This window comes from Roseateles amylovorans (genome assembly GCF_025398155.2).
Classification (GTDB): Bacteria; Pseudomonadota; Gammaproteobacteria; order Burkholderiales; family Burkholderiaceae_C; genus Roseateles; species Roseateles amylovorans.
The window spans coordinates 3,100,166-3,215,508 of the sequence record NZ_CP104562.2 but is presented as its reverse complement, the minus strand read 5'-3'; the positions used below and the strand labels follow the sequence as shown (position 1 = coordinate 3,215,508).

Sequence of the window (115,343 nt, the reverse complement as noted above, 5' to 3'; positions counted from 1 at the left end):
ATGCAGATCAAGCGCGGCTCAAATCGGTCAAGCGCAAAGGCGGAAGAAATAGCTGATGCGACTAGCCCCATGCGCTGAGGCTGAACAATGACTGCCTTGTAGGGGCCAATCTCGACGTCTCGACACAGGAGCCCCGAAATGCCCCGGACTGTCCCCCACTTGTCGACAAGGCTCTGGAAGGCGGTCGCCTCCTTCTCTAGGGCGCAGACGATGACCACGTCGAACTTTTTGTCCGGCTGTGCGCTCAGAAGCTTGCGCTTCAGGGCTTCCCGCCACTCGCCGTGTTCGTTGAACGGAATCACGTTGATATCGACCAGGTTCAAGTTGTGGACGAAGTCGCCGCTGTCAGCGCTGTACCGGGTCAGCACGATTGCCGGGGTCCTGAACGACTTGCTGCCGTAATCCCGGGTTGTCGCGACCAAGACGTCGGTGTGGTCTTCGACGGTGCTGTCCTTCTGCGAGCGAGGAACGAAAAGGTCCAGCAGGATCAGGTCGAACTTGGCGTTTGAGACCGCCATCGAGTAGGACAGCCAGTTCCTCTCTCGCTGGATGCATGCGTCAGGAACGACAACTTTGATGTGCGCGGCGATTTCATCGAACTTGCCATCCTCGTCTTCCAACACCAGAATTTTCATAGCCGTTCCAGAATCCCCAGGATGTCAGCTTTCCACTGGCTATCGTTCTCCAAATAACGAACACAGCCGGCAACGTCGATATCGAACTTATCAAGTATTTCCTGTTTGGCCCGATCTACCGGAATAGGGAGCGATTCAATGTCAATATCGGGATACTGGGTTAAAATTATGCAAGGAGTGCTGGCGCCTGAATAAACAATTTCGAATAAGACATCTAGACCACCCGACGAGAGCGGAAACGGCGAGCCAGCACCTTTCTCAGGCTCGTGGCTGTGGATTGACATATCGATGATCGCTAAGTCAAAACTATGCAAACCCAATAGCGCTGTTGCGGATGCTAGCGCTTGGCATTGAAATACTATCACCTTACCAGCAAATATTTGATTTAGATAGTTGCGGATACCCTCCATCTTGAATGGGTCATCCTCGACAATCAGGCATTTTACAGCGTTAGTGTTCGAGAGCATAAATGAACCTAACCCTTACCTCATTCCCGACAACTTCGTACTGCTGCAGCTCAAATTTAGGGTGGTTGTGCGACAACAGTAGCAGCTTCGATATTCCACTCTTTCTGTCGTACATGTTGGCGTCCATGAAGTCTGCTTTTTTGCGCTCTTCGATTATTTGCGAAACTACATTGGGATCGTCCGTCGGTTTGATTGAAGAGCTGATCTCGACGACGAGCCGCTTGCCCTTTTCACGCACAATCTCGAAGTTGCGTTTCAACGGTCGGCTGCGGTCCGCATAATTGGCCGCATTGCCGACGACAATGGCGAGGGAATCGTAGATCAAGTGGTAGAACTCGCCAACGAGTTCGATCTGCTCCTTGCTTGCGTCAGCAGCCTGCGGGTCAAAGTCGGGAATGGTGTCCTTCACCTCGGCCACAGTCGCGTCGAAAAGCAGCGAAACCGTCGCAATGGGCGCCACAATAGACGGCCGTTTAAACCAGCCGAACATGGCTGCGAGCTTGCGATCGATAGAAAGCTCAAGTTCACGCTTGAACATTTCCGCAAGCCGTGCCTCACCCAGCGCTACTGAAGGCACAAGCTCTTCCTGAAGGAACTTCTCGTTCTTTAAGGACGTCTGCTGTGCCTTCAGATGGCGGGTGATTGCGACCAGATCCAACTCTGCGAGGCGCCAACAATAGTCGATCATGGTCTGATCGATGTCGGCCGTTGATGTAGTCTCCACGTAGTTGCTGCTGATGTTCTTCACCGCCGCCGCAAGGATTTCCTGCTTAGCAGGGCCATACGTCTCCGGCGTCAACAGTCCCAAGGGTTTGGCTTTTGAATACACATGCAGGCGCTCTGAAATAATGGCCTCGACAGCCTTGTTGTAGAGCCCTTTCCAAACATCCCATTTCTCATTAAATTTTGAGTTCTGGAATAGCTGCTGAAAACGCTCGGATTTTTCGAGCGAATTGATAACGCTTGAATACAAATGCCCATGGAACGTGCCGTGCCGAATTCGTCGGCCGAGATATGACGCTATGCCAAAAACAGCGTTCGAAACAAACGCGTTGTACGCCTGCCGCATTAGCATCGAAAGCGTCGTCTCGTCGCAAGTGATCGCGATGCCCTTCTTACCAGAACCGGTGGACGTTAACGCATTATTGAGTTCGATAGTCATCTCGTCCTCGACCCACGAGGAAAATCGCGAGGGGTCGACATAGATGCGGTGATCATCGATTTCGTTGCGAACCCGATTAATCTGGTGGTCGATACGGACCGCGCGAGCACGCTGCAGGAAATGCTCGTCGCCTTTGAAGCTCGCCATCCACTCGTGGAGTGAGGCTCGAATTTCAGGAATATCGGCGCGGTGCGGCGCCAGGCGTGTGAGCTTGGCCAGAAAATCTTCCGTGGCAAGGTCGTAGATGTATTCCGAAACGTAGGGGTGGGATTTTTCGTAGGACCGAACCAGCTCGACTAATGAGCCGTTGTGATACTGGAATGCAGTCTCCTCCAGCAGCTTTCTCAGTAGAAAGCTGTCCAACTCGTTTTTGCTGCGTTTGGTTAACAAGAGCAATAGGATCAGCCTGACCAAACTATCCTTGGACAGCTTGGCGGCCGTGCGCACCGCCTTGATGGGCACCGTCCGCGCCAAGTCGCGCGTCACGCCCATGAGTTTCAGCAGATCCTCTTTCTCGAACCCGATCTGGCCTTCCGACTCGGCGAGCCAGTAGTTGAACAAGGCTGATCGCGTTGCAGTGCCGGACAACTCCAATCGGGCCAGGGCTTTATAGCCGTGTTGGGTGAAAGTCTTGCCGCTAACTAAGTCATGCGGCGTCGGATCGCCAACCCAGTCGCGGAGCTGTTGCTCTAAATCTGGCGGCAGTTCACCAACCTCTTCGGGTGAAACGTCGTAGTAGTTGTCTATGAGGATCCGATACCGGCGAACCGGCTCGTATTCCAGCCATGCGCTGCACTGCTTGAACAGTGCGTATTCGCTCTCGTCGTCGTCGGGCTCGTAGGTGCCCACCAGGGGCTCAAAGAGGTTATCTGGCCCAAGGGCCCGGGCGACTTCTGCCAAAGCCGGGTAGTCCTCGATCTGAAAAAGGTGGGCGTTGAATTTTGCGAGGATCACCGCGTCGATCAGCGAGCATTTTTCGACCTCGGATAGAAAAGCGACTAGGTCCTCTGCCGATGAGGCAAATGGCAAAACCGAGAGCCGAGAAATCGTTCTGGTGTAGCGATTGATAGCGCCTTTATCAGGAATATTTAGGATGGACCGCTTGATGGTCAGGATATTCTGATCAAGCGAGTATGCGTGAATGAGCGACGCAACAGGCGCATTCTTGATTCCCGCTATCAGCACGAGTTCTTCTATGCGCTCGTCGACAGTTCCCTTGGGCAGGTTCTCCCGGATAAGAACGACGCGGCGCAGAAGGGCATGGCTCCAGCCCGACGATTCGATCGTCGCGGCGATACGATCACGGGAGGCAGCGATGTTACGTTCGGCATAGAGCCGGTCGATGTCTTGCAGTTGTTGCGCGAGTTGGAGTAGGCGTTCCTTGTAGGTGACAACGCTAGCTTCGATCCCGCTGAGCAGTTCAGGCAGCCCGACGTCAACGAGGGACCGCAGAATATCGACGAACGGTGCGGTCTTCGGGAAGGGCGTCGATATCGTGACGGCCTTCAGCAGAGCCGGCGAGTTCAGGATGCCATCGAGGGCGATCGATTGATCTTTGCCCAATGTACTCCGAAGTGCTGCAAGGCCCGCGATTGCATTCGCGTCGCCCCGGCCGAGGATGGCCCGGACCTTGTTCCGTGTCTTCTTGTCGAGCCGCTTAAGTTCTTCAAACCTGCGCATCTGAAAGGTTCCCTGGGAAGCGTGCGTCCACCGTATTCGGCCTAACGACGAGTCTCAATGTTAATGGGCTTACGCTGCACTGAACCTCTCACTCCGCCGCCTGCCCGGAAGCAGAAGTTTTCCGATTTGTGCGAGGTTGTCGAGGCTAGGACTTGTGGCGAGGAGTGGCGGTCGTAGCCGCCGCGCCGTCTGCCGCCGTCAAGCTCGGGCTTCGGCTTTGGGCACCAAGCTGCCGTCAAGGTTGCGGAATCGAGGTGCAGCGAAGTGCCCATAGCCAAGTATTTGCCTTGGCTTGGTGCCTCCGACGCCAGATTGACCCGGCATGCCCACCACGGTTACCTAGTTAACGTCTAAAGGGGCTTTGTGATCAGAGGGGCATTCGACGGTGGGCGCAAGGACCATAACGAGGTCAGTCTTTGCCTAGCGCACACAGATACGGACTGAAATTCCCTGGTTACGGGTCGTTGACAGGAGAGCGAAGCCGGCCATACACAGTCACCTCGACGACTCGATCGTTCACAGGTGAACCGGAACTGCGCTCGCCGCCAGCGCGAACTTTGATGTTGCTTGGGTCGAGCTTTAGGTCCTGTGCAAGGAACTTCTGAACTTCGTTTGCGCGGGCCCAGCTGATTCCAAGATTAGCCAATGGCCCTCCGGTGGCGTCTGCGTAGCCGTCCAGTTCGATTTTGTAGTCGTCCCGCTCCGAAAAGCGAGACAGATCCCGCCTCAATACGCCAATCGCCGCACCGTCGAGGGAAATTGGTTTCTCACGGCTGAATTTCACCGTGAGGTTTGCGATCCGCTTCCACGATAGCGATGAGGGCTTTGGCGCGAGGTCCTTCACAAGAACCCGCAATTGTAGGACTTCGGCCTGAAGCTGTTGCTGCAAATGGCTCGTTCCCTGCACAGCGGCGAGGATTCGCTTATTTGAAGATGAGAGCCCATCACTGAACGTGGTGGAGAGACTCCCGAGATCGTCCCTCAAAGCGGCATAGTCCTCGTTCGTCGCGTTTTTCGCTCGCGCGAGCAATTCATCGGGCTCCAAAGTCGCCTGCGCGGACGCGCCAAGAAGTTCTGCAAGCCTCGCCGAATGCCTCGCAAGCTCCTCAAGGTTCTGCGTCAACTTCTTGAGGGTATCGTGATTTTCTAGCTGAAGGTCTTCTGTGCTTGCCAGAGCGAAATCGGTCTGGGCTTTGGCCCAGGTCTCTTCGTCGATTTCCCTAAGCGCGAACTGTCGGCAAAGCCTATCCAGCGAGATCTGACGCTCTGCCGCGGCCGCTGAAAACTTGTAAGTTGGTCCTATGTAAAGACCCGCCCGAGATGCCGAGGCCCTAAGAGACGCAGACATCTCGTAGTTCTTCCCAACAACATTTTTGATTTCTGTGCACTGCTGCGTCACCCGGGGGTCTTCTTTAGGTGATATGCAGCAGCCAGGCAATATAGCCGCGACTACGAGGAAATGGGCTCTCGTCTTTGCCACTGTCGCTACTTCATGCATTCCTGCGCTGCCTTGGTTGCCTCGGTGCCGGCTGGCATACCGATCATTCTCGTGGCCTGCGCTTCGGTCCACAGATCGATCTTTGCATTTCGCGGCCCGTACTGGCTTGTAGGCGAGAAGTACTTGTTGAGCACGGGAAGCACCGCTGCGGCTAAATGCTGAATGGCTGGTGCATTTTGGGCAAGAGACGCCCGCACGAGCTTGCCGCACGCGTTGACGCCTACTCCCGCAATCGATGCTTCGAGGTATGCCCTCACGGAGTCCTCCAGGAGGAAGTTCTCCTTGGGAAGGGTTTGAACGTACTTGGACAATCCCTTCATTTCTGGCTCGAGAGGCTGTTTCTGCGGATACGGATTGAGCGCGTTTCCAGCAGCGACACTGTCGGCATACGAGACAAAGAACATCCCGGCCGTTGACTGGATGTCGCCAACAGCACTTTCCCAGGCATCCATGAGTGCCTGTTTGTCTACGCCGATGGTTGTATCGGCCGCGATGCCCTCCTTTACGAAGCATCCGTAGCCATCCAGTACCTCCCGAACCACCGAGGGTGCCATCGCCGCGTACATTGACCGTGAGTACTCAACTCCAGCGCCGACTGGCTTCAGCGCCAAAATCGGCGCTGGCACGGTAACAGCTAGCTTACCGACTAGTTGTTTGAACCGAACCGTGTACGGTATGGGTTCGCATGCAGCGAACGATGCCCCATTTAGGACTAACAGAGCTATGCCAATAAGCTGCGTGTGCAATCGCATGTCGTGCTCCCTCTTTTGCGTCGATCCTAACGGTCGATGCAACGGCGTGCAACAGATTGTTATAGGGAGTAAACGTGAGTGCCGCATTCTTGGCAGACCATCGCCGTTGTATGAGGGAGCGAGCGCCCTCAATTGAATTTCGGTCTAGCTTGCGTGATCCGAGGTCAACGGCCAAGGGTTGCCCTCTTTGGCTGCACATTCCTTGGCATTCTCTGGCTCGTCTACTGGGATGGAAGGTCCGCTTCGGCGCGCTTGCCCCTTACTTGGCAACCGAGAGCCATGCCACTGACCTCTGTGCGTGCTATTGACCTGCCCGGTTCCTCCGACACATTGATTTCCAGAGAAGATGGCTCATCCCAAGCAGAGCCCATGAGAAAGAGTCAATTCACGGAAGAGCAGATGGTGGCAATCCTGCGCGAGGCAGACCGCACCACGGTGGCCGAGGCGGCCAAGAAGCATAAGGTCAGTGAGCCCACGATCTACGCTTGGTATAAGCACTTCGGTCAGTTGGATGTCTCTGACGTCAAACGCCTGAAGGCCCTGGAGCTGGAAAACAGCCGGCTCAAGAAGCTGCTGGCCGAGCGTGACCTGGACATCGAGATCCTGAAGGAGATCAACGCTAAAAAATGGTGAGCCCGCCGGCTCGACGTGCCCAGGTCGACTTCGCTCGCGAACGTGGCCTGAGCTTGCTTCGGGCTTGCGGGCTCATCGGCATGTCGCGAGCCACACCCAGCTATAAGCCCCGCCTGCCGGCCAAGGATGCGCCGGTAGTCGAGGCGATGAGGGAGTTGTCGGCCCAGCACCCCAGCTACGGCCACCGGCGCATCCGCATCTTCCTGCATCGACGCGGTTTCGAGCTGCACTGGTCGCGCACGCATCGGTTGTGGCGCCAGGCGGGCCTGGCTGGTGCCCAGGAAGCGTTTGCGCAGGCGGATTGCGTCCAAGCGGCCGCGCGTGCACTCGCCCTTCAAGGCGAACATGGTCTGGGCCTATGACTTCGTCTTTGACACGACGGCCACCGGCCAGCAGCTCAAGTGCCTGACCTTTATCGACGAGTACACCCGCGAGTGCCTAGCCATCGACGTGGTCGGCTCCATCCGCTCCAAGCGCGAGATCGAGGTGCTGTCGCACGGTGCTCCGCTGTTCATGCGCGCGGACAACGGGCCGGAGTTCGTCAGCCTGGCGATTCTGGAATGGATCGCCGGCGCTGGCATCGCGACCCTGCTTAACGATCCTGGCAAGCCCTGGCAGAACGGCGCCGACGATAGCTTCAACGGCAAGTTCCGCGACGAGTGCCTGTCCGTCGAATGGTTCCGCTCGCACCGCGAGGCCAAGGTCGTCATCGAATCCTGGCGTCAGCACTACAACGAGGTCAGGCCGCACAGTAGCCCGCAATACTTGACCCCGATGGAGTTCAAGCAGCAACTCCATCAAGACCTGCAACCCGCCGTCTTCTAGGAATTACTTTCTCGGAATTCCCGAGCTGGTCAGTGACGCGGAGGGGTCAGCGCCCATCCCATGGCCTACCAATCAAGCCGCAATCAGCTTCAGCACCTTCTGCGCCACCTTGCGGCCGGTCATCAGCCCGTCGTCGTTATCGTGCCGGAAGTGGATACCGCCCAGCAAGCGCGAAAGCGCCGCTTCCTCGGCCATCGCCTCCATGGCTGCCGAGCGCGACGGGATGTAGGTGCCGATGACCCGCCCCCCCGCGCCGCTGAAGGTCGCATGACCGGAGGTATAACCCGGGAACGGCGGCGTCAGGATGGCCGAGCGGAAGGTCACGTTCAGCAGCCGCTTGGCGGCGGTGATCGGACGCGCCGTCCAGTAGTGGTACTTGGTTTCCCAGCAGGCGATGAAGCCATCGGCCATGGCCACGTTCAGATGCAGGAACAGCCGGGTGGTGGTCTCTTCGTCCAGCTTGGCGGCCAGGGCCTCGTCGATGGCGATGTTGTTCCAGTGCCCCGGCGGCGTCACCGAGCCGTGTCCGTCCACCCAGAACTTGGCAATGCGCAGCTCTTCCGGTGTGAGGTTCTTGTTGATGCGGATGACCTCTTCCAGGTCGGCCATGTGCCGCGGCGAGCCGTATTCGGGCGGTTTGGGGCGGAACTCCGCGTTGTCCACCAGGCTCCAGGTGCGCCATTGCGGCGCGAACGGCTCATCGGGCGGGTAGTAGTGATAGGGCTCGGTCGGCTCCCAGGAACTGGGTCCGAAGTAGCGCCCTTCCCCGTAATACTGCAGCCGCACGCCGTTCCAGCCGCGCTGGGCGCCGTCGGTATCGCCGTGGCGCACCACCTGCTGACCGATCGACTCGCCCAGCTTCAGCGCAGCCTTGGTGTCGTTGGACAGGCTGTCCTTCGCCGCCCCGCTCACTCGCGCGGCCACACAGGTGGCGATGCGGTCGAAGGCCTTCTCTTCGGCATTGAACAGGTAGCCCATCACCTGCGCTGCGGCCATCGGCACCACCAGACGCGGATTCATCTGCATGTCGAGCGCGCATTGACGTGCGTCGTGCATCGCCACATGCAGCAGCGCCAGCCCGCGTGCGGCGCGGGTCGGCGAGATCTTGTGCTTCACATGCCGGTCGAGCTGCAGACGCGTCAGCGGCACGGTGAGCGGTTCACGCTTCCAGCGCTCCACGATGAGATCGGCTTCCGCATCCGCAGCGGCCCAGGCATGGAACACCGAAGTGGGCGGCACGGTCCAGCGGGCATCGCTGGGCGTGGTCTCGTAGCGAAGCACGGTGTTGCCGGCCCACGAGGGCGCGCTCAGGCACAGGGCGCCGGGAAGTGCGAGAAAGTGACGTCGTTTCATTGGGGAGCGGTGGCAGCGGCAGAACTCGAGGCGGCAGCGCCGCCAGCGGCGGTCGCAGGGGCCTGCTCGAGAAGTTGAACAAGGTCGGTGCGCCCGATGCGTCGGGCCAGGTCCAGCGGCGTCTGGCCGTAGACATTGGCCTGCTGCGTCGCGCCGGCGGCCAGCAAGGCCTTCACCACCGGGCTCTGCCCCGCCTGGACCGCCAGGCTGAGGGGCGAAGCCACCTTCGGATCGGCCGGATTGACCGTCGCGCCCTTGGCCAGCAGCAGTTGCACCAGCTTGAGATGCCCGCAGGCGGAGGCCAGCGCCAGCGGCGTGTAGCCCTGCCAGTCCACCGGATTCACCGGGGCGCCGGCGTTCAACAGTTGCACGGCGACCCGCTCATGGCCCTGGGCCGCGGCGTTGTGCAAGGGCGTGACCTGCCGCACAGGCTCGACCGATGCCGCAGGCACCCCGGCAGCGAGCAGCCAGCCGACGATGGTCGCATCCCCTTGGGCAGCGTATTGCACCAGCCGCTCGGCGGTCGGGGCCAGGCCTTGCTCGGCGAGCTTGGCCCGTGCGGCCGCGCGGCTCGCTTCCGTCGGCGGCGCCATCAGCGGTGTGGCCTGACTGGAGGTCGGTGCCGTGACCGGCGCGGCCCGGGAGGCAACGGCCTGCGGGCTCGAGGTCGCTTCCGCGGCCCGAGCCTGGTGCGGGAGCGCCAGGCCGGCCAGACTGATCAGCCCGACCAGGGCCATCGCGTTCCACGAGGCCGCCCGGGCCTCCGACCGACGGCTTTGTGCCGCCCGCCCCGAGGGGCGGTCATTCATCATCTCGACCATCGGATCAACGGCTCGTGGGGGGGACCGGACGGGCCAGCCATCCACCGATCATGCTGCGGGTCTTGTCCAGCGGCGGCGGGTTGCCCACGTACTGCCAGGCCATGCCGGCGCCGGGGTCCAGACCGATCAACGCCGGCATGGCCGGCAGATGCAGCGCGCTGGCCACCACCGATGCGGGCGCGGTGTACCAGGCGGCCTGCGGCAGGCGGCTTGCATGCTCGCGCTGCAGCGCGTTCACCGCGTTTTCGGGTCCGACGATCACGATGTTCAGCCCCTGCCCGTCCGAGCCGCTGGCGCGCAGGAGCTGCAGCAGCGTCTGCGACGCCGCCACATTCGTGTCCACCAGCACCAGCACGGTGTGGGTCGACTGACCGAGCTCGCGGCTCGAGATCGGCTCGCCCGTCGGCAGCGGACGCAGTGCCAGTGTCGGCAGCGCCCGCGCCTTGGAGACCGGAACCGTGGCGGGCTGAGCCGCCGCCAGTGTGGGCAGGAAGGCGGCGGCGATCAGCGCCAGCCCGGCGCCGGCAAGCCGGCGGCGAGGAAGGAGGGGCATCACGTGCTTCATTGGAGGTTGAAGTTCCTGATCTGAGGTCTCTCGGTGCTTCCGATGCCGAGGAACTGCGCCGGCACCGTGCCGTCACGCAAGCCCTCGCCCTGCTGGCGTGCCGCCGCCGCATCCTGCGGGCTGCTCACCACCGCGTAATTGAGCAAGCGCACCGTCTGCCCGGCGGGAATGGTCAGGTTGTACCGGCTGGTCGCCAGTCCCTCGCTGAAGCTCACCTGGGCCGGGGCGGTACCGGTCGCCCCCGCCATCACCAGGGCCACGGCGCCACCATACTCGCCTTCCAACGGCGCGAACTGGGCCAGGCGGCGGCCATTGGTGGACGGGTCCACCAGCAGCCGGGTCGCGGTGCCGCCCACGGGCTGCACCGACAGTTCCACCGGCACCACGATCTCGGACGGACCGAGATTGGTCAGCGTCTCCAGCACGCGGGCGAAGCCCCCGGCCGCCGGGACGAACACGCGGCGGCTGACTTCCAACTGCCCCATGGTGAACGGGCCGATCTCCAGCTCACGCCGGTCCTGCAACACCAGCGCGCCGTCGGAGGCCGGGAACGGCAGCCCCTTGACCGCCAGTTGCAGGCCGGACCCTGCGAACGGCTCCCCGCCGCCCTCCGGCATCGCGAACGGATAGATCGCGCCATCACCGTAGACGGTCACCCGATAGCCATTCGCGGGATCGTCCAGCGAATGACCCAGTCGAACCGCCGTGCCCATCACCACGTCCAGGGTCACCGTCTCATCGGCCTTGACCCGACCGCGGGCCAGGCCCAGGTTGTCGTAGTCATTGCGGTCGTAGGCGGTCAGGTGGAACCCACCCGGCGCGACGTCGGAGAAGGCGAAACGCCCCTGTTCATCGGTCCACGTCGAGCGCAGTCCGTCGGTGAACAGTGCGCCGCCCGCCGTCAGGCGCAGGCGCACTTCCGTACTGGCGATCGGCGTGCCGGCCGTGTCGAGCAGGCGGCCCTCCACCGCACCCGCTGCCGGGAACTGCAGGTTGAGCTCCAGCGCCTGGCCCTGGCTCGACAGCGTGCCGGTCCCGGAGGCCAGATTCAGGCCACCCGGATGGACGGCCGTCACCGTCAGGTCGCCCAGCACCACGTGGGTGAACTCATAGCGACCCTGCGCGTCGGTGAAGACCCGCTGATCCAGCGGTAGGCCGCTGCTACGCGCATAGACCTGCACCTCCGCCATCGGCTCACCGGCCTGGCTGCGGACCACGCCCGAGACCCGTCCGGTGGCCGGCAGCACCCCTTGCAGGGTGAGTGCCGCCTGGTCGGAACTCAGGGTGAACGGCACGTCGACCCACAGACCGCTGCTGTAGGTGTCCTGCAGACGCACCACATGGTCGCCCGCCGGCAGTCCGTAGAACACCAGGTTGCCCTGATCGTCCAACTCGCCGTTGACGGTGCGGTCCTGCAGTTGCACCTGGCCGGACACCTGCGTCACCGGCGTGCCATCGGCCTGCCGCAACGACGCCCGCACCACGCTCATGACCACGGTGAAATCGGTCGTCTGGTTGTTCACCGCGGTGCCGGTCAGCGGGCCGAAGTAGCCGTCGTAGTGCAAGCTGCCGTCCACGCTGATCGGGCCTGGCACGACCGAGTCGAATTCCACCCAGTTGCCCACGCACTGCACGTAGTAGCGGTCATAACGGCCGCCCTCCTCGCCTTCGGACATCCTCCGCAACGAAGGCGGGCCCTCGCCGCCGCCACCGCCGGACCCCATGGTGAGGGACACGCGGTAGCAAGTCGGATCGTTGGGCACACTGTTGTCGGCCATCTGCAACTGCACCCGAACCCTGGCGCTCGGCACATCGATCACCAGATCCAGCGGCACCTCGGCGCCGTGGCTGGGGATCGTGACCGTGCCGGTGCCGGTGAAGGTGCCGATCTGGGTGTAGTAGTCGGCCCGCATCTGGATCGGACGCTCGGCCGCCACCGCATCGATGCGGTAGGCGCCCTGGTCGTCCGTGTAGCCATAGCGGTTGATGCTGCCCTCCAGCGCGTCGTCGAAGCTGGCCATGACCTGCACATTCGGCAAGGGATCACCGTTGGTGCGACGCACCACGCCGTACACGCTGCCGATCGCTTGCAGGCGCAGATCCTGCACCAGCGCCTGACCCGCCGTCGGCGTGACCGTGGCCACCGTGCGCAGGCCGCTCTGCGGCTCGTACACGGTGAGCTGCAGCGCCTGTCCGGCCGGCACCACGCTGAACACGTAGCGGCCGGTGGAATCGGTCTGCGCGCCGGTCAGATAGCGGCCGTTTGCGAAGCGCAGCTCCACATAGGACTGGGGCGCAGCGTCGCCGGCGGCCGTCAACACCCGGCCGCTGATACTGGCCATGGCCAGTGACAGCTGCACCGGATAGGTCGAGCCATCCGTCACCGCGAGCACCTTGGTCGCCGCCACCAGCGCGTTGTCCGGATGGGCGGCGGAGACCGTCACCTGTCCGCCATAACCGGTCACCGTCAGCACATCGCTCACCGTCTTGCCGTTGGTGAAGTTCAGATAACCCACGTTGCGTTGACCCGAATCGTCCGACAGTTGCACCTGCACCTGGCTGGGCACCCGCAGGGCCGAGCCTTCGATCGTGGCCTGGACCTGGAAGGTGCCGATGATCGGCATCGTCAGGTTGGCCACGCTGGTGTTGCCGGCGGTCACCTCGACCGAGTTGGAGACCAGCACCTGTCCGCTGAGCGTGTCCACCGCCTTGACCTGCGTCCAGCTGACGGGCACGCCGCTCAGATTGAACTGACCGGTCGCATCGGCCTTGACCCGCGCGCGCAGACTCAGGGCGTCCGAGGTCTCGACCTCGATCGTCTGGCCGGCCAACGGCGTGGTGCCATCCGCACGGAACACCGTGCCAGTCACCGCACCGCCGGCCGCGTACGGCACGACTTCCGCCGACGCGCCGTTGACCTTCACCTGCAGCCGGTAGCCGCCGAGGTAGCTGGCGTTGGTGTAGTACGGCGAGATCACGATGCCGTAGGTGCCGTCCGTGGTCGCGGTGATCGCGGTCAGGTTGTTCACCTCGTTGTACTGCAGGAAGCTGTTGCGGCTGTCATAACCGTAACCACGGGCCAGTTCACGCTTCTCCGGGCTGAACACCGCGGCGCGTGTCAGGTAAGCCGACGGCTGACCTTGCACTTGCGCCCCGTTGATGCCGACGCTGATCAGATCACCCGCCTTGGCCTGCACCGACAGCACCTGGCGCTCCGAGATGAACGAGTAGGCACCGAAGTAGTCCAGTCGCGAGCTCAGGCTCAGGGTCTGGCTGAGCGTGCGACCGTCCGTGCTGGCGTCGACCGTGCCCCGCACCGCGGTCGACAGGCCCGAATCGGTCTGTGCCCGCACGGTGTAGCTGCCTTCCCACACGCTGGTGATGGACAGGCGGCCCTGGCCGTCGGTCCGACCCTTGTAGCAGTCGGTGCATTGCGCGTCGCTCATGTAGATGATCGCGTTGCTCACCGGCGCGTTGCTGGCGTCCGCATTGACCACCTGCACGTCCAGACTGGCCCGTGCCGGCAGATTCAGCTGCAGCGTGCGTTGCTCGTTGTTGGCCGTGATCGTGCCGGAGGCGGTCACCCAGCCATTGCTGTAGTAGCTGTCCGTCGGATGACGCACGCGCACGGTGTAGTTGCCTTCCGGCACCAGGAAGTTGAGCAGGCCCTGACCGTCGGTCCGACCCACCAGGACTTCGTTGCTGATCGCAGCCGACGTCAGATAGACCGGCACATCCGCGGCGACCGTGCCGCGGGCGTACTTGACCGTCAGCGTCATCGTGCCCGTGCCCAGCAGGGTGATCGTCTCATTGCCGGTCTGGCCCTGGGCGATCGTCACCGTGCGACGGGTCTGCGCCTGGGTGCGCGGATCGGTCACCGACAGCAGCCAGGTGCCCACCGGCAAGGCGGACAGCTGGAAGCGGCCGAGCGAATCGGTCTGCGTGCTGCGGGTCAGGTAACGACCGTCCTGCGACTGCACCACCACCTGGCCGCTGACCGTCGCCTCGCCGTTGGCGGTCGCGACCGCGCCGGTCAGGCCGCCAGTGGCTTCCAGCGGCAGATCGGTCACCGTGACCTGGCCGAGCGTCACCACCGCATCGACGGCGCTGCCGGTCAAGGCCGAGCCTTGCGGATGCGGCACGTTGATGCTGAGGCGAGTCGTGCCTTCCGGCAGGCCCGGGAACACATAGGTCCCGTCCGACGCAATGCTCACGCTGGCCTGATAACCGTTGATCGTGGTGTAGATCCTGCCCGAGGTGACGCCGAAGTCGGCGGGACCGGTCACCGTGCCGGTCAGGATGCCCGACGGGAAGGTCACATCCACCGTGTCCGGCGTGAAGCCACCCGTCAGCATCACCTTGCTCGCCAGCGACGGCAGGCGGGTCAGCACATGGCCGGACGGCGTGTAGTACTGGCACTTCACCGTGTTGGCCTGGACTTCCACCTCCGTGCCCACCGGCAGGCTGATCGAGTAGCGATCCAGCAGCACGCCGCTCAGGCTGAAGGTGCCGTCGGCTGCGGTCAGCAGCGTCGGCATCGAGTTGGCATAGCAGCTGCCTATGGTGTAGGCGCGGTTGAACAGCGGATGGCTGCTGCGGACCTGCATGTAGTTGGAGGCCACCACCGTGCGGTTGTCCCCTTCCAGCAGGCGACCGCTCACCGCGCCGGTCAGGCTCGGCAGTGCGGGCACTGCTTCCTGCGGCTGCGGCATGCGGAAGTTCAGCACGCTGGCACGCTCCTCGTCGGTCAGCGACTGCAGGGCTTCCGGCGGCAGCTGGGTCAGGCGTTCGGCTGCCGCAATGGCGCCGGCGCGGTTGACCTGCTGCACCTGGAAGTGCAGCAGCGACACGCGGCCGCCCGCAGGCACCGTCACCCGGGACCACTGCGTTTGCAGGCTGTTGGCATTGGCATCGAAGCTGAACGCATCGGTCGACAGGCCAGCCTGTGCATTCGACAGCACCGTGGCCGTGGCCGGCGCCGATTCGGTGTTGAACGGATCGGCGTCGTTCGAGTCGTCCAGCACGGCCCACAGGTCGCCCTGCGCGCCGGCCTGCAGCGTGGTGCCGCCGGTCGAGCCGCGAATCACCGACTGCTGCCCGTAATAGTTGACATAGCGGGTGTCCAGCGCCACCGAGACCGTCACCGGGCTCGTGCCGGGGTTCTCCAGCACATCCAGATAACGGGCGAAGTAGCCCCCGCGCGGCACGAAGACCTTGCGGGTCACCTGCAGCCCGGCGATCGGCGTGGGTTGCGCAATCGCAAACTGACGGCGGCCGATTTCCAGCAGCGCGCTGCTGTCACCGGTGAAGGTTTCGCCGTTGATACGCAGCGTCGCCGCACCGTTGTTGTAGACCGGATAGTTCCCCGTCCACCATTCCACCTGGGTGCGCCAGCCACCGCCGATGTCGCCACCGGTCTGGATGTCGTATTGGAAGTCATTGGCGTCCCACAGTCGGGCGGGCAGCGAGATGCGGTTGTCCGCCAGCACCAGCTGGATGGACGGTTCTTCCCCATCGGTCGCCAGCGGCACGTCGGCGTCGGCGAACTTCGCATTCGCTGGATCTTCCGCCGAGACCGTGTGGGTCTGCAGCAGCAGGCCGCTGAAGCGGAAGCCACCTTGCGCATCGGTGCGCTGATCCGTGAGCTTGGTGCCATCGGCACTTCGCAGGATCACCTGGATATTGGCCGCGGCCGTGACGCCGTCCGGACGCAGCACCTGGCCGGCGATGCTCGCCGCCGGTGGCAGGTCCAGGGTCAGCTCACCCACGGTGCCGTTCTGGGCCACGTTGGCCGTGCCGGCGACCCGCAGCGAGCTGTTGTCGGGATGGTAGGCCTGAAGCGACAGCTCGGTCGCCGACGGCACCTCGAAGGTGGCGATGCCAGCGCCATCGGTGGTCGCACCGATGCTGGAATTGAGCACCACATGGGTGCCCGCCGCCGGGACCCCGCGGGCAAAGCGCACCAGCACCCGCAGTTGGGCGGTACCGGCCAGCTTGAGCGTGGCCGAGCTGGCCGTGTCCTTCTGCACCTGCACGTCCTGGAAAGCGACCAGGTTGCCGGGTCCTCGAGCGAGCAACTGGAAGCCGCCGGTTCGGACATCCGACAGACGGAAGTGACCGCCCGTGTCCGTCGTGGTCTGGCGATAGGTCTGCGCCGCGGTGTTCAGCAACACCGAGGCCCCCACCACCGGTTCGTTGTTGGCGGCAATGACGGTACCGATCACTTCACCGGTGTCCTCCATCACCACATCCACCACCGTGGTCGTGCCTTCCGGCGTGGCCATTGCATTGGGCGCGTAGCCCCGCAGCGAGCTGCCTTGCGGGTGGTCCTGCGCCACCTCCACACGGTAGTCGCCCGGCACCAGCCCGGTGAACAGATAGCTGCCATCGTTGCCGATCGGCACGCTGAGCGTGCTCGGGTTCGCTTCACCCGGGAAACGGTACGAAATCCGCGCCCAGCCATCCGTGACCAGGGCGCCGGTGTGGCGCTTGACGCTGCCGCGCAGATTGCCGGTGCCCGACAGCGTCAGGTCCTGCTGATGCAGCGCGGTGTCGGCCACGAAGCGACCGTCCGTGCCTGCGCTGGCCCGGGTGGTGGGATGCACCACGGTCAGGTCATAGCGGTCACGCACCAGGGCGACGACCCGGTCCTCACCCAGCGCTTGGGTATCGAAGTGGTACTGACCCACGTCGTTCGTGGTGACGCGATAAGTGCGGCCGAACAGCGGATGGCTGCTCTTGAACCGAACTTCGGCACCGGCGACCGGCGTGACGCCGTCACCGGACCACACCGTGCCCTCCAGGCGAGAGCCTTCCATCGGCGGCAGGGCCGGCAGGCTGCTCAGGCCATCGGCCGGCAACTTGAAGTTGACCACCGCCAGACGCTCTTCGGGCGTCAGACCCTCGAGCGCTTCGGGCGGCAGCTGTTCCAGACGTTCCGCCGTGGCGCGCGCCGCCACACGGCCGATCTGCTGCGAACGGAAGTGCATCAGGGCGACCGAACTGCCCGCAGGCACGGTCACTTCGCCCCACTCCAGCATCACGCGGGTCACCGGGCCCAGCGCGCTCACGCGGGCATCGGTGGCGGTGCGTGCGGCGCCCGGGCCGTCGAAGACGGTCGTGACGGCCGGATTGGTACCGGAGCTTTGGAACGGATCGGTGTCGCGGTCATCGTCGACCACCAGCCAGCGATCGCGGCTGGCGCCTTGCACCGTCAGCGCGGTGTCGTTGTTGGTGCTGTCCACCACGCGCGAGCCGCCGGTGCCTGCCGCGTAGTGGTCGGTGATGCGCACCGCCACGGTGATCGGCGAGGTGCCGCGGTTCTCCAGCACTTCCAGATAACGGGCGAAGTAACCCGTCTTGGGCACATACACCCGACGGGTGACGAACAGGCCCGACGCGGTGTGGCTGTCATCCATTTCGACCAATTGGCCGTCCTGGGTCAGTCGACCCAGGGTGCCGTCGCCGTTGGTGAACGGCACAGCCGTTCCATTGACCACCAGGTCCAGGCGCGAGGCGCGCACGTCTGCATTGCCGTTGCCGGCGAACACGCCGTTATGGCCGCTGGCAATCGAGCCGTCGCCTTGCAGGTCGAACGGCGCGCCGTTGGCGTCGTAACGGGTGATGGGCAGCGCGATGGCGCTGTCCACCAGGCGCAGGGTGCGGGTGACGACATCGCCGTCGAAGCGCACCAGGCCGCTGTCCTGGGCCTGTTGCCTGCCGTCCGCCGTGGACGCCCGCAGGGTGAAGTTGCCCGCAGGCACATCCGCCAGGCTGAAGCTGCCGTCGGCCTGGGAGCTGACCTCCCAGGTGCCGCCGTACACCGGGTCCGATTGGCTCAGCACCACCCGCACGCCGCCCACCGGCGCGCTGGCGGCATTCACCACCGAGCCCGACACCGTGCCGGCGCCCAGCAGGGGCAGCGGCTTGTCGACGGTTTCGCCGTCCACCGCCAGACGCACATCGGTCTGGGCGCGGGTGCGGCCTTCGATCAGCGCATTCAGTCGGTAATCCACGCCCACTTCCACTTGCTCGAAGCTGAAGCGACCCTGCGCATCGGAGCGGGTCGACCGGACCGAGCCATTGCGCTGATCGCGCAGGCGCACTTCCGCACCCGCCACCGGGGAGGCTTGCAGCGACTTCTGCACCGTGCCGGTGACCCGGCCCACTTCACGGTGGGACATGGTGACGACCACTTCCGCGGCCGCGCCGTTGACCAGCGTGCCGGCACCGGTGCCGACGCTGCGTTCATCGCCGGCGCCCTTCTCCAGCGAGACCGAGAAGTCGCCGTTGAAGACGCCTGCGATCGAGGCCTTGCCGTCCGCATCGGTGATGCCCACGGCGGTGCCGCCGAAGATGCTGTTGCTGTCCACGCGCACGGTGGCCGCGGCGACCGGACGGTTGGCGTTGTCCACCGCCTTGACACGCACGGTGCCCAGGCCCAGCAGACGGACGTTGACCACCCGCTGCTCATTGAGCGCGGTGACGCGGGACGCTGCCCGGCCACGGTCACCGGTGGCGACCTGCGAGGCCACGAGGCTGAAATCGCCCAGCGGCACGGCCGCGAAGCTGTAGCCGCCCTGCGCATCGGCCTGCACGGTCAGCGCGGTCGAGCCGCCCACCTGCAGTTCCACCGACGCGCCGCTGACGGCGGTTGTGCCATCGCTGGCCAGCACGCGGCCCTTGACGGTGCCGGTGGCCTGGAGCACCACGTCGGCGGCGAGCGATTGGCCGTCTTCCTGCAGACGACCTCGCGCAAAGCCGGCCAACTGCGTGGCTTCATTGATGGCGTAGACGGTGAACTCGCCGACGAACATGCCGTCCAGCCGGTAGCGGCCCTGCGCATCGGTCACGGCCTGCTGCTCGTTATAGAACGCCCCCGCGCTGGTGAAGCGCACCTGGGCGCCCGCTTGCGCCACGCCCGACGGATCACGGACCACGCCGGCCACGGTGCCCCGGCCGAGGAAGACCACGTCCACCGTCTTGGGTTCTCCCGGGGTGATGGCGGTCAGGACCAGGCTGGTGCGGCCGCGGTTGCCCGCGCCGTCCCGGGCCTCGATCTGGTAGGTGCCCGGCTGCGAGACGCTGAAGCCGAACTGGCCGCTCGCATTGGTCTGGGTCTGCTTGCCACCCGGCTGCAACGTGACCGTCACGCCGGCGCCCACCGGGGTGCGTCCGTCGCGATCGAACACGGTGCCGACCAGGCCGTTGGCTGCGATCTGCAGGTTGAGGGTGACGATCTCGCCATCCACCGCGATGTTGCCGGCGCTGTTGCCGACCTCGCCGTTGCCCGCGCTGGCGGTGATGCTGAAGGCCCCCACCGGGATGCCGTCGATCGCATAGCGGCCTGCGGCATCGGTGCGGGTGGAGAAGCTGAAGCGCTGGCCGACCTGCGATTGCACGGTGACCTGGGTGTCCGCGGCCGGCAAGCCGCCGTCACGCGTGACGACGCCGCTGACCTGGCCAGCGGCGCTGAAAACGATGTTCTGTTGCAGGACCTGGCCTGCGCTGTTGAGGATCAAGCCGGGCACCCGGGCGCGCAGGCGTCCGCCTTGCATCGCATCGAGGGTGAAGGGGCCGTTGGACAGGGGCAAGGCGTCGAACTGGAATCGACCGTCTTCCCCGGTCAGCACCTGGGTGACGATGCCTTGCGTGGCGGAGACCAGGCGCACCTGTACCTCGGCTTGCGCGCCGCCGGCGCTGGCCAGCACCTGGCCGGCGATCGAGCCGATCGGCTGCAGTTGCAGGGTCACCGTGGGCGTGGCGTTGAGTGCCAGCTCGCCCAGCGAGGTCGCGATCAGGCCGCTGGAAGGCACCCGAGTGGACACAGTGAAGCGCCCCACGGGGGCGCGCGTGATCACGACCTGACCGCTGCTGTCGGTCTGCAGGCTGCGCAGGTCATTGAAACCCGAAAGACTGGTGAAGCTGACCGAAGCATTCGGCACCGGCTGGCCGGAGCCGTCCAGCACGCGGATGGTCACCGTGCCCTGGCCATTCAGGCGCAGGTCGGCCGTGGCGGTTTCGCCCTCATTGCGCAGGGCGGTCGCACCGCGCCCGAGGTCGCCGGTGGCGGGGTCGATCACCGACAGCTCGAAGGCGCCGGCGGTCACGTCTTCCAGGGCATAGTTGCCCGAGGCATCGGTGGTCACCATGGCCACCGGTTCACGGGGCTGCGAGCGCAGGATGGTCACCTGCGCGCCCGCGACGCCGGCACTGCCGTCGGCCCGCATCACGCGGCCGGCGATGCGGCCGCGCGAGCCGAGCTCGATCAACGTGCTGCCGGCCACGCCCTCGTTCTGGGCGGTCAACACCACACGGGCGGACGAGCCGGGCGCGAAGGTGGCGGCCACGGTGGCGCGGCCGTCCTGGGTGACTTCGGCAATCAGCGGATTGCTGGAGGTGTAGAGCGTGCCCTTGGCACGGCCGGACAGGTCGGCGGTCTTGCCGTCCACCAGCGTGCCGGTGGTGGTGAGCTGCGTGGACTGGCCCGCGGTCAGCTTGTTGGCGCTGGCGCGCACTGTCAGTGCGATGGGCAGCGGTGTGGCCGGGCGCCAGTACAGGTCGCCGGTGTAGACCACGGTGGAGCCGATTTCGGGGAAGGCCAGGTCGGTTTCACCGACGGTGCCGTCGGAGCAGACTGCCCGCACGCGGAAGGGCGCGGCAGGCGGCGGCGTGCCGGGGCCGATGAACGCGGCGGCACCCGGGATGTTGTAGATGGTGAAGCTGTAGTCCGGCATCAGGGGTGCGGCGCGGTTCATCGCGGTCACGGTGCAACTGGCCGTGGGCGACGGCGGCGTGCCGTTGGCCGGCGTCTGTGCCTGAGCCGTCGTGCCCCATGCGGCGAGCGCCATACCGGCGAATAGACCGGCCCTGGCGAGGAAACGCCTCGCCCGACCGATGGTTCGCGCCATGCTGCCCTGATGCTTGTTCATGTTGTTTGTGCTGTCTGCGTTCTTGCTTTGCCGGTGCGAGGCCCTACCCTCGCCCGATCCACTGGCGCGGCCGAAGCCGCGCCTTTCAGCGCTGGGAATTCAGTCGTTGGACACGCTTGGTGGGCAGGTTCCAACCCTGCACCACTGCATGGTTGGCATAGCTGAGCGTCAGTTGCCAGACCCCGCCCTGCTGGACCAGCACCACGGGTTCCGACGTGACGACCTTGTTGGTGCTGTCGACGACTTCGTACTGGATCAGTACGGCCGATTCAAAACGAACCTGGTCGGTGGCGCGGGCCTTGCGCTCGCCATACAGCTGGCGCCACTGGGCGACCCAGGACTCCTTGCTGCGGCCGTCGGCCTTGCTGCGCGCCAGAATCTTCTCGCGTGACGACGCATCCCAGGCCTGCAGCGCGGCATCGAAATCACCTCGGCGCATGGCGGCGATCCAGCCGCTCACCACGCCCTCGGCAGACTTCGCCGGAATGGCTGACGAGGCCAGGTCGAGTGCCGGCTCGTATTTGAAGAGCCGGATCGGATGAACGATCTCTTCAATCACCTGCCCGGCGCCCGCAGGCTTGGGTTCGAACGCCGCCTGAGCCTGCGACATCAGAGGCAGGCACAGCAACGAGCTGATCAGGGCAAGACGAATGTTCAACATGGACACTCCAGCAATCTAGAGGCGCGCTTTTGCGCGCCGAGCCCGCCAAGCCGCCTTGGCGAACAGAAAAACAAGAAACGCCGCCACGCCCACGGCCCAGCGGACGAAGGGGGTCTCGCCATGTGCACGGCGGATCTGGTCGAACCGTTCCAGCGACGAGACCCACGGCAGGAACCGGGAGGCCGACACCTCCACTGGGATGCCGGCCGTGTAAGCCGCCACCAGGGACTGCGCTTCGGCGCGCTGTTCCTCGGACCAGCCGGGATGCGACATCGGCGGCTGGACCGGGTAGACGTCGGTCGCGACATACCGATCACCGCCGATCACGTAGTCGTAGCTCACGATCAGCGAGGGACCGAAGGATTGACGCCCGGGCTTGGGTTCAAGGATCTGGGACGACAGGACAGCGCCCTGCACCCGCGTGCGCACCGCCAGCAACTGGCTGGCCGCCTCGATGAGGCCGAGCCAGACCGCCAGCCCCATGAGATGCAACAGCACGGTGCGCTCGGCCAGCCGCATCAGTTTCTCCGGGGGATCGGCAAAGTGAACTGGCCCATGGGGCCCTGCACCAAAGGAATGGCCAGGTCCAGGATGGTCCAGTTGAACGATCCGACAGAGATCTGGCTCTTCACGAACACGTTCACCGTGCCTTGATTCTTGAAGAGCACGCCGCCCGGTACGAAGCTGTCCGGCACGCTTTCGCCGACGGCTGAGATGCCGATGTCGAACGGCCGCATTTCCCCCTCCTGCTGAACGACCGTGCCGCCGAGCTGGCGCTGGGTGAATGTCATCGGGCCGCCCAGCGAGACGGGGATGAACTCGCCGACCAACGCGAACTTCCCGCCGATCTGTCCCGGCTTCTCGCCCTTTGCCGCATTGCATTCGTCATAGCTGAGCGTGACCGCACCCTGGAAACCCAGCTTCAGGACGGCCTGCGGACCGGTGATGCCGTCACGGAACAGGAAGCCCGCGAAACGCTTGACCACCGGCATCAGCGGCACCGCGGCGGCGCCCTCGATCTGCCCGCCGCCAGAAGCCTCCACCTTCATCGACGGCATGTTGCGCTTCAGCGCCGAGCAGCAGTTTTCCTCTCCGCTGTAGGACAGGTTCACATTCCCCGACAGCGACAGATCCACGCCGATCCCGCGCACGACCTTGCTGAGCGTGTTGCCCAGCTGACCACCCAGGGCCAACTGACCACCGAAGGTTCCCAGCTTGTCGCCGTCCAGTGACGGATCGGCTTCGCACTTGCCGCCCTTGCATCGGTTGCAGGCAAAGTCGTCGCAGCGAGACTTGTCCTTGGCCGGGTCGGCCTTGCAAGTCGGGCACTCGCCGGAGGTATCGATCGACTCGCAGTTCTTGCACTTGGGTGGCGCATTGCTGCCGCACTTGTCGGGGTCGTAGCGGCACAGCCCACCCCAGCCGGCCTTGGTGATCCCGGAGCCGGCATCGGTGACCAGCACGGCGCCGTCTTCGCTCACCGTGGCGCGGCCCATCGGCACGTATTGGCCGAGGTCATGATCCCATTGCACGATGGGGAGGTTGTCTCCCGGTGGCTGGGAGCTCGAATTGGGCAAGGTCACCTGGATCGGTGGATCGAAGCGGGTGCCGGCCGGCTGGATCGTCCAGGACGGCACGCCAAACGTGGCGCCGCCCGCAGGTGGCGCCATCGGCAGTTTGTCGGCCGTTACCGGGCTGACGACCAGCGTGCCGGTGCGCGAGCCATCGGGGAAGGTCACGCTGTTGGCCTTGACCCGCATCTGGAATCCCTCGATGCCGGGGATGGTCAGGATGACGTCCTCATTGCCACCCACGACCTTCGCTTGGCTGGTCAACAGCGGCGGCAGGTAGATCGGGTGGGCCAGCGCATTGTCCTGACCCTTCACCACATAGGCTTCGAAGTGCAGGCTCGGCCATTGCTGGCGAGACGGATCATTGGTCGGATTGACCGTGCGTCCATCGACGAACAGGTCGATCCGCCCCGGCGGAACGTCATTCAGTTCGAAAGCACCCTGCTCATCGGTGGTGCTCGACAGCGCGGTGCGGCCCACGCTCACCCGCACGCCAGCCAGTGGCGCGCCCTTGTCAGTGTAGATATGGCCCGCGAACCTGGCCGGGCCGTCCACGGATTTCTTCGCCTGCACCTGGAATGCAGCGTTACCAGTCAGGTCCGCGTCATTGTCGGGGCTGCCGCCTTCATTGCGGACAGCGCGCGCAACGATGCGCACCAGGCCGGGGGTGTTGCCGATCCATGGGCGGGCAGCGACCAGACCGTTCTTGTCGGTGGTCAGGACCAGCCGACGACCACCCTCGCCCGCCGGTGCGCCCGGCGTATCTGCAAAGTAGGCATCGCCCTCTTCGATGCGGTAGACCACAGCCACACCGGGCAGCGGGTTGTCGTTGCGGTCCCGGACGATCACGCTCATCAGCTCGAGCGGCTGGGTGCTGGTCTGCGCAAACTGGTGAATCCCCAGGTCGGCATTGACCTTGTAGACCGCGCCGCGTTCGCTGGTGGCGACAAAGGTCACGGCTTCGGTGATCGAGTCATGGCGCGCTTGCACCACGTTGGCACCCGGTCCGGCTTGCTTGCCCAGGGTGAACCACACTTGCGCGCGACCGAAAGCATCGGTGGACACCGTCAGGTTCCGCGCTGCGGTTGCGCCGGCGTTCATCGACGACAAGCTGATGGTGCCGGTGCCGCGGGTCACATCGAAACTGATCGGCAGATTCGCCAGCGGCTCGCCTGCAGCATTCAGTGCCACGACGGCCAGAGGCTTACCCAGCTCGCTGCCTATCGGACCTAGCTGATGATTGCCGGATGTCTGGGTGAGCCGGTTGGAGCCCACCGCAATGCGGCTGAGGCGGATTTCATGGTGGCGGGCGTTGCCGAATTGGTCGGTCGCCGACACCACGATCAGGTTTTCGCCGATCTCGAGCGGGACATCGGCCAGCACGAAATACCGGTCGGCCACCTGGGCCGGCTTGAGACCAGCAGGGGCCACGCCATTGACATGCACCGTCACCACGGGCTCGGGCGCCCCGGCCAGGCCTTCGACCGCGTCGTTCACCATGCCACGGATGTCGATCCGGGACTGGCTGGTGATCGCGCCGGCCAGGGGCGATTCGATCGCCAGGATCGGTGCGGTCTGGTCCACGCTGACGGTGATCGCGGCGCTGCTGGCACGGCCGATCATGTCCACCGCGACCACGGTGATCAGATTGGTGCCCTCGGTCAGGAAGTAGTTGGGGAAGGTGAATTCCGTGCCATTGGCGCTCAACTGCGCGAGTTGCTGGTTCACCATCACCGACTGCACCGGCTTGCTGAGGCGCCCCGTGATGTTCACCGGGCGCTCCACACGTCCTGTCAGATCGCCGGGGCTGGTGGCCAGCGCACGGCCCAGCATGGCTTTGTCGGCCGGGCTGGTGATGGTGACACGCACCGGTGCGTCATAAGTGACTTCCACGGTGGCACGCCGGATTTCGCCGTCGGCGAAGGTGGCCACCACTTCAACCAGGTTGCGGCCGTCCACCAGGGTGGCCGTGCCCGCGTAGAGCGTGGCGCCGGCATCGGTGGCGCCGGTTTCCTCCATCGCTCGGCCATCCAGGGTCAGGCGCACCGGGTTCGACTTGTTGCCGGAAGCCTGCGCCGTCACCGCCACCGTCGGTTCCAGCACGGATTGCGGGCCCGGGCTGGTGATGCGGACGTCGTAGGTCGCGACCGTGTCGACATCGAATCCCCACACCGCATTGCTGACGGCGTTGGTGCGGTTGGCCACTTCGAGGAAGGCGGTGTAGGAGCCCGTCGCCAGTGGCGCTGGCGGGGTGTAGCTCACGCCGGTGGCCGTGACGGTGGCGCGTGAGGTCACATCCTGGTCATTGACGATCAGCCGGACCGAGGCCGTATCGATGCCCACGCGCAGATCGCGGTAGGTCGCGGTGATGGTGGGCCGGCTGTTGACAGGCAGCACCACGTCCTTGGGCTGGGTGTCCAGGATTTCCGGCAGCTGTGCCGTGCCAAAGCGCCATTCGCTCACGGTCTCGTTGCCCGCCTTGTCCGAGACGGTCAGCCGCACCGCGTGCGTGGCATCGGTCAGTGGGGTGGCCACGGCATAGCTGATGCCGGTCGTGCTGAAGGTGGACTGCGCCGTGACATCCAGGCCGTTGAACTGCAGACGGACCTTGGACAGATCAATCCCCGAGCCGACATCCACGTACTGGGCGCTGAGGATGGGCATCGCGCCGGCCGCCAGGAACGGTTCCGAAGGGGTCTGGGCGCTGATCACAGGCGCCGAGCGCGTCACGAAATTGCCGGTCCGGCTCGCGCTGTTGCCCAACGTATCCCGCACCGACACCGTCCAGCTGTGCGCCCCTTCGGTCAGCGCGGCCGCGACGGCGGCGCTGAAGCCATTGCCGCTGATCTGCGCCGTCACCGGCTGGCCATCCAGGCGAACCGACAGCGAGGCCGGATCGATGCCGGCCTGCGTGGCGGTCCATTGACCGCTCAGCGTGGGAAGCGCATCGGCGGCCAGGACTTCGCCTTCGGCCGGCGTGCTCAGCGTCAGCGACGGCCCGGACGTCAGCACCGTGAAGCTCCAGGTCGCCGAGGCCTCATTGCCGGCGGCATCCCGCACCTTCAGCACGACCGCATGCGCACCCTGCGCCAGATCGGCGGCAGGCGTGTAGCGAATGCCGGTCGCGGTGACGACGGCGCCGGTCACCGGCAGGCCGTCGAGACTCAGCACCGCGCTGGCCGGATCGATCGCGCCGCCCGCGTCGGCATAGCTGGCCGAGATCACCGGACGCGCCGACGCCACGTTGCCGACCGGCAGCGTGGCGGAAATCACCGGCGGGGTCACATCGGAGACCGCCTGAAGCTGCCACGCCAGCACCGCATTCAGCTTGGTCACATACCAGGTGTTGATGACCACGTCGCCCAGGTCCAGCACCAGGGGCGCGAAGCCGGCACGTGCGTCGTCCGGGTCGGTGCCCGGCACGTCATAGGCCATGCGGCCGTTGCGGATCGACTTGGGATCGAGTCGGCGGTCGAAGAACTGACCGGCGCGCAGGGTGAAGGTGTCGCTGCTGACCGCCAGTTGGCGGGCCTTGATCGCGGGGAAGCTCACCCCGGCATCGGTCGCGACGACCGATGTCCGGCGGCTGGTCGCCACACCCTGGGCGCCCGCCACATCGGCGCCGGCGTTGCGCACCTGAAGCCGGTAGACGTAGTCGTACTGACCCGCCGTGTTGCCCGCCACCGGCGTCTTGCTCACCAGTTGGACGTCCACCACCGGGAACTGAGAAGGCGTCGTCGCGGCCGTGGACGCTCCCATGCCCACGATCCAGCTGAAGACAGCCATGCACAGCCATGCCGCGGCCTGCGCCGCGCGCCCAATTCCCAGCTTCATAGACCTCCCGTGCGGGCGTTTCCAGTTGTGGAACGCCCATTCCCTTGATTTGGCTTGCGCGATAGACGCCACAGCGAGCTGTTATTCGCCCACTCAAGCCGTTTGTTTGCTGCTGTGCAAACCGGCCGCAATGTAACTTAACGATCTTCCGGAAACGTGATGACTTTCGTAACTCGAAGGGGCGGCATGTCGCCTTTTCGCGATTCGCACACCTGAACGCGGGATAGGCGCTTGCCAAGCCTTCCGCTGGCTTGAGACACTGCGCCGCCCCAGGGCTCCGAGACGAGCCGTGGGGGCAGCTCACCACACACGCAGACACGACCAGTACAACCTGGCCCTCCAGGCGATCTCGCCGAGCGGTCGGGAGGGAAGCCGCGTCACCCACGGAACGCGGCCCGGGAGGACCACTTGATTCGATATCCGCAACGGCCCGTCACCGGGCGTGGCTTCACCTTGCTGGAACTGCTGGTGGTTGTGGCCATCATCGGCCTGCTGGCCGCCTATGTCGGCCCGAAATACTTTGCCCAGGTGGGCCGCTCCGAGCAGGCCGCCGCACGCGCCCAGATCCAGGGCTTCACCCGCGCACTGGGCGCCTACCGGCTGGACGTGGGCAGCTTCCCCACCAGCGAGGAAGGCCTGAACGCCCTGGTCGAGCGTCCGGCCAATGCCCCCCGCTGGAACGGCCCGTATCTGGAAAAGGCCGTGCCCGCCGACCCGTGGGGCCGCCCCTACCTGTATCGCTCGCCGGGCAACAACAACGCGGACTACGAGATCGTCAGCTACGGCAAGGACGGTCAGCCCTCCGGCACCGGTGACGCGGCCGACATCACGAATTGAGCGCCCCGCCGGGGCGGTAGCCTGACATGCAGTACGAAGTCCGTGTCCTCGACGCCGCGCAGCAGGTGCATCGCCTGCGCGTGGATGCGCTCGACGAAGCGGATGCCCGCCGCCAGGCCGAGTCCCGTGGCGAAATGGTGCTGTCGGTCGGCGCGCTGCGGGAGCGCCTGTCGCGCCGGCGCGGCGCCTTCGCGCTGCTGCTGTTTGCCGAAGAGCTGCATGCGCTGGTCACCGCCGGGCTGAGCGTGGTGGAGGCCATCGATGCGCTCGCCGAGAAGGCCTCCAGCGCCGAGTCGCGCGCCGTGCTGCGCCGTCTGCAGGCGCATCTCAATGAAGGCCTGTCGCTGTCCGATGCGCTGCGCCTGCAGCCCGACCTGTTCCCGCCCTTGTTCGTGGGCGTGGTGCAGGCGGCCGAAGGCACCAGCGACCTGCCCCGCTCCCTGTCGCGCTACATCGCCTACGAGCGTCGCATGAATGCGGTGCGCCATCAGGTGGTGTCCGCGGTGATCTACCCGGCGATCCTGCTGGTGGTGGGCAGCGCGGTGGCGCTGTTCCTGCTGGGCTATGTGGTGCCGCGCTTCTCCGCCGTCTACGCCAGCACCGGCCGACCGATGCCCTGGGCCTCGCAACTGCTGCTGGACTGGGGCCGCTTCGCCGGCGCCCACAGCGTCAGCCTGACGCTGGGCTTTGTCGCGCTGGTGGGTGGCGCGATCGCGGTGGCCCGGTCGCAGTTGCGTCAGCACGGCTGGTGGCGCATGCTGCATGTCATCCCCGGTGCACGGGACCGGCTGGCCACGCTGGAACTGTCGAGTCTCTACCTGACCCTGGGCATGCTGCTGGAAGGCGGCATTCCGCTGCCCAGGGCGATGTCGCTCAGCACCGCCGTGATGACCGGCGCCCGCGCCGCCATGATCGACGCCGCGCGTCAGCGCATCGAGGCTGGCGAGGCCTTTTCCGATGCGATCGAGCTGGCCGGCCTGGGCACGCCGGTGGCGTTGCGCCTGATCCGGGTGGGCGAGCGCACCGGCCAGCTCGGCGACATGCTGGGCCGCGCCGCCGCGTTCTATGAGGGCGAAACCAGCCGCTGGCTGGAGCGCTTCGCCAAGGTGTTCGAACCCGCGTTGATGACCGCCATCGGGCTGGTCATCGGCCTCATCGTGGTGCTGTTGTACATGCCGGTGTTCGATCTGGCGGGAAGCTTCCAATGACCCCGTCTCCCCTCGGCCCCTCGGTGCCCCACACGTCATCGCCCGCCGACGCGCCGAATCTGAGTGCTGTCGCGGCGTCCCTGGAACCCGCAACCCTGCCCATCGAGCTGCTGCAGCCGCTGGCCGCCGCCGAGCTCGACGCCGTCCGCACTGCGGCGGCCCACCGCGCGGTGCCGGGCGCCATCGCGCCGATCGAACTGCTGGCCCAACGGCTGCAATGCCCGGGCCGCGAAGCCGCGGCGCGGCTGGCCCTGAGCTTCCGGTTGCCCTACCTCGATTCCGACGCCATGGCCGGCCATGCGCCCGCCTTCGACCTGCTGCCGCTCACCCGCGCACAAAAGCTGCGGGCCTTGCTGCTGCGAGGCCCCAGCGCGGGTGCCGGTGCCGGTGCAGACAGTCTGATGCTGGTGACCAGCGATCCGTTCGACGGCGAACTGCAGACCCAGTTGGAACATCTGGCCGGCGGACCCGTGCGCCTGGCGCTGGCTACCGCCGAAGACATCCACGCCTTCCTCAATCAGCAGGAATCCCGCGCTCGCGCAGTCGACGACCTGGGCGTGGTCGGCCAATCGGCCGAGGCCACCGGCGAAACCTTGCAGGTGCTGTCGCTGGCCACCGCTGCCGAAGGCGCGAGCCCGGCGGTGCGGCTGCTCAACTCGACGCTCTATGACGCGCTGCGTGCAGGCGCGAGCGACGTCCACCTGGAGAGCACCGCCAAAGGGCTGGCGGTGAAATACCGCATCGACGGCGTGCTGGACGAGGTCACCCAGATCACCGGCACAGTGCTGGCGGAACAGGCGATCTCGCGGCTGAAGGTGGTGTCGCAGTTGGACATCGCCGAGCGGCGCGTGCCGCAGGACGGCAGTTTCCGGGTGCTGGCCCAGGGTCGCGAGATCGACCTGCGGGTGTCGATCATGCCCAGCATCCACGGCCAGGATGCGGTGATCCGGATCCTGGACAAGCAGCGGATGATCGAAGCGCAGGGCCGGCTGACACTGGATGCGCTGGGCTTCGACGGGTCCTCGTTGGTGAGCCTGCGCCGCATGATGCGGGCGCCCCACGGCATGCTGCTGGTGACCGGCCCGACCGGCTCCGGCAAGACCACCACGTTGTATGCCGCCCTGTCTGAAATGCACACCGGCCGGGACAAGGTCATCACCATTGAAGACCCGGTGGAATACCAGCTCGGCGGCGTGCTGCAGATTCCGGTCAACGACAAGAAGGGCCTGACCTTCGCCCGCGGCCTGCGTTCCATCCTCCGCCACGATCCGGACATCATCATGGTCGGCGAGATCCGCGACCGCGAGACGGCGGAGATCGCCGTCCAATCGGCCCTCACCGGCCACATGGTGCTCACCACGGTGCATGCGAACAGCGTGTTCGATGTCTTCGGCCGTTTCACCCACATGGGGCTGGACCCTTATGCGCTGGTGTCCGCGCTCAACGGGGTGTGGGCACAGCGGCTGCTGCGGCTGAACTGCCCGCATTGCAGCCGACCGACCGACCCCACCGATGAAGAACTGCAGTCGCTCACGCTCAGCCGCGATCAGGTGCGCGACTGGCGCTTCATGCGCGGTCCGGGTTGCGGGGACTGCCGCGGCACCGGCTATCGCGGCCGCCATGCGATTGCCGAGATCCTGCGGCTCACCGACGAACTGCGCGACATGATCATCGAGAAGCGCCCGATCGGCCAGATCAAGCGCGCCGCCTATGCCGCCGGCACCCGCAGCCTGGAGGCGGCCGGGCTGGACCTGGTCCGGGACGGCCGGACCACGTTGGAGGAGGTCCATCGTGTCACGCTGGCGGCCTGATCGAGGCGCCGCAGGCGCCCTTCCCCATACCGTCGCCATCGGTGCGCAGTCGCTGGCGTGGTGGCCTGCACTCGCGCCCGGCGCAGCCGATCTCGGCCGCCTCATGCCGGAGATCCGAAGCCACCAAGGGGATCCCGAAGCGGCACTGGCGTGCTTGACGAAAGAGACGCCAGCGGCACGTCGCCTGGTGGTCTCCCACTCGTTGGCCCGTCATTGGCTGCAGGCCACCGTCACCGGGGCCCGCTCGCTCAAGGAACTGCAGGCGATCGCGGCGGGCCGCTGTGCCCAGCTGTTCGGCGGACGCCCGCAGTCCTGGCGCGTGGCCGGCGATTGGCAGGCGGGCCAGCCATTCCTGTGCGCCGCCCTGCCCTCGCTCTGGGCCGAAACGCTGAGCCGCCTGCCTGCGGGCACACCCCGCATGGAGACCTCGCTGCAGGCCGCATTGGCCCGAACCGCCGACACCCTGCCCGACAACGGCTGGGTGGTGCTGCGCGAAGAGGGTCAGGCCGCGCTGATGCATCTGTCCGACGGCCGACTCCATGGCTTGCGCGTGATTCATCTGCCGCCGGACACGACCACCGCCGCGCCGGTCGCGGCGACGTCCCTCTCCAAGCCCTTGGCGGAGCGCCCCGGTGAGGAATCCCCGGACACGGTCCGGTTCATCGCGGACGAATGTGTGCGCTGGGCGCTGCGGGAGGGCTGGACAACGCCGACCGAGCTCATCGACCTGGGCGCCCGGCCCTTGAACGCCTCGGCGACCACACCCGGCGCAGACCGTCAGATGCCGCGCTGGAAACCGTGGACGGATCTGAATGCGGTCCGCGTTCACGCCGGCAAATCGCAGCACACGGCCTCGCTGGATTTCGGCCTCATCGAGCCCTCGGCCCGCGATGCGGTGGCGGCGCTGTGGGCCGCCTTGCCGCAGCCGGAGGGATGGGCATGAAGACACCGCATCTGGAACTCGGATCGCGCGGCAGCCGCGTGGTCGCGTGGGGCCACGGCACGTCGCGCGCCCAGCGTCGCCTCATCGGCCTGAGCGTGCTGATCGGCGCCGCCGCCTGCGTGGCGGTGCTGGTGTGGGGCGTGTCGCAGCGTGGACAACTGATGGACCTCCAGGACCAACTGGCCGAGCGCGCTGCCCGCCGGGCCGCGCCGCTCGAGGCCTCCGCCTCCGCGCCGGCCATGCCGACGATGACGGCGGCGCGCCTGGATGCCTGGAACGCGGTGGTGCGTCAGCTCAACACGGCCTGGCCCGCGGTCTTTGATCTGCTGGAGCGGCGCACGCCGACGACCGTGGCGCTGCTGTCGGTCGAGCCGGAGGCCCGTCGCCTGCGGTTGCGCATCACCGCCGAAGCCCGCACCCTGGCCGATCTGCTGGACTTTGCCCAGGCGCTGCGGGAGGACGATCAGGTGAGCGAAGTGGCGCTGGTGCGCCACGACACCGATGAACAGAACCCTCAGCAGCCGGTGCGGCTGACCCTGGATGTGGCGCTAACCGCGCCGGCGCCGGTCGCTGCTGCGGCGTCCGATGTGACTGCCGCCGCACCGGCGGTTCGCTCGTCCGCAGACAAGCCCGCAGCGCCGACAGTGAGCGACAAGGCGTCTGCCCCGTCGCGATCGCTGCGCGCCTCCGGAGCGCGATCATGAGCCGCGTGACGCTCCAGTCCCTGCGTTCCCAGGGCCTTCGGCTTCGCCTGGAGATCGCTCTCTGGCGTCACGGCTGGCTGGCACTGGTCGGGCCCCTGCTGTGTGCGGCGGCCCTGCTCGGCTGGTGGCTGGTGGTGCGTCCGGACGGCCTGGCGCTTGCACAATCGACGCGGCAACTCCAAGCGCCGCCGGCGCCCGTCGCCGCGCCGGCCCAACGTGTGCGCAACGATGCGCTGCGCTGGCAGGCTTTGCAGGAGACGCTGCGTGCTGCGCCCGCCCACGACCAACTGATGCGGCAGTGGACGGACCTGGCCAAGGCCCATCAGGTGCGCTGGCGCCAGACCCAGTTCCAGACCGCTTTCGAACCGCAGACGGGAACCCAGCGCATCAAGGTGGTCCTGCCCGTGACCGCCGCCTATCCGAAGCTGCGCGCGTTCACCGAAGCGCTGCTGCGCGACAGCCCCAATGTGTCGCTGGACCAGATGCATTTCGAGCGCCGCAACACCTTGCTGGATCAGGTGGAGACCCACATCAGCCTGTCGATCTGGCTGCCGCCACCGTCCGAGGCCGTCAAGACGCCGAACCGCGTCGCGGAGGCCTCTGGCGCGGCCGCTTCGTCGGTCACGGCCGCACCCCTCTCGCCCTCGGCCCCGGTGTCCGCGACGGCGACGGCGACGGCGACGGCGATCGCCAAGTCGAACACGACCTCTACGACCTCTACGCCTTCTGCGACCTCTACGACGCCTGCAACCTCGGCGTCTCCCGCCGTCAGCGGCTTGGTCCGCCCGACGGCGCCACCCGTGGCCACCTCCACGACCCCTGCCGGCGGAGGCCGCCCATGAGCGCTGAGACAAAGACCGTCCCGGCTTGGCGAAAGCTCGCCCTGGGCGCCGCGTTGCTCACGGCCGCCTACCTCGCGATCTTCGGCGACAAGACGCCCGCGGGCACGGTCGACGTGGCGCCGCGCGCGGGCTCGGCTGCCGCGAACTCGGAGCGCGCACCGGTCAGCCGTGTGATGCCGGCCGTACCCGCGCGTGCGCCGAACGAGTCGCCGGCCCTCAACGCGGCCGGTCGAACGACGGCTGCGCCCTCGGGCAAGCCCAACCCGGTGCTGGATGAGCTGATCCCCCGCACCGAGCTGCTGCCCGCGCGCTCAGCGTCCGCCAAAACGACGCGTGACCTGTTTGCGGGCGTCGACTGGACCCCGCCGCCACCGCCACCGGTGAAGGAAACACCGCCGCCACCCGCGCCGCCCACGGCGCCGCCGCTGCCCTTCCAGATCATGGGCAAGCGTCAGGACGGCGGGCAGTGGGAAGTGTTCTTGAACCGGGGCGATCAGGTGCTGATCGTCCGCAAGGGGTCGGTTGTGGAAGACAGCTATCGGATCGACGATATTTCGCCGCCGTCGATGACGGTGACCTACCTGCCGCTGCGTCAGACCTTGTCCTTGTCCGTTGGGGAAGCCCGTTGAAGTCCACCTCCGCCTCCCATCTCCTCCGCGCCTGCCGCCGCTGGACGGCCGCGCGCGGCCTGTCCGCCGCCGGCGCGCTGCTGACGGCCGCCCTGCTGGCCGGTTGCGCCGCCCAGACCGCCTTCCGCGAGGCCCAGGACCTGCAGGCCACCGGCCGCACCGAGGCCGCGCTGCAGAAGTATGAACAGGCCTGGCGCCTGGAGCCGTCCTCCGGCGCCTACCGGCTCGGTTACCTGCGCACCCGTGACCAGTTGCTGGACCAGTGGGTGGCCCAGGGCGATGCCGCCCGCCAGCAGAGCCGCCATGACGAGGCCGAGCGCGCCTACCGCCAAGCACTGACGCTGCTGCCCACGCATGAGCGCGCGCTTCAGGGCCTGCGGCAGGTCGAACAGCAACGCCGCTGGGACACCTGGTTCAAGGAAGCCGAAACCGCCTACAGCCGCAAGGACCTGGACACCGCGCAACTGCGGCTGCGCACCCTGCTGCTGGAGAACCAGCAGCATGCCGGCGCGCGCCGACTGATGCAGAAGATCGAATCGGAGACTGCGCGGCCGACCCCGGCGGAGAGCGGCTTGTCGGCCGCCTTTCGGAAGCCGATCTCGATCGAATTCAAGGACGCGTCGTTGCGCAATGTGTTCGATGTGATCTCGCGCACCTCTGGTCTGAACTTCCTGTTCGACAAGGATGTGAAGACCGATCAGAAGACCTCGATCTATCTGAAGAATTCGACCATCGAGGCGGCGATCAACCTCACCCTGCTGACCCAGCAGCTGGACCAGCGGGTGCTGGATGCCAACACCATCCTCATCTATCCCAACACCCAGGCCAAGCAGAAGGACTACCAGTCCCTCACCGTCAAGAGCTACTACCTGACCAATGCGGATGCGAAGAGCGTGGCCAACAGCCTCAAGGCCATTCTCAAGAGCCGCGACGTGGTGGTGGAAGAGAAGCTCAACCTGCTGATCATCCGCGACACGCCCGAGGCCATACGCATGGCCGACAAGCTGGTGATGCTGCATGACGTGCAGGACTCCGAGGTGATGCTGGAGGTCGAGATCCTGGAGGTCAAGCGCACCCGGCTGCTGGACCTGGGCGTGCGCTGGCCCGATCAGCTCAGCCTGAGCCCGCTGCCCGCCGCCACCGGTGGCACCGTGACCCTGGCGGACCTGCGCGACCTGCAGAGCTCGCGCATCGGGGCGACTGTCGGCGCGCTGACGATCGCCGCGAACAAGAGCGACACCGATGCCAACATCCTGGCCAATCCGCGCATCCGCACCCGCAACCGGGAAAAGGCCAAGATCCTGATCGGTGAACGGGTGCCCAACATCACCACCACCTCGACCTCCACCGGCTTCGTCTCCGAATCGGTGACCTATGTGGATGTGGGCCTGAAGCTTGATGTCGAACCCACCATCTATCCGGATGGCGAGGTGGCGATCAAGGTGGCGCTGGAGGTCAGCAACATCATCAACCAGGTGCAGACCAAGAACGGCGCCCTGGCCTACCAGATCGGCACCCGCACCGCGCAGACGGTGCTGCGCCTGAAGGACGGCGAGAACCAGGTGCTGGCCGGCCTGATCAATGACGAAGACCGGCGCACCGCCAACAAGGTGCCCGCCTTGGGCGATGTGCCGATCGCCGGGCGGCTGTTCGGCCGTCAGGCGGATGACACGTCCAAGACCGAGATCGTCCTGTCGATCACCCCACGGGTGGTGCGCAACACGGTGCGACCCGAGGCCGGCGTGCTGGAATTTGATTCCGGCACCGAGAGCAGCCTGGGCGTGCGCGGCAGTGGCGGTGGTGCAGCCACGGTGGCGGTCACCAGCAGCAGCAACCGAACCGACACCAACAACCGGACGCCAGCAGCCGCCAACGCCGGCACCGGTGCGGGCAACAACCTGAACAACGTCAACGGAGTCAATGGCGTCGGCACCGGGGTGGGGAGCAATCTCAGCAATAACAGCGGACTGTCGACCGGCGGTGTGGCGGGCAACGTCGGTACCGGCGGCGTCACGGCGCCGGCCACGGCGGTGCTCACCTGGCAGGGACCGACGCAGCTCAAGGTCGGCGACAACTTCACCGCGCAGCTCATCATGTCCGCCGACCAGCCATTGATCAGCGCGCCGCTGTCGATCGGCTTCGATCCGCGGGCGATCCAGGTGGTGTCGGTGGCCGAGGGCGATTTCCTGCGACAGGGCGGCGCCCAGACCAGCTTCAACAGCCGCATCGATCCGGCGGGCCAGGTCATCATCGCGGCCAGCCGCGCGACCGAGACCGGCGCTTCCTCGCCCGGCGCGGTCGTGACCCTCAACCTCAAGGTGATCGGTGCGCCCTCAGCGGAGACCCGCCTGCAATTGCTGGCGATCAATCCCACCGCCACCGGTGGTCGCAGCGTGACCGCGCCCCTGCCCACACCCCTGGTGGTGGTGCTGCAGCCATGACCCACGGCACCGCATCGTCAACCACGCGGCTCGGCGGCGGTTTCTCGCTGATCGAGTTGCTGGTCACCCTGGCGGTGCTGGCGGTGCTGGCGACGATTGCCGTGCCGGTGGCCCAGGTGCAGGTACAGCGCAGCCGCGAGCAGGAGCTGCGCCGCGCGCTGGTGGAAATGCGGGAGGCCATCGACGCCTATCACCGCGCCAGCGAAAACGGCCGCATCCGCCGCGAGGCCGATGCCACCGGCTATCCGCCGTCGCTGGGGGTGCTGGTGGACGGGGTGGAGGATCAGCGGGATCCGAAACGTCGCAAGCTCTACTTTCTGCGCCGCGTGCCGCGCGATCCTTTTGCCAATGCCCAAGCCGGCTCGGACTCGGAGACCTGGGGGCTGCGTTCCTACCGCAGCGAGCCGGGCGAGCCGTCCGATGGCGCCGATGTCTACGACGTCTTCAGCCAATCGCCGCTGACCGGCCTCAACGGCGTGCCCTACCGGAAATGGTGATGCTGCGATGTCCAGATGTTTTGCGCCTGCGCATCCGCGCACCGGCTCGGTGGTGTGACCCCGCCGGTCCGGGCCAGCGTCTGACCGCTTCTTTCCGGTCGCCCACGTCCTGGGGGGCGCGGTCGTCCGGCTCGGGCTTCACCTTGATCGAGCTGCTGGTGGTGCTGGCCATCATCGCGGTGCTGCTCACCATCGCCCTGCCCCGCTATTTCGGGCAGCTGGAAGCGTCGCGCGAATCGGTGCTGCGCGAGAACCTGCGGGTGATGCGTGAGACGACCCAGCGCTTCTACGGCGATGTCGGCCGCTATCCAGAAAGCCTGGAGGAGCTGGTGGAGAAGCACTACCTCACGGCGGTGCCGTTGGATCCGATCACCGAATCGTCGACCACCTGGCAGCTCACGCCGCCGCCGTCGGGCTATGACGGCAATGTCTACGACATTCACAGCGGCGCCCCGGGGGTTGCGCGTCATGGTGAGCCGTTCCAGTCCTTCTGAGCGCTCGCGGCCCGGCGCGCGACGTGCGCGGCTTGGGCCGACGGGGGGTTGTGGGCGGTCGACTTGGGCGACGGCTGCGTCGTCCCGCCGGTCCGGCGGCTTCGCCTATCTGCTGCTGATGATGGCCTTGGCGGTGGTGGGCATCGCTGCGAGTTTTGCGGTCACCCTGGGCGCCACGGCGGAACGGCGGGATGCGGAGCGCCATCTGCTGTTCGTCGGCGGTGAGTTCGAGCGGGCCCTTGTGGCCTACTCGGCCAGCGCGCGACGCGGTCCGCGTGAGCTCACCGAGCTGCTGCGCGATCCGCGCTTCCCGGGAGTGCGTCGGCATCTGCGCCAGATCTATGCGGATCCGCTCACTGGCAGCACGACGTGGGGGCTGGTGCGCGACCGCGAGGGCTTCATCATCGCGGTCTACAGCTTGGCCCGCGGTACGCCGATCCGTCGCACCGGCTTTGAACCGGGCCAGGAAACCTTCGCCGACGCCGACGACTACGCCGGCTGGCGCTTCGGCCTGCCGATCGCCAAAGCCGTGCTGGTGCGGCCGGGCAGCGTGACGGCGGCGTCCTCGCCGGCCTCCGGCGGATGGCCGCGACAGCCCTGATGACGCGAGGCGTAGGAGGCGCGGCGCGGGTTGTACGGGGTACTCCGCCGCCAACACCCCGTGCGCCATGCAGGGTGGCGGCCAAGGCAAGAAGGCTGGGCGGCGGCGGGGCGGCGGCCTCGAGCGGAACGTGCTGTCCGCCCGGCCGACCGCCCGGCCATCACCACCCCTGAATCACTTCCTCCGCCAGACCGAAGGCCGTGCTGGCGCCGGTGCCGCTGGTCACCAGCACCACCCGCAGTCCGGGATCCGGGGCCTCGACCAGCGCGTCATGCGTGTGGCCGGTGGGGTAGACGCCGGTCCAGCGCTCCACCACCTCGCACCGCGGCAGATGAATCGACTCGTGCAGATGCTCGAGGATCAACTGGTCCACCGCCTCGCTGCCGAAGGGCTCCGGGCTGAGGTGTTCATGGTGGGAGTCGCCGACCACCAGGCTGCCGTCAGCGCTCTGCACCGCGATCAGGTGGATGCCGTGGGCGAGGCTGTCCGGGCACTCGCGCAACAGCTGCTGGTGCAGCGCCTGCGATTCGGGCAGTTCGGCATAACCGGCGTAGCGCACCAGGCTGAGGTCGCCCATCACCGGCGTGGGCAGGCGCACGGCGGCGGTGGGACGCAGCCGCATCATCTGCAGCCGGCTCAGGCGCAAGGTCGGCGGCAGCCAGGCGCTGGCGGGGCCGGTCAGATCGGTGCCCGGGCACAGGGCGATTCGCTCGGCCTGCACGCTGCGCCGCGCGGTATGCACCCGCCCCGGCTCCACGCCCAGCACCGCCTCGCCGTTGAAGAAGCGCACGCCGTGCACCTCGCTCAGCCAGGACACCAGCCTCGGCAGCGCGTCCCGCGACTCCACCCGCAGCTCATGCGGCGAATAGAGCGCGCCGGCGGGCGCCCGCAGCAGCGGAGCACGCGCCGCGACCTCGGCGGGTCCCAGCAGCTCGCACGCCTGACCCATCTCGGTGGATTGAAAGGCCCGGAGCACCTCCGCCGCAGCCGGGCGTTGGGCGGCGACCCACAGCCCGCGTTGCAGCACCGGAATGCGGGCCGCTTCAGCGGCTTCGGACCACAAGCCCGCCGAGCGGCGGGCGCGTCGCCAGGTGTCACCCTGTCGCTGGCCGGTGACGGTGACGAAACCAAAATTGCGGATGGAGGCGCCGATGCAGCGGTGGTCCCGCTCGACCACGGCCACCCGCCAGCCGCGCCGCGCGCCCATCCAGGCGTGCGCCAGGCCAACGATGCCCGCGCCCACCACCACCAGGTCAAAACGGTCAATGCTCATGATCAGATGAACCTTTTTCGCAGGGTGGCGGAGGCCAGGTCGATCGCCGACACCGTCGCCACCAGGATGATCAGCACGGTGCAGGTCTGGGCGTACTGGAAACTGCGGATCACCTCGAACAGCACGACGCCGATCCCCCCTGCCCCCACCATGCCCACCACCGAGGCCGACCGGACATTCGACTCGAACCGGTAGAGCGTGAAGCTCAGCCACAGCGGCATCACCTGGGGCAGCACGCCGTACAGCAGCTCCACCAGCTTGTGCGCGCCGGTGGCACGAATCCCCTCCACCGGCCGCGGGTCGATGGCTTCGACCGCCTCCGAGAACAGCTTGGCCAGCGTGCCGGTGGTGTGGATCGCCAGGGCCAGCACCCCGGCGAACGGCCCGAGACCGACCGCCACGATGAACAGCATCGCGAACACCATCTCATTGATCGCCCGGCAGGCATCCATCAGGCGGCGCACCGGCTGATGCACCCACGGCGGCGTGATGTTGGCGGCGCACAGCAGGCCCATCGGCACAGCCGCCAGCAGCGCGAGCAAGGTGCCCCAGATCGCGATGTGGACGGTGACCACCATCTCCCGCACATACAGGCGCCAGTCACGGAAATCCGGCGGAAAGAAGTCGCTGGCATAGGTGCCGATGTTGCCCGCATCGCGCCACAGATCCAGCGGACGGATCTCCGCCCCGCGCCAGGCCCACGCCAGCACCGCCAGCGCCGCGGCCCAGGCCAGGTAATGGCCGACACCCGGCCGCTGGGCAGCGGCACGCGCCTGCAACTGGGCCAGCAGATCCGCGCTGCGGCCGGCGGAGCCGCAGGTCGCGGCGCTGAGGTTGCTGGCGGTGATCATGACTTCAACGCCGCGAGCTTGGCATCCACCTCGGCCAGCGCCTTGGTCTTCGCCTCGGCGTCCATGCGGTCATCGGCTTCGATCTTCATCCGTTCGCGGGCCAGCTCCAGTTGGCGGATCGGCATCAACTGGGCGTTGCTGGACTCACGGAAGCCGCCGTAGTTGTAGATGTTCTTGAGGATGGCCTTCTCCTCCGGATCGGTCTTGGCATAACCGACGACGAACTGCTTGATCTTGGCCTTCACCGCCGGGTCCAGGTCCTTGCGCCAGACGAAGGGATCGCTCGGGATCAGCGGGCTGCGCCACAGGATGCGCACCTGGCTGGCGAGCTCGGGCTTGCTGGCTTCGAGCTTGGTCACGTCCTCAGTGTTGTTGGTGGCCACGTCGACCTGTCGCGCCAGGACCGCCTGCAGGTTGACGCCGTGGCTGGCGTTGCGCACGCTCTTGAAGGTGTTGCGCGGATCGATCTTGTTCTGCGAGAACAGGTAGTAGCTCGGCACCAGGAAGCCGGAGGTCGAATTGGGATCGCCGATGCCGAAGTTGATGGCCTTGGCGTTCTTGAAGACATCGTCCAGCGTCTTGTAGGGGCTGTCCTTGTGGGTGATGAGCAGGCCGTGATAGCCGAAGCTGCCGTCGGCATACATGACCTGGGCGAACACCTCGCCTTGGGCGCGGTCCACCGCCTCCATGGCCGACTTGTTGCCATACCAGGCGATCTGGATCTTGTTGAAGCGCATCGCCTCGATCACGCCGGCATAGTCTGGCGCATAGAAGCTCTTGACGGTCAGGCCGGTCTTCTTCTCCATGTCTCGGAAGAAGGGTTCCCAGCGGTCGCGCTGGGCGGCGGCGGCATCGGTGGCGATGATGCCGAAGTTGATTTCCTGGGCCTGGGCAGCCAGGCCGATCACGGCCAGCAGGCCGGCAACAAGGGTCTTGCGGTTCATGGGTGGTGCTCCGGTGGAGGTCGGAATCAGGGTCAGGCCGCCCGGGTGGCGAGCCGGACCCCGGGGAGGTCGTGGTGGAGAGGGTCGAGGTGAGCGCCGATGACCGGCTCGATCAGCGGCTCCATCAGCGGCTCCATCAGCGGCTCGATGCGCGCCTCCTGGGAAGGCATCGGGGCCAGCGAGGTCGGGTGGCTGTGGCGTGGGAGGACGCTGCCGATCGCGGCGTCTTCCGCTTCGAGTTCGTCGGCCGCGCTGCCGTAGAGCTCGCGCAGGAATTCGGAGGTGAGCGCGCGGCTGGGGCCGTCATAAACCAGTTCACCGTGCCGCAAGGCAATCACGCGATCGCAGTACCGCCGGGCGAGTGCCACGTGATGCAGGCTGACGATCAGCGTCATGCCAGCGTCCCGGTTCAACTGGGTGAGCTGCTCCATGACGCGTCGGGTGGACTCGGGATCCAGCGAGGCCACCGGCTCATCGGCCAGCAGCAAGCGGGCGCCCTGCACCAGCACCCGCGCAATCGCGGCGCGCTGCTGCTGGCCGCCGGACAAGGTCGAGGCGCGCTGGAAGGCCTGCGACGCGAGGCCGATCGTGTCCAGCGCCTCCAGCGCCCGGGTGCGCTGTGCCAGGGTGAAGCGACCGCTCAGGCAGCGCCAGAGCGGCGTCTCGGCCGCCAGGCCCGCCAGCACATTGGTCATCACCGGCAGTCGTCCCACCAGGTTGAACTGCTGGAAGACCACGCCGATGCTGCGGCGCAGGCGGCGGATGTCCGGACCCAGGCGGCCGTCCGCCTGCAAGGTGTCTCCGAACACCTGCACGCGACCGGACTCGGCGGTTTCCAGACCGCACAGGCAACGCATCAGTGTGGACTTGCCGGAACCGGACGCGCCGAGCAGGGCCACGCGTTCCCCGGCGCCGATGCGCAGGCTCACGCCTTTGAGCGCGGCCTCGGTGCCGAAGGTCTTGCGGAGGTGGTCGACCTCGACGATGCAATCAGTGGGTGTCGGCATGGTGCGTGGGGCGGCGGTGGCCGCGGCAAGGTCTTGAGCAATGGCGGGCATGGTCGGCATGGCGGGAGCGTAGGAACGCTTGGTGAAGCGGTGGTGACACGGCGCTGTCATCTGCGCGTGGGCGAATTCACCACGGCAGCGTGAAGGTCTTGAGCTGGGTGTAGCCCTTGATCGCTTCCTGGACGCCTTCCTTGTGGCCCAGGCCGGAATCCTTGATGCCGCCGAAGGGCGTGAGTTCGGTGCGATAGCCAGGGACTTCCCAGACGTTGACCGTGCCCACCTGCAGCTCCTGCGCGAAGCGGGTGGCCCAGTCCATCCGATCGGTGCAGACGCCGGAGGACAGACCGAAGCGGCTGGCGTTGACCAGGCCGATGGCCTCGTCGATGGTGTCGAAGCTCAGCACCGGAGAGATCGGCCCGAAGCTCTCCTGCAGCACCAGGCTCATGTCCGGTCGCACCCGATCCAGCACCGTCGGTGCCAGCAAGGCCCCGTCGCGGCGATGACCGCAGCGCAGCCGGGCGCCGGCCTGCAGGGCCGATTCGACGCGCTCCTCCAGCAGACGGGCTGCGGCCTCGTCGATGACGGTGCCCATGGCATGGCGCGCATCGAATGGATCGCCGTAGGTCCAGGCTTCGGTGGCTTCCACCAGCAGGTCAGTGAAACGATCCGCGACGCTGCGTTGAACCAGGATCCGCTTGACGGCGGTGCACCGCTGGCCGGAGTTGCGGTAGGAGCCTTGGGCGGCCAGTTGCGCGGCACGGGTCAGATCAGCGTCTTCGCAGACGATCAGCGGATCATTGCCGCCCAGCTCCAGCACGGTGCGCCGATAGCCTGCCAGCTGCGCGATGCGCTTGCCGATCTCGACCCCGCCGGTGAAGGTGACCAGCTCGACCGCCGGATGGGTGATCAGCGTCTGTGCAATTTCCGCCGGGTCCCCGGTGATCACCTGCAGCATGGCTGGCGGCAGTCCCGCCTCATACAGCAGATCGGCGAACCAGAGCGCGGACAGCGGCACCTTCTCCGACGGCTTGAGCACCAGGCGGTTGTTGCTGGCGATGCTGGGCACCACCTTGTGCGCGACCTGGTTCATCGGATGGTTGAACGGGGTGATGGCGGTGATCACACCCAGCAGCGGCTCCCGCATCGAGATGACTTTGCGGCGCCTGCCCTGGGCGGTGAGGTCACAGGCAAAGACCTGGCCGTCGTCACGCAAGGCTTCGGTGGCGCCGAAGCCCAGCACGTCGAGCACGCGGCCGATCTCATAGCGGCTGTCCTGCAGCGACAGACCGGATTCGGCGGTGATCAGCTGAGCGGCCTCTTCCGCACGCTGCGTCAGCAGCTCGGCGGCGCGCCGCAGGATGCTGGCCCGGTCGTATCGGCTGAGCGGACTGCGATAGGCGTGGGCATACAGCAGGGCCTGCTCCACCTGACTGCGGCTGGCCTTCGCGGCGCTGCCCACCACCGCGCCGGTGTAGGGGTTGACGACCTGGAAGCGGCCGCTGTCGCCTGCGACCCGCTCGCCGCGCATCCGCAGCGACTCCTCTCGATCGCGATGAAAGGCCACGACCGAGGCGTCGATGGGGGTTGTTCGTGCGTTCATGCCGACGCTCCGATGAAGTTGCGGCCACGGTCGCCTTGCAGCGCCTGGGCCCAGAGGGCGGCGGCTTCGTCGTCGTCGACGCCGTAGTCGGCGAACCGCGTCTTCACGCCCAGTCCCAAGAGAAACGATTCCAGGCGTGCCGGCGCGGTCTCCAACGGACCCAGGGCTTGTGCCAGGACCGCGTCCCGCTCGGGCATCAGGCCGATGGCCGCTGCCGCCACCAAGGGCAAGGTGAAGGCGCAGGCAATGCCATGGGGCACGTCGTGGCGCAGCGTCAGCGGATAGGACATGGAGTGCGCCATCGCAGTGCGGGTATTGCTGAAGGCGAGGCCCGCCTGCAGGGCCGCGATCGCCATCGCTTCACGCAGATTCAGGTCCTGCGGCGCGCGGAGCAGCGCGGGCAGCGTGACCTGGATGGTTCGGGCCGCGGCGACGGCCAGCGCATCGGACACCGGATTCGCATGACGATTCCAGATGGCTTCGAGCGCATGGGACAGCGCATCCAGCCCGCTCTGCACGGTGACGGCTTCCGGCAGTTGGCGCATCAGGACCGGGTCCACGACGGCGGCTTCCGGCCAGGTGTGCGGGAACTGCAGCGAGAGCTTGCGCTGCAGCTCACGGTCCCACACCGTGGCCCACGGCGTGACCTCACTGCCGGTGCCGGCGGTGGTGGGCACGGCGATGAGCGCCTTGTGGCGAGCGGATGCGAAGCGCTGTCCGTCGCGGAGCCATTGCAGGAGCTCGTGGAACTGGCCGCTGGGGGTCTGGGTCAGCACCGCCTTGGCACTGTCGATCACGCTGCCGCCGCCGAGTGCGATCAGCACGTCGGCCTCGGGGTATCGCCACACCTCGGGATAGAGCGCGGCCAGTTCGATCACATCGGGATTGGGCGTGACGGTCTCGATGACCGCGACCAGCCGGTCCCCCAACGCGTCCTGAAGGGGCTCGACCAAGCCGAGCGAGCGCGCGCCGGTGAAGGTCAGCACCAGGGCGCGCCGAGCCCCCAGCAGATCGGGCAAGGCCTGCAGCGCGCCGAGGCCGGCCACGGTGCGGACGGGATTGTGGAAATGATGCATGGCAAGTGGCCTCAGGCCGGCAGGGTGTGGTTGAGCAACAGCTCGAAGGCATCGAAATTGCGCAGGCGCCGATCGGCCGGCAGGCGTGCGAGGCGGCGGTTGAACAGCAGCGGCACCTGTTGCTCCGACAGGCCGCCGTGCGAGCGCAGCGGCAGGTCCAGCCCGCTCAGATCGTGACGTTCGGGCGCGGTGCCCAGCACGTTCAAGCGGTCCGCCACGATGATCAGGTCGCCGATGCGGTCGGTCGGCAATTCGAATCGATCGGCCGCTGCCTGCTGGGTGAGCACCATCTGCACGCCCGGCAGTTGGCCCAGCAAGGCGGCCGCGTCCGGGGCTTGCGCGGGATCTTGCAGGTACACGCAGGCGAAGGAGCCCAGGGCGCCATGGTGGGCCACATAGGGATCGGTGATGGGCAGGATCACCCGGGCCGACCCCGCCCCCAGCGCGGCATCCAAGGGCGGCTGCAGATAGGTCACCTGCGGCGCACCGGCGGCATCGGTCTTCGCATTCATGCCGTGGTCGGCCGTCAGGGCGATGCGTGCGCCGAGCGCGTCGAGCTCGCCGAGATACCGGTCCAGCATGGCGTAGAACGCGTTAGCGCCGGGCGTGCCCGGGGCGCACTTGTGCTGGACGTAATCGGTGGTCGACAGATAGAGCATGCGGGCCTTGCCGGCGCGCAGCAGGGCCACGCCCGCGGCAAAGACGAATTCGCTCAGGGCCGCGCTGTAGACATCCGGGACGGGCAGGCCGACGAAGGCAGGCACATCGTCGATGCCGCCGTGGGCCAGCGTGGCCTGGTCGGCCTTCTCGGCAGAGAAGCAGATGCCGGCCGTCAGGCCGTGGCCGAGCAAGCGGCGGAGCTTGTCCTTTGCCGTGACCACGGCCACCTCGACGCCTGCGGCCGAGAACGCGGCCAGCAGGGTCGGTGCCCGCAGGTACTCGGGTTCATTCATCATCACCGCCTCGCCGGTGGAGCGATCGAGGAAGTAGTTGCCGGCGATGCCGTGCTGCGCCGGCGGCACACCGGTGACGATGGACAGGTTGTTGGGATTGGTGAAGGTGGGCATCACCGCATCCACCGTGCAGGTGGTGCCGCGGGCCAGGAGGCGCTGGAGCTGCGGCATCTGGCCGGCCATCAGGGCCTGGGTCAGGTAGTCCGGCTCGCACCCATCGATGCACAGCACCACGACGGGCTCGACCGGCATGCGGTAGGTTCGTCCGTTGACGTGGAGGGGATCGTGGTCGGCGGTGAGATCAGTGTGCGATGGCATGGTGAATTCGGAGGCGTGAGCGATCGGTGGCTTCAGGGACGTGACTGTTGCTGCCCAGGTCGATTCACACAAATTCAATGTTTTCTGATTTCAAATTGAGTGAAGCTATAGAACCCCTGGGAAATTCGGGAGCCTCGATTCATGCGTTTGACACAATTGCGGTCGTTTCATGCGGTGGCCAGCCACGGCGGCTTCACCAAGGCGGCGGAACAACTCCATGTGAGCCAGCCGACGATCACGACACAGGTGCGGGAGCTGGAGGAGAGCTACCGGGTGGAGCTGTTCCATCGATACGGCCGGCGGGTGCAGCCGACGGAACTCGGCGATCGGCTGCTGCAGATCTCCCGGCAGATCTTCAGCCTGGAGTCGGAGGCGCGGCAGTTGCTGGCCGATGCGGGTGAGCTGCGCTCCGGGCATCTGCGAGTGGCGGCGGTGGGGCCGTACCACGTCACCAAGATGCTGGCGCTCTACAACCGGCGTTATCCGGGCATCACGATCTCGGTGAGCACCGGCAACTCACAGGATGTGCTGGAGCGGTTGCTCGACTACCGGGCCGATGTCGGGGTGCTGGCGCAGTTCTCGCGCGACCGGCGTTTCGTCGCCCTGCCCTACAGCGAGCATCCGGTGGTGATGCTGGTGCCGGCGGGTCATCGGTTTGCCAAACGGCGCAGCATCCGCACCGCCGAGCTGGCCGGTGAGCCACTGATCATGCGCGAGCAAGGCTCCACCACGCGCAAGGCCTTCGAGGCGGCGCTCAAGGCGGCTGAGGTGGAGCCGAAGGTCGTCATGGAGATCGGCAGCCGCGAGATCATTCGCGAGGCGGTGGTGCAAGGCCTCGGGCTGGCGGCGGTCTCGGAAGTGGAGTTCGTTCCCGGGCCGGGGCTGCATGCGGTCCGGCTCAGCGACACCGAAGCGCGCACCTGCGCGCATGTGGTCTGCCTGGGCGAGCGGCGCGACATGCGGATGGTGAGGAGCTTTTTCGAGGTGCTGGAGGCGGAGGCGGGTGTGGCCGGGGCGGGGGTGGCCGCTGCGTCGGGCCTGTTGGCGCCATGACGTACGCTACCGGCCAACGCCGCCGGTCAACGCAGCCCTGCAATTCGGACTGCGCTGCCGCAAGCTAAGGCGGAGCAAGCCTTTGACGTCGATCTGCATTTCAGGGTTGTGTGCCGATGACTCTCAAGCAAATCCTCAGCGCGTCGCTGCTCACGACAAGTGCAGCGATCGCCTCCCCGGGCCCGACCTTTGGCATTGCCAGCATGGACGGCGACGGGCATCTCACCGTCGTCAGCGCGTCGCCGCTCGACCTGGCATCCACCCTTCAGTTGCAGTTTCCTGATTCAAGGTCTCGGTCGAAATGCTGCAAGCAGCTCAGCGCCAGCGACCTCCGTCTTGCTGAGGACAAGGTCAACGCCTCGAACCCCCTGTCAGGCCAGCCGGCGTACATCTACCAAGCCAAGGTCCCTGCCCACTGGGCCGAGATGCCGTTCATCGGCGTTGCTGTCTTTGGCAAGGTGCGTGCAGTCACCAGCACCGCGGATCGCCTGGTGGTGGCGGATGCGGCGGGGTTGCGATTCGCCGCCGATCTTTGCGTCAGCCGGGAAGGCGTGCACCTGACCGAACGCCGCGGCAAGCGGCTCCACGTTCACCTCTATTTTTGGCTGGGGTATGAGGTGGAATCGCCGACCTGCCGCCCGATGCCAAGCGACGGCCAATGACAGGGTCTCGACCGGCCAGTGGAACGCGGGTCGGCGGCTAGAAGGTCTTGGTGGTCCCGTTGAAGTCCTCCTTGGGCACGTGGATGACTGTGAAACCTCTGCTGATCAGTCGAGGCGCCAGTCGGCGGGCGTGTGCGTCACCCATTCCCACAAACTGCACATCACTCCTGATGTGATTCATCATTTCCTCATCCCGGATGTATGACAACGCGTCCTTGGTGGATTCCTCGCCGGGAAGAATCGGGTTGGTCAGGTCGTCGCCGTCCCGTCGCTTGCGTTTAACCAGTTCGGAGGTCGGGTCGCGCGTCCTGTCCGCCGACTTGTTTCCTTCTCTCAACGTGTCGAAGATGAACATCCTGCAGTAGAGGAGGAAGTTATCCAGACTCCGTTGGCCGGGCTTTTTGTCGACGGGCGACTGGATCAGGTATTGGGCGAACCTCTGCACCTCTTCAAAATCGAGCTCACTGGATTTGATATAGGAAAGCACAGTCTTGAGGGGAGACCGATCGATCAGACGCTGATCGCTCAGCAGAATCGACAGATCCTTCACCAAGCTGAAAGAGAGTTGCAGGTATTGCGGGTAGACGCCCTTGAAGTAGCTACCTTTCTCCGCGTCGGGCGATGTCAGCTCTTCTTCGATTCCCTCGAGGCAGAAGGCGATCTTTGGCATCGGAGATTCCAGCGCGTAACGGTCAATCTGTTGGTCGCGTGCCATGTCAACGCCGTAAAGCTCGTAACGGGGTTTGTTCATCGCCTCTGTTCCTTCGGCCAGATGGGTGTACCCCTGCTGGCGAATGGTCCCGAGCTTTGAAAACCGTTCGTGCTGAAAGTTGGTGGTCTTGACCGCCTTGGTGACGTGGCTGAGAACCAATTTCGTATGCGACTCGCCCATCACGTACTTCTTCGACGGATTGAAGCGGACCCAAACCTCGTTGCCGACTGGCGCGTCGCGCAAGGTGCCGATATGCCTGCTTCTGTTGGCCTTGTAGTCTTCCAATTCTTCCTCGTCGAGGAAAGTCCTCTCGACGGAATCTGAGACCTTCTTTCGCATCCATTCGTCGTTTTCCACGAGGGGGGCGACCGCTCTCTCTTCACCGTTCACGATCACCTTTCGCTGCGCCGTGGTGGATGAGGAGAAAGAACTGGCGGAAGCGGTTGAGGATGTCGCCCGTTGCAAGGCAGCCGCGTCTTCCGGCATGACGTTGGCGGTTCTCGTCTTGAAGCCCTTGGTCCCGTCCACTGCCGCAGCACCGTCCCAACCTTCTTCGGTCGTCATTGCGCGCCACGCCCCCAACTGGCCCCGACTTGCCGAGACGGATGCGTTCTCCGGATGCGTCAGGCTTCCGTCCTCCGCGTTGATCATGGCGTTCTCCTGGTCCGCCACGATGGCGATCTCGGACTCGCCTATGCAGAGCTCCGACGCCACACTGCTCTTGATGGTCTTGATCAGCTCATCCTGGACAGCGCGTTCCTCCTTCTGTCGTTCGGGGTCGTCGTCGCTGTACGCCAAGGTGACGATGGAGACGGACAGGTTCACGTTCTCTTCGGTGAATTTCTGCACGGCGTCTTCGATTAGAACCGCAACGCGGTTCTTTCGATGAATGTGGGCCATCATCGTCGCCCTCGTCTTTGTGTCATGAATGCTGAGAATCACGCACGGACTAGCGTTGGTGGTGCGAATCTTCTTGATCGCCGAGGCATCAGAAGGCAGGTAGGCTGATTCACCTTGGCTGATATCGAGCACGTCGGCGTCTTGCTCGGGCGTTTCGCTCAAGGCGCGCAGGTCGGCCTTGGCCCCATCGCGGCGGACATAGTCAGGGTCTTTCCATTCGATGATCTGGCCGTTGAGCAGGAAGCGTTTGTCAGACAGCTTGATGAACTCAACCTCGCTGGTGGGATCTCGATACCGATCTTGAAAGCCTGTCTTTTCCGCGCTGACAGGAACCGGCGCCGCAAGCTGCGCAACGCTCGTGGACATTGCAGCGCCATGTTGCGCTGTGGCCCAACCCTTGAGTTGCCGTGGGCTGCTGTGGATCTGCTCGATCATCCGTCGCTGATCGGTCAGGGTACGGCTGCCGCCCACCATTCGGTCCAGCGCAGCATATTGCTGCAGTACCAACCCTGGCGAAGCCTGGCGAGCGTCGGCTCGAACATGCAGCGCCGAAGGCGTATGTGATGGCGACGCTTCGGGCGCGGCGTGGATGGACGATTGGCGCGGGTGTGCTGGCGGCATGGCCACTCCGAAAGGCGGACAAGTTGGGATGCGCACAGGCTGGCCCTGGTGCATACCAAGATCCTGACGGCGACGTCACTCCCATGCCAATTGGCCATTCACGGAAACCCGCCGTCGGAAATGCCTAGCCAAGTGCGCGCAGACATCAGCCACGGCGGATCGACTCGCGGTCGCAGATGCGGCAGGTTTGCGATTCGCCGTCGATCTTTGCGTCAGCCGGAAAGGCGTTCGGCATCTCCGCCGTTTGGCCCCTTGGAATCGGCAAACTGCTGATGTCCTCCCGCCGGAGACCGGATCCAGACTGAGGTGTCGATTCCGGAAATCCTTCCAGCGATGCCCGGCCTCGACGCGTCCTTCAATCCGGCTTCATCACCCACCCGGGTGGCATCACAGGGAGTTCCATCATGGCTGTTCTTTCCTCCTTCGAGGTCCTGGCAGAGTTCCTGGTTCCAAGCGGTGTGCTGCCCCCCGGCGCCGTCAACCCGTTTGCCATTCAGGGACTCTGGGTACAGGTGTCACTGCCGCCCGGCGGCCCGCAGTCGGTCAACTTCAACCTGACCTACCAGGAGACCACCGACTTCAACCAGGGCGCGGGTCAGAAGGCTTTGCAGGCGCAGGTGATCGACGCCAGCGGCAATGTCAACTTCTACGACAACTTCTTTGCGTCCACCGGTCGCGGCTTTCTGAATCAGAAGATCGGCGTCGGACAGACCTTGATCTACGGCGTGCAATGCTTGCCGCAGCTGTCGTCGGCCGACGCAGCGCAACCCCAGAACGGGACCGGATGGCGGGGAATGGTCCAGCTTTCCAGCACATCCACCGGCTCGCTGATCGCCACCCCGACCCAGCGCCTGGTCTACTACAGCGGACCGGACATCACCAAGGCGCCCATCGATGCCGTGGTGTATGCCGTGCCGACGGCCAGCGGCGGGACGGCGATCTGATCATGGCCGATCAGACCTACACCGCCTTCTGGCTCGGCTATGAGCCTTCCGGGCCGGGTGAAGGACCGACGCTGCCGCAGACGCCGCCCTACATCGACGTGCTCGTGCTGGCGTTCGCCAACCTGTTCCCCGGCAACACGACGTGTCAGGAGTTCCTGCAGAAGGCCAACAGCGGGGACTCGATTCGGGCAGGGATCGCGGCTCTGAGGCAGTCCTCGCCGACGTTGAAGATCATGCTCTCCATCATCGGCACCCCATCGCCGGCGGTGGGCTGGAACACCGGCATCACCGATCCTGATGCGTTCGGTGCCTGGTGCGCGGATCTGGCAGAGCGCTGGGATCTGGACGGCTTCGACATCGACAACGAGGACCTGGACTCGTTTCCCGGCGATGCCTTCTGCAAGACGGTCCAAGGCATGCGAAAGGCAATGCCGCAGGCGCTGCTCACGATGGACACCTACCTGTTCGACCGTGACAGCGCCGTGATCAAGACCCTCGCACCCTGCCTGGATGGCATCAACACCATGTCGTACTTCAGCCACCTGGATCAGATGAAGACGCTGGTGGAGCAGTACAGCACGGTGATCCCGGCGTCCAAGATCTCGATCGGGGTGAAGTCCGACAAGGTGGGATCGATCACCCAAGGGACGTCGCTGGCGGACACGGCGGCCCTGTCGGCATGGAGCCCGCCGGCCGGAACCAAGCGCGGCATGATGCTGTGGAACCTCAGCCAGGATCTTCAGCGTGTGACCGGTGAGCCGGATGGGGCGTGGACGCGCACCATCCACGCCAACCTCCCTTGACTGGCGCGCGCCGCTGCCAGGCGGCGCGCAAGGAGATCCGTCATGAATCCCTCGATGGACACGCAGCCCACACCGGATGCAGTGCTGATGACGCTGGCGGGCATCGCCTACGGCGACCCCGCCAAGATTGCCGGCTATATCGCCGAAGCCACGCCAACGGCGGCCGACTGGGAAGTCGCCTGGCTGCCCGATCCCCCGTCGCCGCCGGTCAACTTCGCCTTCATGGCCCGGAACCGGCGCAGCGGCGACAGCGTGCTGGCCATCCGCGGCACCTATCCGAATCCGTTCTGCGCCGCCTACTGGGCGGACGGCCAGCAGGATTCCCCCTTCGGCACGATGGTGGACTGGCCCGGGGCGCCGGGCGCCCGCATCTCGGCGGGCACGGCCCAGGGCCTGGCGGGGCTGCTGGCGCTGAAGGACACGGACGGGTGTTCCCTGCTGGAGGCGGCCCGGCGCATGAGCGAGCCGAGTCATCCAACGGCCGGCACCGCATCGTCGACGGCGCCGCCACTCACCGTCACCGGTCACAGCCTGGGAGGCACCCTGGCGCCGGTGCTGGCGCTGCAGCTGTCTCAAGCCATTCCTGGGCTTGCGGTGTCCAGTGTCAGCTTTGCAGGCATGACGCCCGGCAATCAGGCATTCGCGGCGCTGCTGGGGCCCGGAACGCCCTTCGAGGGCCGGGTGCGGCGCGTATTCAATACGCTCGACTCGGTCGCCTACGGCTGGGACCAGGTCTGGGCGACCCATGATTTCTATCAGCCCCACCCCCAGGGCGGCATGGTGGTTGCCGCCCTGCTGATGGCGACCGCCGCCCGACTGGCGTTAGGAAACTATGGCTATGCCGCAGTGGGCGAAGCGGTACCGCTGGAAGGACAGGTCCGTCCGGTCAGCATTCCGTGCGAGCTCATTGCCTACGTCTTCGAGAACCTGCATCAGCATCTCCCGGACACTTACCTGGCCTTGCTGGGGGCTCCCGCGCTGCCCTTCAGTCTGTTGTTCGGCAGCGTGGTGGTGCCGCGGGATCACCCTGCGGCGCTGGAGGGGCCTCGACCGGACTGTCCGGTTGTCTACGCGACGTGATCTGGATCGCGTGCGTCGCGAGCATCAGCGGGCATGGCCCTTTCCAAAGAGGGTCGCAGGGTGGCCCTCCGCTGAGCGAGCGACCTTCAGCGCGGTGTTCGTCGCCGGACGCGACACCGCCCCCACCACCGGCGCTCGCTGCGCCGCCACCTCGGCGCCCTGCTCCACGCACACCGCATAACCGGCGACCGCCCAGAAGTGGCTCATCGTGCCCGCCAGCACGAACAAGTGCCACACGCCATGCCCATGCCGGTAGCCCGGTCGGTTGAGATAGAAGAAGGTGCCGGCGGTATAGATGAGGATCCCGGCGCCGAGCAGCAGCGCGCCCTGCCACGGCAAACTCCACATGGCGGGGATGGCGGCGATCGCCGCGCACCATCCAAAGCCGAGGTAGAGCTTCAACGGCGGCTCGCCTTCCGAGGCGCGAAGCATCTGCCGCACGCCCAGGAAGGCCATGCCCCAGGCGGCAATGGTCACGCACCAGCCGAAACCGCCGCCCACCGTCAACAGGGCGAACGGCGTGACGGTGCCGGCAATCAGCACAAAGATGCCGGCATGGTCCAGCCGCGCCCACCAGGCCTGCCGCGGGCCTCGGGTGCTGTGGCACATGGTGGAGGCCGCATAAAGGCCCACCACCGAGAGGACGAAGACCAGCGCCACCATCCGTTTCAGCGGGCTGCCGGTCGGCCAGGTCTGCAGCAGCAGCCAAATGCCCGCCGGAATCGCCAGCAACAGCCCCAACAGATGGGTCGCCGCATTCAACCGCTCTCCACGATGCATGCCGATGACACCGCCTGGTGCCCCGCAATGAGGAAGCGGTCAGCCTAACCCGGTGATGTGACAACGGGGTGGCTGACATAGGGTTGCTCTGGGTGGGAGGCGCCCTGAATGTTGGCAACATGCCCCCGTGCCCGGACTGCCCGACACACGGCCCTCGCTGCCCATCCGTTGGCGGTAGAAAACGGCCTCAGCGGCGCAAAGCGGGCACGCAGACGGGGGCGTGCCTGGTCGCGGCGGTTCTTGCGCGGCATGCGGTGCTGTCCGACAGATCGTTTCGGTAGAGAACCGGACAGGTGACACGCATGCAACGACGCCTCCTTCTTCTGACGCTGGGCCTCTTCGCCGCTCGCCCCGCCAGCGCACTGTATGACCCCAAGCCGCTGGCGTTTCTCGAATCAGCCCTGGGCCACTGGGCCGGAACGCTGACTTACCGTGACTACCAGAAGCCGGACCGGATGGTCACCCTCAAGACCGTGATGACGGCGTCGCTGGCCGCGCCGGATGAGCTGGCCCTGTACTACGTGTTTGATGACGGACCAGGCAAGACGGTCTATTCATACGAGCGGATGAAGTTCGACCTGGCCGGCCATCAAATGATCTGGAACACAGGCATCAGCAAACCCAACCGGGTCGAGTACAAGATCAGTGCTCGACCCGCCCAGGACGGCGGCACAGCGTTGGATTTCGAAAAGGCCGAGGACGGCCAAACGGACCAATACGCATGGGAAGTGACCCCAAGGAGCTGGCGGCTCACCAAGTACGAAGTCTCGGGCAGCGCCGAGAAGCGGCTTCGCAGCAAGTACGAGTTGGCCAAGCGCGAGGGCTGAGGGCTGAGGGCTGAGTCGGCACTGCAGCCGAATCACGGCGCAGCGTTCGACTCCGGCGCTGGAAGTAGAGCCCTCCCAGCGCCGTCATTCAGGGACCGGCGGCGCCGAGATCAGTACCCGACCACCGACCGGATCGACTTGCCTTCATGCATCAGGTCGAAGGCCTCGTTGATGCCGGTCAGCGGCATGGTGTGGGTCACGAACGGCGCGAGCTGGATGTCGCCGCGCATCGCTTCTTCCACCATGCCCGGCAACTCCGAACGGCCCTTGACGCCGCCGAACGCCGTGCCCTTCCAGGTGCGGCCGGTGACGAGCTGGAACGGGCGGGTCGAGATCTCCTGCCCCGCGCCGGCCACGCCGATCACCACCGACTGACCCCAGCCGCGGTGCGCACTCTCCAGCGCCGCACGCATCACATTCACATTGCCGATGCATTCGAAGGAGTGGTCCACCCCCCAGCCGGTCATCTCCACGATCACTTGCTGGATCGGCTTCTCATGGTCCTTCGGATTCACGCAATCGGTCGCACCAAAGATCTTGGCCAGTTCGAACTTGCCGGGGTTGGTGTCGACGGCGATGATGCGGCCGGCCTTCGCCAGCTTCGCACCCTGGATGACGGCCAGGCCGATGCCGCCCAGGCCGAACACGGCGACGGAATCGCCCGGCTGCACCTTGGCGGTGTTCTTCACCGCGCCCAGTCCGGTCGTGACGCCGCAGCCCAGCAGGCAGACCTGCTCCGGATTGGCATCCGGATGGATCTTGGCCAGCGACACCTCGGCCACCACGGTGTATTCGCTGAAGGTGGAGCAGCCCATGTAGTGATAGAGCGGCTGACCGTTGTAGGAAAAGCGCGAGGTGCCGTCCGGCATCACGCCCTTGCCCTGGGTGGCCCGCACCGCCACGCACAGGTTGGTCTTGCCGGACTTGCAGAACAGGCACTCGCCGCACTCGGCGGTGTAGAGCGGAATGACGTGGTCGCCCGGCTTCACGCTGGTCACGCCCTCGCCCACTTCCACCACGATGCCGGCGCCCTCGTGACCGAGCACCACCGGGAACAGGCCTTCGGGGTCCTCACCGCTGAGCGTGAAGGCATCGGTGTGGCAGACACCGGTGTGGGTGATGCGCACCAGCACCTCGCCCTTGCGGGGCGGTGCGACATCGATCTCGACGATTTGCAGGGGCTGGCCTGCTTCAAAGGCAACGGCGGCACGTGACTTCATGGGAGAGCCTTTTGAATGAGGTGAAAGTTCGGAACAGGTTGAAAGAGCAGCGGCAGCGCGGGCGGCAGAAGCCATCGGCATGCTGACGATAGCGAGCGAGGCCCTGCGCTGACAAGGGGCCGGGGCCGGCGTCAGCGACGCCGTCTGGAGGCGTTGAACGTCATTTGAGATAGGTGCGCACCAGCGCGGTCATGTCCTGCGCCAGCCGGGTGTGCCGGTCATCGGCCTCCGGCAAGGCGCCGAGTTCCTCTCGGATATGCGATTCCAGAATCTCCGACATCAGCCCATTCACCGCGCCCCGGATGGCCGCCAGTTGCACCAGCACCGGCGCGCAATCGGCGCCGGCTTCCAGCGCCCGCTCCAGGGCTTCGGTCTGACCCAGAATGCGGCGCACCCGAAGCAGCGCCTTCTTCTTGTCTTGCGGTGAGTGTGGCATGCGGGGCAGTATATACCCCCGGGGGGTATATGCAAACGGACGGGCTTGATCCGATCCGCCCGCAGTTATCATCCGCGCGCATCCGCACTCCCAGGCCCGTGAGCGGAGCAGCGCCAAGACGATGCTTCTCACCCGCCCTCTTTCCTTTCCAAGCCCGCGCCTTGCGTCGACCCGCCCGTGGTGGCGCCGGCTCCAACACACCTTGATCGCATGGATGGCGGCGCCGGTGTTCGCGCTGGCCGCCTCGCTGCCTGTCTCGCTGGTGGAGTTCAAGCACGACGCCTGGACCATCGAATCCGGCGCGCCCAGCCGCATCAATGCCATCACCCAGACCGGCGACGGCTTCCTGTGGATCGGCAGCGTCGAAGGCCTGTTCCGGTTTGACGGCGTCACCTTCGAACCTGTGAAGCTGGCCGCCAGCCAGCCTCAGCGTCTGGTGGTCTCCAGCCTGCTTGCCGCCAGATCGGGCGATCTCTGGGTGGGCCTGGGACGCGGCCGTGGCCTGGCGCGGTTCCGCGACGGGCAACTGCAGGACGCGCAAATGCCGCATCCGTCGCGGGAGGTCAACGACCTGGCCGAGGATCCGGAGGGCGGCCTCTGGGTTGCGCGCGGCGGACGCAGCGATCGCCTGCTGGCCCGCTTCCATGACGAGCGCTGGCAAGAGCTCGGCCCCGAGAGTGGTCTGACCGCGCAACCGGTGTGGCACCTGCACTTCGCCCGTGACGGCACGATGTGGGTGGTCCAGTCGACCACACTGGCCTTTCGCCGGCCCGGCGAGACGCGCTTCAGCCGCTTTCCGATCACGGTCACGCCGCGCGCCAGCCTGTCGGAGGATGCCCGGGGCCAGCTCTGGATTTCGGACGCCAAGGGCACCCGCCCCCTTCATGCCGCCGCCCGGCCCGCCAGCTTTTTCGCCCATCCCAACCCGGTCGGCGGTACCCGGCAGCTGTTCGATCGCCATGGCGACCTGTGGACCACCACCTGGAACAGCGGCGTGCTGCGCATCCGGGCGCCGGACCCGGGCGCGTCGTCGGCCAAGATCGACGATGGACGCCGCGTCGCTTCGCTCAACGCCACCGCCGGACTGACCTCCGACCAGACGCGCGCCCTGTTCCAGGACCGCGAAGGCAACCTCTGGGTGGGCACCGAACTGGGGCTGGACCTGTTGAGACCGGCCAGCGTCATCGTGGAACCGGACCTGCCCGCCAACTCCCCCACCAGCTACCGCATGGCCGCCACGCGCGACGGCACGGTCTATGTGGCCGACGCCCACGCGCTGTATGCGATGGTGCCCGGCCAAAAACCCCGGCGGGTGCTGACCAGCGACACGCCGGCCGAGGCCCTGTGCGCGGCGGGCGAGCATGGCGTGTGGCTGTTTCTTGGCGATCGGGTGCTGCGGGTGGATGCCGGCGTCGTGACCCGCCATGTCAAACCTGCCGGTGCCACCGCCTATGGTTGCGCCGAGGATGGCAGCGGCCGGCTGTGGATGCCGGGCCTGGAGCGCGGTCTGCACTGGTGGCGCGATGGCGTCTGGCAGCGATGGCCCGAGCCGGAACCCTCGCCCTCGTTGCCCGCCAACGCCGCCCTGGACCGCGAGGGCCGAGCGGTGGTGCTGTTCCGCGGCCCGCCTCCCCAGGGCCTGTTGCCGTTCCTGGCACTGAATGCCGCCAACCCGTTGGTCGGCGGCATCGAAGGCCTGCTGCCCAGCGAAGCCGGCGTGCTGGCCAGCGGCAGCCGTGGAATGGCGCAGGCCGAGGGCTCATCGGGCAGCTTGCTGTCCCAGGACGACCATCCCTGGGCGGTCTCGCTCAACGGCTTGGCCCAGACCCCGGATGGGCAGACCTGGGCGATCGGCGATGCCGGCATCGTCCAGCTGCGCTCCAGCGATCTGGCGGACGCCCTGCGCCGGCCCGGTACGCCGCTGCCGCATCGGATCTACGATTTTCAGGATGGGCTGAACAGCTTCGTCCAGAAGGCACCCGGCGCGCAGGTCGCCGTGGGCGGCGATGGGCGGGTGTGGTTTCTCACCCGCCGCAATGTGATGCGGGTTGATCCGGCCTCGCTCTCGCCCAATCGGCTGAAGCCGCCCGTGCTCATTCGTTCGATCCAGGTCGGTGACCAGACCTTCGCGGCCGCCTCCCGGGTCACGCTGCCGGCCGGCACAACCACGGTGCGCATGGTGTTCACCGCGCTCAGCCTGACCGTGCCGGGGCGGGTGCAGTTCCGCCATCGACTGGTGGGCGAGAGCGACGCGGCCTGGAGTGCGCCGAGCCGCCAACGCACGGCGCTGCTGTCCGATCTGGGTCCGGGCACCTATCGCTTCGAGGTGCTGGCCTGCAACAACGACGGCGAGTGGGCCGACCATCCGGCCGAGGTGACCTTGACGATTCCGGCCACGTTCACCCAGTCCGGAATTTTCAAGCTGGGGGTCGCGGCGCTGACGCTGCTGGCCTTGTATGGGCTGTACCTGGCCCGGCTGCGGCAGATTCTGGCCCGCATCCGCGAGCGCAGTGAGGAACGTCTGCAGGAGCGCGAGCGCATTGCACGGGACATTCACGACACCCTGCTTCAAAGCGTGCAGGCCCTGATTCTTCGCTTCCATGCGGTGACCGGCCGACTGAATGGCGATCCCTCGATGCAACAGGCCTTGAATCAGGCCCTGGACCGCGCCGAAGCCGTGCTGGTGGAGGGGCGCGACCGGCTGCAGGGACTGCGCCGGGTGGGCGCGGTGGACCTGGAAAACGAAGTGCGCCGCCTGATCGCCGAACAGCCGTTCGCGGCCGGCACCCAGTTCAGCGTGTCCAGCACCGGCGAGCGCCGCGGCCTGCGATCGAATGTGTTCGACGAGATCCTGTGCATCGTCGGCGAGGCGCTGTTCAATGCCGCCCGCCACGCCCATGCCAGCGAGGTGACCGTGCAGATCGACTACGGCCGCCAGTGGCTCGAGATCGGCATCCGCGACAACGGCGTGGGCATGCCGCAGGACACGGCCGCACGCGCCGGCGCCGCCGGCCACTTCGGCATGCTGGGCATGCGCGAGCGAGCCAAGCGGATCGACGCGCAGTTCGGTGTGGAGGCCAACGGGGACGCGAACGGGCACGCCGGGACCCGCGTCTGGGTGCGGATCAAGGCGCGCGTGGCCTATGCGCGCGATGTGAGCTGAGCGGTCGGCGCCGGCGTCGGCTGAGCCACACCACCGCAGCCCTCTGCCACTCAACCGATCTCACGGCACCCCACGGCACCTCACGGCACCTCACGGCCCCCCCGGACTTCGCCGCACCTCACGGCAGGCGAAACCGACCCACCTCGGCCACCAGGCCATTGGCCTGCTCCAGCAGCGAGGCCGCGGCGGCGGCGGTCTGTTCCACCATGGCCGCATTCTGCTGCGTGGACTGGTCCAGTTGCTGCACCGCACCGCTGACATGGCCGATGCCGTCGGTCTGCTCGCGGGAGCCGGAGGCAATCTCGGTGAGCAGCGCCTGGATGCGTCCGGCGCCGCCGACGATCTCCTGAATGGCCGTCCCGGCGTCCTGCGCCACCGTGGTGCCGCGCTCCACACGGGCCACGCTGGTGCCGATCAGCGCCTTGATCTCGCGCGCCGCGTCGGTGGTGCGCTTGGCCAGGGCACGCACCTCGCTGGCCACCACCGCGAATCCGCGGCCCTGCTCGCCGGCGCGAGCCGCTTCGACGGCGGCATTGAGCGCCAGGATGTTGGTCTGGAAAGCGATGGCATCGATCACGCCGATGATGTCGGCGATGCGGTGGGAGGATTCCTGGATCGCCTGCATGGTGCCGACCATGTCGGCCATCACCGTGCCGCCGCGGGTAGCCAATGCGGCATTGCGCGCGGCCATCTGGGTGGCTTCCTCGGTGTTGGCCGCCGTTTGGCGCACCGTCGCACCGATCTGCTCCATCGCCGACGCGGACTCCTCCAGGCTGGCCGCCGTCTGCTCGGTGCGGGCTGACAAGTCGCTGGAGCCCGCCGCGATCTGGCTGCTGGCGGTGACGATGCCGTGCGAGGTCTGGCGGACCTGCATCACCATCCCGCGCAGGCCGTCCTGCATCTGGGCCAGCAGCGCCATCAGACGGGCGGTCTCGTCCCGACCTTGCGGCGCGGCACGCCGGGTCAGGTCGCCGCGCGTCATCGCGTCCAGGTGGCGCCCCACCTCGCCCAGGCCGCCGGCCATCGACAGGTAGAACGCATAGAACAGATAGCCGGCCACCAGCAGGCAGGCCGCGCCGAGTCCGCCGACCAGGCGACGGGCCCGCTCCGTCGCCTCCAGCCGCTGCTGCAGCAAGCCGCGCAGTAGCGTGGTGCTGCGGACCACCAACGCGCGCAGCTCATTGACCGCGGTCTGGCCCACCGGGTTCAGCCGTTCGACATCGGCCCGAAAACCGTCGTCAAACCAGGCCGAGGCCGCCGCAGCGAAGAAGGCCTCGGCGGCCTGGGTGGCCTTGACTGGGTCCAGGCTCGCCTTCACCCGTGGATTGAACTGGCCGGCCCGGTCGGCTGCCTTCATCAGATCGGCGATGCGGTCCTGCCCCTGGAACCAGGTGCCGTAGAGGCGTCGGATCTCGGCCACCGAGGGCCTATCCTCGCGCTGCAGGGCACCCGCCATGGCGCGGCTGCGGGACACCGACTCGATGATGTCGGAGCTCAGCTCGCCCGAGACCGTCATCAGGTAGTAGCTGTCCTGATCCGGATCCAGCGTCAGTGCGGATTCATCCAGCAGCTCGGTGCGCAGGTCGCCGAGAGCCTTCACATACTGCTGCATGCGCTGCTCGAATTGCGGCGAGGCGGCGGTCAAGCCACCCTGCACCAGCGCCTGCTGGGCCGAGGCCGCCGTTGCCAGGGCCCGACGCAGATCGATCGCGGTCGGCATGGCGGCGGCCACTGCCTGGAAGCGGGCGCGGGATCGGTCGACCGCCGCCATGTCCACCTCCGGCGCCATGCCCGACATCACCAGCCGCCGCTGCTTCTGCACCTCCACCATCCACGGCTCCAGCGCCTCCAGCCCGTCGACCCCGTGCAGCTCGCTGCGGGTCTGCGCCAGCGTGGCGCGGCTGGTGGCGTCATAGGCCACGGCCAGGACGATGATCGGCACGAGAAAGGCCAGGCTGATAAGTGCCGCCTTCCAGCCAAACTGCAACTGGCGGAACAGCTGCACGCCGGGCGACCAGAAGCGGTTGGGATTGAACTGGGGGCCGCGGTGAACCGACGACGGGAGGGCGCTGGAGGGGGGCGTGGCAATCAAACCGACAGACATATCCGATGACTCTGGAACAGGTGAGGAACGGGTGAGGAACGGGCGAAAGTGTCCGATCCCCGCAGCGCCGCCGCAGGCGTTGGACGCATGAATCACCGCAAGCGCCGGCTTAGTCGACGCAAATTGCGCTTTTTCGACTTCCTTGACGCGGATCAAGGACTAATCCCGGCGCTTTGTGATCACGCGCAGGACGCTGGAGATTGCCCTCAGTCGGGGCCCCGGTTTGCGAAGCCTCGTTTGTCGAGCCGATGGGGCCGCGCAACAATGCGGCGCATGTTTGAAGCCTTCCACCGTTCGAGCCCTGTGCCCGACCCCAACACCGCCGCGACCGCCACCGCCACGATCTGGCGTCCACTGCCCTTGGATGCCACGCGCTGCGACGGCGCGGGTGTGCCTGCCAGGGCATCGGCCTGCCGCGATGTCGGCCCGGGACGGCGCGCATGAGCGGCGCCTCCCAACGACCCGGCGCCCAATGGCCGCTGGATGAGGTGGTCGCCGGGCTGCGGGCGGCGCGTCAGGACTGGCGGGAGCGCCATCGTCAGCATGAGCCGCGCGGGCGCGAGCTGCCTTCGCCCGAGGCGCTGGACGAGATCATCCAGGGCCTGCGTGGTGCGCTCTTCCCGCTGCGGCTCGGGCCGCCGTCCCTGCGGCCGGAGGCGGAGGACTACTACATCGGCCACACGCTGGACACCCAGCTGCAGGCGCTGCGCCAGCAGATCCTGCTGGAACTGGGCTCGAGCGCCGGTGCCGATCCCGCCGTGCCAGGTCTTGCCGAGCGCGCCGATGAGATCACCGCCGCCTTTGCCCTGGCGCTGCCGGATGTTCGTCGCCTGCTGGATGCGGACGTGCTGGCCTCGTTCGATGGCGACCCGGCAGCCCGCAGCGTCGACGAAGTGCTGCTGTGCTATCCCGGCATCGCGGCCATGATCCACCACCGGCTGGCCCACCGGCTTTACGCGCTGGGGGTGCCGATGCTGGCGCGCATCGTGGCGGAACTGGCGCACAGCCGCACCGGCATCGACATCCATCCCGGCGCACAGATTGGTGCGGGCCTGTTCATCGACCACGGCACCGGCGTGGTGATCGGCGAGACCGCGGTCATCGGCCAGCGGGTGCGCATCTACCAGGCGGTGACGCTGGGCGCCCGCAGTTTCCCCACCGACGAACAGGGCCAGATCCGCAAGGGCGCGCCCCGGCATCCGGTGGTGGAGGACGATGTGGTGATCTACGCCGGCGCCACCATTCTTGGCCGCATCACGCTGGGCCGGGGCTCGGTCATCGGCGGCAACGTCTGGCTGACCCGCAGCATCCCGCCAGGCAGCCACATCAGCCAGGCCAATTCGCAGAGCCAGGCGCCCGGCGAGGTGTGAGCGTTACGCCGGGGGCGGATGCCGCGAGCGCCCCAGGTGTCGTCATGGACGTTCACCCTGCCCGCCCCGGCCATCTCACGCGCGCCCCTCATCGCGGATCACCAATGTCGACGAAGGGGGCTGTTGAATTTCCATCCTGTCGGACCCACTTGAACCTGCCTGACCCAAGGAACTGCAAACCATGAACCGCTACACCAAATCCCCTGAAGCGATCGCCGCGCTGACGCCCGAGCAGTACGAGGTCACCCAGCGCAGTGGCACCGAGCGCCCCGGAACCGGCGAGTACCTGCACAACCATGAGCCCGGCATCTATGTGGACATCGTGTCCGGTGAGCCGCTGTTTGCGTCGTCGGACAAGTTCGAGTCGGGCTGCGGCTGGCCGAGCTTCACCAAACCGATCGTGCCGGCGCATGTGAACGAGCTGCGCGATGTCAGCCACGGCATGGTGCGCACCGAGGTGCGCTCGGCCCACGGCGACAGCCACCTTGGGCATGTCTTCCCCGACGGCCCGCGCGACCGCGGTGGGCTGCGCTACTGCATCAATTCGGCCTCGCTGCGTTTCGTGCATCGCGACGACATGCAGGCCGAGGGCTATGGCGACTTCCTGAGCCAGGTTGAGGAGCGTTGAGATGACCACCGAACGTGCCGTTCTCGCTGGGGGCTGCTTCTGGGGCATGCAGGACCTGATCCGGAAGATGCCCGGCGTGGTGTCGACGCGGGTGGGCTACACCGGCGGCGATGTGCCGAATGCGACTTATCGGAACCACGGCACCCATGCCGAAGGGATCGAGATCCTGTTCGATCCGGCGGTGATGAGCTATCGGCGCTTGCTGGAGTTCTTCTTCCAGATCCATGACCCGACCACGCCGAACCGGCAGGGCAACGACCGCGGTCTTTCCTACCGGTCGGCGATCTACTTTGCGTCCGAAGCCCAGCGGCTTGAAGCGATCGACACGATCAAGGACGTGGAGGCCTCGGGGCTGTGGCCGGGCAAGGTGGTCACCGAAGTCGAGCCGGTTGGCGCCTTCTGGGAGGCCGAACCCGAACACCAGGATTACCTGGAGCGACACCCTGGCGGGTACACCTGCCACTTCGCGCGACCCGACTGGGTCTTGCCGCGTCGCACCGCAGCCTGACACCTGGCCTTGGGCCGCGGGCTGAAAGGCGGGCCACCGTTCGGGCCAGGCGATCCCGTCCGGCGGCGGCCGAGCCGCCGGGTGATCGCGTCAAGGTCCGCTGAGGCGCTTGCAGCCCGAGCCCGGACGGGCGATCACTGCCTCAGCGCGACCCTGGTGAGTCAACCGGGTGCGGCGGCCGTGAGGCGCTGCGCCAGGCCCGCCTGCTGCATGAGTTGTTGCAGCCAGACGCGGTAGCCGGCGTCGCTGGGGTGCAAGCCGTCGCTGGCGTTCAGCGCGCGCTGCTGGGCGAAGGGGTCGTTGTCGCGTTCCTCGAACAGCCGGACGTACACCGCGCCATGGCGTTCGGCGCTGGCAGCGACGGCGGCATGCAGGCGGCGCGCGCGCTGCGTCATCCACCACGACACCGGCGGAAAGAAGAACGGCGCATTGCCCACATTCCCCGCGGGCATGAGCACCACGAAGGGCGCGGTCTGTCGAGCCAACTGGGCCACGCGATCGATGTCCTGCGCCACCGTGTCCAGGTTGCGCAGGCGGATCACATCGTTGCCACCGGCGTTCACCAGCACCATGTCGAACGATGTGCCCTGCGGTGCCGGCGCGGCCAGTTGGCGGGCCACGTCGGCAAAGGTGGCACCGTCTTTCGCCCGGTTCTCGATCATCAGGCCCGGAAACCGCGCCGCCAGCAGCCCCGCCAGGCTGGCCTGCGGCGTGCTGGCGCCGGTGCCGACGGCGGTGCTGTCGCCCACCACCAGCAGGCGCAGCACGGGCGCGGGCGGCCGAACCTGCAGCGGTTCGCTCTGACGCGCCAATTCAGCGGATTGCGCCACGCGCCAGGCGGCGCAGCCTGTCATCGTGAGCAGCGCGAGTGCCGATGCCGCCATCAGCAGGGATTTGGTGGGCGCCATGAGCAGGCCTCCAGTGGAACGGCGTCGCACCGCGCGCCGCCTGACCTTGGGCGCTGGCAGGCGGCGTTCCTGGCCGGCACCCGCTGCTGCCCTCCAGGAACGACTCGTCCCAATCCAGTCAGCGACACGCGGATGTTTTCCGACCTTGCTTCCGCGGGACTTTCCTCAGCATTGTTGGCGATGTGATGCGGCGAGTCGGTCTACCGCGCCGCGCCGCGCACAGCGCGTCGATGTCGCATGGGTGGGAGGACCCAAGTAGCACCTCCGCAGGACCAGACGAGCTCAGGCGAGCTTAGCGTCCGCAGGCCAAAGCGCGATAGGCATGCAACTGAATTTCCCCTTCCAGATTGCCGATACGGCCAGTGGTTGAGCAACAGCGTCCAGGCTTTCAGATGGGTCGCGCGCCGCAATCTCTAAAGGGCGCGCCACCAATTGGCTGCGGGCGCGGTGGCAGCCACCGAGCTCTACAGTTCCACACCCGATGTGCGGGGCCTCTCCCTGAGTTCATGCCGCCGATGGCAGTCTCCATCAGGTGATTCAGGCGTTCGTACCGACGACCGGCACCTGACCGATCAGCCACCACTGCCGAACAAGCGGAACGCATCACCGCGGCGCCATGCGGACCAGGCGCGCCGTGACGGTGTGGCGTTGTCGCCCACAGTGGCGACACGCGAGGCGCGCCCTCGCCTCAGCCGCCTGCAAGCGGACGTAAGTCCTGTGCCCAGCAGCGCAGTCAGGATCCGCCACGACCTCAGCCCGCGAGGGCGCCCTTCCTGCGCCGTCCAGCGCCTGTCATCGCGTCATGTCGACCGTCGCCTCCCCGTGTGATGGCCTGCGGATGAAGCGACGTGCCCAGCGACGCCTGACCCCCGTCTCGCCATCACGGCGCCCACACGGCGTCGCCCGCCGAGTCGGACCACGCTCGACTCGACCACCGTTCACCACTGCTTTGGCGCATGCAGCGCGGTTCCGGCCATGCAGGCGCGCGCACCGCAAGCCCATTCACGTCACACGATTTGTCACCACGACCGCGGGTTTTCCCTGAAGACGGCATGAAAGCGGTTTCGCAAAGTGGTATTCAAGAGGTGGCTGAAATCACTTTCAAAGAGATACCAGTTGGTGCCGCCTACGACCACATGGCCCCCATCGCCACCCGGTGAAGGCCATGTTTCGCCATGCAGCGGGCCGCGGCCCCGCTGCGGGCCTGCCCCATCAGAGGACGCTTCCCGTCATGACCTTCGCCCCTCAACGACATCTGTCCGCCCGCGCCCTGCGACGCCTGGCGGTGATCAGCACGGCAGCCTTCGCACTGCATGCCGCCGCCCAGACGGCCGCCGCCTGGAAGCCCGACGTCTATTACGCCGCCGGCACCGTGGTCAGCTACAACGGCCATCTCTACAAGGCCACCGTCAACCAGACCGACTACAGCAGCACCGGTTGGAACCCGACCAATGCCTCGCTGTGGACCGACCTCGGGCCTGCCAGCGGCACCGCACCCTCGCCGTCACCCAGCCCATCACCGTCGCCATCACCCGCTCCCAGCCCCAGTCCAGCCCCCAGCCCGGCACCGGCGCCGGCCGGCACCTGGAACGCCGCCACGGCGTATCCGGGTGGCGCCATCGTCAGCTACCAGGGCGTGACCTACAAAGCCAACTGGTGGACCCAAGGCGACAACCCCGCCTCGCGCAGCGGCCCCGCCGGCTCCGGTCAGCCGTGGACCGTCTTCAGCGGTGCCCCCGCGCCCGCACCGGCGCCGACCCCAGCACCGGCGCCCGCGCCGACACCGGCACCTTCTCCCGCCCCCTCGCCGGCACCTGCACCCAGCCCGGCGCCGGCGCCGTCACCCGGCGGCCATCAACTCGTGGGCTACTGGCACAACTTCACCAACCCGGCTGGCCCGACCTTCCCGATCAGCCAGGTCCCGGCCGACTACGACGTGATCGTCGTGGCCTTCGCCGATGACGCGGGCAATGGCAATGTCGCCTTCAACCTGGATCCGTCCGCCGGTGGCGAGGCGACCTTCATCGCCGATGTGGCCGCCGCACGCGCCAAGGGCAAGAAGGTGGTGTTGTCGCTGGGCGGTCAGAACGGCACGGTGACGCTCAACAACGCCACGCAGGTGACGAACTTCGTCAACAGCCTGGAAGCGATCCTGCGTCGCTACGGCTTCGACGGCATCGACATCGACCTGGAAAGCGGCGCCGGCGTCACCTCCGGTGCTCCGGTGCAAACCAACCTGGTGACGGCGGTCAAGCAGCTCAAGGCCCGCGTCGGCAGCGGCTTCTATCTGTCGATGGCGCCGGAGCATCCGTATGTGCAGGGCGGCTTCGTCGCCTACGGCGGCATCTGGGGCGCGTACCTGCCGATCATCGACGGCCTGCGCGACGAGCTCACCGTGCTGCATGTCCAGTACTACAACAACGGCGCGGTCTACACGCCCTACGCCACACAGGGCCTGGCCGAGGGCAGCACCGACATGCTGGTCGCCGCCAGCCGCATGCTGATCGAAGGCTTCACCACCAACAACGGCACCGGGCCTTATGTGTTCCGCGGCTTGCGGCCCGATCAGGTCGCCTTCGGCCTGCCGTCGGGTCCGTCCTCGGCCAACAGCGGTCTGGCCAGCGTGGCCACCATCACCAGCGCGCTGAACTGCCTGACCCGTCTCACCCAGTGCGGCGCCATCAAGCCGGCCAAGGCCTATCCGACGCTGCGCGGCGTGATGACCTGGTCGATCAACTGGGATCGCAAGGATGGCCTGGCGTTCTCCCGCGGCGTGCGCGCCTCGCTCAACACCCTGCCTTGAGGAGATGAACATGACACACACGATGACCCTTCCCACCCACGGCCAAGGCCACAGCAGCAGCTGGAATCACTCGGGCAACCGTCGCTCGCGGCGCTGGATGCAATCGCTGGCCGCCGTCGCCTTCGGCGTGGCGAGCCTGGTCGGTCTGGCCGAGCAGGCGCAGGCGCAGACCTGGCAACTGGTCTGGCAAGACGAATTCACCAACGGCATCAGCTCGAACTGGAAGTTCGAGATCGGCAACGGCCAGAGCGGCTGGGGCAACAACGAGCTGCAGTACTACCGACGCGAGAACGCGACTGTGGAGAACGGCAACCTGGTGATCACCGCCAAGCGCGAGGACTTCGGCGGCTACCGCTACACCTCCGCCCGGATGATCACCCAGGGCCTGGCGAACTTCCGCTACGGCAAGGTGGAAGCCCGCATGCGGCTGCCGTCGCGCAACGGCCTGTGGCCCGCGTTCTGGATGCTGGGCAGCAACCTGGGCAGCGTCGGTTGGCCGGCCTCCGGCGAGATCGACATCATGGAGCAGATCAACACCGATCCCGCGGTCTACGGCACGGTGCACTGGCAAGGGCCGGACGGCGGCCATGCCTCCTACGGTGGCAACGTCAAGGTGGACGCCACGGCGTACCACGTCTACGCGGTGGAGTGGGATCCCAACTACATCCGCTGGTTCGTCGACGGCCGCCAGTTCCATGTCGTGGACATCACCAACAGCGTCAACAGCACCGAGGAATTCCAGCGCGACTTCTTCCTGCTGCTGAACATGGCGGTGGGCGGCAACTGGCCCGGTTTCAATGTCGATGAAAGCGCCCTGCCCGCGAAGATGTTTGTGGACTATGTGCGGGTGTACAAGGCGGCCTCGGCCACGGCGTTCAACAGCTGGGTGGCGCGTGCGCCAGCCGGTCTGACGATCCGTCACCAGGCCAGCCGCGGCCGCGTGGACCAGCCCGGCTCGATCAATCCGGCGGGCGATGGCAACTGGAAGATGGTCACCGGCCTGGCCGGCAGCGGCGTGTCCTTCCAGTCGCAGAACTATCCCAACAGCTATCTGCGCCAGCGCAATGGCGAGGCTTGGCTGGATCAGAACGATGGCTCCACCCAGTTCCGCCAGGAGGCGACCTTCCTGCAGGCGCCCGGCCTGGTGGACGGCAGCGGCGTGTCGTTCCAGTCCTTCACCCAACGCGACCGTTGGCTGCGCCATCGCAACTCGCTGCTGTATGTGGAGCAGATCAACGATGCGCTGGCCCGCTCGGATGCGACCTTCTCCAGCGCCAATGCGCTGACCGGCGCGGCCACCGGCTTCAGCACCACGCTGGCCGCCGACGGCTATGCGCAGATGCAGGGCATGCAGCTGGAACCCTCCACCGAGGGCGGCCAGAACCTGGGCTGGATCGAGGCCAACGACTGGGTGGTCTGGAACCTCAACCTGCCGGAGAACGGCACCTACACCGTCGAGTACCGCGTGGCCAGCCAGAGCGGCGGCGGCACGCTGCAGCTGGAGAAGGCCGGCGGCTCGCCGATCTACGGCAGCCTGGCCGTGCCCTCCACCGGTGGCTGGCAGAACTGGACCACGGTCTCGCATCGGGTGCAGCTCAACGCCGGTCAGCAGCAGATCGCGGTGAAGGCCCTGGGGTCAGGTTGGAACCTGCGCTATGTGCGGGTGACCAAATCCTGAGCGGCGTCGACCGTCGTTGACGTCCCCTGACGTCCCCTGATATCCCTGGGTGTCCCCTGAAGGGCACGCGCCGGATGTGACCGGTGCGTGCCCTTTGTTGCAGCCGCCCTGCAGTCGCAACCAAGACCGCCAAGACGTTACTTCGCGGAAGCAAGAAAGCGCTTTCAAGCGCTTGCTCTTTTGCCTAGGATTTGCACCGCGACGGCGGCATCGATGCGCCCTGCCGCCGACCTGCCGAGCGCACGCCCACCGGGCCCGTGCGCTTCCCCTGCATCGCAGGCCTGATCGCAGCGATCCTTCGATGACCGCCACCGCATCCACAACTCCGGAGATGCCATGAAACGCTTTCTCTCCTGGCTGGCAACCTGCCTGGCCGTGTTTTCATTCCTGTCGCTGAGCCTGGGCTCGGCGGCGTTTGCGCAGACGAGTGCGAGCTTCTCGCACGGCGTGGCCACCAGCGGCAGCCAGTCGCTGATCTGGTTCAAGTCCAATGTCGCGACCACCTGGGTCGATGTGCACTACCAGATCAACGGCGGCGGCCAGCAGAACCTGCGCATGCCCTACAACGCCGCCAACGGCCGTCATGAGCAGGTGCTCAATGGCGCCACCTCCGGCCAGCGGGTCGATTACTGGTTCACCTACAACAACGGCAATCCGGCCTATGACAGCGCACGCTTCTCCGCCGTCATCGGCAGCGCGCCGCAAACCGTCGCGGCCCCGACCTTCAGCCCCGCGCCCGGTCGCTACACCACCGCGCAATCGGTGACGCTGTCGACCGCCACCGCCGGTGCGTCGATCCGCTACACCACCGATGGCTCGGTGCCCCAGGCCAGCTCGCCGCTGTATTCGGGACCGATCAATGTCTCGGCCAACACCACCATCAAGGCGATGGGCATGCGGTCGGGCTTCAACAATTCCGCGGTCAGCAGCGGTGACTACGTCATCGAAGCCACCGGCACCTGGAACGGTCGCACCACCTTCAACATCCAGAACGCGACCAACGGCCGCTGGACGGATGCGCAGGTCTACTGGGCCATCATCGGCAAGAGCTGGGAAACCGGCGAGTTCGTGCATGTCGACATGAACGGCAATGTGCTGCCGATGCGTGTGTCCGACAACACCGTGCCCAAGAACGGCCGCAACTACGCCAACTACTTCTACACCCTGGCACAGACCAAGTCGATCACCATCCCGGCGATCGACTCCGCACGGGTGCTGATGTCGGTGGGCAGCCCGATGTACATCGAGGTCAATACCGATGGCGCGGGCCGTGTCGCCTACGCCGGCGCCAACATCGAGAACGCCTCCGATCCCAACCTGGACGTGGTGTTCGACTTCGGTGAATTCGCCATCGTGCCCAAGGGCCGCCCGGATCAAGGCATCTTCGTCAACACCACCCGCGTGGACCACTTCGGCTTCCCGCTGAAGCTGCGCCTGCAAGGCCTGGGCGGCTATGACCGCACCGTCGGCGAGCCGCTGACCGAAACCCGCGACCAGCTCTTCACCAAGTTCCAAAGCGAAGTGCCGGCCGAGTTCCGCAGCCTGGCCGAGCCCAACTTCCCGAACGTCCCGGCCCGCACCCGCATCCTGGCACCGGCCCACTACACCTTCCGTCCTGGCAATGTGAACGGCCAGTACCTGGACAGCTACATCACCGAGATGTGGAACCGGTTCAAGACGCAAGACCTGGTCTTCACCCTGGAGAACCTGGGCACCTTCCGCGGTCGCGTCGATGCCAGCACCAACCGCTTCGTCTTCACCGGCGGCGCCCAGAACGGTCCCTACTACATCAACGGCCAACCCAACACCGCGGAAGTGCTGCTGGGCGCCGGCAAGCTGGACGACCCGCGCAAGCCGGACGGCAGCTTCCAGCCCGACCTGATCAAGGCCACCCAGCTGCAGATCCAGGCGCAGGTCTGTGCCGCGCTCAACCGCCATGTGCTGGCCAACCCGGCCGACTGGCACCGCCCGAGCGCCTTCTATCCGGCGGGCTCGCGCGCCAACTGGTACGCCAAGTTCTGGCACGACCATTCGATCAAGGGCACCGAAGGCAGCGCCAACGGCTACGGCCTGGCGTATGGCTTCGCCTATGACGACGTGGGCAACTTCAGCCCGTCGCTGCACACGACCGCACCGACGGTGGTGACCTACACCATCGGCTGGTAAGTCCTTCAAGGTCTTCTCGCTCCGGGCGGCGTCGCAAGCAGCGACGCCGCCTTTTTTGTGCCGGCGACACCCGGGTTTTCCCGTTGCGTTTCTAGGGGGGTGGACCTGCGTTGGGTACAAGGCGTTCCCGGGACCTGCTTCCTAGACTGCTGCTCACCCGCGGCGCATCCGGTGCTGCGGGGGTGTTTCATCCCTGAGGAGACAACATGAAGCAGTCAGTCTTGCTTGGCCGCATCCTGCGGATCGCGGCGACCGCCGCGGCGATCGGAACCGCCGGGCTCGCCTCGGCGCAGGTCGGTCCAGCGCCCAGCTCGTCCAGCCTCAATGCCACCGCCGGCCCCTTCGCGGTATCCACCAGCAACGTCATCCTGGCACGCGGCTTCGGCGGCGGCACCATCTACTACCCCAGCACCAGCGGCCTGTACGGCGTGGTGGCCATCAGCCCGGGCTTTACCGCCACCGAGTCCAGCGTCGCCTGGCTGGGCCGTCGCATGGCCACCCACGGCCTGGTGGTGATCACCATCAATACCAACACCACGCTGGACCAGCCCGCCAGCCGCGCCACGCAGCTGATGGCAGCGCTGAACTATGTGGTGAACAGCGCCAGCAGCACGGTGCGCAGCCGGGTCGACAGCACCAAGCTGGCGGTGGCCGGCCATTCGATGGGGGGCGGTGGCGCGTTGATCGCCGCGGAAGACAATCCGACGCTGAAGGCCTCGCTGCCGCTCACGCCCTGGAACCTCAGCACCAGCTTCACCCGGGTGCGCGTACCCACCCTGATCGTTGGCGCGGACGGTGACAGCGTGGCCTCGGTGACGGTCCATGCGCGTCCTTTCTATGCGAGCCTGCCGGCCAGCACCTTCAAGGCCTATGCGGAGCTGAATCTGGCCAGCCACTTCACGCCCAACAGCACCAACACGCCGATCGGCCGTTACGGTGTAGCCTGGATGAAGCGCTTCGTGGATGCGGACACCCGGTATTCGCCATTCCTGTGCGGCGCGGAGCACAACGCGTACAACACCGCCCTGGTGTTCGACCGCTACAACCAGAACTGCCCGTACTGATCCGCAGGAGCACGCCATGTCACACAAGCCTGTTCGCAAATCGGGCCGACGCTTCGGCGCAGTGATCGCCGTGGGACTGGGCGCTGCCATCCTGTTGGCCGGGGTGATCCTGGCCCTGCGGCCGCCGGCAGCGGACAAAGATCCGCAACCCGGCGCCGCCTTCCCATGGACCCAAGCCGCGGTGGCGAAAGATCCGTCCACCGTTTCCTCCCCGGATACCTCATCCGGCACCACCGGACTGAATCCGATGCCCGACCCAGCCGCCCTCGCCCAACTCGCGCCCACCGGTGCCGGCCGGGGCAAGGGGGTTTTTCGCATCGATGAATCGGGCCGACTGGTCGTCGACCAGGCCACCCGCGTCCGCGCCGAGGCGCTGCTGGCCCTGAACGAGGGACAGGCCTTGACAGCACGCATCGAGTCGGAACTGGCCGAGCTGCCCGCCCCTGCGGCGGCCGGTGCGCGCGAGCTGCTGGCCCAGTTCGATGCTTACCAGAATGCCCAGCGCGCCGCCTTCCCGCCGGGCAACGCGCCGCTGGTGCCGGAAGAAGGCCTGGCACAGCTGGACGCCCTGCAGGCGCTGCGCGCCGCGCACTTTGGCGCCGACGCCGCCAAGCGCATGTTCGCCGAGGACGACGCCGTCTCGCGCCGGCTTCTGGAGCTGATGCGGGACGACACCTCCACCGCGCTGAGCATGCAGGAGAAGGCGATGCGTGCGCAGGCGAAGTTTGACCTTGAGCGCGGCGCGGTTCGCCCTTGACGGCCTGCGGAGGCTGGCCGAGCATCCAGCCGCATGACCACCTTCTCTGCCGTGCCTAGGTTAGGCCTGCTGGGTGACAGCTTCATCTACACCTGTGCGTCGGTGCGCTCCCACGTGTGCCGCCATTCGGTCACGCTGGCGTGTGCGCTGGGATCCGAGCCGCTGACCGTGACGGTGGGCGGTCGACGATGGGTCGGTCAGCTTGTGGCGATGCGGCCGTTCTCCCCTCGCGAGATCGACTCCGGTGGCCAGCCGGTGGCGCTGATCGATCTGGAGCCGACCCACCTGCGCTACAACACCTTCAGCCGGTCGGCCTCCGGCCCGCCGCCGGTGCTGCTGCTGGACCCCGACCGCTTTGCCGGCCTGATCACCTGTGCACGCGCCTTCGCCGACCGCACCCTGGACGGCCGCCGGCTGCAGGCCTCGGTGCAGCTGCAGATCGGCAGCGTGGCCGACAGCATCGGGCCGCTGCGACCGGTGGACCCTCGGGTGCTGAGCATGATGGCGGCGGTGCGCATGGACACCGGCCTGTCGCTCGCGGCGCTGGGCCGGCATGTGGGCATGTCAGCCACCCAAGCCTCGCGCACCTTCGTGGAGGCCCTGGGCATCACGGTGCGGCAGTATTCGCTGGCGGCCAAGATCCAGCGCGCGGCCATGTTCTTCGGCAGCGGTCGGGCGTTGACCGAGATCGCGCTCGCCTCGGGCTTCACCGATTCGGCGCATCTGGCCAAGGTGTGGATGCGCTGCTATGGGGCCAGTCCGTCCAGTCATTTCGGCGCGCTGCGCGGGGTGGGCGACGGGCGGGTCGATCATGCGTGGCGGCAGCGGGTGAGTTTGGGCTCCACAGCTTGAACGGTGCAAGATTGCCTTCGCGCCTTGCGCCTTGCGCTTTTGCGGGTCGGTGCTTTTCCGCCCTTCCCGCCGTGAACCCGTCGCCGCAGACCTGGAGGGCTTTGCAGCGGTCGTGCTGATCGGAGCAGGCGCTGCCGCATGCCCTGTGCTCTCCCATCCAGGCGATGTCCCCACCCTGCTTCTTGGCAGAATGGCCCCGTTGCGTTTTCACTCCCGTCGGCACACGCCTTGTCCAGGTTCGCTCCGCTCGTCTCGTTGATTCCGCTGGTGTCACGCTTGCTCGGGCTGAGTCTGGCGGTGCTGGCGCTGTCGTCGAGCGCGCAGATGTCTGCACCCGCATCGACCGCGTCAACCGTGCCGAAGACCGCAATGCAGGCCGCATCCGCCGCTGCGGCGCCGGCCTCTCCGGTCTCCCGCGCAGGACCGAGGGCCATCCCCCAGGCACGTGGCCAATCCCTGGACCAGCTTTTCCACACCGGCTGGTCCACGCGCGAAGGCCTGAACGGTCCCGTCATGGCCATCGCGCAGACGCCAGACGGCTACCTCTGGGTGGGCACGGCCCATGGTCTGTTCCGCTTCGACGGCGTGCGCTTCGAACGGTTCGACACCTTGGCGGGAGACCGGTTGCAGAGCCAGTCGGTGCTGACGCTGCACGCCAATGCGGACAACAGCCTGTGGGTGGGATACCTCGGTGGTGGCATGAGCCTGGTGCGCGATGGCCAGGTGCTCACGCGCGAACCCGCGAAGGGGCTGTTCGAAGCGTCGACGCGCCGCTTTGTGACCGACCGCGATGGCCTCTTGTGGGTGTCCACCGGCCGCGCGCTGCACAAGCGCATCGGCAATTCCTGGGTTCCGGTCGGGCCGGAGCAAGGTTTGGGTGAACCGCAGAAGCGGCTGATCACGAGATCGATCGCCGTCGACGGCGAGGGCAACCTCTGGGTGGTCACCCAACGCGGCCTCTATGTGAAGGCACGCGGGCAGGAACGCTTCGTCAAGATTCAAGCACCGGACCTTGGCTTTGCCCAGATCGCCGTGGACGCGGACGGCCGGCTGTGGGCGACCCAATCCTCGGATCAGAACCGGTTCTGGCGGGTGCCTCGTCCGAACCATCCGGACGATCTTCCGGATGACGCTCACCCGGTGCCCAACAGTCTCTTCCAGCCGTTCTTCGACCGCCAAGGCTCGCTCTGGTACGGCGCGAGTGACGGCTTGAGTCGGGAGTGGCTGCCGGACGCCCGGCAGCGTGCGGAACGGCAACCGATTGACAGGGATGCCGCTTCAAGGAGCGCGGCACCGGAGTTTCGGGCCGCTCGGTCCGGTCAAGGCCTCGACGCCCGGTCGGCGGGCTCCACGGTGGCCGAGGCAAGCTCGGTGAGAACCCCCTTCGCCGCGCCGGCCAAGCAGCATTTCACGCCCACCCAGGGATTGACCGGCGACCAGGTGCTGGTGGTGTTCGAAGACCGTGAGGGATCGATGTGGGTGGGCACCAATGCCGGCCTGGACCGCTTCCGTCCGACGCGTGTCACACGGGTCGACTTCCCTCAGCCGCCCTCCCATCTGTCGATGTCGGTGGGACCGACCGGCGACCTGTGGTTCACGATGCGCCACCAGGGCCTGTTCCGTCTTTATCCGACCTCGGATGACGCCAGGCTGACCGCCGTGGACGTCGGCCGGGACCTGTCCTGGGCCAGCCTGCTGGTCGACCGCCAGGGCACCGTCTGGATGGGTGGGCGCCATGGTCTTTGGCGCCGCGGTCCGGATGGCCGCGCGATACGGGAAGTGCCGCCGGACCTCCAAGACTGGGACGGTACGGTCACGCACATCGCCGAGGACGCGGCAGGCGGCATCTGGATCGGCGCGAACGCCTACGGCGTGATGCGGCTGCACCAAGGCCAATGGACACGCATCACCGGTCGAAACGGCCTGTCTGACCGACCGGCCAATTGCATCGCGTTCGATGCGTCCGGGCAGGTGTGGATGGGCATTGGCGATCAAGTCATCCGCCTCCAGGACCAGACGATCACGCGCTTCTCCGAAGCCGACGGCCTGCGCGTGGGGGAGGTTCTGGAAATCATCCACCAGGGTGATCAGATGTGGATCGCCGGCGAGCGCGGCCTCCAACGCATGGAAGGCGGGCGCATTCACGACCTGCTGGCGGCCACGCCCGGGGCGCTGGAGGGCGTCAGCGGACTCGTGCTGACGGCACAGGGCGATCTCTGGCTCAACGGCAGCGCCGGCATCACCCGCATCAAGGCCGCCGACCTGGCGCGCGCCCGCACCGACCCGGCCTACCGCGTCCCGGTCATGCAGTGGGACACCCTCGACGGACTGCCCGGTCGAGCCGAAAAATCCTGGCCGCTTCGCACCGCCTTGCAGACACCGGATGGCCGCCTCTGGTTCAGCCTGGCCAACGGCCTGGTCATGCTGGACCCGGCTCAACTCAGCCAGAGCCCGAGCACGCCGCCTTTGCACGTGGCGCGTGTTTCGGCGAACGGACACGCCCTGGCACTGCCGCCATCGGCATCGATGACCGCGCCGACCGGTGCTTCGCTTGCTTCGGTTGCGCCGTCTGCGTCGTCTGCATCGTCTGCGCCATCTTCGGCGTCGGCGTGGTTTGCTTCCCTTGCACCGTTTGCAGCGCTTGCCCGGTTTGCCGCGTCCTCGGCACCTGCCGCCTCCTCCGGGACGCCCGGCACCGAGGCCCCCGCAGGCAGCACCGAGCTTCAGATCCACTACACCGCCACCTCTCTGGCCATGCCTGAGCGCATCCGATTCCGCTATCGATTGCTCGGTCTGGAAACGCAGTGGCAAGAGGCCGACACCCGGCGCCAGGCCTACTACACCAACCTCGGGCCGGGCCGCTACACCTTCGAGGTCCTGGCCACCAATGCCGATGGCGTCTGGAGCGCTGCGCCCGCGCGCCTGCAGATCCACATTCCACCGCTGCTGGTGGAGACGATCTGGTTTCGCGGCCTGCTGGTGTTGGCGGTGTTGCTGATGTTGGCGCTGATCGTCATGGCCCGGTTGCGACAGATCGAAGCCCGCGCCAGCGAGCGGATGCTGGCCCGGTTGCAGGAACGCTCCCGTATCGCGCAGGATCTTCACGACACGCTGCTGCAGGGGTTCCAGGGCCTGATGCTGCGTTTCCAGAAGGTCGCCCGAGGCATTCCGCCGGGGACGCCCGCGCGCGACGAGATGGCGCGCGTGCTCGACCAGGCCGACGCCCTGCTCGTGGAAGGACGTGATCGCGTCACCGAACTGCATCTCCCGCCCCAGGACGCCGACCCGCTGGAGCAGACGCTGGACGCGCTGGGTCGGGACCTGGCGACCTATCACAGCGCTGCATTCACCGCGGTGGTCGACGGCGCGTCGCGGGCGCTGCAACCCAAGGTGCAGGCGGAACTGGCGCTCGTCGCCCGAGAGGCTTTGTTCAATGCCTTCCAGCACGCAGAAGCCACGCACATCCAATTGGCACTGAACTACGGCGATACCGCTCTGAGCCTGACCGTCACCGACAACGGCGTGGGTCTGCCCGACGACACCCTGGCAAGCGGATCGCGGCCCGGCCATTGGGGTTTGAGCGGCATGCGCTCGCGCCTGACCGCGATCGGTGGTGCTCTGCAGATCCACAGCCGACCAGGACAAGGCGCCACCGTGGCCATGACGATCCCGGCAGCCATGGCCTACGCGCATGTCGAACCACGCGTCGGCTTCTCGCGCTGGCGCGCCTGGTGGGAACGGCGTCTCGCGAATTGAAGGAGACGGCGGCACGCTCACGGCCGCACGGCGCCGTGCAAGATGCGGCCGACGCATCGACAGGCCCGCCACCTCAAACAGACGACCTGCCATCGTCCCGCCGGCGACCCGCCGCAACATGCCGCCGCGACGCGGCACGTTCCCTTACACTCGGCCCGCTTCCACTGATCCCTACGCCCATTACCCATGAAGAGGTCCAAGACCGTCCATCCCGCCGGCAAGGTGACATTGGGCATGGTGGCGCAGGCCAGCGGCGTCTCGCCGAGCACCGTCTCGCGCATCCTCAACGGCACCGCCGTCGTGAGCCAGGACAAGAAGGACGCCGTCGACCGCGCCATTGCCGAACTCGGTTTCGTGCCCAATCCGATTGCCCGGGTGCTGGCCGGCGGGCGCTCGCTCAGCGTCGGCGTGGTGACCCAGTCGATCGACAGCCCGTATTACGGCGTCGCGCTGCGCGGCATCGAAGAGGTGCTCGACACCGTCGGTTATGTGCCGCTGTTCGCCAGCGGCCATTGGAATGCCAAGGAAGAACAGCGCTGCATCGACACGCTGCGCGCCCGTCGCGTGGACGGCCTCATCGTGCTCACCGGCCGGCTCAGTGACGAGTCGCTGCGCAAGCTGGCCAAGGAACTGCCGGTGGTGGTGACCGGCCGCACGATGAAGGCGCCCGGCCTGTATGCGCTGAACTTCAATGACTTCGAAGGCGCTCGCCTGGCCACCCACCATCTGCTGACGCTGGGGCATCGTCAGATCGCCTTCATCACCGGCGATCCGGTCCACCCGGATGCCCAGGAGCGCCTGCGCGGCTACCGGGCCGCGCTGGAAGCGGCCGGGGTGCGCTATCAGCCGTCGCTGGTGTTGCCCGGCCTCTTCCATGAGGACAGCGGCCTGATGGCGGTCGAGCGCCTGATCGACAGCCGCCAGCCCTTCACCGCCATCTTCGCGGCCAATGACCAGATGGCCTTCGGCGCGAACCTCGCGCTGCATCGCCGCGGCATTCGGGTGCCTGATGACGTCTCCATCGTCGGCTTCGACGACCTCGCCGGCGCCGGCCATGCCATCCCGCCGCTCACCACCATCCATCAAGCCGGCCTGGAACTGGGCCGCTGCGCCGCCCAGGCGCTGATGGACCTGCTGGCCGACAAGAAGCCCACCGCGCAGTTGCCGGAACCGCGGCTGATCATCCGGTCCTCGACCCGCGCCCTCTGAACCCCAGGCGCCACCGCGCCTGCCCTGCCTCGTGCCCGAGGTGTCCTAGCACTAACCCTGGTGCTGGCGTGGCCTGGTCGCCGCTATCATGAAAGCGCTTTCAGACGGTCCTGCGCGAAGTCGCGATCCGTCTGAAAGCGTCCAACACATCAGCGCACCGCCCCAAGAGGCAGGTGCCGGAGACAAGGAGACGTTCCACATGCGGCAACCGGCCCGATGGCTGCTCGCGCTCTGTGCAGGCCTGACCCTGGCGCCACTCGCCGGGTCAGGTCTTGCCGCATCGTCAGCGACGCCGACCACCGCCACGCCTGCCGGTGCAGTCAAGGCGCCGGTGATGACGCTCACCGTGGCCGCCTTTCCCGCCGTGGACGAGATCGTGCGCGCCTCGCTGCCCGCCTGGAACGCGCTGCATCCCGAGGTGGAGGTGAAGGTCGTCAGCCGCGAGGTCAACGACCACCACACCGCGATGACCACCGCGCTGTCCACCGCCAAGGGCCTGCCCGACGTGATGGCGCTGGAAGTCGGCTACCTGGGCCGATTCGCGCAGGGATCGGGTCTGCAGGACCTGTCGCAGCCACCGTATTCGCTGCGCGACGATCAGCGCCGGTTCGTGGCGTATGCCTTCGACCAGGCCACCACCGCCAGCGGCTCGGTGCTGGCGGTGCCCACCGACATCGGTCCCGGCACCCTGCTCTATCGCACCGATCTGCTGAGCCGCGCCGGTCTGCGCGAATCCGATCTGACCGGCAGCTGGACCGGTTATGTCGACGCCGGCATCAAGATCAAGGCCGCCACCGGCGCCTATCTCATGGCCCATGCGCGGGACATGAAGGACATCCTGATCCGCACTGGCCTGCAACCCGGCGAAGGCCTGTACTTCGACAAGGACTCGCGCCCGGTGGTCACCTCGCCCCGGTTCGTGCGCGCCTTCGAGCTGGCGCGTGAGGTGCGTCGCCAGCGGCTGGATGCCAAGGTCACCGCCTGGTCCGCCGACTGGAGCGAAGGCTTCAAGCGCGGCACCATCGCGACCCAGATGTCCGGCGCCTGGCTGGCCGGTCACCTGAACAACTGGCTGGCGCCCACCACCCGCGGCAAATGGCGTGCGGCCCAATTGCCGGACGGCGCCTTCGCGGCCTACGGCGGCTCCTTCTTTGCCATGGCCCGCGCCGGCGATGCGCAGCGCAAGCCGATGGCCTGGGCCTTCATCCGCTTCATCACCATGAACCGCGATCTTCAACTGGCCGCCTTCAAGACGCAGGATGCCTTCCCCGCCCTGCTCGATGCGCACCAGGACGCGTTCTATGAGCAGCCGCTGCCCTTCCTGGGCGGCCAGGTGGCGCGACGCGAATGGCGCGATGCCGCCAGCCACATCCGCGCCGTGCCGGTGCACAAGCAGGATGCCTTCGCCCGCGAAGTGATCGACACCGAACTCGACAAGGTGCTCGAGCGCGGCAAGGACATCCCGACCGCGCTGGCCGACGCCCAACGCCTGCTCGCGTTGCGTGCGCATCGCTGAGGACACAGGACCATCTTGATGCTTCGACTCCCGCCCTTCCTGCGACTCTCGCCCCGCTACGCGCCGTATGCGCTGCTGGCGCCGTTCCTGGTGCTGTTCGTCGTGTTCGGCATCTTCCCGCTGCTGTTCTCGCTCTATCTGGCCTTCCACAGCTGGGAACCCACCAGCGGACTTGGTGCGATGCACTGGGTCGGCCTGGACAACTTCGCCTTCGCGCTGCAGGATGAATGGTTCTGGAAATCGCTGCGCAACACCGGCTGGCTGGCGGTGGCCTCCGGCCTGCCGCAGCATCTGGTGGCGATTCCGCTGGCCACCTTCCTGCACCTGGGTTTCCGCCGCTGGCGCAATCCGATGGTGGGCGCCTGGTTCCTGCCCTACATCACCTCGTCGGTGGCGATTGCGATCCTGTTCAGCTCGCTGTTCTCCACCGACTACGGCCTGATCAACCTGGCGATTGCCACCGTGCGCGAGATCCCGCTGCTCGGCGCGCTGATGCCGAACGCCGCGGTGGATTGGCTCAATGATCCGGACTCGCTCAAACCCGCCATCGCCACCATCGTGTTCTGGCGCTATGTGGGCTTCAACGTGGTGCTGTACCTGGCTGCGCTGCAGACGATTCCGGTCGACCTCTATGAAGCCGCGACCATCGACGGTGCCGGCCGCTTCCAGCAGTTCTTCCACATCACCTTGCCCAGCCTGCGGCCGATGATCCTGTTCGGCGTGACGCTGAGCGTGATCGGCGGACTGCAGCTGTTCGAGGAGCCCTTCATCCTCACCGGTGGCAAGGGCGGCTCGGACCAGGCCGGCATGACGGCGGCGGTCTATCTCTACCGCAATGCCTTCGACTTCAATGATTTCGGCGCCGCCAGCGCGATGTCCTGGCTGCTGTTCCTGGTGGTGGCGACGCTCACCTGGCTGACCCACCGTGCGTTCCGCCGTCAGGGCGACTGAAGCGAGCCCGCCCACGACATGAGCACCACGATGCAAGCCCCTTTCGACACCGCCGGCACGGCCGCCACCGGTGGGCACCGGATGAGCGCCTGGGCGGCCTACCTGATGGTCGGCGTCGGCGCGCTGATCATGCTGGCGCCGTTCTATTTCATGTTCGTGTTCGCGACCCATTCGCGCACCGAGATCTTCAGCCTGCCGCCGCCGATGTGGTTTGGCGACGACCTGCTGGCCAACCTCCAGATCCTGACCCAGCGCCTGCCGTTCTGGCGCAACCTGGGCTTGAGCCTGTATGTGGGCGTGTGCAACACGCTGCTGACACTGCTGTTCTGTTCCATGGGCGGCTATGCCTTCGCCTTGTACGAGTTCCGCTTCAAGAAGGCGCTGTTCGGGCTGGTGATGGGCACGATGCTGCTGCCCAGCTTCATGAACATGATCCCGAGCTTCATGATCATGGACCTGCTGGGCTGGATCGACCAACCCCGCGCGCTCTACATCCCCGGCGCGGCCAGCGCCTTCGGCATCTTCCTGATGCGTCAGTTCATCGGCGCCTCGGTGCCCCGTGAACTGGTGGAAGCAGCCCGCATGGACGGCTGCGGCGAGATCGGCATCTATGCCCGCATCGTGCTGCCGCTGCTCAAGCCGGCGCTGGGCACGCTGGGGCTGATCACCTTCATCGCCTCCTGGAACAACTTCATCGGGCCGCTGGTGGTGATGCGCTCGCCCGACATGTACACCCTGCCCCTGGCCTTGCGCAGCCTGCAAAGCCCGGTGGACACCGAATGGGGGGCGCTGATGGCCGGTTCCGCCATCGCCACGCTGCCCCTGATCGTCCTGTTCATGCTGTGTTCGCGGCAACTCATCTCCGGCCTGACCACCGGCGCGGTGAAGTAACGCACCCGGCCAACACGCCAACACGCCCACACGGCAACACGCCAACACCCAACGCCAGCCACTTCGCCAGCCCAAGACCCCAACCCCGCCGGCCCCGTCGACTTTCGACCTTCGACCCGTCCCCCGGCGGCTCTCCCCGCACACCACGCGCCACGCGCGCCTGCCTCGATGGATTCCAACGCTTCCACCCTCGCCTTGCCGACGGCCTCCGCCGCCGCCTTCCCTGCCGACTTCATCTGGGGCGTCGCCACCAGTGCGTTCCAGATCGAAGGCGCACCCGATGCCCATGGCAAGGGTCCGTCCATCTGGGACACCTTCTGCCGACAGCCCGGCGCCATCGCCGACGGCAGCAATGGCGACGTGGCCTGCGACCACGTGGCGCGCCTGGACGACGACCTGGACATGATCCGCGACCTGGGCGTGCAGGCCTACCGCTTTTCGGTCTCCTGGCCCCGGGTGCGCGCCACCGGCGACGGCGCCTGGAACGAGGCCGGACTGGCCTTCTACGAGCGCCTGGTGGACGGCCTGATCGCCCGCGGCATCAAGCCCTACCTCACCCTCAACCACTGGGATCTGCCGCAGGCGCTGCAGGACCAGGGCGGCTGGGCGAACCGGGCCACCGTGCATCGCTTCGTGGAATACGCCCTTGGCATCGCCGAGCGACTGGGCGACCGGGTGGTCTCGATCGCCACCCACAACGAGCCCTGGGTGATGGCCCAGCTCGGCCATGAGACCGGCATCTTCGCTCCCGGCATCAAGGACCGCGGCATCGCGGCCCAGGTCTCGCATCACCTGCTGCTGAGCCATGGCCTGGCGGTGACGGCGATGCGGGCGGCGGGCGTGAAAGCCTCGCTGGGCATCGTGCTGAACCTGTCGCCGATGTATCCCGCCACCGATTCCGAGGCCGATCGCGCCAAGGCTCGGCTGGAAGACGGTCGCATCCGCCGCTGGTACATGGACCCGCTGTTCAAGGCCACCTATCCGCAGGATGTGCTGGACGACCTCGGCCATGCCGCGCCGTATGTCGAGGCCGGCGACATGGCGCTGATCAATGTGCCGATCGACTTCCTGGGGGTGAACTACTACTCCCGCGGCATGGTCAGTGCGGACAACTCGTTCGATCCCAAGACCAGCGGCCTGGAGCTGACCGACATGGGCTGGGAGGTCTATCCGCAAGGGCTGACCGATCTGCTGGTGCAACTGCACCGCGACTATCCGATCAAGCGGCTGTATGTGACCGAGAACGGCGGCGCCTTCAAGGATCCGGTGGGCGCCGACGGCCAGGTCCATGACGAGGACCGCACCCGCTATCTGGACACCCACATCGCCGCCGTGGGCGAGGCGATCCGCCAGGGCGTGCCGATGGGCGGCTACATGGTGTGGAGCCTGATGGACAACTTCGAATGGGCCTCGGGCTACGAGAAGCGCTTCGGCATCGTGCATGTGGACTACGCCACCCAGCGCCGCACCCTCAAGGACAGTGCGCTGGCCTATCGCAACTTCGTGCTGCGGCAACGGGCCGCACGCGGCTGAATTTCAGGAGCGGCTTATGGGACAAGTCACGCTGCGCGGCATTCGCAAGCGCTACGGTCAGAGCGAGGTCATCCAGGGTCTGGACCTGGAGGTGCGCGACGGTGAGTTCATGGTGTTCGTCGGACCCTCGGGCTGCGGCAAGAGCACCACCTTGCGGATGATCGCGGGGCTGGAGGAGATCAGCGGCGGCGAGCTGCTGATCGACGGCCAGCGCGCCAACGACCTGCGACCCGCCGACCGCGGCGCGGCCATGGTGTTCCAGAGCTATGCGCTGTATCCCCACATGACGGTGGCGGAAAACATGGGCTTCGCGCTGAAGATGGCCGGCATCGGCCGGGCCGAGCGCGACCTCCAGGTGCGCCGCACCGCCGAGATCCTGCGCATCACCGACCTGCTGGATCGCACGCCCAAGCAACTCTCCGGTGGCCAGCGCCAGCGAGTGGCGATCGGCCGAGCAATCGTGCGCAAGCCCAAGGTCTTCCTGTTCGACGAGCCGCTGTCCAACCTGGACGCCGCACTGCGGGTGGACATGCGCATCGAGCTGACCCGGCTGCATCAGCAGCTCGGCACCACCATGATCTATGTCACCCACGACCAGGTGGAGGCAATGACCATGGGGGACCGCATCGCCGTGTTCAACAAGGGTCGCATCGAGCAGTTGGGCGCGCCCATGGATCTTTACCGCCGGCCCGCCAATGAATTCGTCGCGAGCTTCCTTGGCGCACCGCGCATCAACTTCATCGAACGTCCGGCGGCGAATGCGCCCGGCGCCCACCGCCAGCTGTGGTCCGCCCTGGGCGGCGACCAGAGCAGCCGCGCCCAACGCCTCGGCCTGCGGCCGGAGCACCTGGCGCTGGCGCCCACCGGGGGCCACGGCGTGCCCGCCAGCGTGGTGCTGGCCGAGCACCTGGGCGATGTCTCGATCCTGCATCTGCGGGTCGAGGGCGTCGACGGCCTGCTGACCGCCAAGCTGTCGTCCAGCCCGACGTCGCTGACCGAGGGCCAGGTCGTGCAGGTGATCGCCCAACCGCAGGAAGCCCTGGGCTTCGATGCCGAGGCTCGCGCGGTCGATCCGCCTGCCCGCGCTGCCGCTTGAGTGCCGCAGCACGACCGTCCATCGATCCATTCGCAATACCCCGCGTCCGAGTGGCGCGATCCATTCGCTAGGGAAAGTCAGTAGAGGACACCGGACCGAAGCGGTTAAATTCTGAAAGCGCTTTCACAACAGCCGGACCTGCGTCGACGACGCGTGTCCGGGCGGTGGGAAAGTGCCGGAGCGACGGGAACCAGCGGCCACACGAGCTGCGCCCGCACCGGATCCGAATCCAGCTTGCCCTGCATCACAACGGTCCGCACACAGACGCGGGCCGGGCCAAGACTGAGACATAACAAGGAGACAAGATGACCGTCCAATCCAGCCGACAGCGGCAACTTCGCCTGCCCACGGGTCTGCCCCGTCGCCAACCCGTGGCGGTGGCCTGTGCCACGCTGTTCTTCACCGTCGCCACCCAGGCTCAACAGGCGCCGGAGCCGCCTGCAGCCGCCGCCTCCGCGGCCACTGCGGCAACGGCCCAGGCCACCGCGCCCAGCGTGCAGGTCGCGCAAGCCAACACGGGCAATACCGCCCAAGGCCAGCAGCCCCAGCAGATCGAGACCGTGGTGGTCTCCGGCATCCGCCGCTCGCTGGACAGCTCGCTCACCCTTAAGCGCAACACCCATGGTGTGGTGGACGGCATCGTGGCCGAGGACATCGGCAAGTTCCCGGACACCAACCTCGCCGAATCGATGCAGCGCATCAGCGGCGTGTCCATCGACCGTTCCAACGGCGAAGGCTCGAAGGTCACCGTCCGTGGCGTGGGCCCCGACTTCAACCTGGTGTTGCTCAACGGCCGCCAGATGCCGGCGTCCAGCATCGCCGACACGTCCGCCTCCAACTCGCGCGCCTTCGACTTCGCCAACCTCGCGGCGGAATCCATCGCCGCGCTGGAGGTCTACAAGACCAGCCGCGCCAGCACGCCCACCGGCGGCATCGGTGCGACGATCAACATCAAGACCGCCCGTCCGCTGGACACCCGCGAGACGGTCGCCAGCATCGGCGTGAAGGCGGTCTACGACGAATCGAACAAGCACCTGCCTGAGTTGCTCAAGGGCGACAAGGTCACGCCGGAGGTCTCCGGCATCTACAGCACCACCTTCGCCGACGGCATGTTCGGCGTGGCGCTGAGCGGCAGCTTCCAGCGCCGCGACTCCGGCTACAACCAGGCCGGCGTGCCCAACGGCTGGCGGCCGCAGCGCGGCAATGAAACCGGTTACGGCACGATTCCGCAGGCGGGTCAGCCCGGCTCCGAGAACATCGTCAACCGGCCCGGTGCGACCGATGTCTACTCGCTGCCGCAGAACCTGAACTACAACATGAACGGCATCAGCCGTGAGCGGACCAACGGCCAGCTGACCTTCCAGTTCGCGCCGACCAAGGCCATCACCGCGACGCTGGACTTCACCGGATCGCAGAACAAGATCCACACCAAGCGCAACGACCTGTCCGCCTGGTTCAACTTCGGCCCGTCGAGCAGCGCCTGGACCAGCGGTCCGGTGGCCGGCCCAACCTATTACTCCGAAACGATTACGCCGGCCACCGCCGACCTGGCGATGGGCGGCGCCGAGTTCGGTGTCAAGAACAAGAACCAGTCGACCGGCTTCAACCTGGAATGGAAAGCCAGCGACCGGCTGTCGCTGGCCTTCGATGCCCACCACTCCACCGCCACCTCCGGCGCGGACAGCCCTTACGGCACCAATGCGGTGATCGGCACGGCCAGCTTCAACCGCGGCACCACCAGCGTCGACTTCACCAAGGATCTGCCGATCCTGATCATCGACGGCACCTCGGCGGATGCGTCGCGCCAACTGGTGACCGGCTCGTCCTTCCGCAACAGCTACATGAAGTCGGGCGTGGACCAGCAACAGGTCACCGGCAGCTGGAAGCTGGACGAGGCCTCGAAGCTGGACTTCGGCGTGGGCGCCACCAAGGTCAAGAACCGCTCGGCCTACGGCTTCGTGCAAAACGACACCTGGGGCGGCGCCACCAGCGCGGCGGACTATCCGGACCAGGTCTGGATGCCGCAGTCGCTGCGCCCGTACTTCAGCAATATCAGCGGCAGCAGCGATCCGCGGCTGTTCAACCAGTTCTTCGTCTGGGACTTCAAAACGGTGCGCGACCTGGCGGCCAAGGCCGACGGCAACGAGGCCAAGTTCCTCGCGCCCACCGAGTTCTCCACCGACCGCCGCACCCAGGAAAAGTCCAACAGCGCCTTCCTGCAGTACAGCCGCGACTGGGAACTTGGCGTGCCGATGAGCGCCACCGTGGGCATGCGCTACGAGACCACCAAGGTGAAGTCGACCGCGCTGGTGCCGATCTCCACCGGCATCACCTGGGGCTCCAACAACGAGCTGACGGTGCTCAAGGGTGATCCGGGCTTCACCACGCTGGACGGCAAGTACAGCTACTGGCTGCCCAGCATCGACTGGGACGCCGACCTGACCGACCGCGTCAAGCTGCGCGCCAGCTATGGCCAGACCATCGGCCGGCCGGGCTGGGGCGACATCCAAGGCGGTCAGACGCTGGACCAGTTGGCCCGCGTCAGCGGCGGCACCGGTGCCCAGGGCAATCCGGCGCTCAAGCCGCTGAAGTCGAAGAACTTCGACCTGTCGCTGGAGTTCTACTACGCCAAGTCCAGCTACCTGTCGGCCGGTTTCTTCCGCAAGAACATTGCCAACTACATCGGCAACAGCATCACCGCGTCCACGCCGTTCAACCTGCACACGCCGATCGGCGGCAGGCTCTACAACGAAGCGGTGGGCACCGGCGGCTGCGCCCAGGATCTGACCTGCATCCGCAACTACATCCTGAACAACTACAACGGCCGCAACGGCGTGGTGCGCACCGGCTTTGACGACAACGGCAATGCGCAGGGCACCATCGCCGGCCAGGCGGACGATCCGATCGCGACCTTCCAGATCACTTCGCCGACCAACCAGCGTTCCAACTCGCTGAGCGGCTACGAGCTGAACATCCAGCATTCGTTCGGTCAGACCGGCTTCGGCGTGGCGGCCAACTACACCCATGTGAAGTCGGGCCTGAAGTACGACGGCACCAGCTTCGCCGAGCAGTACGCGCTGCCCGGTCTCAGCGATTCGGCCAACCTGGTCGGCTTCTATGAGAACGACAAGGTCAGCGTGCGGATGGCCTACAACTGGCGCGACAAGTTCCTCACCGCGCTCAACGACGGCAATTCGCTGGGTCGCTCCTCGCCGATCTACACCGAGGCTTATGGCCAGGTGGATGTCAGCCTGGGCTACAAGTTCACCGAGCGCCTGAGTGTGCAGGGCGAGGTGATCAACCTGACCGACGAAGTCCAGCGCCTGCATGGCCGGACCAAGGAGGAAGTGGTGGCGGTGACCCAGACCGGCCGGCGCTACATGCTGGGACTGCGCTACAAGTTCTGATCGAGCCCCACTTGATCGGCGCGCGGCATCCCACCGCCTGACGGCCCGGCGCGCGAGTCCTCGTGATTCGCGCGCCGGTGTCGTTGTGGCGCGGGGAGGCCGGGGCCGCACCACAGGCCGGATCTAAGGGCTTGTCCGTGATCCAGGCATGCCGGCATCGGTCCTAGACTTGCGTCCCGCACTCCTCGCCCAGCTCGTCGCCATGCCCTCCCCGTCCATGACACCGATTCGCGAGCTTCATCTCTCCGCTCAATGCCAGCCGGGCGTGCTGCCGCGCGGGCTGGTGGAAGCCGCCGAGCCCGTCGTGCTGCGGGGATTCACCGCCCACTGGCCGGCGGTGGCAGCGGGCCGATCGTCCGATCAGGCGGCCGTGGACTACCTGGGCCGCTGCGGCGCCGGCGCGCCGGTGGCGGTGATGGCCGGCGCGCCGGAGATCGACGGTCGCATCTTCTACAACGACGACCTCACCGGCGTGAACTTCCAGCGCCAGGATGCGCCGCTCCCGGCGGTGATGGCGGCGCTGCTGGCCCTCAAGGGCGAACCTCGACCGCCCTGCTATTACGTCGGCTCCACCACGGTCGAGGACGTGCTGCCGGGCTTTCGCCGCCACAACGACCTGGACCTGAGCGCGGCACCCGGCGGGTCGGACGCCCTCGTCAGCGTCTGGCTGGGCAACCGCACCCGGATCGCGCCGCATTACGACCTGCCGGACAACCTGGCCTGCGTCACCGCCGGACGGCGGCGCTTCACCCTGTTCCCGCCGGAGCAACTGCCCAACCTCTACATCGGTCCGATCGACTTCACCCTGGCCGGCCAACCGGTGAGCCTGGTGGACCTGAATCAGCCCGACTTCGAACGCCATCCCCGCTTCGCCGAAGCGCTGGCCCATGCCCAGGTGGCCGAGCTGCATCCAGGCGATGCGATCTACATCCCCAGCATGTGGTGGCACCAGGTGGAAGCTCTGGACGATTTCAATGTGCTGGTGAACTACTGGTGGCGCCAATCGCCGGCGCACATGGACTCGCCGGTCGCCGCGCTGATGCTGGCCTTGATGACGCTGCGCGATCTGCCGGCGCCGCAGCGTCGCGCGTGGCAGGGCGTGTTCGATCACTATGTTTTCCAAGCCGACGAGCGCACCGCTGCCCACATTCCCCCGCATGCCCGCCATGTGCTGGCACCGCTGACGCCCGACGGCGCGCAGCACCTGCGCGCCCATCTGCTGAACCGACTTCACCGCTGAGAGCATCCCCATGACCGCCTCCTCACCGCACGGCAGTCCGTCCCCCTCCGAGATCGCGGCCCCGCGCAGCGATGCCCTCGTCTCGCCCCGTCGACCAGTACGCCGGGTGGTGATCGCCGGGGGCGGCACCGCCGGCTGGATGATGGCCGCCTGCATCGCCAAGATCCTGGGCCGGCTGCTGGACATCCGGCTGGTGGAGTCCGACGAGATCGGCACGGTGGGCGTGGGCGAAGCCACCATCCCCACCATGCTCACCTTCCATCGCTTGCTGGGCATCGACGAACGCGAGTTCATGGCCGCCACCCAGGCCACCTTCAAGCTGGGCATCCAGTTCGAAAGCTGGCGCGATCTCGGCCAGGACTACATCCATTCGTTCGGGGAGTCCGGACGCGACCACTGGACCGCCGGTTTCCAGCATTTCTGGCACAAGGGACGGGAGCGCGTCCTCGCGGGCGACTATGGCGACTACTGCCTGGAGCTGCGCGCCGCGCAGGAAGGCCGCTTCGCCCATCAGCCCGATCCGCGCGGGGATGAACTCAACTACGCCTTCCATCTCGACGCCACGCTCTACGGCGGGTATCTGCGCCGCTTCAGCGAAGGCTTCGGCGTACGACGCATCGAGGGCAAGATCGCCGAGGTGCTGCGCCATCCGGATGGCGACCTGCATGCGCTGCGGCTGCAGGACGGCGCGGTCATCGAGGGCGATCTCTTCATCGACTGCACCGGCATGCGCTCGCTGCTGCTGGGACAGACGCTGGGAGTGCCCTATGAAGACTGGTCGCACTGGCTGCCCTGCGACAGCGCGGTCGCGGTGCAGACCGCCTCGGTGCGCGAGCCGGTGCCCTACACCCGGTCGATCGCCCATCCCTGGGGCTGGCAGTGGCAGATCCCGCTGCAGCACCGTGTGGGCAACGGCGTGGTCTTCAGCAGCCGGTATGTCGACGAGGCGCAGGCGCGGGACACCCTGCTCCGCCACCTCGACGGCGAGCGCCTGACCGAGCCGCGCGTGATCCGGTTCCAGCCGGGCCAGCGGGAGGTGGTCTGGTCACGCAATTGCATCGGCGTGGGGCTGGCGAGCGGCTTCCTGGAGCCGTTGGAATCGACCAGCATCCACCTGATCCAGCGCAGCGCCATCCGGCTGATGCAGCTGTTCCCCAAGGACGGCATCCGGCAGTCCGATGTCGATGAATACAACCGGCAGATGAATGAGGAGATGGCGCACATCCGCGATTTCATCGTGCTGCACTACCACCTCACCCAGCGCGACGATGCGCCGCTGTGGCGGGACTGCCGCCGGATGGACATCCCCGACACCCTGCGCCACCGGCTGGCCTTGTTCCGCGAGAGCGGGCGGGTGGTCCGCATGCCGTTCGAGCTGTTTGCGGACAACTCCTGGGTGCAGGTCATGCTGGGCCAGGGCCTGATGCCGGAGCAGCACCATCCGTCCGCCGACCTGATGGGTGATGCGGAGCTGTCACAGTTCCTCGAAGACATCCGCCAGCGGATCGAACACACCGTGCGGCAGATGCCCACGCATGCGCAATACCTGGCACGGTATGGCGTCGCGTCCAGGCCCGGGGCTCCGGCGACGCCAGCGACGGTTTGAAGTCGTCCTCTCGCAGACATGACCCACAGCGACGGTCGACGCCTACGGCGCCAGCAGCGAGCCCTGCGATCCGGGCTCAGAACTCAGAACTGAGAACTGAGAACCAGAGCTTGGAACTCCGAGGTCTCTGATCGGTGATCCGAAAGCCGTGACCCAGGCGCGTGCATGGCGAACGGCCCCGCCGTCCGCCCCCGCCGATCAATTGCCGTTCACGAGCTTGATGGCCAGCTCCGGATCGAACACGCCGGCCGCCTGACCACTGGTGCCGCACTGACCGTCGGACTGGCCTGGGCTCTTGATCCACAGCGTCATTTCCGGACCGGCGCCAGCAGCGGACAGGGTCGAGGCCGTGCCGAGACGGCGTCCGGCCGGGTTGCACCAGATGCCGTCACCTGCCGGCCCGTTGCCGTTGCGACTGGTGTCGATCACGAAGGTCTTGCCGGCGAACCCGGCGCTGGCCAGCAGGTCCACAATGGCTTTGCCGTGGGCGCTCTCCTGCGCCGTGGTCTGGAAGTTCGACACATTGAGCGCGAACCCGCGCACGTTCTGGATGCCGCCGAGCTTGAGCCACTGCACCGAGGTCTCGGGCGTGAGCCAGCCGCCATGGCCGATGTCCAGGAACACCTTCGTCGTGGGCGACTTGTCCTTGAACTGCTGGGCCGCGTAGTTGAGCAGCTCCAGCCGCTCGGTGCGGAAGGCATCGCAGCGGCTGTCGGTGAGATGCGCCAGCGCATCGGGCTCCAGCACCACCACGGCGGGACGGGCGCCCACGCCGGCGGCGAAGGCGGAGATCCAGTTCCGATAAGCGGCTGCAGAGGCCGCCCCCCCGGCACTCTGGCCGGCTGCGCAATCCCGGTGCGGAATGTTGTAGGCCACCAGGATCGGCGTGCGCCCAGCGGCCGCTGCACTGGCGACATAGCTCGAGACATTGCCGCCGACGTCGCTGGTCCAATCCCCCACCCAGCGCGCGGCCGGCTGGTCGGCAATCTGCGTCCGCAGCGACGAGGCGCGGCTGTCAGAAGGATGGGCGTCGACCCACTTGCGAGCCTCGGACGTCGGGTCGGTGTAGAAGGTATCGGGATAGGTCACGCCCGGAGGATTCGGTGCCGGTGCCGGGGCCGGAGCCGGGGCCGGAGCCGGGGCCGGGGCCGGTGCCGGTGCTGGTGCTGGTGCCGGCGATGGTGCCGGTGCTGGTGCTGGTGCCGGCGATGGTGACGGCGATGGCGATGGAGCCGGGGCTGGCGACCCAACGCCGACCGAAGGATCCGGGCTCGTCAACACGGTGTCCCCACCGCCGCCGCAGGCAGTCAGCAAGGCGCCCATGGCACAGGCACCAAGGGTGGCGCGCAAGGCGGTCGGCAGTGGGCAACCGAGCCGGGCTCGGCGGTCAGAGTGTGAAGAGCGCGGCAATTCCATCCCTCAGGCTGTTCAAAGGCGCGCCAGTGTGCCGGACAGAGGGGACGTGCCCCCCTCACCGGATGGAAACAATGGTGACAAGAATCGTTGTGCCGATCCGCCGATCCGCCGATCCGCCAAACCGCTAAACCGCTAAACCGCTAAACCGCCAATCCGCCAATCCGCCAATCCGCAGTCCTGCCGTCCCGCACGCGCCGAGCAGACCTCCGATCGCCGCCACGCGCCCAAGCCCGCCCCCCTTCGCACGCGCCTTGCCCCAGGCGGGCGCCGCCGGACGTCCGCGCGCTTCCAAGTAGGATCCAGACGACCTGCAGGACGACGCGGCGGCCCGCCCTCCCGCCCGGGCCGGCGCCGACCTGCGGTCGCCGGCCTCCGGGCGGGTCGGCTGCGCGTCACACCCTCCAACCCAACGATTCCCGCTATGTCTGCTTCCCACACGGCCGATGCGCTTCCTCATCCGGCCGCCGCCGCGGACGACGCCCCTTGGCTGGCCGGTGGCGGCGACATGGGCGCGCGCATGCGCACCCTGGATTGGCGCCCCACGCCATTGGGTGCCGTGTCGCAATGGCCGCAGAGCCTGCGATCGGCGGTCAGCATCTGCCTGGGCTCCGGGTTTCCGATGGTGGTGCTGTGGGGACCTCGGCTCACCATGCTCTACAACGATGCCTACGCGCCGATGCTGGGAAACAAGCACCCGTGGGCGCTGGGTCGCGACATCCACGAGGTCTGGCATGAGGTCGCCGATGTCATCACCCCGATGATGGACAGCGTGATGCGCACTGGCGTGGCCACCTGGAGTCCGGACAGCGTCCTGACGCTGGAGCGGCACGGCGCACCGGAAGAGACCTATTTCTCCTATTCCTTCGGTCCGGTGCGGATCGAGGATGGCAGCGTCGGCGGCATTCTGGCGGTGACGGTGGAAATGACCGAGCGGGTGGTCAGCGAGCGGCGACTGGCCTTTCTCTCCGCCCTGTCCGACCGCACCGCAGGCGCGACCGATCCGCTCGATGTCTGCGTCCGCGCCATGCAGGAGGTCGGCGGTGGCACGCCGGACCTCCGGCAGGCCGCCATCTATCTGCGCGAGGACGGGCACGGCGACCGGCTGGTGGCCCAGTCCGACCCGCCCCACTCCGGCAGCGAAGCGCCGCAGGCATTGCCTGACCCCCGCTCACACCCGGCCCCCTGGGGTCCGCACGCGCTGGCCGTGCCCATCCGGAGCACCGACTTGGCCGACCCGCTGGGCACCCTGGTGGTCGCCCTCAATCCGCTGCGGCCGCTGGACGAGCGCTACCGGACCTTCGTCGCACTGGTCGCCCGCCAAGTGGCGCGGTCCATCAACGATGTCAAGACGCTCCAACAGGAACGGGCCCGTGTGCAGGCCGAGCAGGACCTGCGCCGCATGTTCGAACAGGCGCCCAGCTTCGTGTGCATCCTGAAGGGCCCGCAGCACGTCTTTGAATTCGTCAACCGGGCCCACCTGAAGCTGTTCAACAGCGCCGGCTGGGTCGGCCGACCCGTGCGGGAGGCCTTTCCGGATCTGGCCGATCAGGGCTATTACGAGCGGCTCGACGAGGTGTACCGCACCGGTGAGCGTTTCATTGCCGCGTCCGCCCCGGTGCGCTATCGGTTTTCGGCGGACCAGCAAGAGGAAGAACGCCTGCTGGACTTCATCTTCGAGCCGATTCGCGACGATGCGGGCCAGGTCACCGGCATCTTCTGCGAGGGCTTCGATGTCACCGCACAGCGGCGTGCCGAAGCCGGCTTGCGCCAGCAGGAGGAGCGGCTGCGGGCCTTCATCCACTCCGCCGCCAATGTCATCTACAGCATGAGCCCGGACTGGTCCGAGATGCACACCCTGGATGGCAGAGGCTTCGTCGCCGATGCCCAGGCCCATCAGCGCGACTGGATGGAGAAGTACGTCCACGCCGAAGACCACGACCGGGTGCGGGCCGCCATTCAGGACGCCGTGCAGCATCGTCGTCCCTTCGAGCTCGAACACCGGGTGCTGGCGCGGGATGGCTCGGTGGCCTGGACGGCCTCCCGCGCCGTGCCGATGCTGGACGCCCACGGCCGGATCTGCGAGTGGTTCGGCACCGCGAGCGACATCACCGCCCGCAAGCACATGGAGGAGGCGCTCGATGCGACCCGGCAACAGGCCGAGGCCCAGCGGCGGCTGTATGAGGCCATCCTGACCAACACGCCGGACCTGGCCTATGTCTTCGACCTGTCCCACCGCTTCATCTATGCCAACGACGTGTTGCTGCGGATGTGGGGCAAGACCTGGGACGAAGCGATCGGCAAGACCTGTCTCGAACTGGGCTACGAGCCCTGGCATGCGGCCATGCACGACCGCGAGATCGATCGCGTCGTGGCCACGGGTCAGCCGATCCGGGGGGAGGTGCCCTTCGCCGGCGCCTTTGGCCGGCGGATCTACGACTACATCTTCGTGCCGGTGCTGGGGCAACAGGGTGAGGTCATCGCGGTGGCGGGCACCACCCGCGACATCACCGAGATGAAGACCATGGAAGAGACGCTGCGCAGCCAGGCCGATCAGTTGCGCGAAGGCGATCAGCGCAAGGACGAGTTCCTCGGCATGCTGGCCCATGAGCTGCGCAATCCGCTGGCGCCGCTGAGGAACGGACTGGAGGTCATCCGCCGCGTGCCCCTGCCCGAGGGCACGCCCATCCCGCGGGTGCGCGCGATGATGGACCGTCAGGTCACGCAGATGGTGCGGCTGATCGACGATCTGCTGGACGTCACCCGCATCTCCAGCGGCAAGATCCGCATCAGCAAGGCGCGGGTCGCCTTGGGCGCGGTGTTGGAGGCAGCGGTGGAGACCAGTCAGCCGGCCATCGACCAGGCAGGCCACACCCTGACCATCACCTCGCCCAGCGTGCCGGTGTTCGTCGACGCCGATGCCACCCGCCTCGCCCAGGTGTTCGCCAACCTGCTGAACAATGCGGCCAAGTTCACCGCCAAGGGCGGCCACCTGCAGATCACCACCCTGCCCGGCCCGGACAGCGTGCAGATCCGCGTACGGGACGATGGGGAAGGCATTCCGCCGGAGATGCTGTCACGCATCTTCGAGATGTTCGTGCAGGTCGACCGCACGCTGGAACGCGACAAGAGCGGCCTGGGCATCGGGCTGAGTCTGGCGCGAGGGCTGGTGAGCTTGCACGGCGGTCGCATCGAGGCGCGCAGCGACGGTCCCGGGCAAGGCAGTGAGTTCATCGTCGAGCTGCCGCTGGCGGTGGACGTCGCACGACCGGCGCCTGGCGCAGAACTGCCGGGCGAGCTGGAGGAACTGGCGGCTCGCCGCGTGCTGATCGCCGACGACAACATCGATGCCGCCGACAGCCTGGCCATGCTGTTCGAGCTGATGGGCTCGGAGGCGAAGGTGGTGCACAACGGGATGGATGCGGTCCATCAGGCGGAGCAGTTCCAGCCGGACCTGGTGTTTCTCGACATCGGCATGCCGGGCCTGAACGGCTACGAAGCCTGCGCCAGGATCAAGGCCACGCCCTGGGGCCGCGACATGGTGTTGGTCGCGCTCACCGGCTGGGGTCAGGACAAGGACCGCCTGCGTGCCCGCGAAGCGGGTTTCGACGGTCACCTCGTCAAGCCGGTGAACCCTGAGGCGATCAAGGCCCTGATCAGCGGATTTGACCGGCGGCCCTGACCGGTGGGCACGATGGCCAGCGTGATCGGACTTCACGACTGGCGGCTGTCCACGCGGGGCACAGCCTCATCGACGGCCACCGGGCCCCTGCGCGAGGCGGCGGTCACCCGCCGCCTTTGGCCGTTCTGCGTGCCGTGATTACGCCGGGGTCAATCCGTGCCCGTGATGGGTGCGGTCGCCGGCCAGCTTGAACACCCGAACCACATCGGCCAGCGACGCGGCCTGATGCTTGAGGCTCTCGGCGGCGGCAGCGCTTTCCTCGACCAGCGCCGCGTTCTGCTGGGTCACCTGGTCAAGCTGCGACACCGCATCGCCCACCTGGTTGATGCCCTTGGACTGCTCGTGGGTCGCATTGGCGATCTCGGAAATCAGCTGGGTCACACGCTGGACCTGGGCCACGATCGCCTCCATCGACTGACCGGCCTCGCCGACCTGACGGGTGCCGGCATCCACGCGTTCGGCACTGGCGCCGATCAGCGACTTGATCTCCTTGGCCGCGTCGGCTGAACGACCGGCCAGAGTGCGCACCTCGCTGGCCACGACCGCGAAGCCGCGGCCCTGCTCGCCGGCCCGGGCCGCTTCGACCGCCGCATTCAGCGCCAGGATGTTGGTCTGGAAGGCAATGCTGTCGATGACCGAGATGATCTCCACGATCTTCTTCGACGCGTCGGAAATGTCCTGCATGGTGGCCACGACCGAACCCACCACCGCGCCGCCCTTGACCGCGGCCTCGGCCGCTTGCTGGGCCAGGCTGTTGGCCTGCTGGGTGGTGTCGGCGTTGTGACGGACGGTGCTGGCCATCTGCTCCATCGACGCGGCCGTCTGCTGCAGGTTGCTGGCCTGTTCCTCGGTGCGCTGGCTGAGGTCCTGATTGCCGGTGGCGATCTGGCTCGATCCCGTGGCGATGTTTTCGCTGCTGTTGCGCACCTGGCCGACCACCCGCGCCAGGCTGTCGTTCATGGTGCCGAGCGCGCGCAGCAGTTCAGCCGGTTCGTCATGGCCTTGAACCTGCGGCTTGGGGCTCAGGTCGCCGCCGGCGATTTCCTTGGCCACCTCCACCGCCTGTTGCAGCGGCCGGGTGATGCTGCGGGTGATCACCACGGCCAGCAAGGTGCCCACGATCAGTGCCACCGCGATCGCGGCGCCATTCATCAGCATCACGGTGCGGTAGGTCGCCTCGGCGTTCTTGCTGCTCTCGGCAGCGCCTTTCACATTGATGTCGATGGCTTGATCAAGCAGCTTTTGCAGCTCCGCAAACGCCTTGGCCGCCGGGCCGACGCTGACGCGGCGTGCCTGCTCGAAGCTGTCCGGTCCAGCGCTGGACAAGGTCACCATCTTTTGATCTTCCACGAGATAGGCGGCCCACTGGGTCTTGATCTGCTTGAGCAGTGCGGCCTCCTCCGGCGAAGACACCAATTTCTCGTAAGCGGCGAAGCTCTCGGGCATGGTCTTGTCCAGCAGGGCCTGCCGTCGGACTTGTTGGATGTCCTTTTCAGCCTGGCCGACCTCCAGGACATGGCGCATCGAGACGCGCCGCACGTTATTGGCCTGACCGCGCACGTCTCCCAACGCCTTGATGCTGGGCAGCCAGTTGTCCGCCAGATCCACCACGTTGTCGTTGACGCGGACGGTCTCGAAGCTCCCCAGCCCCGCCACGACACACAGCAACAGCATCAAGGCGCCGAATGCAAGCGCCAGACGGGATCCAATCTTCAGGTGAGCAAACACGACAATCTCCAAAAGGCTGCGAGTGAAAGGAAGGCGGTTCTGAAAAAACCGTTTCGCTGGATTCGATTTGGTCAATTCTGACGATCGAATAAATCAAATCAAGCATTTCCCCGTTCACTTTTGTGCGCTTGGCGGAATAGTTCACGTACGCCGCATGCTTGACATGGCTGCCGCGCGGTGCGGTCGACGCCTGACCTTCCCGACCGGTCGCATCCACGACCATTGCCGCGTGATCCCTCCTCGACCCCGCGCCCTGGATCTCGCTCACCCATGCACGCCTGCGCGGCCATCCTGGGTCCACATTGACCCAAAATCGAAAGTCAGTACTTTCGATATATTTCTATCGAAAGCACAAAACGACCGTGAAAACGCGATAGGAAAACAATCGCAACCATCCCTAGACTTTGCCCATCCGATGTCCGTCGGGTGGGCGCCTCGACTGTCAGGGACGCCGGCCCGATGGCTCAGGTCGGCACCGCCTTCGGTGCCCGGGTTGTCAGGGGCGCTGCTGGCAGCCTGTGTGAATCAGCGCGCACAGGGGAAGCGAATGACTCGATCGACATGGATCACGCTGGCGGCAGCCGCCGCCGGCTTCACGGCCTCGATGGCCCACGCGGCACCGACCAACTTTGCATTGGTGGCGTACTGGGGCGAAACCGCCAGCACCTACGGCGGGCAGGTACCGTCCGGCGCGTATGTGGTGATCAATCCGAACAGCGGCGCGCTCGGGCTGAGCGCCAGCCAGATCACCAACTGGAAGGCGGTGATCGCGAACATCCGCGCCCAGGGCGGCAAGGTGCTGGGCTATGTGGCCACCGGCTATGACGCCAACACTGCCGACGAACAGACCCGCTACAACGCCATCACCAGCGAGCTGGGCGCCTACAAGACCACGCTGGGCGGCGTGGACGGCTATTTCTTCGACGAGGCCGCCTTCGATGACGCCGCTCTCAACGACAGCCAGAAATGCGCCGGCACACCCGGTAAATGGGCGAACGTGCGGGCCAAGGTGGCTGCGGCGGGCACCGGTGGCACGCTGGTCTGGAATGCCGGCTGGCCCGGGGCCAGCGGCTGCTTCATCAGCTCGGCCCAGGCCAATGAGCATGTGGTGATGTATGAGGCGGCCTACAGCGACTATGTCAACGGCGCGAGCTGGCTGAACGGCGATGTGCAGAACCTGGCCAACTCGCTGAACGTCAAGACCTGGCTGCTGGTGCACTCGGCCACCCAGGCCCAGATGCAGGCCACGCTCAAGGGCACCACCGCCAACTATGTCTATGTGACCAGCATGACCTACAACCCCAGCCTGCCCTGGGGCGGACCGATCTGGAACTACACGCCGACCTATTGGGGCAACAACACGCTCTCCGGCTCGGAGCGCTGGTGCCTCAACAGCCTGAAGACCGGCGGAAGCTGCTGAGCCGGGGCCCGGGCGTCATCCGGTGACGGCCCGCATCCACGGGCCGTCCCGCGCCGGGTCCGGTCACCGGGCCTGGCGCTGGTAGACCCGGACGTAGTCCACCTCGTAGCGCAGGGGGAAGCTGGCATCGTCCACTTCCCCGCCCAGGTTGCCGCCGATGGCCAGGTTCAGGATCAGGAACTGCGGCGCATCGAACGGCCATTGCGCCGCGCCGGTGCCGGCGTTGCGATAGGTGGCATGCTGCCGACCGTCGATGCCGAACCGGACCTCGGACGGGGTCCAGAGCATCTGGTAGTTGTGGAAGGCGCTGCAGGCGGTGAGCAGCTCGCGGCCATCACCCACGCCGTTCGAACCATGGCCGGTGGTGGTGTGGACCGTGCTGAAGACACGCGTCGGGTCGCTGCCGATGTGCTCCATGATGTCCAGCTCGCCGGCGGCCGGCCACTCGCCATGGCCCAGGGTCCAGATCGCCGGCCAACTGCCCTTGCCGCAGGGCAGCTTGGCCCGGATCTCGAAGTAGCCGTAGGTCCATTCGGCACGTCCTTTGGTCAACAGCCGCGTGGAGCTGTAGGCCTGGCCGCCCCAGTCGGGCTGGGAGGAACGCGCTTCCTTGCGGGCGGTGATCACCAGCCGGCCCTCGCGCAGCGCTGCATTCTCCGCACGCGGTCCGCTGTAGTACTGCTGCTCCCGGTTGTGCCAGCCCTGCTTGTTCATGCCGGTGTCGTAGGCCCACTTGGATTCGTCGGGCAGCTCGCCGCGATCGAATTCGTCGGACCACACCAGTTGATAGCCCGCCGGCAGGCCCAAAGGCTCAGCCGATGCCGAGGCGGTCGCCGATGCGGACGCCGTCGTCGACGGCTGTGCGGTGACGGCCGGACCGGCGCTGCCGCATCCGGCCAATCCGCTGATCATCAACGTGGACGCCATCGAGACGGAGGTCCATCGACGCGTGAATGCCTGCTTCATTGCTGTTTGTCTCCTTCATGGGATTGGGGGCCGCGCGGTCGCGCGGGGCCCTGCTGAAACTGATCGTGCCAAGTCGGCCGGACAGGCCCGGCTGGCCGGGCTGACCCGGTCGGCCAGGGCGGTGGCTTCGGACGCCTTGGCGCCTGGCGTCTTTGCTTGTTGGCGCGGGCTGGGCCGTCAGCGCCTGGCGCGCCGCGCAAGCAACGCCTCGGCGTCGGCCAGCGCCTGCTTGATCGTCTTCTGATTGCGCAGCACCTTGTCCAGTTCGGTCTGCACCACCTCTTCGGCGAACTGGTTCTGCTTGTGCACCGGCATTGCGGTGATGCGCAGCGCCGCGTCACGCCAGAGCAATCGAGCGCGCTGCCCGCCCAGGAAGTCCACCGGCTCGCTGAAGAACGGATCCGCATGCACATCCCGCAGCGCCGGAAACGCGTCATGCGTCTTGAAGGCCTGCAACTGGCGCGCCGGATCCAGCGTCATCAGGCGAATGAAGTCCCAGGCCAGCGCCTTGCGCGAGGGCGCCGACTTGCGGGCAATCGCATAGAAGGCGCCGCCATAGGCGGCTTGCGCCCCGCCCGGCAATGGCGCCGCACGCCAAAGGCCGCGGGTCGAGGGCGCCACGAAGCTGCTGAGCTGGCCCACCAACCAGGCGGCCGACAGCTCGGTGGCCAGGCGGCCTTGTTTCAGGCCGGCGCCCCAGTCGTTGGACCAGTTGCTCACCTTGGCATCCAGTCCCAGCTGCCGGGCACGCAGCGCCAGTTCAAAGGCCCGCTCGAATCGCGGCGAGTTCACCAGCACCCGGGAGTCGGTGTCGAAGTAGAGGCCTTCTCCGGTGTTCAGGCCGTCTCGGATCATGATGTCCTTGATGGTCTGAACGCTGGAGATGAGGTAAGCGCCGGTGCGGGCCTTGAGGCGTTGGCCGGCGGCGATGTAGGCGTCCCAGCTGCGGGTGAGGTCGTCCTCGACCACCTCGGCGCGGGCGAGGATGTCGTGCCGATAGAGCATGGTGCCCGGGCCGATGTCGGTGGGCATGGCCACCACCGAACCGTCGCGCGCCACCGCCTGGTCGTAGGCAAACGGGACCAACTGCTGGCGATAGGCTTCGATGCCGTAGGGCGGGCGGCGCAGGTCGTCCAGACCGCCGCCCTGGGCGAAGCGGCCGACCACGCTGGACTCCAGGGCCATCACATCCGGCAGGCCGACTGCCGTCGACAGCGCCGTCGTCATCGCGGTGTGGTGGTCCGAATACTGCCGCGTCAGCACCCGCAGCTCGACCTGCGGATGCAGCCGTCGCCAGTCCGCCATCGCCGCGCGGGCGATGTCGTCCACCAGCGGAAAGGCGGCCACGGTGAGGACATCCGTGGGCTCGGCCGGTGCCGCCACGGCCGGTGTGGCGGCCTGTGTGGCGGCCTGTGCGGTGAATCCGCTCAGTGCCGGCAGCGCCATGCCTGCCATCCAGGTGCGACGCCGCAGCGATCCTGGGCGAGTCCACGCGTCAGCGCCGGCGCCGGCGCGGTCACCGCCATGGCCGTCGCCATCGCGGCCGCCAGCTTCAGCTCCACGGTCACTGGTGCCGTCACTGGTGCCGTCACGGTGGCCGCTGCATGGTCCCTGCCCTGGCCTTTGTCGGGGAGATCCGCGATCCATCGCGTCAACGGGACAGCAGGTAGCTGGCGATCGCGCGCGCTGGCAAGGTCGCGACCGTGGCCTGCCCGTCGATCTTCAGCACGAAGCGGTGGGCCTCCTCGCTGCGGTTCAACACCACCAGCGCGACGCTGCCGTCTTCATTCACGGCGGCGGTGCATTCCAGCGCTTCGCGGCTGGCCGAGCACAGGACGCGTCGGGCGCCGGGGCGGATGAAGCGGGCGAAATGGCCCAGGTAGTCGTAGGAGTTCTGCGGCATCAACCGGCCGGTTGCGCGGTCCGCCAGCATCGGTGCGCTGCAAAGATTGCCCACATGATTGGGGCCGCCGGTCTCATCGAGCAGCAGGTTCCAGTCAATCCAGCCCACCGTCCAGCGGTTCAGGTCGTTGATGATGCTGCGCGCATAGCGCTCGCCCAAGGCCCAGGAGCCGAGGTGCGGCCCGCCTTCCTGACAGCCTTCGGTGAACAGCAGTTGCTTGTCCGGGAAGGCGTCATGCACCAGCCGGACATGGTCGAAGTGATCCTCGACATACCAGTGGAAGCCGCAGCCCCACACATACTTGGCGGCCTCCGGATCGGAATACACCACATCAGCGCGCTGCACCATCTGATCGCGGTTGTGGTCCCAGATCACGATCCGGATGCGCGACAGCCCGGCCGCATGCAGTGCGGGCCCGAGATGGTCGCGGACGAAGTCGCGTTCCTCCTCGGCGCTGTAGACGCAGGAGTCCCAGCGCTGGGTGGCGTCGGGTTCGTTCTGGACCGACACGCCCCACACCGGCACGCCCTCGGCCTCGTACGCCTGGATGAAGCGCACATAGCACTGGGCCCACACGGCGGCGTATTCCGGCCGCAGCTTGCCGCCGTTGTTCATCTGGCCATTGGTCTTCATCCAGGCCGGCGGACTCCAGGGCGACACCAGCAACTGCATCGGGCGCGCCGCCAGTTTTTGCGCGGCCAGGATCATCGGCAGCAAGGCCTGGCGGTCGCGGTCGATGTTGAAGTGCGCCAGGGCGGTATCGCCCTCCACCGCCGCATGCGCATAGTTGCCCAGCGAGAAGTCGCAGCTGTTCATGTGCACACGGCAGAAGTTGTAGCCGTGACCCGCATCCGCGTCGAAATACGCCCGCAGCAGCGCATCGGCCTCCTCGGGCGGCAGTTGCTGCCAGGTGGTGGCCGCCGCTTCGGTGAACGCGCCGCCGAAGCCTTCAATCCGCTGGAAGGCGCGCTGACTGTTCACCGCCAACTGCGGCAATCCCTGGAGCGACGGCTGCGCCGCGACGCCGGCGGCATCGGTCAGCGTCAAGGGTGGCTGCTCGGCGAAACGGGTGGAGGTGGCCAGATCGGCGCCCTTGGCGGAGAGGGTCCAGCGCAAGGGCGACGCCGGCTGAGAGGTCGGCAAGGAAGCCGGCGAGGGAGTCATCGAAGGCATGTCGGGGTCTGTCGCTTGTCTCGTTGATGTGTCGATGCGCGTCCCGCAGAGCGAGGCGGTTCATCGATTGGCGCATTCTGAAAGCGCTTTCAAGAGCCAGCATAAGGGTTCGGATTTGGATGGTCAACGGGCAAAACGCCAGGGCGGGCGTGGACGTCGCTGGACAGCCGACCGTGGGGGGTGCGCAGGGAGCCGGCCCCGGCGAGGCCGGGTGAAAAGGCCGGGTGAAAAGGCCGGATGAAGAGGCCGGTGAGCCGCAATTTTCAGAATTCGGCTCATGTTTTGAGCCGTATTTCTGCATTTGCGGCTCACGCCATGAGCCGTATTGGCCACGCGAAGGCGGCTGGGGCAATGACTGGTGCTCGGCCGAACACACAGCCCACCCGAACCCACGTCCTCCACATGACGAAAGGCCTGCGCCGCGCGCGTCCGCTTCAAGTAGAGTGCCGCCTGCTTTTGAATCCCAGGATTCAATGACCTACCTGACGATCGACCGCCCATGACACGACTGCAATCCCAGTTGCGCCGCCTCTTCGTCCTGCCTGCCGCCGAGGGGGATGCGGGGGTCTCCGACGGCACCGCCGCTGCCGCGTCCCTGCCCTTCATTGCACCGACCAGCCCGGTGCGCGCGCTGATGCTGGAGGTGGCCCGTCCTGCCGACTGGACCGCGCTGAGCGCCGTCTGGCGCGCGGTGCAGGCCGACCTGTCCTGGCCTGCGCCCGCCATCGCCGTGTCCGGTGCCGACGGCATGCAACTGTGGTTCTCCTTGCAGTCGCCGGTCCCGGCGGCGCAAGCCCACGCGGTCCTGGACGCGCTGACGCAACGCCATCTCGCAGCCATTCCACGGTCACGGGTGGCGCTGCTGCCGCGGCCGGACACTTCCCCTGGCGGCGCCTATCTGCAGGCCAGCCCTGCAGTGGCCGAGGTGCGGTCTGATCAATGGTCGGCCTTCATCGCCCCCGACCTGGCTCCGATCTTTTCAGACACGCCCTGGCTGGACGTGCCGCCTGGCGCCGAGGGTCAGGCCGACCTGCTGCAGCCCCTTCGCAGCATCAAGCCGGCGGAATGGGACGAAGCGATGAAGCAGTTGAACGTCAGCGCGTCAGCAAAGACATCGGCGCGAGCTACCGAAGCCGCGCCGGAGCACCTGGCGACCGACGCGTTGCCCGCCCTCGGCGCCGCCGCGCCCACTGTCTCGCGGGCGCACACCGACGATCCCCGCGCCTTCCTCTTGCGCGTGATGAATGACGACAGCGTGCCGATGGCCCTGCGCATCGAGGCGGCGAAGGCCTTGCTGCACACCACCACTTCTTAAACACGTCCGGGGAGGACTTCTTGAAAGCGATTGTTCTGGCCATCTTGCTGGCCATTGGCGGCTGGTGGTATTTCATCGGCGGGCGCACCCTCACACCCGAACAGGTCACCGCGTTCTACCGTGACTACGAAGCCGCCACCCTGAACCGCGAGCCCGACAAGCTCTGCGCCATGCTGGCGGACGACTTCAGCTCCGAAGCCGCGGTGCGCGTCGCCGGCCAGCCGCGCCCGCGCGTGGACATCCTGAACAAGGAAGAGACCTGCGAATCCCTGCGCCACACCTATGCGGCATGGGAAGAAATCGGTCAGAAGATGGGCGGCATGCTGCAGCTGGATTCCAACTACACGCTGCGCAACATCCAGATTGCGAAGAACCGCAAGCAGGCCACGGTCGAGGTGCAGAGCTCGCTGGACATCGGCGGATCGATCATGTCCATGCGTTCGCGCACCCAGGACACGCTGGTCCGCCGCAACGGCAAGGTGCTGCTGCTGCGCAGCGAGGGCACCGGTCAGGTCAACATGGGCGGGGCCTGATCAACGGGCGCGCGCATCCCTGAGCGTGCGGAAGGTCACCGACCACCGCAGCCGCTCCACCGGCGCCACGCTGTGCTGCCACGCCCAGCGGGACGGCCCCTTGATCCGATAGATCGACCGTGGCGCCACGGCCAGCTTCAGCACATCCGCCCGCTGCGGCATGTCGGGCGGATAGGATCGAAAGCGCAGCGTCGCGGTCGCGCCGAGGGAGACGCCGAAGATCTCCTCGAAGTCGGGCACGTCCCGGTGCCAGCCCAGCGGCGTGCCGGGGGCATATTCAGCCACCAGCGTATGCACCAGCGCACTCGGCGCCAGCCCAGCCCAGTCGGCGATGCGGCGCCGCAGCGGCTGCAGCTCGTCGATCAACGCGGACGACGGCAGCAGCCGGTTGGTGTCGTAGTCGAAGCTGCCGCCATAGCTCACCACGCGACGTCGCGCGGTGTAGCCCTTGTACTGCGCCGCCTCCAGCGGCAGCGCGCGAATCACCGCGATGAGCGCGGCTTCCTCATCAGCCGACAGGAAGCCGGTCTCGTAGACCATGCCTGCGGGCAGGCCGTCGGCGGGCACTTGCAGATCATCGAACAGCGGCGCTTGGTCGGGCGAAGACATGCCGCCAGTATTGCAGGCCGTTGAAATCAGACCCGGAACACTTCCACCGTCTGCAGCAGCGTACGGGCCTGGTCATTCAGGCTTTGTGCGGCGGCTGCGCCCTCTTCCACCAGCGCGGCGTTCTGCTGCGTGGCCTGGTCCATGTGGGAGACCGCCGAGCTCATCTGGCCGATGCCGGCGCTCTGCTCGGTGGCGGCGGACGAGATCTCGTTGATCAGCTGGGTCACCCGCGCGACCTGGCTGACGATGTCGCGCATGGTCGTCCCGGCGGCACCGACCCGTTCGGAGCCTGCCTCCACCTTCTCGACCGAGGTGCCGATCAATTGCTTGATCTCCTTCGCTGCGGCGGCCGAGCGCTGCGCCAAGGCGCGCACCTCCGTGGCCACCACCGCGAAGCCACGGCCGTGTTCACCGGCGCGTGCCGCCTCCACCGCGGCATTCAGCGCCAGGATGTTGGTCTGGAAGGCGATGCCGTCAATCACCCCGGTGATGTCGCTGATGCGCTTGCTGGAGTCGGAGATCTCGCTCATGGTCCCGACCACGTCGGACACCACCTGCGCGCCCTTGCCGGCTGCGTCGCTGGCGGTCTGGGCCAGTTCGGCGGCCTGACGCGCCGCGTTGGCGCTTTCGGCCACCGTGCTGGTCATCTGCTCCATGGAGGAAGCGGTCTGCTGCAGGGCGCCCGCCTGCTGCTCGGTGCGGCTGGACAGATCCAGGTTGCCTGCAGCGATCTGGCCGGCCGCCGTCGACACCGAATCCACGCCCTGGCGCACGCCCACCACCACCGTGCGAAGCGAGCGGGTGGATTGGTCCACTGCACGCAGCAGATCGCCCATCTCGTCCCGGCGGGTCACCACCAGATCGTGGGTCAGATCGCCCTGAGCCACGCGGTCGAGCACCGTCACGGCCTCCGCCACTGGCCGAGTGATGGACCGACCGAGCAGCACGCCGGCAGCCACCGCGAACAGCACCGCCGCAATGCCAGCCACGGTGATCGTGCGCAATGCTTGCTCGGTGATCACGTCCGCCTCTATGGCGGCCTCATCCATCTGCTTCTCCTGAAAGTCACTGAAGGCTTCCAGCTGCTTCATGTATTCGAGCTGAGGCACGCGAACCGCACCCAGAAGCAGCGTGCGCGCTGCTTCCACGTCATCGGACTTCGACGCCTCCAGGAAGGCTTTCAGTTGCACCAGGTAGGCCTGCCGCTTTTCAATGGCCACGGCGAGCAGTTGCTTGCCCTCTTCCCGGTTCACCATCGGTACCAGCTTGTCGAATGCCGCTCCGATCACGGGCAGTTGAGCCTCGATCTTCTGACGTTCACCATCACGCTGAGCACGGTCGTTCACGATGATCAGGTTGCGGGCGGAGCGGGCTTGCTGATTCACCGCCTTGGTGATGACGGCGGTGAGCTTGAGCTGGGGATAGTCTTCGTCAGTGATCAAGTTCACTTGATCGCCCAAGCGAACGATGCCGAAGTAAGCCACGAGTGCGATGCCGACCAACAGCGTACAGACGCCGCCGAAAGCCATAAACAGGCGTTTGCCAATCTTGATGTTGTCGAGGAAGGTCATGGGTGGTCCAGGTAGGCAGAAGAGGAAGAGCACAGGCCCGATCGAGGGATGCCGCACTCTAGCGACGCGGCTGGGAAAACCCTGCACGAGGAACGCACTGCCTCAGGTCAGCCAGATGCACCAACACCTGTCGGGCGATCGCCTACAACTGCTTCGCCTCGGTGCGCGGGCATGGCGACGGCTCCCGCATACGGCCCCTGTCCCGACGCCACTGGCTGACCCAAACGGCCGCCGCCTCGGTCGCGATGTCGACCGGGCTGGGCCTGTCGATTGCCGACGCGGCCGACACCGTCACCCCGCTGCGGATCGGCAATCCCGCCCACAGTCGTGCCGCGTCCTTCACCGGCGCGCAGATCCTGCCGCGCAAGGTGGCGATTCAGGAGTCGCCGGTGTGGCGACCGGTGTGATGCCGAGTCGGTGGAGCCGCTGGCTTCACGGCTTCCTGGCGAATCGCGCCGCCTGTTGGGCTCCGGGGCACATCACAACGTTGGCCTGAGCGGCGGGACCCAGCGCCGCCGGACGTCAGAAGCTCTGCACATCCCTGTGCGAAGCACCAGCCACGCCGCGCCGCGCCTGCGCATCGACCAGCTTGGCCCGGGCGGCATGCGCCTCCAGCGCCTGCCGCAAGCGGTGGGGGTGGTAGGCCAGCCGACCCAGCGGGATGCTCACGTCGCCGCCGTTGAACAATCGCTTGGCACTCCGCCACATCGACGGTCGGACTTCGCCGCCGCCAGGCAACGAGACACCAGGACGAAGGACCAGCACCAGGCTGTCGCCGTCGCCCACATCGAGTGACGCACTTTCGATGTCCGACCACGGCAGGTGCGCATGCAGATGGAAATGGTCGGTGATGCCCTGTGCATCCACCACCAGCGCCGGGCCGTGGAGTCGCAGCGACTGCAAGGCACCGCCACCGATGGAGGCCGCCAAGGCCAGCATCACCAGAGCCCCCAGCAGACTCATGGCCAGACCCAACCGCGGCCCCAGCAGATGCGGCAGCCACAGCAGCCCCGCCAGTCCGCTCAGCGCAATGACGGCCGCGAACGGCAGCGTGAACAGCGCCGTCCAGCGGCGGAGCTCCATCGCCAGGCTCGGGGGTGTCTTGGTGGATTCCGGGTTCACGGCTCAACCTCGTTCAGGGTCGCTCATGGCCATCCACGGCCGTTCAAGCCTGTTCGGGCATGAAGGTGCCGATCAGAGCCATCACCAGCAGCAAGCTGCCCAGCACGATGGCCACCCAGTTCCATGCACTGAAACGACGGTTGGGGTCATGCCCCGGCGCAGCGATCTCGTTGACCGCATTCATCGCGGCCTGCACCGGCATCATGAACAGCGGTGCGGCCATCGCCACCCACCAGTAGGGATCCGGCAGTTTCCACAACACCGTCGTGACGATCCATCCGCCCGCCAAGGCCGGGACGTTGAGCTTGGCACCGGCGCTGCCTTCGGAGGCATGCACGCGGGTGCAGAGCGCGTAGACGAAGAAGATCCCGAACAGCGCACGCAAGGCCGGAATGATGGACGACTGCTCCCGTTCCCGCACCAGTTTCCACTGCTTGTAGAACCAGTACACGCTGTAGAACTGCATCGTGACCATGCACATCACGACCATCTTGAGCGGCCCCACCGAGAACCACATCGGCCGGCCCTGGGCCTGCTCGGGAACCACGATGGCCACCTCGGCCTGAGGCGGCGCAAAGCGCGACGCATAGTCGGACACCGGATCCGGCGGCGCGGTCGATGTCCATGGGGCTTGCGGCTGAGACACGGAAAATCCTCCCTCGATGCAACACACGGTCGTTGACCTGAGTCGATCGAGTCATCCGCCCGCAGCGCCCAGGTTCATGCTGCGCGGGATCATGCCAGCCCGGGTTTGAGCCGATGCTTTGCGCTTACCCTGACACGATGGGCCGGTCGTGACGGATTGCATGAACGGACGGCGCCGCCGCAGCGCCCTCCCGACGCCTGACGCTTCCCTCCGGACTGCCCGGCGGCATCAGCGTGCCCGGCGCCGAGCTGGTTCGCCGGGCGCGAGACCTGGCCCTGGACCCGTCCACCCAGATCATCGTGAACTGCGCCGGCCGGACCCGCAGCATCATCGGCGCGCAGTCGCTCATCAATGCCGGGCTCCCGAATCCGGTGGCGGCGCTGCGCAACGGCACCATCGGCTGGACCGTGGCCGCCTTCGGCGGGCGCGCTGACGTTGGCCGCCGCATGCGCCATCAGTGGCGCCTGACTTTGCGCTGCCCGCAAGGACAAAGGCCCGACTGTGGACACAGCCGGGCCTTCCTGCATTCACCTCCAGGCGCGCACCGCCCTCACCCCGAAGGCGGCGGCAACCCGCGCCTCACTTGCAGACGTTGGCGTCCACGGCCGAGCCGTCCCACAGACGCTTCAGGTTGTTGTACTTGTCGGTGGACACGGTCTTCCAGTCGTCCTGCAGCACCCCGCCGGTGTCGCCCGAGTTCGGGTTCCACGACCAGTAGAAGAAGTTGCGCACGCCCTTGCACTTCAGCCAGTCGACGAACTTGATCTGCCATTGACGGTCCTTGTCGGTGAAGCGGCCACCGAACTCACCCAGCACCACCGCGTTCGTGCCCATGAACTGGCCCAGCTGACGCTGCCAGATCGCCGGCATGTTGTTCGGGAAGCCGGTGCCGTCATTGAAGTAGGCCTGGCCGGAGACCGACGGGCCGTAGATGTGCGGCGACAAGACCAGCTTGCTGGCCGGGATCTTGGTGGTGTCGATCGGATAGCAGGCGAACGGCTCGATGTTGCCGCCCCACCAGTGACCGTCCGGCGATTCGCAGCGACCGCCGTTGTCGGACACGCCTTCCACGAAGATCAGCACATTCGGGCTGGCAGCATTGACGACGGCGCCGGCGCGTTCAGCCGCCAGCTTCCAGTCGTTGTTGATGTCGCCAGTGCCCCAGAAAGCGCCGCTGCCGCCGATGCTGTGCGGCTCGTTCTTCAGATCGATCGCGAAGACGTTCGGCACGTTCTTGTAGCGATTGGCGACGAACTTCAGATCGGCCGTCCATTGGTCCAGCGTGTAGCCGGCGATCTGCGGCGTGGGCGAGATGGCCTGGCAATCCGGACGGTGGTGGTCCAGCATCACATAGAAGCCGCGGCTGGCGAACTCGGCCACGATCCGGTCGAGCAGTTGCAGCGGCGTCTTGCCCGCCAGATCCGGGTTGACGGCAGTGTTCAGCACGCCGCCGGGCGGCGTGGTCGAGCGCAGCGTGTTCGGGCAGAACGGCAGACGGACCGCATTGAAGCCCAGATCCTTCATCTGCCCGATCATTTCCTTGTAGTTGCGCTGCCACAGGCCGTGCGCGACCAGGTCCGGCGTCTCGAAGCCGAACCAGTTCACGCCGCGGATCGACACCGTGGTGCCCTTCGCGTCCACGATGCGGCCACCGGAGGCAACGCTGAACGGCAGCTTGAATTCCCCGGTCGCCGGCACGGACAGATCGCCACCAGGTGCAGGTGCAGGTGCAGGTGCAGGTGCAGGAGCTGGCGCCGGGGCGGGAGCCGGAGAAGGCGCTGGGGCGGGCGAAGGTGCCGGTGCGGGAGACGGCGCAGGCGCCGGGCTGGGGGCCGGCGCAGGAGAAGGCGCGGGAGCTGGAGACGGTGCGGGGGCCGGCGAAGGCGCTGGTGCGGGGGCCGGGGCACCGGCTTCGCTGATGCGGAACGAGGCCGCGGTCGGCGCGGTGCCGGTGCCGCAGAAGCCGACCTCAAAGCTCTGACCCACCGCCACCGGCGAGTTCCAGGCCAGGCCGGTCACCGCCACCGTGGTGCCCGTGGTCTTGAAGTTGCCGCTCCAGCTGCCGTTGAGTTGACCCTTGGGCAGATCGAACAGCAAGGTCCAGGCGCCGCTGGGCTTGGTGCCGGGATTGCGAATGGTCACATGGGAGCAGAAGCCGCCATTCCAGGTGTCCTGGGCCACATTGACCGACAGCGCCGCATGGGCGGAGCCGAGGCTGCCGACAGTCAGCGCAATGAGGGTGCAGCGAAAGGCGAATCGACGGTTGGATCGCATGATGTGTGGAGTTGACGTGGGGACAGCACTCCCGCTCGACGTGGGCGACGCCGGCACCTCAAGGGGGTGCTGGCATGGGCATGGCGGGCCGCGATGACAACGGTGTCAATGCTGCGCGCAGGTCGAGTGGTCCTGCGTCTCGAATGCGCGCAGGGCATTCGGACGACTGGGTTGAAGTGTCGAATTTCAAGGCCGACATGGGCAGCAAAAAAGCGTAACGAGGCGCTTGCCCGGAGCCTCACGCCACCAGGGCGTCCACCCGATTCAAAGCCCGTGTTCAACGCATCTTCATCGTCCCCTGCACGACCATTCCAGACGAGCGTGCCGTTCGTCGGACACGCTTGGAAACACAGTGCGGCAGCGGCGATCGACGGCGCATCAATGCATCAACAGATACCGCGCCATCAGTCGCGCCTGGGACTCGCTGATGCCCACCGTCGGCATGGCCGTGTGGGCATCCAGCGAGCGCGGGTCCCGGATCCAGTCGGCCAGTCCCTGCTCGGTGGCCGCGACCCGACCGCCGATGCGATCCCGCCCTGCCAGGCCGGTCAGCACCGGGCCCACCGAGGTGTCCGGTCCCACCACCCCGGGGATGATGTGGCAGGCGGTGCAGCCGTGCTGCCGGAAGGCGCGTTGCGCCAGCTCGGCGGTGGGCAACGGCGGCACCACGGCGGCGGGCGCCTCATTGACCGCTCGGCAACTGGGCCCGGCGCCTGCGGTGAGCGCGGCATATTGAGGCGGCGTCAGCCTTGGCAACTGGTCCAGGAAGGCCACGACCGCCCACAGTTCGTCCTCGCTCAAGCGGTACTCCCAGGCCGGCATGCCGCTCATCTTGATGCCGTTGCGGGTGATCCAGTAGAGGTCCTGATGGCGCCAATGCCGCGTCCCTTCGATCAAGGAGCTCGGCACCGGCTGCATGCCCAGCGCGAACGGCTCGGGCGCCACGCCCGGCGCGCCATGACACACCACGCACCGATCCCGAAAGCAGGCCGCCCCCAGTTGCTGACGCGCCGGCGTGACCAGGTCCGACGGCGGCGGATGCGCATCCGCCCGCTGCAGCACCGACTGCCTGAGCGCCACCTCCAGCATCGAATGCACCGGTTGGAGATGCGGTCCGGTGGCCGAGACGTCATAGACGCCCAGCCAGATGAAGGCCGCGCCGCCGAGGGCGACGAGGACCGCCACCATCAGCAGCACGGCGGCAACCAGGGCACCGGCGGCGCCGAAGCGGCGAGGAGGGTCAGGCGTCTGAGGCATGGCCGCTCGTCGGCAAGGGAGATGCCAGGACCTCTGCCACCGAGGTCCCCGAGCCTTCCAGACGAAGGCCATCGCCGACCGCGCCATCCGGCCTCCGCACCGTCGGGTCGCGTCCGACGGGGGCAGGCACTTCGCATGCCCTGCTGCGGCCATGCCATCGACCCCGCCTTCCTTTCTCAGGTCCCCTCAACGGTCTGATGCCGTGCCCGCGACGGGCCGGTGGCGCCGACCGATGGGGGCCGCCCCGCGCCCGTCAGCCTCCCTGGCGCAGTGCCGGACCACCCACCTCGCGCTCTTGCTGCCGCTGTGGATGATCGCGGCCTGCAGTCCCGCGCGGGAGGATGTGCTGTCGACATGGCAAGTCGCCGGCGGCGATGCGGTGGCCGGTCGGCGACTGATGGCGCACTACCAGTGCGGCAGCTGCCATGTCATTCCGGACGTGGCGGCCAATGGCAGTCATCGCGGTCCTCCGCTGGCGCGCTTCGGACGCCGCAGCTACATCGCCGGCCAGTTGCCCAACACACCGGAGGGCCTGCAGCGCTGGCTGCTGGATCCGCCGGCGGAACTGCCGGGCACTCCGATGCCGCGCCTGGGCCTGTCGGAGCAGGATGCGCGCGACATCGCCGCGGCATTGATGGCGCAGCGATGAGCGACGGCGGCATGCTGGTGCCCGCCGGTCCGCAGGCGCGGATCCTCGCGGAGCAGTTGTCCACCGCGATGATCGTCTGCACCATCGCCTTCCTGATCGCGATGGCCTGCCTGGCGGCAGCGCTTTGGTGGCGTGGACGTCGCGCCGTGGCGGACGGATGGTGGCTGTGGGGCGGCGGCATCGTGCTGCCGGTGCTGGTGTTCGGCGGCCTGCTGCTGCACAGCGAGCGCCAGGCGGCCCAGTTGGACGCCCCTGCCCCGCCCGATGCGCTGCAGGTGAGCGTGACGGGCCATCTGTGGTGGTGGTCGATGCGGTATGCCGATGCCGACGAAGGGCCCGGGTTCACCACCGCCAATGAGCTTCGGGTGCCGGTCGGGCGGCCGGTGCGGCTGACGCTGACATCGGACGATGTGATCCACAGTTTCTGGGTGCCGGCGCTGGGCGGCAAGATGGACCTGGTGCCCGGCCGGCTGAACCGCCTCACCTTCACCGCAGACCGTCCCGGCGTCTTCCGTGGGCCGTGCGCCGAATACTGCGGCACCCAGCATGCCGGCATGGTGCTGCATGTGGTGGCCATGCCGCCGGAGGCATTCGCCCGCTGGCGCGCGGCCCAGGCGGCGGCGCGTCCGCCGCCCACCACGCCCACGGGGTTGCGCGGCAGCCATCTCTTCAGCGAGCGTGGATGCGCGGCCTGCCATGCAGTGCGTGGGCGTCTCGATGGTCCTCGCGAATCGCTGGGCCCGGACCTGACCCATGTGGCCGGCCGGCTGTGGCTGGGCGCCGGAACGCTCCGAAATGACACGCCGCACGCCGCCTTGCGCCGATGGATCGCCGACGTGCATCAGGTCAAGCCGGGCGCACGCATGCCGGGGTACGGCCATCTGCCTGCCGATGAGGTGGACGCGCTCGCCCGCTATCTGATCGGCGATCTCGCGCTTCAGGGGCTCGCCGATCAAGAGGCCGATCGACAGCCTGATCGACAGCCTGACCGACACGCCGATCCGTCCGCAGATGCCGCAGCCCCTCCATCCGCAGGCTTCAAGCGTGGGACTGTTGCGGCAGTGCCCGTCCCCAGCCTCACGCCAAGCCCCATCCGATGAGCGTCGATCTCCCCGCCCCCGCCAATCGCCTGCCGCGTCCTGACAGCGAGCTCCATCGCCTGCGCGCGGCCTGGGCGCCGCCGACGGGCTGGCGCGTCATCGGCAGTGTCAACAATGTCTTCATCGGCAAGCTTTACATCGCCACCGCATTCGTGTTCTTGCTGCTGGGTGGGGTGCTGGCGCTGTTGATCCGCGCCCAGTTGGCCGCGCCGCAGCTCAGCTTGATGAGCGCACCGGCCTTTCAGCAGCTCTTCACCATGCACGGCACGGTGATGATGTTCCTGTTCGCGGTGCCGATGGTGGAGGCCATTGCGGTCTACC

General features: G+C 66.8%; 82 protein-coding genes and 2 pseudogenes (2 of these 84 running past the window's edge). 47 read left to right on the top strand and 37 right to left on the bottom strand.

Going from position 1 to position 115,343, the window contains the following annotated elements; translation table 11 throughout:
• The 5 genes from N4261_RS13415 to N4261_RS13395 all read right to left on the bottom strand — a co-directional run.
• A protein-coding gene (locus tag N4261_RS13415) for a phosphorylase family protein (RefSeq protein ID WP_261755808.1) crosses the window boundary here: on the bottom strand, positions 1-635 show its 5' portion. The gene continues 550 nt to the left of window position 1, outside the view; only the first 635 of its 1,185 coding nucleotides appear in the window; its start codon is at positions 633-635; its stop codon lies beyond the left edge, outside the window.
• A complete protein-coding gene (locus N4261_RS13410) occupies positions 632-1,102 on the bottom strand; it encodes a response regulator (protein ID WP_261755807.1) in 471 nt (156 codons plus the stop codon). Before N4261_RS13410 ends, N4261_RS13415 begins: the two co-directional genes overlap by 4 nt.
• Positions 1,086-3,944, bottom strand: coding sequence for a hypothetical protein (locus N4261_RS13405; RefSeq protein WP_261755806.1), 2,859 nt, complete (start codon positions 3,942-3,944; stop codon positions 1,086-1,088). The genes N4261_RS13410 and N4261_RS13405 overlap by 17 nt, the downstream gene beginning before the upstream one ends.
• Positions 3,945-4,398: 454 nt before the next feature.
• Positions 4,399-5,292: an OmpA family protein gene (locus N4261_RS13400; protein ID WP_261755805.1), complete on the bottom strand. Its 894-nt coding sequence runs from the start codon at positions 5,290-5,292 to the stop codon at positions 4,399-4,401.
• A gap of 137 nt (positions 5,293-5,429) precedes the next feature.
• Positions 5,430-6,008: a hypothetical protein gene (locus N4261_RS13395; protein ID WP_261755804.1), complete on the bottom strand. Its 579-nt coding sequence runs from the start codon at positions 6,006-6,008 to the stop codon at positions 5,430-5,432.
• Positions 6,009-6,563: 555 nt separating this feature from the next.
• Between N4261_RS13395 and N4261_RS13390 the strand changes: the two are divergent.
• Positions 6,564-7,652: pseudogene (locus N4261_RS13390) on the top strand (IS3 family transposase).
• A 72-nt stretch (positions 7,653-7,724) separates the two neighbouring features.
• Here the strand turns inward: N4261_RS13390 and N4261_RS13385 are convergent.
• The 7 genes from N4261_RS13385 to N4261_RS13355 all read right to left on the bottom strand — a co-directional run bounded on the left by N4261_RS13385 (position 7,725) and on the right by N4261_RS13355 (position 27,460).
• On the bottom strand, positions 7,725-9,005 hold the full coding sequence (locus tag N4261_RS13385) for a vanadium-dependent haloperoxidase (protein WP_261755803.1): 1,281 nt from the start codon (positions 9,003-9,005) through the stop codon (positions 7,725-7,727).
• Complete coding sequence (locus tag N4261_RS13380; protein ID WP_261755802.1) at positions 9,002-9,826, bottom strand: ankyrin repeat domain-containing protein; 825 nt, start codon at positions 9,824-9,826, stop codon at positions 9,002-9,004. Before N4261_RS13380 ends, N4261_RS13385 begins: the two co-directional genes overlap by 4 nt.
• Before the next feature lie 4 nt (positions 9,827-9,830).
• Entirely contained in the window at positions 9,831-10,379 is a 549-nt protein-coding gene (locus tag N4261_RS13375) for a hypothetical protein (protein WP_261755801.1), read from the bottom strand.
• An 8-nt stretch (positions 10,380-10,387) separates the two neighbouring features.
• Positions 10,388-21,322: a carboxypeptidase-like regulatory domain-containing protein gene (locus N4261_RS13370; protein WP_261755800.1), complete on the bottom strand. Its 10,935-nt coding sequence runs from the start codon at positions 21,320-21,322 to the stop codon at positions 10,388-10,390.
• A gap of 85 nt (positions 21,323-21,407) precedes the next feature.
• Positions 21,408-21,983, bottom strand: a complete 576-nt coding sequence (locus N4261_RS13365; protein WP_261755799.1) for a hypothetical protein — start codon at positions 21,981-21,983, stop codon at positions 21,408-21,410.
• Between the two features lie 15 nt (positions 21,984-21,998).
• Entirely contained in the window at positions 21,999-22,502 is a 504-nt protein-coding gene (locus tag N4261_RS13360; RefSeq protein ID WP_261755798.1) for a hypothetical protein, read from the bottom strand.
• Positions 22,502-27,460: a hypothetical protein gene (locus tag N4261_RS13355; protein WP_261755797.1), complete on the bottom strand. Its 4,959-nt coding sequence runs from the start codon at positions 27,458-27,460 to the stop codon at positions 22,502-22,504. The genes N4261_RS13360 and N4261_RS13355 overlap by 1 nt, the downstream gene beginning before the upstream one ends.
• Before the next feature lie 336 nt (positions 27,461-27,796).
• Between N4261_RS13355 and gspG the strand changes: the two genes are divergently transcribed.
• From gspG to N4261_RS13300, 11 genes are all read left to right on the top strand, one after another.
• On the top strand, positions 27,797-28,225 hold the full coding sequence (gspG, locus tag N4261_RS13350) for a type II secretion system major pseudopilin GspG (RefSeq protein WP_261755796.1): 429 nt from the start codon (positions 27,797-27,799) through the stop codon (positions 28,223-28,225).
• 26 nt (positions 28,226-28,251) lie between these two features.
• Entirely contained in the window at positions 28,252-29,433 is a 1,182-nt protein-coding gene (locus tag N4261_RS13345; protein WP_261755795.1) for a type II secretion system F family protein, read from the top strand.
• Positions 29,430-31,244: a GspE/PulE family protein gene (locus N4261_RS13340; protein WP_261755794.1), complete on the top strand. Its 1,815-nt coding sequence runs from the start codon at positions 29,430-29,432 to the stop codon at positions 31,242-31,244. Before N4261_RS13345 ends, N4261_RS13340 begins: the two co-directional genes overlap by 4 nt.
• Before the next feature lie 103 nt (positions 31,245-31,347).
• Entirely contained in the window at positions 31,348-32,187 is an 840-nt protein-coding gene (locus N4261_RS13335) for a hypothetical protein (protein ID WP_261755792.1), read from the top strand.
• Positions 32,184-32,891 (top strand): PilN domain-containing protein, encoded by a 708-nt coding sequence (locus N4261_RS13330; protein WP_261755791.1) that lies wholly within the window; start codon positions 32,184-32,186, stop codon positions 32,889-32,891. Before N4261_RS13335 ends, N4261_RS13330 begins: the two co-directional genes overlap by 4 nt.
• Positions 32,888-33,733, top strand: coding sequence for a GspMb/PilO family protein (locus N4261_RS13325; RefSeq protein ID WP_261755790.1), 846 nt, complete (start codon positions 32,888-32,890; stop codon positions 33,731-33,733). Before N4261_RS13330 ends, N4261_RS13325 begins: the two co-directional genes overlap by 4 nt.
• Complete coding sequence (locus N4261_RS13320) at positions 33,730-34,362, top strand: hypothetical protein (RefSeq protein ID WP_261755789.1); 633 nt, start codon at positions 33,730-33,732, stop codon at positions 34,360-34,362. Before N4261_RS13325 ends, N4261_RS13320 begins: the two co-directional genes overlap by 4 nt.
• Positions 34,359-36,803, top strand: coding sequence for a secretin GspD/PilQ domain-containing protein (locus N4261_RS13315; protein ID WP_261755788.1), 2,445 nt, complete (start codon positions 34,359-34,361; stop codon positions 36,801-36,803). The genes N4261_RS13320 and N4261_RS13315 overlap by 4 nt, the downstream gene beginning before the upstream one ends.
• Positions 36,800-37,300 carry a type II secretion system protein gene (locus N4261_RS13310; protein WP_261755787.1) on the top strand — a complete coding sequence of 167 codons (501 nt, stop codon included), beginning with the start codon at positions 36,800-36,802 and terminating at the stop codon, positions 37,298-37,300. The genes N4261_RS13315 and N4261_RS13310 overlap by 4 nt, the downstream gene beginning before the upstream one ends.
• Positions 37,300-37,794: a type II secretion system protein gene (locus tag N4261_RS13305; protein WP_354005360.1), complete on the top strand. Its 495-nt coding sequence runs from the start codon at positions 37,300-37,302 to the stop codon at positions 37,792-37,794. The genes N4261_RS13310 and N4261_RS13305 overlap by 1 nt, the downstream gene beginning before the upstream one ends.
• 118 nt (positions 37,795-37,912) lie before the next feature.
• Entirely contained in the window at positions 37,913-38,395 is a 483-nt protein-coding gene (locus tag N4261_RS13300) for a type II secretion system protein (RefSeq protein ID WP_261755786.1), read from the top strand.
• A 160-nt stretch (positions 38,396-38,555) separates the two neighbouring features.
• Here the strand turns inward: N4261_RS13300 and N4261_RS13295 are convergent, their stop codons facing one another.
• The 7 genes from N4261_RS13295 to phnA form a co-directional block, all read right to left on the bottom strand.
• Positions 38,556-39,662, bottom strand: coding sequence for a TIGR03364 family FAD-dependent oxidoreductase (locus N4261_RS13295; protein WP_261760704.1), 1,107 nt, complete (start codon positions 39,660-39,662; stop codon positions 38,556-38,558).
• 8 nt (positions 39,663-39,670) lie between these two features.
• The gene (phnE, locus tag N4261_RS13290) at positions 39,671-40,519 is read right to left on the bottom strand and encodes a phosphonate ABC transporter, permease protein PhnE (protein ID WP_261755785.1); all 849 of its coding nucleotides are present in this window, start codon (positions 40,517-40,519) and stop codon (positions 39,671-39,673) included.
• Positions 40,516-41,463, bottom strand: a complete 948-nt coding sequence (phnD, locus tag N4261_RS13285; protein WP_261755784.1) for a phosphonate ABC transporter substrate-binding protein — start codon at positions 41,461-41,463, stop codon at positions 40,516-40,518. The genes phnE and phnD overlap by 4 nt, the downstream gene beginning before the upstream one ends.
• 32 nt (positions 41,464-41,495) lie before the next feature.
• Complete coding sequence (gene phnC / locus N4261_RS13280) at positions 41,496-42,470, bottom strand: phosphonate ABC transporter ATP-binding protein (protein WP_435532064.1); 975 nt, start codon at positions 42,468-42,470, stop codon at positions 41,496-41,498.
• 127 nt (positions 42,471-42,597) lie between these two features.
• A complete protein-coding gene (phnY, locus tag N4261_RS13275) occupies positions 42,598-44,070 on the bottom strand; it encodes a phosphonoacetaldehyde dehydrogenase (RefSeq protein WP_261755782.1) in 1,473 nt (490 codons plus the stop codon).
• On the bottom strand, positions 44,067-45,146 hold the full coding sequence (psrA, locus tag N4261_RS13270) for an iron-containing alcohol dehydrogenase PsrA (RefSeq protein WP_261755781.1): 1,080 nt from the start codon (positions 45,144-45,146) through the stop codon (positions 44,067-44,069). Before psrA ends, phnY begins: the two co-directional genes overlap by 4 nt.
• Before the next feature lie 11 nt (positions 45,147-45,157).
• Positions 45,158-46,417: a phosphonoacetate hydrolase gene (gene phnA, locus N4261_RS13265; protein ID WP_261755780.1), complete on the bottom strand. Its 1,260-nt coding sequence runs from the start codon at positions 46,415-46,417 to the stop codon at positions 45,158-45,160.
• A 141-nt stretch (positions 46,418-46,558) separates the two neighbouring features.
• On the opposite strand from phnA, the gene N4261_RS13260 reads away from it, so the two are divergent.
• Together N4261_RS13260 and N4261_RS13255 are read left to right on the top strand one after the other, a co-directional pair.
• Positions 46,559-47,470 (top strand): LysR substrate-binding domain-containing protein, encoded by a 912-nt coding sequence (locus N4261_RS13260; protein ID WP_261755779.1) that lies wholly within the window; start codon positions 46,559-46,561, stop codon positions 47,468-47,470.
• A 116-nt stretch (positions 47,471-47,586) separates the two neighbouring features.
• Complete coding sequence (locus N4261_RS13255; protein WP_261755778.1) at positions 47,587-48,132, top strand: hypothetical protein; 546 nt, start codon at positions 47,587-47,589, stop codon at positions 48,130-48,132.
• Between the two features lie 37 nt (positions 48,133-48,169).
• Here the strand turns inward: N4261_RS13255 and N4261_RS13250 are convergent, their stop codons facing one another.
• Complete coding sequence (locus tag N4261_RS13250; RefSeq protein WP_261755777.1) at positions 48,170-50,365, bottom strand: hypothetical protein; 2,196 nt, start codon at positions 50,363-50,365, stop codon at positions 48,170-48,172.
• Between the two features lie 404 nt (positions 50,366-50,769).
• On the opposite strand from N4261_RS13250, the gene N4261_RS13245 reads away from it, so the two are divergent.
• From N4261_RS13245 to N4261_RS13235, 3 genes are read left to right on the top strand one after another with little or no spacing between them, the layout of a single operon-like run.
• The gene (locus tag N4261_RS13245) at positions 50,770-51,309 is read left to right on the top strand and encodes a hypothetical protein (RefSeq protein WP_261755776.1); all 540 of its coding nucleotides are present in this window, start codon (positions 50,770-50,772) and stop codon (positions 51,307-51,309) included.
• 2 nt (positions 51,310-51,311) lie between these two features.
• Entirely contained in the window at positions 51,312-52,112 is an 801-nt protein-coding gene (locus tag N4261_RS13240; RefSeq protein ID WP_261755775.1) for a glycosyl hydrolase family 18 protein, read from the top strand.
• Between the two features lie 42 nt (positions 52,113-52,154).
• The gene (locus tag N4261_RS13235) at positions 52,155-53,192 is read left to right on the top strand and encodes a lipase family protein (RefSeq protein WP_261755774.1); all 1,038 of its coding nucleotides are present in this window, start codon (positions 52,155-52,157) and stop codon (positions 53,190-53,192) included.
• A 24-nt stretch (positions 53,193-53,216) separates the two neighbouring features.
• On the opposite strand, the gene trhA is transcribed toward N4261_RS13235, so the two are convergent.
• Positions 53,217-53,972, bottom strand: coding sequence for a PAQR family membrane homeostasis protein TrhA (trhA, locus tag N4261_RS13230; protein ID WP_261755773.1), 756 nt, complete (start codon positions 53,970-53,972; stop codon positions 53,217-53,219).
• Between the two features lie 302 nt (positions 53,973-54,274).
• On the opposite strand from trhA, the gene N4261_RS13225 reads away from it, so the two are divergent.
• Positions 54,275-54,799: a hypothetical protein gene (locus tag N4261_RS13225; RefSeq protein ID WP_261755772.1), complete on the top strand. Its 525-nt coding sequence runs from the start codon at positions 54,275-54,277 to the stop codon at positions 54,797-54,799.
• A gap of 110 nt (positions 54,800-54,909) precedes the next feature.
• On the opposite strand, the gene N4261_RS13220 is transcribed toward N4261_RS13225, so the two are convergent.
• Together N4261_RS13220 and N4261_RS13215 are read right to left on the bottom strand one after the other, a co-directional pair.
• Positions 54,910-56,019 (bottom strand): S-(hydroxymethyl)glutathione dehydrogenase/class III alcohol dehydrogenase, encoded by a 1,110-nt coding sequence (locus tag N4261_RS13220; protein ID WP_261755771.1) that lies wholly within the window; start codon positions 56,017-56,019, stop codon positions 54,910-54,912.
• A gap of 160 nt (positions 56,020-56,179) precedes the next feature.
• A complete protein-coding gene (locus tag N4261_RS13215; protein WP_261755770.1) occupies positions 56,180-56,455 on the bottom strand; it encodes a metal/formaldehyde-sensitive transcriptional repressor in 276 nt (91 codons plus the stop codon).
• A gap of 202 nt (positions 56,456-56,657) precedes the next feature.
• Here N4261_RS13215 and N4261_RS13210 point away from each other — a divergent pair, with 202 nt between their 5' ends.
• Entirely contained in the window at positions 56,658-59,618 is a 2,961-nt protein-coding gene (locus N4261_RS13210) for a sensor histidine kinase (RefSeq protein WP_261755769.1), read from the top strand.
• Between the two features lie 118 nt (positions 59,619-59,736).
• On the opposite strand, the gene N4261_RS13205 is transcribed toward N4261_RS13210, so the two are convergent.
• Positions 59,737-61,722, bottom strand: a complete 1,986-nt coding sequence (locus N4261_RS13205; RefSeq protein WP_261755768.1) for a methyl-accepting chemotaxis protein — start codon at positions 61,720-61,722, stop codon at positions 59,737-59,739.
• Between the two features lie 440 nt (positions 61,723-62,162).
• On the opposite strand from N4261_RS13205, the gene epsC reads away from it, so the two are divergent.
• The 3 genes from epsC to msrA all read left to right on the top strand — a co-directional run bounded on the left by epsC (position 62,163) and on the right by msrA (position 64,228).
• The gene (gene epsC, locus N4261_RS13200; protein WP_261755767.1) at positions 62,163-63,092 is read left to right on the top strand and encodes a serine O-acetyltransferase EpsC; all 930 of its coding nucleotides are present in this window, start codon (positions 62,163-62,165) and stop codon (positions 63,090-63,092) included.
• 181 nt (positions 63,093-63,273) lie between these two features.
• The gene (gene msrB, locus N4261_RS13195) at positions 63,274-63,720 is read left to right on the top strand and encodes a peptide-methionine (R)-S-oxide reductase MsrB (protein WP_261755766.1); all 447 of its coding nucleotides are present in this window, start codon (positions 63,274-63,276) and stop codon (positions 63,718-63,720) included.
• 1 nt (position 63,721) lies between these two features.
• Entirely contained in the window at positions 63,722-64,228 is a 507-nt protein-coding gene (msrA, locus tag N4261_RS13190; protein WP_261755765.1) for a peptide-methionine (S)-S-oxide reductase MsrA, read from the top strand.
• 161 nt (positions 64,229-64,389) lie between these two features.
• Here msrA and N4261_RS13185 read toward each other — a convergent pair whose 3' ends face one another.
• Positions 64,390-65,136, bottom strand: coding sequence for an SGNH/GDSL hydrolase family protein (locus N4261_RS13185; RefSeq protein ID WP_261755764.1), 747 nt, complete (start codon positions 65,134-65,136; stop codon positions 64,390-64,392).
• Positions 65,137-66,367: 1,231 nt separating this feature from the next.
• Here N4261_RS13185 and N4261_RS26075 point away from each other — a divergent pair.
• The 16 genes from N4261_RS26075 (at position 66,368) to N4261_RS13100 (ending at position 91,661) form a co-directional block, all read left to right on the top strand.
• A complete protein-coding gene (locus tag N4261_RS26075; RefSeq protein ID WP_290428817.1) occupies positions 66,368-67,939 on the top strand; it encodes a chitinase in 1,572 nt (523 codons plus the stop codon).
• A gap of 10 nt (positions 67,940-67,949) precedes the next feature.
• Positions 67,950-69,617: an AbfB domain-containing protein gene (locus tag N4261_RS13170; protein WP_261755763.1), complete on the top strand. Its 1,668-nt coding sequence runs from the start codon at positions 67,950-67,952 to the stop codon at positions 69,615-69,617.
• A gap of 336 nt (positions 69,618-69,953) precedes the next feature.
• Positions 69,954-71,783: a beta-1,3-glucanase family protein gene (locus tag N4261_RS13165; protein WP_261760583.1), complete on the top strand. Its 1,830-nt coding sequence runs from the start codon at positions 69,954-69,956 to the stop codon at positions 71,781-71,783.
• Between the two features lie 206 nt (positions 71,784-71,989).
• Positions 71,990-72,847, top strand: a complete 858-nt coding sequence (locus tag N4261_RS13160) for an alpha/beta hydrolase family protein (RefSeq protein WP_261760582.1) — start codon at positions 71,990-71,992, stop codon at positions 72,845-72,847.
• 16 nt (positions 72,848-72,863) lie between these two features.
• Positions 72,864-73,604 (top strand): lipase secretion chaperone, encoded by a 741-nt coding sequence (locus N4261_RS13155; RefSeq protein WP_261760581.1) that lies wholly within the window; start codon positions 72,864-72,866, stop codon positions 73,602-73,604.
• 33 nt (positions 73,605-73,637) lie between these two features.
• The gene (locus tag N4261_RS13150) at positions 73,638-74,456 is read left to right on the top strand and encodes a helix-turn-helix domain-containing protein (RefSeq protein WP_261760580.1); all 819 of its coding nucleotides are present in this window, start codon (positions 73,638-73,640) and stop codon (positions 74,454-74,456) included.
• A gap of 228 nt (positions 74,457-74,684) precedes the next feature.
• A complete protein-coding gene (locus tag N4261_RS13145; protein WP_261760579.1) occupies positions 74,685-78,212 on the top strand; it encodes a sensor histidine kinase in 3,528 nt (1,175 codons plus the stop codon).
• Between the two features lie 186 nt (positions 78,213-78,398).
• The gene (locus N4261_RS13140; RefSeq protein WP_261760578.1) at positions 78,399-79,421 is read left to right on the top strand and encodes a LacI family DNA-binding transcriptional regulator; all 1,023 of its coding nucleotides are present in this window, start codon (positions 78,399-78,401) and stop codon (positions 79,419-79,421) included.
• 199 nt (positions 79,422-79,620) lie between these two features.
• The gene (locus N4261_RS13135; protein ID WP_261760577.1) at positions 79,621-80,937 is read left to right on the top strand and encodes an ABC transporter substrate-binding protein; all 1,317 of its coding nucleotides are present in this window, start codon (positions 79,621-79,623) and stop codon (positions 80,935-80,937) included.
• An 18-nt stretch (positions 80,938-80,955) separates the two neighbouring features.
• Positions 80,956-81,888 carry a carbohydrate ABC transporter permease gene (locus tag N4261_RS13130; RefSeq protein ID WP_261760702.1) on the top strand — a complete coding sequence of 311 codons (933 nt, stop codon included), beginning with the start codon at positions 80,956-80,958 and terminating at the stop codon, positions 81,886-81,888.
• Positions 81,889-81,918: 30 nt separating this feature from the next.
• On the top strand, positions 81,919-82,779 hold the full coding sequence (locus tag N4261_RS13125; protein WP_261760576.1) for a carbohydrate ABC transporter permease: 861 nt from the start codon (positions 81,919-81,921) through the stop codon (positions 82,777-82,779).
• A 168-nt stretch (positions 82,780-82,947) separates the two neighbouring features.
• Positions 82,948-84,312, top strand: a complete 1,365-nt coding sequence (locus N4261_RS13120) for a GH1 family beta-glucosidase (RefSeq protein WP_261760575.1) — start codon at positions 82,948-82,950, stop codon at positions 84,310-84,312.
• A 16-nt stretch (positions 84,313-84,328) separates the two neighbouring features.
• On the top strand, positions 84,329-85,408 hold the full coding sequence (locus N4261_RS13115; protein ID WP_261760574.1) for an ABC transporter ATP-binding protein: 1,080 nt from the start codon (positions 84,329-84,331) through the stop codon (positions 85,406-85,408).
• A 305-nt stretch (positions 85,409-85,713) separates the two neighbouring features.
• Entirely contained in the window at positions 85,714-88,815 is a 3,102-nt protein-coding gene (locus N4261_RS13110) for a TonB-dependent receptor (protein ID WP_261760573.1), read from the top strand.
• A gap of 217 nt (positions 88,816-89,032) precedes the next feature.
• The gene (locus N4261_RS13105) at positions 89,033-90,055 is read left to right on the top strand and encodes a cupin-like domain-containing protein (protein WP_261760572.1); all 1,023 of its coding nucleotides are present in this window, start codon (positions 89,033-89,035) and stop codon (positions 90,053-90,055) included.
• Positions 90,056-90,065: 10 nt separating this feature from the next.
• Positions 90,066-91,661 carry a tryptophan halogenase family protein gene (locus tag N4261_RS13100; protein ID WP_261760571.1) on the top strand — a complete coding sequence of 532 codons (1,596 nt, stop codon included), beginning with the start codon at positions 90,066-90,068 and terminating at the stop codon, positions 91,659-91,661.
• A 198-nt stretch (positions 91,662-91,859) separates the two neighbouring features.
• On the opposite strand, the gene N4261_RS13095 is transcribed toward N4261_RS13100, so the two are convergent.
• Positions 91,860-92,750, bottom strand: a complete 891-nt coding sequence (locus N4261_RS13095; protein WP_261760570.1) for a glycoside hydrolase family 6 protein — start codon at positions 92,748-92,750, stop codon at positions 91,860-91,862.
• A gap of 748 nt (positions 92,751-93,498) precedes the next feature.
• On the opposite strand from N4261_RS13095, the gene N4261_RS13090 reads away from it, so the two are divergent.
• Complete coding sequence (locus N4261_RS13090) at positions 93,499-96,756, top strand: PAS domain-containing protein (protein ID WP_261760569.1); 3,258 nt, start codon at positions 93,499-93,501, stop codon at positions 96,754-96,756.
• A gap of 138 nt (positions 96,757-96,894) precedes the next feature.
• Here the strand turns inward: N4261_RS13090 and N4261_RS13085 are convergent, their stop codons facing one another.
• Positions 96,895-98,484, bottom strand: a complete 1,590-nt coding sequence (locus N4261_RS13085) for a methyl-accepting chemotaxis protein (RefSeq protein WP_290428862.1) — start codon at positions 98,482-98,484, stop codon at positions 96,895-96,897.
• Positions 98,485-99,031: 547 nt separating this feature from the next.
• Here N4261_RS13085 and N4261_RS13080 point away from each other — a divergent pair.
• Positions 99,032-99,904: a spherulation-specific family 4 protein gene (locus N4261_RS13080; protein WP_261760568.1), complete on the top strand. Its 873-nt coding sequence runs from the start codon at positions 99,032-99,034 to the stop codon at positions 99,902-99,904.
• 63 nt (positions 99,905-99,967) lie between these two features.
• Here N4261_RS13080 and N4261_RS13075 read toward each other — a convergent pair whose 3' ends face one another.
• The 4 genes from N4261_RS13075 to N4261_RS13060 all read right to left on the bottom strand — a co-directional run bounded on the left by N4261_RS13075 (position 99,968) and on the right by N4261_RS13060 (position 103,946).
• Complete coding sequence (locus N4261_RS13075; protein ID WP_261760567.1) at positions 99,968-100,870, bottom strand: glycoside hydrolase family 16 protein; 903 nt, start codon at positions 100,868-100,870, stop codon at positions 99,968-99,970.
• A gap of 177 nt (positions 100,871-101,047) precedes the next feature.
• Entirely contained in the window at positions 101,048-102,316 is a 1,269-nt protein-coding gene (locus tag N4261_RS13070; RefSeq protein ID WP_261760566.1) for an ABC transporter substrate-binding protein, read from the bottom strand.
• Positions 102,298-102,525: a hypothetical protein gene (locus N4261_RS13065; protein ID WP_261760565.1), complete on the bottom strand. Its 228-nt coding sequence runs from the start codon at positions 102,523-102,525 to the stop codon at positions 102,298-102,300. Before N4261_RS13065 ends, N4261_RS13070 begins: the two co-directional genes overlap by 19 nt.
• Positions 102,522-103,946, bottom strand: a complete 1,425-nt coding sequence (locus N4261_RS13060) for a glycoside hydrolase family 30 protein (RefSeq protein ID WP_261760564.1) — start codon at positions 103,944-103,946, stop codon at positions 102,522-102,524. Before N4261_RS13060 ends, N4261_RS13065 begins: the two co-directional genes overlap by 4 nt.
• A 499-nt stretch (positions 103,947-104,445) precedes the next feature.
• Here N4261_RS13060 and N4261_RS13055 point away from each other — a divergent pair, with 499 nt between their 5' ends.
• Positions 104,446-105,261, top strand: a complete 816-nt coding sequence (locus tag N4261_RS13055) for a hypothetical protein (RefSeq protein WP_261760563.1) — start codon at positions 104,446-104,448, stop codon at positions 105,259-105,261.
• 20 nt (positions 105,262-105,281) lie between these two features.
• Positions 105,282-105,794 (top strand): nuclear transport factor 2 family protein, encoded by a 513-nt coding sequence (locus tag N4261_RS13050; RefSeq protein WP_261760562.1) that lies wholly within the window; start codon positions 105,282-105,284, stop codon positions 105,792-105,794.
• Here the strand turns inward: N4261_RS13050 and N4261_RS13045 are convergent, their stop codons facing one another.
• Together N4261_RS13045 and N4261_RS26070 are read right to left on the bottom strand one after the other, a co-directional pair.
• Positions 105,795-106,403, bottom strand: coding sequence for an alpha-ketoglutarate-dependent dioxygenase AlkB (locus N4261_RS13045; RefSeq protein WP_261760561.1), 609 nt, complete (start codon positions 106,401-106,403; stop codon positions 105,795-105,797). It abuts the gene before it with no gap.
• Positions 106,404-106,429: 26 nt separating this feature from the next.
• Complete coding sequence (locus tag N4261_RS26070; protein WP_290428861.1) at positions 106,430-108,061, bottom strand: methyl-accepting chemotaxis protein; 1,632 nt, start codon at positions 108,059-108,061, stop codon at positions 106,430-106,432.
• A gap of 158 nt (positions 108,062-108,219) precedes the next feature.
• On the opposite strand from N4261_RS26070, the gene N4261_RS13030 reads away from it, so the two are divergent.
• A complete protein-coding gene (locus N4261_RS13030) occupies positions 108,220-108,381 on the top strand; it encodes a hypothetical protein (RefSeq protein ID WP_261760560.1) in 162 nt (53 codons plus the stop codon).
• Between the two features lie 115 nt (positions 108,382-108,496).
• Here N4261_RS13030 and N4261_RS13025 read toward each other — a convergent pair whose 3' ends face one another.
• Together N4261_RS13025 and N4261_RS13020 are read right to left on the bottom strand one after the other, a co-directional pair.
• The gene (locus tag N4261_RS13025) at positions 108,497-109,096 is read right to left on the bottom strand and encodes a hypothetical protein (protein WP_261760559.1); all 600 of its coding nucleotides are present in this window, start codon (positions 109,094-109,096) and stop codon (positions 108,497-108,499) included.
• 43 nt (positions 109,097-109,139) lie between these two features.
• Positions 109,140-109,742, bottom strand: a complete 603-nt coding sequence (locus N4261_RS13020; protein WP_261760558.1) for a hypothetical protein — start codon at positions 109,740-109,742, stop codon at positions 109,140-109,142.
• A gap of 215 nt (positions 109,743-109,957) precedes the next feature.
• Here N4261_RS13020 and N4261_RS13015 point away from each other — a divergent pair.
• A pseudogene (locus N4261_RS13015) lies at positions 109,958-110,155 on the top strand (rhodanese-like domain-containing protein); the annotation flags it as partial.
• 166 nt (positions 110,156-110,321) lie between these two features.
• Here the strand turns inward: N4261_RS13015 and N4261_RS13010 are convergent.
• Both N4261_RS13010 and N4261_RS13005 read right to left on the bottom strand, forming a co-directional pair.
• On the bottom strand, positions 110,322-112,016 hold the full coding sequence (locus tag N4261_RS13010) for a cellulase family glycosylhydrolase (protein ID WP_261760557.1): 1,695 nt from the start codon (positions 112,014-112,016) through the stop codon (positions 110,322-110,324).
• Positions 112,017-112,394: 378 nt separating this feature from the next.
• Positions 112,395-113,273: a c-type cytochrome gene (locus tag N4261_RS13005; protein WP_261760556.1), complete on the bottom strand. Its 879-nt coding sequence runs from the start codon at positions 113,271-113,273 to the stop codon at positions 112,395-112,397.
• 232 nt (positions 113,274-113,505) lie between these two features.
• Between N4261_RS13005 and N4261_RS13000 the strand changes: the two genes are divergently transcribed.
• The 3 genes in view from N4261_RS13000 to N4261_RS12990 are tightly spaced (each overlapping or abutting the next) and all read left to right on the top strand, a layout consistent with a single transcriptional unit that may run on beyond the window.
• Entirely contained in the window at positions 113,506-113,922 is a 417-nt protein-coding gene (locus N4261_RS13000) for a c-type cytochrome (protein ID WP_261760555.1), read from the top strand.
• Positions 113,919-115,022 carry a cytochrome c oxidase subunit II gene (gene coxB, locus N4261_RS12995; RefSeq protein WP_261760554.1) on the top strand — a complete coding sequence of 368 codons (1,104 nt, stop codon included), beginning with the start codon at positions 113,919-113,921 and terminating at the stop codon, positions 115,020-115,022. The genes N4261_RS13000 and coxB overlap by 4 nt, the downstream gene beginning before the upstream one ends.
• On the top strand, positions 115,019-115,343 hold the 5' portion of the coding sequence (locus tag N4261_RS12990) for a cbb3-type cytochrome c oxidase subunit I (RefSeq protein WP_261760553.1). The gene runs 2,186 nt beyond the window's last position; only the first 325 of its 2,511 coding nucleotides appear in the window; it begins with the start codon at positions 115,019-115,021; its stop codon lies beyond the right edge, outside the window. Before coxB ends, N4261_RS12990 begins: the two co-directional genes overlap by 4 nt.

Excerpts from the sequence above, each read along its gene's own strand:
- N4261_RS13410 (WP_261755807.1), bottom strand. The coding sequence starts at position 1,102 with ATGCTCTCGAACACTAACGCTGTAAAATGCCTGATTGTCGAGGATGAC.
- N4261_RS13405 (WP_261755806.1), bottom strand. The coding sequence starts at position 3,944 with ATGCGCAGGTTTGAAGAACTTAAGCGGCTCGACAAGAAGACACGGAAC.
- N4261_RS13400 (WP_261755805.1), bottom strand. The coding sequence starts at position 5,292 with ATGTCTGCGTCTCTTAGGGCCTCGGCATCTCGGGCGGGTCTTTACATA.
- N4261_RS13395 (WP_261755804.1), bottom strand. The coding sequence starts at position 6,008 with ATGTACGCGGCGATGGCACCCTCGGTGGTTCGGGAGGTACTGGATGGC.
- N4261_RS13385 (WP_261755803.1), bottom strand. The coding sequence starts at position 9,005 with ATGAAACGACGTCACTTTCTCGCACTTCCCGGCGCCCTGTGCCTGAGC.
- N4261_RS13380 (WP_261755802.1), bottom strand. The coding sequence starts at position 9,826 with ATGGTCGAGATGATGAATGACCGCCCCTCGGGGCGGGCGGCACAAAGC.
- N4261_RS13375 (WP_261755801.1), bottom strand. The coding sequence starts at position 10,379 with ATGCCCCTCCTTCCTCGCCGCCGGCTTGCCGGCGCCGGGCTGGCGCTG.
- N4261_RS13370 (WP_261755800.1), bottom strand. The coding sequence starts at position 21,322 with ATGAACAAGCATCAGGGCAGCATGGCGCGAACCATCGGTCGGGCGAGG.
- N4261_RS13365 (WP_261755799.1), bottom strand. The coding sequence starts at position 21,983 with ATGTTGAACATTCGTCTTGCCCTGATCAGCTCGTTGCTGTGCCTGCCT.
- N4261_RS13360 (WP_261755798.1), bottom strand. The coding sequence starts at position 22,502 with ATGCGGCTGGCCGAGCGCACCGTGCTGTTGCATCTCATGGGGCTGGCG.
- N4261_RS13345 (WP_261755795.1), top strand. The coding sequence starts at position 28,252 with ATGCAGTACGAAGTCCGTGTCCTCGACGCCGCGCAGCAGGTGCATCGC.
- N4261_RS13340 (WP_261755794.1), top strand. The coding sequence starts at position 29,430 with ATGACCCCGTCTCCCCTCGGCCCCTCGGTGCCCCACACGTCATCGCCC.
- N4261_RS13335 (WP_261755792.1), top strand. The coding sequence starts at position 31,348 with ATGCCGGAGATCCGAAGCCACCAAGGGGATCCCGAAGCGGCACTGGCG.
- N4261_RS13330 (WP_261755791.1), top strand. The coding sequence starts at position 32,184 with ATGAAGACACCGCATCTGGAACTCGGATCGCGCGGCAGCCGCGTGGTC.
- N4261_RS13325 (WP_261755790.1), top strand. The coding sequence starts at position 32,888 with ATGAGCCGCGTGACGCTCCAGTCCCTGCGTTCCCAGGGCCTTCGGCTT.
- N4261_RS13320 (WP_261755789.1), top strand. The coding sequence starts at position 33,730 with ATGAGCGCTGAGACAAAGACCGTCCCGGCTTGGCGAAAGCTCGCCCTG.
- N4261_RS13310 (WP_261755787.1), top strand. The coding sequence starts at position 36,800 with ATGACCCACGGCACCGCATCGTCAACCACGCGGCTCGGCGGCGGTTTC.
- N4261_RS13305 (WP_354005360.1), top strand. The coding sequence starts at position 37,300 with ATGCTGCGATGTCCAGATGTTTTGCGCCTGCGCATCCGCGCACCGGCT.
- N4261_RS13300 (WP_261755786.1), top strand. The coding sequence starts at position 37,913 with ATGATGGCCTTGGCGGTGGTGGGCATCGCTGCGAGTTTTGCGGTCACC.
- phnE (WP_261755785.1), bottom strand. The coding sequence starts at position 40,519 with ATGATCACCGCCAGCAACCTCAGCGCCGCGACCTGCGGCTCCGCCGGC.
- phnD (WP_261755784.1), bottom strand. The coding sequence starts at position 41,463 with ATGAACCGCAAGACCCTTGTTGCCGGCCTGCTGGCCGTGATCGGCCTG.
- phnC (WP_435532064.1), bottom strand. The coding sequence starts at position 42,470 with ATGCCGACACCCACTGATTGCATCGTCGAGGTCGACCACCTCCGCAAG.
- phnY (WP_261755782.1), bottom strand. The coding sequence starts at position 44,070 with ATGAACGCACGAACAACCCCCATCGACGCCTCGGTCGTGGCCTTTCAT.
- psrA (WP_261755781.1), bottom strand. The coding sequence starts at position 45,146 with ATGCATCATTTCCACAATCCCGTCCGCACCGTGGCCGGCCTCGGCGCG.
- phnA (WP_261755780.1), bottom strand. The coding sequence starts at position 46,417 with ATGCCATCGCACACTGATCTCACCGCCGACCACGATCCCCTCCACGTC.
- N4261_RS13260 (WP_261755779.1), top strand. The coding sequence starts at position 46,559 with ATGCGTTTGACACAATTGCGGTCGTTTCATGCGGTGGCCAGCCACGGC.
- N4261_RS13255 (WP_261755778.1), top strand. The coding sequence starts at position 47,587 with ATGACTCTCAAGCAAATCCTCAGCGCGTCGCTGCTCACGACAAGTGCA.
- N4261_RS13250 (WP_261755777.1), bottom strand. The coding sequence starts at position 50,365 with ATGCCGCCAGCACACCCGCGCCAATCGTCCATCCACGCCGCGCCCGAA.
- N4261_RS13245 (WP_261755776.1), top strand. The coding sequence starts at position 50,770 with ATGGCTGTTCTTTCCTCCTTCGAGGTCCTGGCAGAGTTCCTGGTTCCA.
- N4261_RS13240 (WP_261755775.1), top strand. The coding sequence starts at position 51,312 with ATGGCCGATCAGACCTACACCGCCTTCTGGCTCGGCTATGAGCCTTCC.
- N4261_RS13235 (WP_261755774.1), top strand. The coding sequence starts at position 52,155 with ATGAATCCCTCGATGGACACGCAGCCCACACCGGATGCAGTGCTGATG.
- trhA (WP_261755773.1), bottom strand. The coding sequence starts at position 53,972 with ATGCATCGTGGAGAGCGGTTGAATGCGGCGACCCATCTGTTGGGGCTG.
- N4261_RS13225 (WP_261755772.1), top strand. The coding sequence starts at position 54,275 with ATGCAACGACGCCTCCTTCTTCTGACGCTGGGCCTCTTCGCCGCTCGC.
- N4261_RS13220 (WP_261755771.1), bottom strand. The coding sequence starts at position 56,019 with ATGAAGTCACGTGCCGCCGTTGCCTTTGAAGCAGGCCAGCCCCTGCAA.
- N4261_RS13215 (WP_261755770.1), bottom strand. The coding sequence starts at position 56,455 with ATGCCACACTCACCGCAAGACAAGAAGAAGGCGCTGCTTCGGGTGCGC.
- N4261_RS13205 (WP_261755768.1), bottom strand. The coding sequence starts at position 61,722 with ATGTCTGTCGGTTTGATTGCCACGCCCCCCTCCAGCGCCCTCCCGTCG.
- epsC (WP_261755767.1), top strand. The coding sequence starts at position 62,163 with ATGAGCGGCGCCTCCCAACGACCCGGCGCCCAATGGCCGCTGGATGAG.
- msrB (WP_261755766.1), top strand. The coding sequence starts at position 63,274 with ATGAACCGCTACACCAAATCCCCTGAAGCGATCGCCGCGCTGACGCCC.
- msrA (WP_261755765.1), top strand. The coding sequence starts at position 63,722 with ATGACCACCGAACGTGCCGTTCTCGCTGGGGGCTGCTTCTGGGGCATG.
- N4261_RS13185 (WP_261755764.1), bottom strand. The coding sequence starts at position 65,136 with ATGGCGCCCACCAAATCCCTGCTGATGGCGGCATCGGCACTCGCGCTG.
- N4261_RS26075 (WP_290428817.1), top strand. The coding sequence starts at position 66,368 with ATGACCTTCGCCCCTCAACGACATCTGTCCGCCCGCGCCCTGCGACGC.
- N4261_RS13170 (WP_261755763.1), top strand. The coding sequence starts at position 67,950 with ATGACACACACGATGACCCTTCCCACCCACGGCCAAGGCCACAGCAGC.
- N4261_RS13165 (WP_261760583.1), top strand. The coding sequence starts at position 69,954 with ATGAAACGCTTTCTCTCCTGGCTGGCAACCTGCCTGGCCGTGTTTTCA.
- N4261_RS13160 (WP_261760582.1), top strand. The coding sequence starts at position 71,990 with ATGAAGCAGTCAGTCTTGCTTGGCCGCATCCTGCGGATCGCGGCGACC.
- N4261_RS13155 (WP_261760581.1), top strand. The coding sequence starts at position 72,864 with ATGTCACACAAGCCTGTTCGCAAATCGGGCCGACGCTTCGGCGCAGTG.
- N4261_RS13150 (WP_261760580.1), top strand. The coding sequence starts at position 73,638 with ATGACCACCTTCTCTGCCGTGCCTAGGTTAGGCCTGCTGGGTGACAGC.
- N4261_RS13140 (WP_261760578.1), top strand. The coding sequence starts at position 78,399 with ATGAAGAGGTCCAAGACCGTCCATCCCGCCGGCAAGGTGACATTGGGC.
- N4261_RS13135 (WP_261760577.1), top strand. The coding sequence starts at position 79,621 with ATGCGGCAACCGGCCCGATGGCTGCTCGCGCTCTGTGCAGGCCTGACC.
- N4261_RS13130 (WP_261760702.1), top strand. The coding sequence starts at position 80,956 with ATGCTTCGACTCCCGCCCTTCCTGCGACTCTCGCCCCGCTACGCGCCG.
- N4261_RS13125 (WP_261760576.1), top strand. The coding sequence starts at position 81,919 with ATGCAAGCCCCTTTCGACACCGCCGGCACGGCCGCCACCGGTGGGCAC.
- N4261_RS13120 (WP_261760575.1), top strand. The coding sequence starts at position 82,948 with ATGGATTCCAACGCTTCCACCCTCGCCTTGCCGACGGCCTCCGCCGCC.
- N4261_RS13115 (WP_261760574.1), top strand. The coding sequence starts at position 84,329 with ATGGGACAAGTCACGCTGCGCGGCATTCGCAAGCGCTACGGTCAGAGC.
- N4261_RS13110 (WP_261760573.1), top strand. The coding sequence starts at position 85,714 with ATGACCGTCCAATCCAGCCGACAGCGGCAACTTCGCCTGCCCACGGGT.
- N4261_RS13105 (WP_261760572.1), top strand. The coding sequence starts at position 89,033 with ATGACACCGATTCGCGAGCTTCATCTCTCCGCTCAATGCCAGCCGGGC.
- N4261_RS13100 (WP_261760571.1), top strand. The coding sequence starts at position 90,066 with ATGACCGCCTCCTCACCGCACGGCAGTCCGTCCCCCTCCGAGATCGCG.
- N4261_RS13090 (WP_261760569.1), top strand. The coding sequence starts at position 93,499 with ATGTCTGCTTCCCACACGGCCGATGCGCTTCCTCATCCGGCCGCCGCC.
- N4261_RS13080 (WP_261760568.1), top strand. The coding sequence starts at position 99,032 with ATGACTCGATCGACATGGATCACGCTGGCGGCAGCCGCCGCCGGCTTC.
- N4261_RS13075 (WP_261760567.1), bottom strand. The coding sequence starts at position 100,870 with ATGAAGCAGGCATTCACGCGTCGATGGACCTCCGTCTCGATGGCGTCC.
- N4261_RS13070 (WP_261760566.1), bottom strand. The coding sequence starts at position 102,316 with ATGGCGCTGCCGGCACTGAGCGGATTCACCGCACAGGCCGCCACACAG.
- N4261_RS13060 (WP_261760564.1), bottom strand. The coding sequence starts at position 103,946 with ATGCCTTCGATGACTCCCTCGCCGGCTTCCTTGCCGACCTCTCAGCCG.
- N4261_RS13055 (WP_261760563.1), top strand. The coding sequence starts at position 104,446 with ATGACACGACTGCAATCCCAGTTGCGCCGCCTCTTCGTCCTGCCTGCC.
- N4261_RS13045 (WP_261760561.1), bottom strand. The coding sequence starts at position 106,403 with ATGTCTTCGCCCGACCAAGCGCCGCTGTTCGATGATCTGCAAGTGCCC.
- N4261_RS13030 (WP_261760560.1), top strand. The coding sequence starts at position 108,220 with ATGTCGACCGGGCTGGGCCTGTCGATTGCCGACGCGGCCGACACCGTC.
- N4261_RS13010 (WP_261760557.1), bottom strand. The coding sequence starts at position 112,016 with ATGCGATCCAACCGTCGATTCGCCTTTCGCTGCACCCTCATTGCGCTG.
- N4261_RS13005 (WP_261760556.1), bottom strand. The coding sequence starts at position 113,273 with ATGCCTCAGACGCCTGACCCTCCTCGCCGCTTCGGCGCCGCCGGTGCC.
- N4261_RS13000 (WP_261760555.1), top strand. The coding sequence starts at position 113,506 with ATGGGGGCCGCCCCGCGCCCGTCAGCCTCCCTGGCGCAGTGCCGGACC.
- coxB (WP_261760554.1), top strand. The coding sequence starts at position 113,919 with ATGAGCGACGGCGGCATGCTGGTGCCCGCCGGTCCGCAGGCGCGGATC.